The sequence below is a fragment of the Streptomyces olivoverticillatus genome (assembly GCF_014203555.1).
Taxonomy (GTDB): domain Bacteria; phylum Actinomycetota; class Actinomycetes; order Streptomycetales; family Streptomycetaceae; genus Streptomyces; species Streptomyces olivoverticillatus.
The window spans coordinates 123,789-236,911 of record NZ_JACHJH010000003.1; the positions used below are offsets into that span (position 1 = coordinate 123,789).

Annotated in this window: 98 protein-coding genes and 2 pseudogenes (1 of these 100 only partly in view); 39 read left to right on the plus strand and 61 right to left on the minus strand. The window is 72.6% G+C overall.

What is annotated here, in order from left to right; translation table 11 throughout:
• On the plus strand, positions 1–663 hold the 3' end of the coding sequence (locus FHS39_RS11040) for a prenyltransferase/squalene oxidase repeat-containing protein (RefSeq protein ID WP_184349051.1). The gene continues 705 nt to the left of window position 1, outside the view; only the last 663 of its 1,368 coding nucleotides appear in the window; the start codon falls outside the window, past its left edge; the stop codon is at positions 661–663.
• Between the two features lie 57 nt (positions 664–720).
• Complete coding sequence (locus tag FHS39_RS11045; RefSeq protein WP_184349053.1) at positions 721–1,431, plus strand: (2Fe-2S)-binding protein; 711 nt, start codon at positions 721–723, stop codon at positions 1,429–1,431.
• Here the strand turns inward: FHS39_RS11045 and FHS39_RS11050 are convergent.
• The gene (locus FHS39_RS11050; protein ID WP_184349055.1) at positions 1,365–2,081 is read right to left on the minus strand and encodes a PAS domain-containing protein; all 717 of its coding nucleotides are present in this window, start codon (positions 2,079–2,081) and stop codon (positions 1,365–1,367) included. The two genes, FHS39_RS11045 and FHS39_RS11050, sit on opposite strands and share 67 nt — an antisense overlap.
• A 120-nt stretch (positions 2,082–2,201) precedes the next feature.
• On the opposite strand from FHS39_RS11050, the gene FHS39_RS11055 reads away from it, so the two are divergent.
• Positions 2,202–5,396, plus strand: coding sequence for a bifunctional cytochrome P450/NADPH--P450 reductase (locus FHS39_RS11055; protein WP_184349064.1), 3,195 nt, complete (start codon positions 2,202–2,204; stop codon positions 5,394–5,396).
• Positions 5,397–5,406: 10 nt separating this feature from the next.
• Here FHS39_RS11055 and FHS39_RS11060 read toward each other — a convergent pair whose 3' ends face one another.
• The 9 genes from FHS39_RS11060 to FHS39_RS11100 form a co-directional block, all read right to left on the minus strand.
• On the minus strand, positions 5,407–5,622 hold the full coding sequence (locus tag FHS39_RS11060; protein WP_184349066.1) for a dodecin: 216 nt from the start codon (positions 5,620–5,622) through the stop codon (positions 5,407–5,409).
• Positions 5,623–5,735: 113 nt separating this feature from the next.
• Positions 5,736–6,710 carry an L-histidine N(alpha)-methyltransferase gene (gene egtD, locus FHS39_RS11065; RefSeq protein WP_184349068.1) on the minus strand — a complete coding sequence of 325 codons (975 nt, stop codon included), beginning with the start codon at positions 6,708–6,710 and terminating at the stop codon, positions 5,736–5,738.
• Positions 6,707–7,462 carry an ergothioneine biosynthesis protein EgtC gene (gene egtC, locus FHS39_RS11070; protein ID WP_184349070.1) on the minus strand — a complete coding sequence of 252 codons (756 nt, stop codon included), beginning with the start codon at positions 7,460–7,462 and terminating at the stop codon, positions 6,707–6,709. The genes egtD and egtC overlap by 4 nt, the downstream gene beginning before the upstream one ends.
• On the minus strand, positions 7,462–8,790 hold the full coding sequence (gene egtB / locus FHS39_RS11075) for an ergothioneine biosynthesis protein EgtB (protein ID WP_184349072.1): 1,329 nt from the start codon (positions 8,788–8,790) through the stop codon (positions 7,462–7,464). The genes egtC and egtB overlap by 1 nt, the downstream gene beginning before the upstream one ends.
• Positions 8,787–10,064 carry an ergothioneine biosynthesis glutamate--cysteine ligase EgtA gene (gene egtA / locus FHS39_RS11080; protein ID WP_184349074.1) on the minus strand — a complete coding sequence of 426 codons (1,278 nt, stop codon included), beginning with the start codon at positions 10,062–10,064 and terminating at the stop codon, positions 8,787–8,789. Before egtA ends, egtB begins: the two co-directional genes overlap by 4 nt.
• Before the next feature lie 304 nt (positions 10,065–10,368).
• On the minus strand, positions 10,369–11,115 hold the full coding sequence (locus FHS39_RS11085; RefSeq protein WP_184349076.1) for a bestrophin-like domain: 747 nt from the start codon (positions 11,113–11,115) through the stop codon (positions 10,369–10,371).
• A 31-nt stretch (positions 11,116–11,146) separates the two neighbouring features.
• Positions 11,147–11,839, minus strand: coding sequence for a hypothetical protein (locus tag FHS39_RS11090; protein ID WP_184349078.1), 693 nt, complete (start codon positions 11,837–11,839; stop codon positions 11,147–11,149).
• 97 nt (positions 11,840–11,936) lie between these two features.
• Positions 11,937–12,701: a crotonase/enoyl-CoA hydratase family protein gene (locus tag FHS39_RS11095; protein WP_184349080.1), complete on the minus strand. Its 765-nt coding sequence runs from the start codon at positions 12,699–12,701 to the stop codon at positions 11,937–11,939.
• Positions 12,698–14,344: an acyl-CoA dehydrogenase family protein gene (locus FHS39_RS11100; protein ID WP_184349082.1), complete on the minus strand. Its 1,647-nt coding sequence runs from the start codon at positions 14,342–14,344 to the stop codon at positions 12,698–12,700. The genes FHS39_RS11095 and FHS39_RS11100 overlap by 4 nt, the downstream gene beginning before the upstream one ends.
• A 110-nt stretch (positions 14,345–14,454) precedes the next feature.
• Here FHS39_RS11100 and FHS39_RS11105 point away from each other — a divergent pair, with 110 nt between their 5' ends.
• The 5 genes and pseudogenes from FHS39_RS11105 to FHS39_RS11125 all read left to right on the plus strand — a co-directional run.
• Positions 14,455–15,216, plus strand: a complete 762-nt coding sequence (locus FHS39_RS11105) for a PaaX family transcriptional regulator C-terminal domain-containing protein (RefSeq protein ID WP_184349084.1) — start codon at positions 14,455–14,457, stop codon at positions 15,214–15,216.
• 127 nt (positions 15,217–15,343) lie between these two features.
• Positions 15,344–16,048 carry a response regulator transcription factor gene (locus FHS39_RS11110; protein ID WP_184349086.1) on the plus strand — a complete coding sequence of 235 codons (705 nt, stop codon included), beginning with the start codon at positions 15,344–15,346 and terminating at the stop codon, positions 16,046–16,048.
• 28 nt (positions 16,049–16,076) lie between these two features.
• A complete protein-coding gene (locus FHS39_RS11115; RefSeq protein WP_184349088.1) occupies positions 16,077–17,540 on the plus strand; it encodes an ATP-binding protein in 1,464 nt (487 codons plus the stop codon).
• Entirely contained in the window at positions 17,537–18,103 is a 567-nt protein-coding gene (locus FHS39_RS11120) for a hypothetical protein (RefSeq protein WP_184349090.1), read from the plus strand. The genes FHS39_RS11115 and FHS39_RS11120 overlap by 4 nt, the downstream gene beginning before the upstream one ends.
• Before the next feature lie 30 nt (positions 18,104–18,133).
• A pseudogene (locus tag FHS39_RS11125) lies at positions 18,134–18,850 on the plus strand (NADPH-dependent F420 reductase); the annotation flags it as partial.
• A 33-nt stretch (positions 18,851–18,883) separates the two neighbouring features.
• Here the strand turns inward: FHS39_RS11125 and FHS39_RS11130 are convergent.
• The 5 genes from FHS39_RS11130 to FHS39_RS11150 form a co-directional block, all read right to left on the minus strand.
• Positions 18,884–19,390, minus strand: a complete 507-nt coding sequence (locus tag FHS39_RS11130; protein WP_184349094.1) for a MarR family transcriptional regulator — start codon at positions 19,388–19,390, stop codon at positions 18,884–18,886.
• Positions 19,391–19,471: 81 nt separating this feature from the next.
• Positions 19,472–21,001, minus strand: a complete 1,530-nt coding sequence (locus tag FHS39_RS11135; protein ID WP_184349096.1) for an FUSC family protein — start codon at positions 20,999–21,001, stop codon at positions 19,472–19,474.
• A 22-nt stretch (positions 21,002–21,023) separates the two neighbouring features.
• Positions 21,024–22,019, minus strand: coding sequence for an acyl-CoA dehydrogenase family protein (locus tag FHS39_RS11140; RefSeq protein ID WP_184349098.1), 996 nt, complete (start codon positions 22,017–22,019; stop codon positions 21,024–21,026).
• On the minus strand, positions 22,016–23,158 hold the full coding sequence (locus FHS39_RS11145) for an acyl-CoA dehydrogenase family protein (RefSeq protein WP_184349100.1): 1,143 nt from the start codon (positions 23,156–23,158) through the stop codon (positions 22,016–22,018). The genes FHS39_RS11140 and FHS39_RS11145 overlap by 4 nt, the downstream gene beginning before the upstream one ends.
• Positions 23,158–23,994, minus strand: a complete 837-nt coding sequence (locus tag FHS39_RS11150; RefSeq protein WP_184349102.1) for an enoyl-CoA hydratase — start codon at positions 23,992–23,994, stop codon at positions 23,158–23,160. The genes FHS39_RS11145 and FHS39_RS11150 overlap by 1 nt, the downstream gene beginning before the upstream one ends.
• A 44-nt stretch (positions 23,995–24,038) precedes the next feature.
• Between FHS39_RS11150 and FHS39_RS11155 the strand changes: the two genes are divergently transcribed.
• The 4 genes from FHS39_RS11155 (at position 24,039) to FHS39_RS11170 (ending at position 27,254) form a co-directional block, all read left to right on the plus strand.
• On the plus strand, positions 24,039–24,839 hold the full coding sequence (locus FHS39_RS11155) for an SDR family oxidoreductase (RefSeq protein ID WP_184349104.1): 801 nt from the start codon (positions 24,039–24,041) through the stop codon (positions 24,837–24,839).
• 14 nt (positions 24,840–24,853) lie between these two features.
• Positions 24,854–25,477, plus strand: coding sequence for a TetR-type transcription factor C-terminal domain-containing protein (locus FHS39_RS11160; RefSeq protein ID WP_184349106.1), 624 nt, complete (start codon positions 24,854–24,856; stop codon positions 25,475–25,477).
• Positions 25,478–25,505: 28 nt separating this feature from the next.
• Positions 25,506–26,663 carry an acetyl-CoA C-acetyltransferase gene (locus FHS39_RS11165; protein ID WP_184349108.1) on the plus strand — a complete coding sequence of 386 codons (1,158 nt, stop codon included), beginning with the start codon at positions 25,506–25,508 and terminating at the stop codon, positions 26,661–26,663.
• A 120-nt stretch (positions 26,664–26,783) separates the two neighbouring features.
• The gene (locus FHS39_RS11170) at positions 26,784–27,254 is read left to right on the plus strand and encodes an aegerolysin family protein (protein ID WP_184349110.1); all 471 of its coding nucleotides are present in this window, start codon (positions 26,784–26,786) and stop codon (positions 27,252–27,254) included.
• 3 nt (positions 27,255–27,257) lie between these two features.
• Here FHS39_RS11170 and FHS39_RS11175 read toward each other — a convergent pair whose 3' ends face one another.
• From FHS39_RS11175 to FHS39_RS11205, 7 genes are all read right to left on the minus strand, one after another.
• Positions 27,258–30,158, minus strand: coding sequence for a BTAD domain-containing putative transcriptional regulator (locus tag FHS39_RS11175; protein ID WP_184349112.1), 2,901 nt, complete (start codon positions 30,156–30,158; stop codon positions 27,258–27,260).
• Entirely contained in the window at positions 30,155–30,625 is a 471-nt protein-coding gene (locus FHS39_RS11180; protein ID WP_184349114.1) for a hypothetical protein, read from the minus strand. Before FHS39_RS11180 ends, FHS39_RS11175 begins: the two co-directional genes overlap by 4 nt.
• Before the next feature lie 201 nt (positions 30,626–30,826).
• Positions 30,827–31,696 (minus strand): SCO6745 family protein, encoded by an 870-nt coding sequence (locus tag FHS39_RS11185; RefSeq protein ID WP_184349664.1) that lies wholly within the window; start codon positions 31,694–31,696, stop codon positions 30,827–30,829.
• A gap of 42 nt (positions 31,697–31,738) precedes the next feature.
• Positions 31,739–32,785, minus strand: coding sequence for an NAD(P)H-dependent flavin oxidoreductase (locus FHS39_RS11190; protein ID WP_184349665.1), 1,047 nt, complete (start codon positions 32,783–32,785; stop codon positions 31,739–31,741).
• A gap of 11 nt (positions 32,786–32,796) precedes the next feature.
• Positions 32,797–33,555, minus strand: coding sequence for a CoA-transferase subunit beta (locus FHS39_RS11195; protein WP_184349116.1), 759 nt, complete (start codon positions 33,553–33,555; stop codon positions 32,797–32,799).
• Complete coding sequence (locus FHS39_RS11200; RefSeq protein ID WP_184349666.1) at positions 33,552–34,400, minus strand: CoA transferase subunit A; 849 nt, start codon at positions 34,398–34,400, stop codon at positions 33,552–33,554. The genes FHS39_RS11195 and FHS39_RS11200 overlap by 4 nt, the downstream gene beginning before the upstream one ends.
• Before the next feature lie 17 nt (positions 34,401–34,417).
• The gene (locus tag FHS39_RS11205; RefSeq protein WP_184349118.1) at positions 34,418–35,179 is read right to left on the minus strand and encodes an enoyl-CoA hydratase family protein; all 762 of its coding nucleotides are present in this window, start codon (positions 35,177–35,179) and stop codon (positions 34,418–34,420) included.
• A 72-nt stretch (positions 35,180–35,251) separates the two neighbouring features.
• On the opposite strand from FHS39_RS11205, the gene FHS39_RS11210 reads away from it, so the two are divergent.
• Together FHS39_RS11210 and FHS39_RS11215 are read left to right on the plus strand one after the other, a co-directional pair.
• On the plus strand, positions 35,252–36,034 hold the full coding sequence (locus tag FHS39_RS11210) for an SDR family oxidoreductase (RefSeq protein WP_184349120.1): 783 nt from the start codon (positions 35,252–35,254) through the stop codon (positions 36,032–36,034).
• A gap of 1 nt (position 36,035) precedes the next feature.
• Entirely contained in the window at positions 36,036–36,947 is a 912-nt protein-coding gene (locus FHS39_RS11215; RefSeq protein ID WP_184349122.1) for an SDR family oxidoreductase, read from the plus strand.
• 16 nt (positions 36,948–36,963) lie between these two features.
• Here the strand turns inward: FHS39_RS11215 and FHS39_RS11220 are convergent, their stop codons facing one another.
• From FHS39_RS11220 to FHS39_RS11260, 9 genes are read right to left on the minus strand one after another with little or no spacing between them, the layout of a single operon-like run.
• Entirely contained in the window at positions 36,964–37,860 is an 897-nt protein-coding gene (locus FHS39_RS11220; RefSeq protein ID WP_184349124.1) for an ABC transporter permease, read from the minus strand.
• Positions 37,857–40,547, minus strand: a complete 2,691-nt coding sequence (locus FHS39_RS11225) for an alpha/beta fold hydrolase (RefSeq protein WP_184349126.1) — start codon at positions 40,545–40,547, stop codon at positions 37,857–37,859. The genes FHS39_RS11220 and FHS39_RS11225 overlap by 4 nt, the downstream gene beginning before the upstream one ends.
• A 58-nt stretch (positions 40,548–40,605) precedes the next feature.
• Complete coding sequence (locus FHS39_RS11230; RefSeq protein ID WP_184349128.1) at positions 40,606–41,157, minus strand: DUF1697 domain-containing protein; 552 nt, start codon at positions 41,155–41,157, stop codon at positions 40,606–40,608.
• A 42-nt stretch (positions 41,158–41,199) separates the two neighbouring features.
• Positions 41,200–44,211, minus strand: a complete 3,012-nt coding sequence (locus tag FHS39_RS11235) for an alpha-mannosidase (protein WP_184349129.1) — start codon at positions 44,209–44,211, stop codon at positions 41,200–41,202.
• Between the two features lie 15 nt (positions 44,212–44,226).
• Complete coding sequence (locus FHS39_RS11240) at positions 44,227–46,290, minus strand: endo-beta-N-acetylglucosaminidase (protein WP_184349130.1); 2,064 nt, start codon at positions 46,288–46,290, stop codon at positions 44,227–44,229.
• Positions 46,291–46,331: 41 nt separating this feature from the next.
• A complete protein-coding gene (locus tag FHS39_RS11245) occupies positions 46,332–47,588 on the minus strand; it encodes a glycoside hydrolase 5 family protein (protein WP_246470139.1) in 1,257 nt (418 codons plus the stop codon).
• Positions 47,589–47,603: 15 nt separating this feature from the next.
• Positions 47,604–48,389 (minus strand): carbohydrate ABC transporter permease, encoded by a 786-nt coding sequence (locus FHS39_RS11250; RefSeq protein WP_184349668.1) that lies wholly within the window; start codon positions 48,387–48,389, stop codon positions 47,604–47,606.
• A 44-nt stretch (positions 48,390–48,433) separates the two neighbouring features.
• A complete protein-coding gene (locus FHS39_RS11255; RefSeq protein ID WP_184349131.1) occupies positions 48,434–49,315 on the minus strand; it encodes a carbohydrate ABC transporter permease in 882 nt (293 codons plus the stop codon).
• A gap of 8 nt (positions 49,316–49,323) precedes the next feature.
• Positions 49,324–50,619, minus strand: coding sequence for an ABC transporter substrate-binding protein (locus FHS39_RS11260; protein ID WP_184349132.1), 1,296 nt, complete (start codon positions 50,617–50,619; stop codon positions 49,324–49,326).
• 174 nt (positions 50,620–50,793) lie between these two features.
• Here FHS39_RS11260 and FHS39_RS11265 point away from each other — a divergent pair, with 174 nt between their 5' ends.
• Positions 50,794–51,843 carry a LacI family DNA-binding transcriptional regulator gene (locus FHS39_RS11265; RefSeq protein ID WP_184349133.1) on the plus strand — a complete coding sequence of 350 codons (1,050 nt, stop codon included), beginning with the start codon at positions 50,794–50,796 and terminating at the stop codon, positions 51,841–51,843.
• A 25-nt stretch (positions 51,844–51,868) separates the two neighbouring features.
• On the opposite strand, the gene lysX is transcribed toward FHS39_RS11265, so the two are convergent.
• Positions 51,869–55,240 (minus strand): bifunctional lysylphosphatidylglycerol synthetase/lysine--tRNA ligase LysX, encoded by a 3,372-nt coding sequence (gene lysX / locus FHS39_RS11270; RefSeq protein ID WP_184349134.1) that lies wholly within the window; start codon positions 55,238–55,240, stop codon positions 51,869–51,871.
• 146 nt (positions 55,241–55,386) lie between these two features.
• On the opposite strand from lysX, the gene FHS39_RS11275 reads away from it, so the two are divergent.
• The gene (locus tag FHS39_RS11275) at positions 55,387–55,581 is read left to right on the plus strand and encodes a hypothetical protein (protein WP_184349135.1); all 195 of its coding nucleotides are present in this window, start codon (positions 55,387–55,389) and stop codon (positions 55,579–55,581) included.
• A gap of 67 nt (positions 55,582–55,648) precedes the next feature.
• Here FHS39_RS11275 and FHS39_RS11280 read toward each other — a convergent pair whose 3' ends face one another.
• The 3 genes from FHS39_RS11280 to FHS39_RS11290 form a co-directional block, all read right to left on the minus strand.
• The gene (locus tag FHS39_RS11280; protein ID WP_184349136.1) at positions 55,649–57,055 is read right to left on the minus strand and encodes a family 2B encapsulin nanocompartment shell protein; all 1,407 of its coding nucleotides are present in this window, start codon (positions 57,053–57,055) and stop codon (positions 55,649–55,651) included.
• A gap of 207 nt (positions 57,056–57,262) precedes the next feature.
• On the minus strand, positions 57,263–58,675 hold the full coding sequence (locus tag FHS39_RS11285; protein WP_184349137.1) for a family 2B encapsulin nanocompartment shell protein: 1,413 nt from the start codon (positions 58,673–58,675) through the stop codon (positions 57,263–57,265).
• Between the two features lie 149 nt (positions 58,676–58,824).
• Positions 58,825–60,042 carry a phosphodiester glycosidase family protein gene (locus tag FHS39_RS11290; RefSeq protein WP_343069511.1) on the minus strand — a complete coding sequence of 406 codons (1,218 nt, stop codon included), beginning with the start codon at positions 60,040–60,042 and terminating at the stop codon, positions 58,825–58,827.
• A 221-nt stretch (positions 60,043–60,263) separates the two neighbouring features.
• On the opposite strand from FHS39_RS11290, the gene FHS39_RS11295 reads away from it, so the two are divergent.
• Positions 60,264–61,118, plus strand: a complete 855-nt coding sequence (locus tag FHS39_RS11295; protein ID WP_184349138.1) for a phosphatidylinositol-specific phospholipase C/glycerophosphodiester phosphodiesterase family protein — start codon at positions 60,264–60,266, stop codon at positions 61,116–61,118.
• 296 nt (positions 61,119–61,414) lie between these two features.
• Positions 61,415–61,681 (plus strand): hypothetical protein, encoded by a 267-nt coding sequence (locus FHS39_RS11300; RefSeq protein WP_184349139.1) that lies wholly within the window; start codon positions 61,415–61,417, stop codon positions 61,679–61,681.
• Positions 61,682–61,684: 3 nt separating this feature from the next.
• Here the strand turns inward: FHS39_RS11300 and FHS39_RS11305 are convergent.
• The 3 genes and pseudogenes from FHS39_RS11305 to FHS39_RS11315 form a co-directional block, all read right to left on the minus strand.
• Positions 61,685–62,041, minus strand: a pseudogene (locus FHS39_RS11305) (YceI family protein); the annotation flags it as partial.
• 12 nt (positions 62,042–62,053) lie between these two features.
• The gene (locus FHS39_RS11310; RefSeq protein ID WP_184349140.1) at positions 62,054–62,986 is read right to left on the minus strand and encodes an SWIM zinc finger family protein; all 933 of its coding nucleotides are present in this window, start codon (positions 62,984–62,986) and stop codon (positions 62,054–62,056) included.
• Positions 62,983–65,883: a DEAD/DEAH box helicase gene (locus FHS39_RS11315; protein WP_425507779.1), complete on the minus strand. Its 2,901-nt coding sequence runs from the start codon at positions 65,881–65,883 to the stop codon at positions 62,983–62,985. The genes FHS39_RS11310 and FHS39_RS11315 overlap by 4 nt, the downstream gene beginning before the upstream one ends.
• Positions 65,884–66,140: 257 nt before the next feature.
• Between FHS39_RS11315 and FHS39_RS11320 the strand changes: the two genes are divergently transcribed.
• Both FHS39_RS11320 and FHS39_RS11325 read left to right on the plus strand, forming a co-directional pair.
• Positions 66,141–67,202, plus strand: coding sequence for a fatty acid desaturase family protein (locus FHS39_RS11320; RefSeq protein WP_184349142.1), 1,062 nt, complete (start codon positions 66,141–66,143; stop codon positions 67,200–67,202).
• 38 nt (positions 67,203–67,240) lie between these two features.
• Positions 67,241–67,423 carry a hypothetical protein gene (locus FHS39_RS11325; RefSeq protein ID WP_045931928.1) on the plus strand — a complete coding sequence of 61 codons (183 nt, stop codon included), beginning with the start codon at positions 67,241–67,243 and terminating at the stop codon, positions 67,421–67,423.
• A gap of 12 nt (positions 67,424–67,435) precedes the next feature.
• Here the strand turns inward: FHS39_RS11325 and FHS39_RS11330 are convergent, their stop codons facing one another.
• From FHS39_RS11330 to FHS39_RS11345, 4 genes are all read right to left on the minus strand, one after another.
• Entirely contained in the window at positions 67,436–68,458 is a 1,023-nt protein-coding gene (locus FHS39_RS11330) for a TolB-like translocation protein (protein ID WP_184349670.1), read from the minus strand.
• Positions 68,459–68,481: 23 nt separating this feature from the next.
• On the minus strand, positions 68,482–69,774 hold the full coding sequence (locus tag FHS39_RS11335; RefSeq protein ID WP_184349143.1) for an MFS transporter: 1,293 nt from the start codon (positions 69,772–69,774) through the stop codon (positions 68,482–68,484).
• A 2-nt stretch (positions 69,775–69,776) separates the two neighbouring features.
• Positions 69,777–70,613: an alkaline phosphatase family protein gene (locus FHS39_RS11340; RefSeq protein ID WP_184349144.1), complete on the minus strand. Its 837-nt coding sequence runs from the start codon at positions 70,611–70,613 to the stop codon at positions 69,777–69,779.
• Between the two features lie 240 nt (positions 70,614–70,853).
• Entirely contained in the window at positions 70,854–71,117 is a 264-nt protein-coding gene (locus FHS39_RS11345) for a hypothetical protein (RefSeq protein WP_221462717.1), read from the minus strand.
• Positions 71,118–71,240: 123 nt separating this feature from the next.
• Here FHS39_RS11345 and FHS39_RS11350 point away from each other — a divergent pair, with 123 nt between their 5' ends.
• From FHS39_RS11350 to FHS39_RS11365, 4 genes are all read left to right on the plus strand, one after another.
• On the plus strand, positions 71,241–72,134 hold the full coding sequence (locus tag FHS39_RS11350) for an oxygenase MpaB family protein (protein WP_184349146.1): 894 nt from the start codon (positions 71,241–71,243) through the stop codon (positions 72,132–72,134).
• Between the two features lie 138 nt (positions 72,135–72,272).
• The gene (locus FHS39_RS11355) at positions 72,273–73,028 is read left to right on the plus strand and encodes an alpha/beta fold hydrolase (RefSeq protein WP_184349147.1); all 756 of its coding nucleotides are present in this window, start codon (positions 72,273–72,275) and stop codon (positions 73,026–73,028) included.
• Positions 73,029–73,191: 163 nt separating this feature from the next.
• On the plus strand, positions 73,192–73,617 hold the full coding sequence (locus FHS39_RS11360) for a roadblock/LC7 domain-containing protein (protein ID WP_184349148.1): 426 nt from the start codon (positions 73,192–73,194) through the stop codon (positions 73,615–73,617).
• A 130-nt stretch (positions 73,618–73,747) separates the two neighbouring features.
• Positions 73,748–74,629 carry a DUF6397 family protein gene (locus FHS39_RS11365; RefSeq protein ID WP_184349149.1) on the plus strand — a complete coding sequence of 294 codons (882 nt, stop codon included), beginning with the start codon at positions 73,748–73,750 and terminating at the stop codon, positions 74,627–74,629.
• 8 nt (positions 74,630–74,637) lie between these two features.
• Here the strand turns inward: FHS39_RS11365 and FHS39_RS11370 are convergent, their stop codons facing one another.
• A complete protein-coding gene (locus tag FHS39_RS11370) occupies positions 74,638–75,501 on the minus strand; it encodes an acyl-CoA thioesterase (RefSeq protein ID WP_045931934.1) in 864 nt (287 codons plus the stop codon).
• A 49-nt stretch (positions 75,502–75,550) separates the two neighbouring features.
• Complete coding sequence (locus FHS39_RS11375; protein WP_045931935.1) at positions 75,551–78,064, minus strand: DEAD/DEAH box helicase; 2,514 nt, start codon at positions 78,062–78,064, stop codon at positions 75,551–75,553.
• 135 nt (positions 78,065–78,199) lie between these two features.
• On the opposite strand from FHS39_RS11375, the gene FHS39_RS11380 reads away from it, so the two are divergent.
• Complete coding sequence (locus FHS39_RS11380; RefSeq protein WP_184349150.1) at positions 78,200–78,991, plus strand: metal-dependent hydrolase; 792 nt, start codon at positions 78,200–78,202, stop codon at positions 78,989–78,991.
• Positions 78,992–79,067: 76 nt separating this feature from the next.
• On the opposite strand, the gene FHS39_RS11385 is transcribed toward FHS39_RS11380, so the two are convergent.
• Both FHS39_RS11385 and FHS39_RS11390 read right to left on the minus strand, forming a co-directional pair.
• Positions 79,068–80,849 (minus strand): ABC transporter ATP-binding protein, encoded by a 1,782-nt coding sequence (locus FHS39_RS11385; protein WP_184349151.1) that lies wholly within the window; start codon positions 80,847–80,849, stop codon positions 79,068–79,070.
• The gene (locus FHS39_RS11390; RefSeq protein ID WP_184349152.1) at positions 80,846–82,651 is read right to left on the minus strand and encodes an ABC transporter transmembrane domain-containing protein; all 1,806 of its coding nucleotides are present in this window, start codon (positions 82,649–82,651) and stop codon (positions 80,846–80,848) included. The genes FHS39_RS11385 and FHS39_RS11390 overlap by 4 nt, the downstream gene beginning before the upstream one ends.
• 148 nt (positions 82,652–82,799) lie before the next feature.
• Here FHS39_RS11390 and FHS39_RS11395 point away from each other — a divergent pair, with 148 nt between their 5' ends.
• Entirely contained in the window at positions 82,800–84,416 is a 1,617-nt protein-coding gene (locus tag FHS39_RS11395; protein ID WP_184349153.1) for a peptide-N4-asparagine amidase, read from the plus strand.
• Positions 84,417–84,426: 10 nt separating this feature from the next.
• Here the strand turns inward: FHS39_RS11395 and FHS39_RS11400 are convergent, their stop codons facing one another.
• Positions 84,427–84,867, minus strand: coding sequence for a MarR family winged helix-turn-helix transcriptional regulator (locus tag FHS39_RS11400; RefSeq protein ID WP_045931939.1), 441 nt, complete (start codon positions 84,865–84,867; stop codon positions 84,427–84,429).
• Positions 84,868–84,976: 109 nt separating this feature from the next.
• Here FHS39_RS11400 and FHS39_RS11405 point away from each other — a divergent pair, with 109 nt between their 5' ends.
• Positions 84,977–86,773 (plus strand): ABC transporter ATP-binding protein, encoded by a 1,797-nt coding sequence (locus tag FHS39_RS11405; protein WP_184349154.1) that lies wholly within the window; start codon positions 84,977–84,979, stop codon positions 86,771–86,773.
• 44 nt (positions 86,774–86,817) lie between these two features.
• On the opposite strand, the gene FHS39_RS11410 is transcribed toward FHS39_RS11405, so the two are convergent.
• From FHS39_RS11410 to FHS39_RS11430, 5 genes are all read right to left on the minus strand, one after another.
• Entirely contained in the window at positions 86,818–88,002 is a 1,185-nt protein-coding gene (locus tag FHS39_RS11410) for a CaiB/BaiF CoA transferase family protein (protein ID WP_184349155.1), read from the minus strand.
• A 135-nt stretch (positions 88,003–88,137) separates the two neighbouring features.
• On the minus strand, positions 88,138–88,818 hold the full coding sequence (locus FHS39_RS11415; RefSeq protein WP_184349156.1) for a LutC/YkgG family protein: 681 nt from the start codon (positions 88,816–88,818) through the stop codon (positions 88,138–88,140).
• Positions 88,815–90,281, minus strand: coding sequence for a lactate utilization protein B (locus tag FHS39_RS11420; RefSeq protein ID WP_184349157.1), 1,467 nt, complete (start codon positions 90,279–90,281; stop codon positions 88,815–88,817). The genes FHS39_RS11415 and FHS39_RS11420 overlap by 4 nt, the downstream gene beginning before the upstream one ends.
• Positions 90,278–91,042 carry a (Fe-S)-binding protein gene (locus FHS39_RS11425; RefSeq protein WP_184349158.1) on the minus strand — a complete coding sequence of 255 codons (765 nt, stop codon included), beginning with the start codon at positions 91,040–91,042 and terminating at the stop codon, positions 90,278–90,280. The genes FHS39_RS11420 and FHS39_RS11425 overlap by 4 nt, the downstream gene beginning before the upstream one ends.
• 79 nt (positions 91,043–91,121) lie before the next feature.
• Positions 91,122–92,300 (minus strand): NAD(P)-binding domain-containing protein, encoded by a 1,179-nt coding sequence (locus FHS39_RS11430; RefSeq protein ID WP_184349159.1) that lies wholly within the window; start codon positions 92,298–92,300, stop codon positions 91,122–91,124.
• A gap of 62 nt (positions 92,301–92,362) precedes the next feature.
• Between FHS39_RS11430 and FHS39_RS11435 the strand changes: the two genes are divergently transcribed.
• Positions 92,363–92,785, plus strand: coding sequence for a secondary thiamine-phosphate synthase enzyme YjbQ (locus tag FHS39_RS11435; RefSeq protein ID WP_184349160.1), 423 nt, complete (start codon positions 92,363–92,365; stop codon positions 92,783–92,785).
• 73 nt (positions 92,786–92,858) lie between these two features.
• Here the strand turns inward: FHS39_RS11435 and FHS39_RS11440 are convergent, their stop codons facing one another.
• Together FHS39_RS11440 and FHS39_RS11445 are read right to left on the minus strand one after the other, a co-directional pair.
• A complete protein-coding gene (locus FHS39_RS11440) occupies positions 92,859–93,785 on the minus strand; it encodes a D-alanyl-D-alanine carboxypeptidase family protein (RefSeq protein ID WP_184349161.1) in 927 nt (308 codons plus the stop codon).
• 106 nt (positions 93,786–93,891) lie between these two features.
• Positions 93,892–94,401, minus strand: coding sequence for an Lrp/AsnC family transcriptional regulator (locus tag FHS39_RS11445; RefSeq protein WP_184349162.1), 510 nt, complete (start codon positions 94,399–94,401; stop codon positions 93,892–93,894).
• Positions 94,402–94,654: 253 nt separating this feature from the next.
• Here FHS39_RS11445 and FHS39_RS11450 point away from each other — a divergent pair, with 253 nt between their 5' ends.
• Positions 94,655–96,154, plus strand: a complete 1,500-nt coding sequence (locus FHS39_RS11450) for an FUSC family protein (protein ID WP_184349163.1) — start codon at positions 94,655–94,657, stop codon at positions 96,152–96,154.
• A gap of 144 nt (positions 96,155–96,298) precedes the next feature.
• Positions 96,299–97,342: a lactonase family protein gene (locus FHS39_RS11455; RefSeq protein ID WP_184349164.1), complete on the plus strand. Its 1,044-nt coding sequence runs from the start codon at positions 96,299–96,301 to the stop codon at positions 97,340–97,342.
• A 63-nt stretch (positions 97,343–97,405) separates the two neighbouring features.
• On the opposite strand, the gene FHS39_RS11460 is transcribed toward FHS39_RS11455, so the two are convergent.
• From FHS39_RS11460 to FHS39_RS11475, 4 genes are all read right to left on the minus strand, one after another.
• Positions 97,406–98,350, minus strand: a complete 945-nt coding sequence (locus FHS39_RS11460; RefSeq protein WP_184349165.1) for a sirohydrochlorin chelatase family protein — start codon at positions 98,348–98,350, stop codon at positions 97,406–97,408.
• Positions 98,351–98,457: 107 nt separating this feature from the next.
• Positions 98,458–99,435, minus strand: a complete 978-nt coding sequence (locus tag FHS39_RS11465) for an N-acetylglucosamine kinase (protein WP_184349166.1) — start codon at positions 99,433–99,435, stop codon at positions 98,458–98,460.
• Positions 99,436–99,468: 33 nt separating this feature from the next.
• On the minus strand, positions 99,469–100,146 hold the full coding sequence (locus FHS39_RS11470; protein ID WP_184349167.1) for a uracil-DNA glycosylase: 678 nt from the start codon (positions 100,144–100,146) through the stop codon (positions 99,469–99,471).
• A 93-nt stretch (positions 100,147–100,239) separates the two neighbouring features.
• Positions 100,240–101,334, minus strand: coding sequence for an oxidoreductase (locus tag FHS39_RS11475; protein WP_184349168.1), 1,095 nt, complete (start codon positions 101,332–101,334; stop codon positions 100,240–100,242).
• A 176-nt stretch (positions 101,335–101,510) separates the two neighbouring features.
• Here FHS39_RS11475 and FHS39_RS11480 point away from each other — a divergent pair, with 176 nt between their 5' ends.
• On the plus strand, positions 101,511–101,855 hold the full coding sequence (locus FHS39_RS11480) for an ArsR/SmtB family transcription factor (protein WP_343069516.1): 345 nt from the start codon (positions 101,511–101,513) through the stop codon (positions 101,853–101,855).
• Positions 101,856–101,895: 40 nt separating this feature from the next.
• Here the strand turns inward: FHS39_RS11480 and FHS39_RS11485 are convergent, their stop codons facing one another.
• Positions 101,896–102,513: a TetR/AcrR family transcriptional regulator gene (locus FHS39_RS11485; RefSeq protein ID WP_184349170.1), complete on the minus strand. Its 618-nt coding sequence runs from the start codon at positions 102,511–102,513 to the stop codon at positions 101,896–101,898.
• 180 nt (positions 102,514–102,693) lie between these two features.
• Here FHS39_RS11485 and FHS39_RS11490 point away from each other — a divergent pair, with 180 nt between their 5' ends.
• Positions 102,694–103,848 (plus strand): methyltransferase, encoded by a 1,155-nt coding sequence (locus FHS39_RS11490; RefSeq protein ID WP_184349171.1) that lies wholly within the window; start codon positions 102,694–102,696, stop codon positions 103,846–103,848.
• Between the two features lie 24 nt (positions 103,849–103,872).
• Here the strand turns inward: FHS39_RS11490 and FHS39_RS11495 are convergent, their stop codons facing one another.
• Positions 103,873–104,589 carry a TVP38/TMEM64 family protein gene (locus FHS39_RS11495; protein ID WP_184349172.1) on the minus strand — a complete coding sequence of 239 codons (717 nt, stop codon included), beginning with the start codon at positions 104,587–104,589 and terminating at the stop codon, positions 103,873–103,875.
• 245 nt (positions 104,590–104,834) lie between these two features.
• Here FHS39_RS11495 and FHS39_RS11500 point away from each other — a divergent pair, with 245 nt between their 5' ends.
• Together FHS39_RS11500 and FHS39_RS11505 are read left to right on the plus strand one after the other, a co-directional pair.
• Positions 104,835–106,013 carry a GTP-binding protein gene (locus tag FHS39_RS11500; RefSeq protein WP_184349173.1) on the plus strand — a complete coding sequence of 393 codons (1,179 nt, stop codon included), beginning with the start codon at positions 104,835–104,837 and terminating at the stop codon, positions 106,011–106,013.
• Entirely contained in the window at positions 105,992–106,837 is an 846-nt protein-coding gene (locus FHS39_RS11505) for a spermidine synthase (RefSeq protein WP_343069518.1), read from the plus strand. The genes FHS39_RS11500 and FHS39_RS11505 overlap by 22 nt, the downstream gene beginning before the upstream one ends.
• Before the next feature lie 21 nt (positions 106,838–106,858).
• Here the strand turns inward: FHS39_RS11505 and FHS39_RS11510 are convergent, their stop codons facing one another.
• Positions 106,859–107,881, minus strand: coding sequence for a DUF8017 domain-containing protein (locus FHS39_RS11510; protein ID WP_184349174.1), 1,023 nt, complete (start codon positions 107,879–107,881; stop codon positions 106,859–106,861).
• Between the two features lie 82 nt (positions 107,882–107,963).
• Between FHS39_RS11510 and FHS39_RS11515 the strand changes: the two genes are divergently transcribed.
• The 5 genes from FHS39_RS11515 (at position 107,964) to FHS39_RS11535 (ending at position 113,004) form a co-directional block, all read left to right on the plus strand.
• On the plus strand, positions 107,964–108,416 hold the full coding sequence (locus tag FHS39_RS11515; RefSeq protein WP_184349175.1) for a DUF4442 domain-containing protein: 453 nt from the start codon (positions 107,964–107,966) through the stop codon (positions 108,414–108,416).
• Between the two features lie 81 nt (positions 108,417–108,497).
• Positions 108,498–109,841 (plus strand): hypothetical protein, encoded by a 1,344-nt coding sequence (locus tag FHS39_RS11520; protein WP_246470141.1) that lies wholly within the window; start codon positions 108,498–108,500, stop codon positions 109,839–109,841.
• Positions 109,838–110,749 carry a YihY/virulence factor BrkB family protein gene (locus FHS39_RS11525; RefSeq protein ID WP_184349176.1) on the plus strand — a complete coding sequence of 304 codons (912 nt, stop codon included), beginning with the start codon at positions 109,838–109,840 and terminating at the stop codon, positions 110,747–110,749. Before FHS39_RS11520 ends, FHS39_RS11525 begins: the two co-directional genes overlap by 4 nt.
• 84 nt (positions 110,750–110,833) lie before the next feature.
• Positions 110,834–112,432, plus strand: a complete 1,599-nt coding sequence (locus tag FHS39_RS11530) for an MFS transporter (protein ID WP_184349177.1) — start codon at positions 110,834–110,836, stop codon at positions 112,430–112,432.
• Between the two features lie 41 nt (positions 112,433–112,473).
• Positions 112,474–113,004 carry an ion channel gene (locus FHS39_RS11535; protein WP_184349178.1) on the plus strand — a complete coding sequence of 177 codons (531 nt, stop codon included), beginning with the start codon at positions 112,474–112,476 and terminating at the stop codon, positions 113,002–113,004.
• Positions 113,005–113,123: the final 119 nt, after the last annotated feature.

Consider the following 113,123-nt stretch of genomic DNA (forward strand, 5'->3'; position numbering starts at 1 on the left):
GAGCACGCCCAGCAGCACGAGGGCGGCGTCCCCGACACCGCCTCCGGCAAGGCCGCCTCCACCACCACGGCCCTGGCCGTCCAGGCGTTCACCGCCGCCGACCGCAAGGACGCCGCGCACCGCGGCACCACCTGGCTCCACGGCCGCCAGCTGGGCTGCGGCGCCAAGGCCGACGACCGCGGGGCGGTCGGTTCCGCCGGGCCCGAGGTCGACGACAAGACCCTGGACGTCACCGCCCAGGTCATCCCGGCCCTCGCCGGCAAGTCCCTCGCCACGGTCGACGGTTCCGCCGCCGAGGCCAAGGCCGCCACCGTCGAGTGCGTGGCCGACACCGCCACCACCGGCAGCACGGCCACCACCCGCCCGAGCACCTCCGCCTCCGCGTCCGCGTCGTCCACCGCGTCGTCCACCGCCTCCGCCTCGGCGACCGCTTCGGCCTCCGCCTCCGCCGACCCCAGCGACTCCGCCTCCGCCTCGGCGAGCGGGGACACCGGCGGCACCTCCGGTGACGGCGGCAGCACGGGCGGCACCGGCAGCACCGACGGCAGCCTCGCCGCCACCGGCATGGGCAGCGCCCTGCCCGCGGGCATCGGCGCGGCGGCTCTCCTGGTCACCGGCGCCACGGCCGTGGTCGCCGCCCGGATGCGCCGCAACCGCGCGTAACCTGGCAGACCCGTCCGCACGGGACCGTCCACGAACCGACAGGAACCGGCCCGGCCCATGTGCCTGAGCGAACTCGCCGCCGTAGGACCCTTCTTCGGCCTGCACACCGGCGGCGCACCCGAAGGCGGGCCGGGCCGGTTCCTGCCGCTGGGCGAGGAGGCGGTGCGGCTGCGCACGCGGACCGTCGCCGAGCGGCTGGCGACGGCGGAGATGCGCGTGGCCGCGTCCATCGCCTTCCAGGGCATCGCCGGACGCCTGCTGTCCATCGCCCTGGGCGCCGCCGTTCTCACCGGCCGCGTCCCGGACCTGTCGGACGAGGCCTTGCGCTGGCACCCCGACGGCACCGCGCCCGACGACCTGTGGCTGCCCGGCCCGGCGGTGCTCCCGGCGGACGCGGACCCCGCGAGGCGGATCGCGGCGACCGTCCTGCACGGCCGCCTCGCCGCCCTGCACCACACCTTTCGCACCGTCACCCCCGTGTCGCCCCGCCTGCTGTGGGGCAACGCCGGCTCCTCGCTCGCCGGTTCGCTGCGCGTGCTGTGCACCTGGTGCCGGGCGCACGGCCGGCCGCAGGACGCGCAACGTGCGCTCGACATCGCCCGGGACCTGTTCGAGGACCCGCTGCTGCGCGACACGGGGACACTCGGTGGCACCGCCACGGCGGACGGCCCCTCGTTCCGCCGCCGCAGTTGCTGCCTGTACTACCGGGTGCCCTCGGGCGGGCTGTGCGGCGACTGCGTGTTGCGGCACCCGCCCCGTTCCACCTGACCGCCCGCCTCCCGGCCGTCCGGTGCCGCGGGCGGCCACTGCCCCGGGGAGAGCACCCCGAGCACGTATGCCTTGGCCACCAGCGCCGTCCGGTTCGGCACCCGCCAGCGCCGGGTGAGCCGCGCCAAGTGGTAGTTGACACCGTCCACGGTCAGCCCGACCGCCTTGCCGACCGCCGCCGTCGTCGCCCCCGACGCCACCAGGGCGAGGATCCGTCCCTCCACCGCGCTGACCTCCGCCGACGGCCGCGGCGGCGCCACCGCGCCCTCGCGCACCCGCAGCACCGCCAGCAGCATGGGGTAGCCGGGCCCGGGATCGCCGACCGGATCCACCAGCAACTCGCCCTCGCGCTCGGCGCCCGCGGCCCCCTGCAGCCAGCGCACGTCGATCGTGTACCGGGAGCGGCGCCCCAGCCGCAGCGCCTCGGCGAGCCGGCCGAGCTGGGCGGAGGCGCTGCTGCTGGGCCGGAAGAGGTCGAGCAGGTTCCGGCCGCGCACCTGCCCGGGGACCAGGCCCCACTCGGCGGCCATCGCCGGGTTGGCCACCGTGATCTCACCATCCGCCCGGCACACGGCGATCGGCGTCGGAATGCGGTCGAGCAGCACCAGGAAGTGATTGCGCCAGGCGACGTAGCCCTCGTCGTCCGCCATTTGCCGTCCCCCTTGGATCGCCGCACCGGCCCCGGCGCAAGAGCGACACGCCGCGGGCCACTGCACAATCATGCAGTGATCCCTCCCGGCGGCCGGGCCTGGGGCGGTCACTGTGGAGCCATGACCCACGCGACCCGGGCCGCTCTCGCGGCCGTTCCGCTCGTCGACATCTCCGCCGTCGGAGCCACCGACACCCCGCTGCAGCAGGCCATGCGCCTGGCCCGCAGGCACGGTCCGGTCTTCCGCCGGCGGCTGCACGGCAACGACCGGCTCTTCGTCACCTCCCTGGACCTGGTCACCGAACTCTGCGACGAGGAGCGCTTCGTCAAACACGTCGGACCGGCGCTGGAGAACGTCCGCGAATTCACCGCCGACGGCCTGTTCACCGCCTACAACCATGAGCCCAACTGGGCCAAGGCGCACGACATCCTGATGCCCGCCTTCGCCCTCGGCTCGATGCGCGCCTACCACCCCGCGATGCTCGAGGCTGCCCGCCGCCTCGTCGGAGCGTGGGACGCCGCCCTCGCCCAGGGCACCCCCGTCGACGTCGCCGAGGACATGACGCGGATGACGCTCGACACCATCGGACTCGCGGGTTTCGGCTATGACTTCGGGTCGTTCGCGCGCGGCGGTGCCCGGCACCCCTTCGTCGAGGCCATGGTGCGCTGCCTGGACTGGAGCATGAATCAGCTCGGACGCGACCCCGACGGCGACCACACCGCCGAGGACGAGGCCTTCCGCGCCGACGCCGCCTTCCTCGCCGGAGTGGTGGACGAGGTGGTGGGCGCCCGCACCGCCTCCGGCGACACCCGCACCGACGACCTCCTCGGCCTGATGCTCGGCGCCGCCCACCCCGCCGACGGCACCACCCTCGACGCGGCCAACATCCGCAACCAGGTCATCACCTTCCTCATCGCCGGCCACGAGACCACCTCCGGCGCCCTGTCCTTCGCCCTCCACTACCTCCTCAAGGACCCAGTCGCCCTGCGCCTGGCCCAGCGGGAGACGGACGAACTCTGGGGCGACACCGCCGACCCCGACCCCTCCTTCGAGGACGTCGGACGGCTGCGCTGGATCCGCCAGGTGCTCTCCGAGGCGCTGCGGCTGTGGCCCACGGCCGCGGCCTTCGGCCGCGAGGCCCGCGAGGACACCCTGCTGGGCGGCCGCTACCCGCTGCGCGCCGGGGAAGGCGTCGCCATCCTCACGCCGATGCTGCACCGCGAGCCCGTCTGGGGCGACAACCCCGAGCTGTTCGACCCGGCACGCTTCGCCCCCGAGGCGGAGGCGGCGCGCCCGGCACACGCGTACAAGCCCTTCGGCACCGGCGAACGGGCCTGCATCGGGCGGCAGTTCGCGCTGCACGAGGCGACCATGCTGCTCGGCCTGCTCGTCCACCGCTACCGCTTCCTCGACACCACCGGCTACCGGCTGAAGGTCAAGGAGACCCTCACCCTCAAGCCCGACGGCTTCACGCTCACCCTCGCCCGGCGCACCGGGGCCGACCGGACCGCGGGCCGCACCGCGCTGCCGGGTGCGACCACGGCCATACCCGAGCGGACGGACGCCGGGCCCGCACTGCCCGCCCGGGCCCGCCAGGGCACCGGCCTGCTCGTGCTGCACGGATCCAACTACGGCACCTGCCGCGACACCGCCCGCGAACTCGCGGACCACGCCGCCCGCCTCGGCTTCACCCCGCACGTCGCGGCCCTCGACGACCGTGCCGGAACCCTGCCCGGCGACACCCCGGTCCTGATCGTCGCCGCCTCCTACAACGGCCGCCCGACCGACGACGCGGCCCGCTTCGTCCAGTGGGCCGAGCAGGCCGGTGAAGGGGCGGCCGCCGGAGTGCACTACGCCGTCCTCGGCGTCGGCGACCGCAACTGGGCCGCCACCTACCAGCACGTCCCCACCCTCCTCGACGAACGCCTCGCGGCCCTCGGCGGCACCCGGCTGCTGCCGCGCGGCGAAGCCGACGCCTCCGGCGACCTGGGCGGCGCCATCGAACGGTTCACCGGCGCCCTGTCCCGGTCACTGCTGGAGCACTACGGCGACCCGGACACCGTGGGCACCGCACCGGACGACACCCGGACCGACGGCCCCGACTACGCCGTCACCGAAATCACCGGCGGCCCGCTCGACGCGCTCGCCGCCCGGCACGGCATGCTGCCCATGACGGTCACCGAGGCCTACGAACTCACCGACCCCGCCCACCCGCGCACCAAGCGCTTCCTGCGCCTCGCCCTGCCCGACGGCACCTCCTACCGCACCGCCGACCACCTCACCGTCCTGCCCGCCAACGACCCGGCCCTCGCCGCCCGAGCCGCCGCCCTCTTCGGCGTGGACCCCGACACCGTGCTCGCCCTGCGGCCCAACCGCCCCGGCCGCGACCCGCTCGCCGCCGACCGGCCGCTGACCGTCCGCGAACTGCTCACCCACCACGTCGAACTGCAGCACCGGCCCACCCCGCGCATGCTCGCCCACCTGGCCGAACGCAACCCCTGCCCGCCCGAACAGGCCGCCCTGCGCGCCGTCGACGCCGGCGACCCGCGCACCGTACTCGACCTGATCGAGGACTACCCCGCCCTGCGCGGCGCCCTCGGCACGGCCGCCCTGCCGGAACTGCTGCCGCCCATGCGGCCCCGGCACTACTCCATCTCCTCCTCACCGGCCCGCGACCCCCGCCACGCCGACCTCATGGTCTCGGTGCTCGAAGCCCCCGCCCGCTCCGGCCGCGGCACGTTCCGCGGCACCGGCTCGGGATACCTCGCGGGCCTGCGCCCCGGCGACACCGTGCTCGCCCGCGTCCAGCCGTGCCGGGCGGCCTTCCGCATCGCACCCGACGACCCGGCCCCGGTCGTCATGGTCGCCGCGGGGACGGGTCTGGCCCCCTTCCGCGGCGCCGTCGCCGACCGCGCGGCCCTCGCGGCCACCGGCACCGCAACCGGCCCGGCGCTGCTCTACTTCGGCTGCGACGACCCGGACGCGGACTTCCTGCACGCCGCCGAACTGCGCGCCGCCGAGGACGTCGGAGCCGTCCGCCTGCGCCCGGCCTTCAGCGCCCGGCCGGATGCGGGCGGCGGCCCGTTCGTCCAGCACCGCATCGCCGCCGAGGGCGACGAGGTCTGGTCGCTGCTCCAGGCCGGAGCCCGGGTGTACGTATGCGGCGACGGCAGCCGGATGGCGCCCGGCGTCCGGGCCGCGCTGCGCGACCTGCACGCCCGGCACACCGGCGGCGACGCCCGGGCCGCCGACGCCTGGCTGCGCGCGCTGACCGACGCCGGACGCTATGTGGAGGACGTCTACGCGGCCGGGTGAGAGGCGGGGCTCAGCCGCTGTCCTCCAGCCGGAAGCCCACCTTCAGGCCGACCTGGAAGTGAGCGATCGCGCCGTCCTCGAGATGGCCGCGGATCTGGGTGACCTCGAACCAGTCGAGCTCCCGCAGCGTCTGCGCGGCGCGGGCGATCCCGTTGCGGATCGCATCGTCCAGCCCGTCGTGCGACGAGCCGACGATCTCTGTCACCCGGTACGTGTGATGGGACATGCCCCCACCGTGCCCCACCCCCGGCCCCCGCGCGAGGCGGGTGGGCCGATGGGGGGGCTCCGGCAGGGCCCGCCCCGGGCCGCCGCGAAGCAAGCGGCGGCCCGGGGCGGGCGTCACGCCGGCTTGTCGGTCGGTACGGACAGGGAGAGGGCGAAGCGGCCCTGCTCGTCGGTCCACCAGTGGGTCAGCTCCAGCCCCGCCGCCGCCAGCTCCTGCCGGACGCCCTCGCGGCGGAACTTCGCCGAGACCTCGGTGCGCAGCTCCTCGCCCGCCTCGAAGTGCACCGCGAGGTCCAGGGCCGGGACCTTCGCCACCACGGGCGTACGGGCCCGCAGCCGCATCTCGATCCACTCCTGCCGCCTGTCCCACACGGCCACGTGGTCGAAGTCGGCGGGGTCGAAATCGGCGCCCAGTTCGCGGTTGATGACGGACAGCACGTTCTTGTTGAAGGCGGCGGTGACGCCCTGCGGGTCGTCGTAGGCCCGTACGAGCACGTTCTCGTCCTTGACCAGGTCCGTGCCCAGCAGCAGCGCGTCGCCCGGGGCGAGCCCGGAGCGGACGCCGGCGAGGAACGTGGCCCGCTCGGCGGGCAGCAGATTGCCGATCGTGCCGCCGAGGAAGGCCACCAGCCGCGGCCCCGGCACGTCCGGCAGGGACAGCCCGTACTGGAAGTCGGCGACCAGGGCGTGCACCGTCAGCTCCGGATGCTCGGAGAGCAGCGTCTGTGCGGCGCCCCGCAGGGCGCTCTCGCTGACGTCCACCGGTACGTAGGTGTCCAGCGAGCCCAGCTCGCGGATGAGGTGGCGGGTCTTGTCGGAGGAGCCGGAACCCAGCTCCACCAGGGCGCGGGCGCCGGTGGCGTCGGCGATGTCGGCCGAGCGGGAGATGAGGATCTCGCGCTCGGCGCGTGTCGGGTAGTAGTCGGGCAACAGGGTGATCTCGTCGAAGAGTTCACTGCCGCGCGCGTCGTAGAACCACTTCGGAGGGAGCTCCTTGGGCGAGCGGGTCAGCCCTTCGGTGACGTCCGCGCGCAGCGCCGCGGCGGTCGCGTCGAGGGGGAGGGTACGGGTGAGGACGAACGGGCTCACTGCCAGGGCTCCTTGAGCGGGGAGAGCGTGACGTCGGTGCGGTCGGCGATGAGAAGGGTGTGGTCGGGGACCTCGGTCCAGTGCGGATCGTCGTCGTAGGGTTCGGAGGCCACGGCCGTCCGGCCGGCCGGCCCGGTCAGGTACCAGAGGGTGTCGCCCCAGGTGGTGGCGGCGATGCGTGCGCCGTCGGTCAGCAGCAGGTTCAGCCGGGCGCCGGGGGCCGCGTCGGCCGCGGCCTTCACCGTGTCTGCCAGCGTCTGCTCCACCGGCTCGCCCCGGCGCAGCCGGTGCGCCAGCAGCGCCCAGAGGAACGCGGCGTCGCACCGCGCCTCCATCCGAAGCAGCTCCTCGGCCGGCACCTGGGAGGCGAGGGGGAGCACGGACTCCGGGTAGCCGGGGACCGCGCCGTTGTGGCTGAACAGCCACGGGCCGTCGGCGAACGGGGCGGCGGCGGCCTCCCCGTCGGCACTGGGCACGGTGGCGTCCCGGACGGCGGCGAGCAGCGCACCGGTGTGGACCACCCGTGCGAGGTCGGCGAAGGAGGGGTCGGCCCACATGGGCCCGGTCCGCCGGTAGCGGGCGGGCCGGGGGTCGCCCGGTGCGTACCAGCCGACGCCGAAGCCGTCCGCGTTGACCGTGCCGTGCTGTTGCCGGCGCGGCTGCCAGGCCTGGCGGAAGAGCGAGTGGGATGGGTCCACGACGGCCGAGCCGATGGAGGCCGGCGGGCCCACCACTGCCAGGTGCCGGCACATCAGACGGGCTCCGCATCGCGCGCCGTGCGGAAGCCGGAGAAGATCTGCCGGCGGATCGGCAGGTCCCAGTTGCGGAACGTCCCCCGGCAGGCCACCGGGTCGACGGCGAACGATCCACCGCGCAGCACCTTGTAGGAGGTGCCGAAGAAGACCTCGGAGTACTCGCGGTAGGGGAAGGCCCTGAACCCCGGGTAGGGCAGGAAGTCGCTGGACGTCCACTCCCATACGTCGCCGATCAGCTGCCGCACCCCCAGCGGCGAGGCGCCGCGCGGGTAGGCGCCGACGGGGGCCGGGCGCAGGTGCCGCTGCCCGAGATTGGCGTGCTCGGGCGTGGGGTCCGCATCGCCCCAGGGATAGCGCAGCGAGCGCCCGGTGGCGGGGTCGTGGCGGGCGGCCTTCTCCCACTCCGCCTCCGTGGGCAGGCGCCGCCCCGCCCACGCGGCGTACGCCTCGGCCTCGTACCAGCTGACGTGCAGGACGGGCTCGGCCTGCGGCACCGGCTCCACCACCCCGAATTGGCGCCGCATCCAGGTGGTGCCCTCGCGCCGCCAGAACAGCGGTGCGCGCAGGCCGTGGCGGAGCACCTGGGCCCAGCCCTCGGGGTGCCACCAGCGCGGCTCCTCGTAGCCGCCGTCCTCGATGAAGCGCAGGTAGGAGCCGTTGCTCACCGGCAGGGTGTCGATGAAGAAGGACGGCACGAAGCGGTGGTGGGCCGGCCGCTCGTTGTCCAGGGCCCACGGCTCGGTGGAGGTGCCCATGGTGAACGGTCCGCCCTCCACCAGCACTTCGGCGGGGAGCAGGGCCGCGTCCGGGACCGCGGGCGGCGGCTCGGGCGCGGTCAGCACGGCCGGGCCCGAGCGCAGCTGGTGCGTGATGAGCATCGTTTCGTCGTGTTGCTGTTCGTGCTGGGCGACCATGCCGAAGGCGAAGCCGTCCTCGACCAGCGGCCCGGCGCCGAACAGCGGCGCCGTGTGCAGCACGTCCAGAGCCCGCTTGCGGACGTCCGCGGCATAGCTGCGCGCCTCGTCCGGGCCCAGCAGCGGCAGCGACGGCCGCTCGGCCCGCGGATGCTCGAAGGCGTCGTACACCGAGTCGATCTCGGGCCGCAGCGCCTCCTGTCCGGCGACGGCGCGCAGCAGCCACAGCTCTTCCTGGTTGCCGATGTGCGCCAGGTCCCACACCAGCGGCGACATCAACGGCGAGTGCTGTGCGGCCAGTTCGCGCTCGTCCACACAGTCGGTGAGGATGCGGGTGCGCTCGCGGGCGGTGAGCAGGGCGTCCACGGCGCGCTCCCGCAACGTGTCGGGGTCCACCCCTGGGGCGGTCATGGGCGGCCCTCCTTGCCGGTGATGTGGTCGAGCAGGTCGTCGGCGGGACATCGGCCGCGCTCGACGTAGCGGCCGGTGAAGTCGTCGACGGCGTCCAGGACGCGGCGCGGGACCCCCATGCGGGGCAGCGCCTCCCGGGCCGCGGCGAAGCAGGCGAGGGCCGCGGCGTGCAGCTCCGGGTCGGCCAGGCCGTGCCGGGCCGCCCTGCGCCACAGCGGGCTGCGCGGCGGCTGCCCGCCCGCGGTGTCGCCCAGCGGCTTGACCGCGCGGTAGGCGGCCTCCGCGGCCGCCGGGTCGTCGAACAGCGCGGCGGTCACCGCGAGCGGCACCAGCCAGCCGTCCTCGCCCGGCTGCGCGTCGATCATGCGCAGCTCCAGATGGCCGCGCGGCCTTATCGGCGGGAAGAGCGTGGTCATGTGGTAGGCCACGTCCCCGGCGGTCAGCGGCCGCGGCCGCCCCGTCTGCGCCCACCGGCGCAGGCTGAGCCCCTGCTGCACGGGCCAGGGCTCTTCCTCGGACCGGACGAACATCACCGGCGCATCCAGCACGTACGCCGCCCACGCCGCCCGCAGGTCGTGATCGTCGGCCGGGGCCAGGGTGCGGCCCGGGTCCATCCGCGCGTAGCAGGCCTGCCGGGTGGACCGCCACCCGGTGGGGACGCCCATGTGCAGGGGGGAGTTGGCGAAGGCCGCGGAGAGCACCGCGCCCAGCAGATGCGCCAGCCGCCACCGGTGGCGGTGGCCCAGCGGCCCGGACTCCTCCAGCCCCGCATCCACGCAGACCTGCACCGATGCCGTCCGGCACATCACCGTGCGCCCGGCACCGTTGATGCGGTCGTAGTAGATCTCCATCGCGTTGTAGCGGGCGTCCGTCAGGACGCGGGACGGCTGGAACCACGGTTCTTTGCCGTAGCCGTCGAGGATGAGCCCCAGGGAGAGCAGCTCGGTCCGGGCGAGGGAGAGATCGGCGGAGACGTCCTCGACGCAGGTGGTGAGGGATTCCGCGGGCTGCGAGCTGAATTCCAGCTGGCCGCCGGGCTCCACCGTCAGCACCGAACGCAGCGGGAGTTCACGCATGCGGTCGGCTGCGGCTGCCAGCCGGGCCGGTGCGACGGGGCGCGTGGGGTCGTACAGATCGTGGACGAGCCATTCCAGCTCGACACCGAGGAGCCGGGGCGGGCCGGTCTTGAAACAGATACCGCGTACGAACGCGTCGGCTTCGGACTCGCCGACCGGCCTGGTGAGGCCGTCCTCGTCAGCAAAGCAGTCGGTCACGCTGCTACCTCCCGTCCGGTTGGCCTGTACCCGGAAATCCCCGGCGACAGTCGGCTCGGTGGAGCCGGGGGCCGGGAACCGGCCAGGGTAATCGAACGGCGGTGCGGGCCGCGCTTTCTTCGGCTTTCATGGTCACCAAGACATTGTGTCGATCTCTCGGCGCCCCCGCCAGAGGGGAACGTACGGTCGTTCACCTGGCCGTCGCGCACCTGACCGCATCGCGTGTGACCGCAGGCCGGAGCCCCGCCGTCCCCCTGTGCCGGACGTGCCGGAGGGGGGCCGCGGGGCTCGCTGTGCCTGCCGGTCAGACGGGAAACATGTCGGTGAACGGGCCGGAGGAGTCGGCGATTTCGTGCCCGAAGGGCGCGTTGAAGTCCCAGATGAGGAAGAGGAGGAAGGCGATCAGTGCGCTGTACAGGCCCGCCAGCAGCAACTCCCGCGGCGACCGCCTGATCTGCAGGGCGAAGATCAGCCCCACCGCCACCAATGCCCCGGCGATCAGCCCGAACCACACGACTCCCGGCATGGTGTCGTCAGAGTCGCCCGCCCGCGCGCCCCGTGCCGCGTCCGCCGCGCCCACCTGGTCCAGCAGCGGCTGGTAGGACTGGGCCTCGTGGTCGTTGCGCGGCTGGTAGGAGGTCACGTCCGCGCGGACCTTCTCGAGCAGCCGCTCCCCCTCGTCGGTGAGCTTCTGATCGTTGAGCATCACCGGCCACTCCTTGTGGACCACGTAACTCGCGTAGGCGTCGACGTCCTTGCGCGTCTGGTCGCGGACGGCCGGTGCGTAGACCTGCACCCGCTCGGAGATCTCGTGCAGCGCCTGGACCTCGGCGCGCACGGTGTCCTGCGCGGTGTTGCGCGCCTCCCAGACACCGGCGATGGCCAGGCCCAGCACGATGGCGTAGACCACTCCGACCATCATCGTCATGTACTCGATGACGTCCGGGGTTTCGGAGGGGTCTTGGTGCCTGCGCCCCCGGAACACGGTGATGGTGAGGACGACGGCGATGGCCGCGGCCATCGTGATGAGCAGTACGAGCCACTCGTCCAAGGGAAACCTCCAGGTGGGTCGCGGGTGCGGGTCAGCGGCTGCGGCCGCCGCCCGGGCGCGGCGAGGCGGCGGCGAGCACGGCCGGGGCGACGAGCAGCAGGGTCATGGTGACGAGCGAAGTGCCGCCGTGCGACGGCTTGGTGGCCACCGGGTGGTAGGCGCGCAGGGGGATGCGCGGGGCATGTCCGGCGGCAAGGGGGCGTGGCGCGGGCAGCTGGTGCGGCAGGGGCGGCAGGGGCGGTGACGGCCGGCGGAGCGCGGCCGGGGCCGGTGCGGCGGATGGTGCGGGAGGCGGCGTGGGCCGGGGGGCCGGCTTCTCGGGCCGTGCGGGCTTCTCGGCCGGTGGTGCCGGGGGCGTGGGAGACGGCTGCTCCGCGGGCGGCGCGGGCGCCGGACAGCGGGCGAACTCGGCGATGACCGTGACGTCTTGAGTGCGGGCGATCAGGCAGTGCGGGCCGCGGTGGACGAAGACGGCCGCGGGCGGCGGGCCCGCCGTGGGGGAGGGGCCGTCCGGTCGCGTCCCGGCGCGGGCCGCGAGCGATTCGCCGGAGCGGGCGACGACGGCGCCGTCGGTCCGGAAGACGCGGAGCGGGCCGGACCGGGTGGCGGTGGGGGGTGCTTCGACGGTGGCGTCGTCATCGGGGGCGGGCCCTGCCCCTGCCGTCGCCAGCACGGCCGCCACCGCCACGCACCCCGCACGCCCCACCCGCCGCCATCCGCTCACGCGGAGATCATTGCGGGCCGCCGAGGCACCGCGCCCGGTTCATCGGCCGAATTCCTCCGATGGGATGAATTCGGGACATGGGCCGGGGAGGGCGGGCTTACGGGCCGGTGAAGTCCCCGTGTCTGCCCGCCCCCGCGGCGAAGCGGGCCGCGCCATCGGCCGCCTCGGCCAACGAAGCGGTGCCGCAGGCGAATTCACGGTCCATGGCCCGGCCCTCGGTCAGGCCTTCCTGGTCCAGCAGCGAGGCGTGGTCCCCGCGCAGGCAGGTCTGCGGGAAGCGGGCGATCTCCGCCGCCAGCCGCTCGGCCGCCGCCCGGGCCCGCCCCGTCGGGACCAGCCGGTTGGCGAGCCCCATCTCGTAGGCCTCCCGGGCCGGCACGGGGCGGCCGGTCAGGATCATGTCCATGGCCCGGCTCGTGCCGATCAGGCGGGGCAGCCGGACGGTGCCGCCGTCGATCAGCGGCACGCCCCAGCGGCGGCAGAACACCCCGAAGACGGCGTCCTCTTCGGCCACCCTCAGGTCGCACCAGAGCGCCAGCTCCAGCCCGCCCGCCACCGCGTGGCCGCTCACCGCCGCGATCACCGGCTTCGACAGCCGCAGCCGGGTGGGGCCCATCGGCCCGTCCCCGTCGGAGGCGACCCGGTTGCCGCGCGCGGTGCCCATGGCCTTGAGGTCGGCGCCCGCGCAGAACGTGCCGCCCTCGCCCCACAGCACCGCCACCCGGGCGGCCTCGTCCGCCTCGAACGCCCGGAAGGCCGCGGCCAGTTCCCGGGCGGTCGGCCCGTCCACGGCGTTGCGCGCCTCCGGCCGGGAGAGCACCACGGTGGTGACGGGTCCCTGCCGTTCGGTGCGGACGGTCACGGCGTGTCCTTGGGCAGCGCCCGGTCGAGGACCGGCGCCAGGTCCGTGTCCGGGGGCAGGGTGCCGAAGGCCCGTCCCCAGTCACCGCCGAGGCGGGAGGCGCAGAAGGCGTCGGCGACGGCCGGCGGGGAGTGGCGGACGAGGAGGGAGCCCTGGAGGACGAGGGTGAGCTGTTCGGCGAGGCGGCGGGCGAGGAGCTGGGCGCGGTAGGGGTCGTCGAGCGAGCCCAGCAGCTTGCGCAGCCGCCCGGCCGCGGCGTCCAGCCGGGCATCTGCCCCGGCGGCCTCGCCGATCTCCGCGAAGTACGCGTCCAGGGCGGCCGGTTCGCGGGTCAGGGCCCGCAGCACGTCCAGCGCCGCCACATTGCCCGAGCCCTCCCAGATGGACAGCAGCGGGGCCTCGCGGTAGATCCGGGGCATGCCGGACTCCTCGACGTAGCCGTTGCCGCCCAGGCACTCCAGGGCCTCGGCGGCGTGCGCGCTGCCGCGCTTGCACACCCAGTACTTGCCCGCGGCCAGGCCGATCCGCCGCAGCGCCGCCTCCTGCGCGTCGCCCGCCTCCGACCGGTCCAGCGCCGCGGCCAGCCGCATGGCCAGTACCGTCGCCGCCTCCGACTCCACGGCGAGGTCGGCCAGCACGTTGCGCATCAGCGGCTGGCCGGCCAGTTCGGCGCCGAACGCCCGCCGGTGCCGGGCGTGGTGCAGGGCCTGGCGCAGCCCGGCCCGCATGCCGGCGGCCGAGCCGACGACGCAGTCGAGACGGGTCATGTTGACCATCTCGACGATGGTGCGCACCCCGCGCCCCGGCTCTCCCACCGGCCAGGCCACGGCCTGCTCGTACTCGATCTCGGCCGAGGCGTTGGAGCGGTTGCCGAGCTTGTCCTTCAGCCGCTGCAGCCGCATGGCGTTGCGGGTGCCGTCCGGCAGTACGCGCGGCATCAGGAAGCAGGTGAGCCCGGCATCCGTCTGGGCCAGCACCAGGAAGACGTCGCTCATGGGGGCCGAGGTGAACCACTTGTGCCCGGTGAGGACGTAGGTGCCGTCGCCCGCGGGCACGGCCGTCGTCGTGTTGGCCCGGACGTCCGAGCCGCCCTGCTTCTCCGTCATCGACATGCCGGCGATCAGGCCCCGCTTGCCGAGCGGCGGCCGCAGCCCGTAGTCGTACGTCCGGGACGCGAGCAGCGGTTCGTAGTGGGCGGCCAGCTCGGGCTGGGCGCGCAGGGCGGGCACGGCGGCGTAGGTCATCGAGATCGGACAGCCGTGGCCGGGCTCGGCCTGGGCCCACACATAGAACTTCGCGGCCCGCACCAGATGGCCGCCGGGGCGCGCCTCGGCCCAGGGCGCGGCGTGCTGGCCGCTCTCCACCGCGGCGGCCATCAGGTGGTGCCAGGCGGGGTGGAAGTCGACCTCGTCGATGCGGTGGCCGTAGCGGTCGTGGGTGCGCAGGACGGGCGGGGTCGCCTCGGCCATCCGGGCCCAGTCCTGCACCTCCTGGGAACCGGCCCGCTCGCCCAGCGCCCGGACCTCCGCCTCGCCCCAGCCGCCGCCGTCGCGGTGCAGCGCCTCCAGCAGCGCGGGGTCGTCGGCGGTGGAGAAGCCGGTCAGCGGCGGGGCCTGGTTGAACACTTCGTGGGTGGCGCTCACGGCGACCTCCGGGCGGTGAGGGGGACCAAGCGAGAGGTATTACAGTTTTATGATGCGTGATCCGAGAGTGTAATGACCAGGGTTTCGAAAGGATCGGGGTTCCGGCCGCCATGAACGAATCCGCCACCGCCTCCCTCGCCCTGCGGCCGCTGACCGCGCGCTCGGTGGTGCTCTCCACCCTTCTCGGCCACCACCCGGCCGCGCTCCCGGCGCGGGCGCTCGTACGGGTCGGCGAGCTCTTCGGCACCGCCGAGGGCACCGTGCGCACCGCCCTGACCCGGATGACCGCCGCCGGTGACCTCGAGCAGCGCGACGGCACCTACCGGCTCACCGACCGCCTGCTGGCCCGCCAGGCCCGGCAGGACGACAGCCGCGCCCCGCGCACCCGCCCCTGGGACGGCACCTGGGAGATCGCCGTCGTCACCTCCGAACGCCGCCCGGCCCCCGACCGCGCGGCCCTCCGGTCGGCGATGGCCGCGCTGCGCCTGGCCGAGCTGCGCGAGGGGTGCTGGCTGCGACCGGCCAACCTGCTCCGGGAGCGGCCGCCGGTGGTGGACGGGCAGTGCACGCTGCTCGCGGGCGCCGCGCCGGAAGGCGATCCGGCGGCGCTGGCGGCCGCGCTGTGGGACCTGGACGGCTGGGCCCGGCGGGCCCGCGCCCTGGAAGCGGCCCTGGCGGAGCTGCCGGAGGGCCCCGACCGGCTGCCCGAGCGGTTCACGGTCTCCGCGGCCGTGCTGCGGCACCTGCTGGCCGACCCGGTCCTGCCCTCCGCGCTGCTCCCCGACGACTGGCCCGGCGACCGGCTGCGCCGCCGCTACGAGGTGTTCGACCAGAGCTTCCGCGCGCTGCTGCTGCGGCACATCGAGGGCTGAGCGGGCCGGCTGCCCGGCGCCCCGGAGCCTCGGAATATGCCTCCGGAATATGAGGAGTCCGTGACAGTTCCGGCAGTCAGCGGACCCTGATGCCCGCTTGTGCAATGAGACGACCGATACTGTCCGCATGTCACGCGTGCTTCTGATCGAGGACGACCGGGCCGTCAGGGAAGGGGTCACCCTCACCCTGCGCCGCCGCGGCCACGAGGTCGAGGCCGCGGCCACCGGCGAGGCCGGGCTCACCGCCCTGGACGCCTTCCGCCCGGACCTGGTGCTGCTCGACCTGATGCTGCCCGACAAGAGCGGCTTCGAGGTCTGCCGCCGCATCCGCGCCACCCAGCAGATCCCGATCATCATGCTCACCGCCCGCGGCGACGACATCGACGTCGTCCTCGGTCTGGAGGCGGGAGCCGACGACTACATCGTCAAGCCCGCCCGCGGCGAGGTCCTCGAAGCCCGGATCCGGGCCGTCCTGCGCCGCGCCGCCCCCGTCGACGGCGGCGGCCCCGACCCCGCGGCGGAACGCGCGGCCGCCGAGGTGCACGGCGACCTCACCATCGACCGCGCGGGCCTGCTCGTCTCCAAGAACGGCCAGGACCTGGCGCTCGCCCCCTCCGAGATGAAGCTGCTGCTGTACCTCTCGGCCACCCCGGGCCGCGTCTTCAGCCGCCAGCAGCTCCTCGAACACGTCTGGGAGCACAGCTACCACGGCGACGCCCGGCTGGTCGACGCCTGCGTGATGCGGCTGCGCACCAAGGTCGAGGACTCCTCGCGCTCCCCGAGGTACATCCAGACCGTGCGGGGCTTCGGCTACCGCTTCGGACCCGTGTGAGAGCGGCCGGCCACCTGTGAAACCACCTGTGCCGCGCCGCCCTGCCCTGGGCACCCTGGCCCGGGGCCTGCGCGCCCGGCTGGTCGTCGCGTTCCTGCTGGTCGCCGCGCTCAGCGCGCTCACCACGGCCGCGCTCACCTTCCGCGAGGCCCGTACCGCCATCCTCAAGCGCACCCAGGACACGGCCGTCCAGGCCCTGCGCGCCCAGGTCAACTCGCAGGTGCCCGACCTCCGCTTCCCGCCGCGCACCGTCGATCTGGTGAAGTTCACCCAGGAACTGGAGCGCTCCGGGCAGGCCGCCGAGCACTGGACCATCCACACCCGCTACAAGGACGGCCCCGTCGTGCCCGGCGGCCGCCGGGGCGACAAGGGCATACCGGAAGGCGTGCAGAAGAAGGTCCGCGCCGGCATAGCCGCCTTCCAGCGCATCGAGGTCGACGGCGAACCCCTGCTCGTCATCGGCCTGCCCGTGGCCTACAGCGACGGCGCCGGCGAGATGTCGGGCCTGGAGGTCTACGCCGAGGTGCGGCTGCGCGAGGACAAGGCCAACGTCAGCGCCCTGGTCGAGGCCGCGCAGAGCGGCGCCCTGCCCGCCATGGCGCTGGCCCTGGTCCCGGCCCTCTTCGCCGCCCGCGGCGTGCTGCGGCCCGTACGCGAACTGCGGCGCGCCACCCAGAAGATCACCGCCGGGGAGCTGGACACCCGGCTGAAGGTGACCGGGCGCGACGAGCTCGCCGACCTGTCGAGGACCTTCAACGACATGGCGGAGGCGCTGGAGGAGAACGTCGCCGAGCTGCGCCGCATGGAGTCCAACTCCCGCCGCTTCGCCGCCGACGTCTCGCACGAACTGCGCACCCCGCTCGCCGCGATGACGGCGGTCGTCGACGTCCTGGACGAGGACGCCGCCATGCTCGACCCCGACACCGCCCACGCGGTCCGCCTCATCAGCGAGGAGACCGGAAAGCTGGCCCGCATGGTCGAGGACCTGATGGAGATATCCCGCTTCGACGCCGGAGCCGCCGCCCTGCACCTGGACGAGGTCGACGTCGCCGAGACCGTCCGCAAGACCCTGCAGGCCCGCGGCTGGCAGGACAAGGTCGCCGCCGACCTGCCCGAGGGCGTACGGGCCAGGCTCGACCCGCGCCGCATCGACGTGGTGGTCGCCAACCTCGTCGGCAACGCCCTGCGGCACGGCGGCGAGCCGGTCGGCGTGACCGTCCGGGTCGAGGGCGCCGCCGACGGCCGACGGCTGCTGATCGAGGTGGCCGACCGGGGCGAGGGCATCGACCCCGAGGTGCTGCCCCACGTCTTCGAGCGGTTCTTCAAGGCGGACGCCGCCCGGGTCCGCTCCGAGGGCAGCGGCCTCGGCCTCGCCATCACCATGGAGAACGCCCGGCTGCACGACGGCACCGTACGCGCCGCCAACGGGCCCGACGGGGGAGCGGTGTTCACCCTCGACCTGCCGCTGCGCCGGGGAGGGGAGGAGGCATGAGGGCGCGACGAGCCCTGGCCGCGCTCACCCTGTGCGGCGCGTTCGCGGGGACGCTGACGGCGTGCGGCATCGAGTCGACCGAGGTCATCGAGGTGGGGCAGCCCGCGACGGGCGCCAAGCGGCCGGGCATGCCGGTGAAGGAGGCCCGGCTCTACTTCGGCTTCCCCGGCGGCGGCGTCCTCGGCGTCTCCCGTCCGGCCGGTGACGAGGTGACCGCCGAGGAGGCGATCCCGCTGCTGCTGGAGGGGCCCAACGAGGCCGAGCGGATGCGGGGGTTGTACTCGGAGGTGCCCAGGCTGCCGAAGAAGGACAGCCGGGTCGACGTCGTCACCAGCCACGGCCGCGTCACCATCCAGATGCCGGTGGACCCCACCCGCATCTCGCCGGTCGCCCGCCGGCAGCTGGTGTGCACGGCCGCCCACAACTCCGTCCCCGGCAACCTGCCCGCGGACGAGGTGAAGGTCGACCTGGCCGGTGCGGGCCGGACCATGACCGACCAGATCTGCGACAACAACTACGTCGCGCCCGGGACCGTGTCGCAGGCCGCGCCGACGTCGCCCTGACCTCCCCGTACGGCACGGAATAGATGCCGTACGGGTGAGGTTGTGGCCAGACGCGACGCACCCGTCGCCACACCTCCGGAGGACTCCATGAAGATCGGCATCATCGGCGCCGGCAACATCGGCGGCAACCTCACCCGGCGGCTGACCGCTCTCGGGCACGACGTCTCCGTCGCCAACTCCCGTGGCCCGCACACCCTGACGGAGCTGGCCGAGGAGACCGGCGCCACCCCCGTCACCGTGCCGGAGGCGGCGCGCGGCGCCGAGGTCGTGGTGGTCACCATTCCGCTCAAGGCCGTCCCGGACCTGCCGTCCGGGCTGTTCGACGAGGCCGCCGAGGGCGTCGCGGTCATTGACACCGGCAACTACTACCCCAAGGAGCGGGACGGCCGGATCGCCGCCATCGAGGAGGGTCTGCCGGAGAGCCGCTGGACCGAGCAGCACCTCGGGCACCGCGTCATCAAGGCGTTCAACGGCACCTTCGCCCAGGACATCATCGACAGACCGCTCCCCAAGGGGCACCCCGAGCGGCTCGCCTTCCCGGTGGCCGGCGACGACGAGGCCGCCAAGAAGGTGGTCCGCGACCTCATGGACGAACTGGGCTTCGACACCGTCGACGCGGGCGGCATCGACGACTCCTGGCGCCAGCAGCCCGACACGCCCGTCTATGGGATCCGGGCGGGCGTCGACGCGGTCGTGAAGGCCCTCGCCGAGGCGTCCCCGGAGCGGCCGGAGGCCTTCCGGGCGTAGCCACTTCGTACGACCCGCCTTGGGGGTCTCCGGCTACGGCTGCAGACCCCCCAGTCGTCCCTCCAGCAGCACCAGCAACTCCGCCAGCGTCCCGGCGAGCTCCGCCTGGCGGTCCTCGCCGAGCCCCTCCAGCAGCGCCTGCTCGTAGTCCAGCTGATGGGGGATCAGCCGGTCGATCAGCTCCTGCCCCGGCTGTGTCAGGGACAGGTGTGCCACCCGTCGGTCCCGGTCGTCGGCCCGCCGCGCGACCAGCCCCCGCTGCTCCAGCACCCGCAGCCGCTTCGTCACCGCCGCCCCGGACGCGAACGTCTCCCGGGCGATCTGCCCCGGCGTCAGCTCCCGGCCCGTACGCCGCAGCGTGCCCAGAATGTCGAATTCGGCCCGCGTCAGCCCTTCGTGCACCAAGGGGGCGTCCGTCGCCTGCTGGAGCAGCGCCGCGCAGCGGTTGAGCCTGCCGATGACGGCCATCGGTGCGGTGTCCAGCCCGGGGTGGACCTGCTGCCACTGGCGCAGCACGCGCGCGACGATGTCCTCGGCCACAGTGTCGGTCCTCTCCAGTCGGTCTCCCGGTAATTCTGCCGTGACCGCCGCCGCAGCGGCCCACCGCACTCCCGTGCCGTGCTAAGCCGTCGTGACCAGGGCGGCCAGCGCCCGGTGCCCCTCGCGTTCCTCCTGTGCCACCCGGTCCTCGGGCAGGGCGGGCTGCCACCACTCGCCGGCCGCGACGTCCGCGGCCTCCCGCAGCTCCACGAGCGCGGCGGTGAGCTGCTCCCGCGAGTGGCCCGCCTCCCGGGCCAGGCGGGCGCGGTGCAGCGCGGTCTCGACGCGACCGGCCGCGCGCCGGTTGGTGACCAGGACGCAGACGGCGAGGCTCAGCGTCACGCCCACCAGGGTGTCGGTCCAGCGGTCGCCGGCCAGCCCCGCGGCCGGGTGCGGGCCGCCGAACTCGCCCAGCAGCAGCGCCATGGGCGTGACGCAGACGCTGCCCAGCCAGTAGTTGCGGGCCATGGACGCCTCGGCGCCGATCTGCAGCGCCAGGGCGGTCAGCACCAGCGCGATCTGGCCCGTCCTGGCGACGGGCAGCAGTGCGGTGAAGACCGCCAGCCCCACGAGATTGCCGACCACCCGCTGCACCCCACGCTGCCAGGACAGCGTGGTGTTGGCCTGGCACACCGAGGCGGCGGTGACGACGGCCCAGTATGGATGGGCGCTGCCGAGCGCCAGGGACGTCCACCCGGCCAGGGCCGCGCCGACGGCGACGCGCGCACCGACGGGCAGCAGCGGGGAGCCGGGGCGCAGCCGGGCCAGGACGGTCCGGGCCCCGCCCGGCTTCGGTGCGGTGGGTTCGGGGCGTGCGGCGGGTACGTCCTTCGGCAGCGGCCCGCCCCGGCGCAGGGTGCGGGCCCAGCTCCGCAGCCGTTCCGCCTCGTCCGGGCCGTTCCCCGCCGCCGACAGCGCGGCCTCGGCGCGCGCCACGAAGGGCGCAAGGGTGCTCGTCCGCGCGGGGGAGCAGGCCAGCGCCCGCCGGGCCGCCCCGACGGCGGCGGCCGTCGCGTGCGGTTCTGCACCGGGCAGCCGGGCGGCTGCCTCCAGGGCCCGTGCCGTCGCGATCCGTTCGGGGCCGTCGGGCCGTACGAGCGCGGGGGCCATGCAGATCAGCCACGCGGCCGTTCCGGCGGCCAGCACCAGGCCGAGGTGGGCCGGGACGTCGGCCGCCCGTTGCGGCACGAAGAAGGCCGTGGAGGTCACGAAGGTCAGCACGATGTTGCCCGGCGGCCCCACCCGGGCCGCATCGCACAGCATCTTGTGGGCCGCGGCGACCAGCGACGCGAGCAGCACCAGCACGACGGCCGAGGAGACCAGCGCCGCGGCCGTCAGCGCGGCTCCGACACCGGCGACCGTGCCCAGCACCACCCAGGCCACCGTGCGGGCCCGGGCGGCGTACGGCCGGTCGTGCCCGTAGAGCGCGCACAGCGCCCCGGCCGCGGTGTAGAGCGCCAGGTCGAGCCGGTCCAGCGTGAGCAGGACCGCATCCGCGGCGGCCATGGCGGCGGCTGCGCTCAGCGCGGGCTTGGGCCAGATGTCGGCGGGCCGGTTCAGGCGCAGCAGGCCGCGCAGGGGCAGGGGGCGGACGGGACAGGGCTTCGCCATGCCAAGGAGATTAGCAGGTGTTTTACTTGTGTAATACTTTCGCGCGGCACTCCGCCGGCGTCCCCCACGCGCCGCGCAGCGCCCTCGCCTTGCCGATCCACAGCGACAGGTCGTACTCCGCGGTGTAGCCCACGGCCCCGTGCACCTGCAGCGCGGTGCGGGCCGCCGCGTACGCCGCCTCGCAGGCGGCCACCTTCGCGGCGGCCACTTCGGCCGACGCCTCCGGTGCCCGCCCCGCCAGGGCCACGGCCGCCCCGTGGAGCAGTGGACGGGCGAACTCCAAGCCGATCAGCACGTCCGCCAGCCGGTGCTTGACCGCCTGGAACGAGCCGATCGGCACCCCGAACTGGGTCCGCTGCCGGGCGTAGCCGACCGTACGGTCCAGCAGGGCGAGCCCCACACCCAGCGCCTGGGCGGCCGTCGCGAACGCCGCCCAGTCAGCGGCGCAGCAGGCCGCCTCCCGCACTCCCGGGCCGGTCGCGAGGAGTTCGCCGTCGCGCGGCCGGGCCAGTCGCCGCGCCGGGTCGAGCGAGGCCTGCACGGGGTCGCAGTCGCGGGCGAGGTGCAGGTCGTCGGCCGGGTCGCCGGACACCACCAGCACCGCGTCGGCGGCATCCGCGTCCAGCGCATAGGGCCCGCCGCACGGCATGGCCAGACTCGCCATCACCTGCCCCGTGCAGATGCGCGGCAGCCACGCCCCCGCGAGCCCGTCCCCGGCGAACCGGCCCAGGAGCACGGCCGCCGCCACCGTCTCGACCAGCGGCCCCGGCGCCGCATGCCGCCCCAACTCCACGAAGGCGACGCCCAGTTCCACCGGCAGCAGCCCCGACCCGCCGTGCGCCTCCGGCACGGCGAGCCCGAAGACGCCCGCGCCCGCAACCCGCGCCCACAGCTCCCGTCCCGGGCCGTGCTCGCCCCGGGCCCAGGCCCGTACCGCCGAGGGCGTGTCGGCGGCGGCGAACATCCGGTCCAGATTGCGGCCGAATGCGGTCTGCTCGGCGTCCGGCAGGAACCTCATCCCCGCCGCCCCTTCGGCAGCCCGAGCAGCCGCTCCGCGATGATGTCGCGCTGGATCTCGTTCGTGCCCGCATAGATCGGCCCTGCCAGGGCGAAGACATAGCCGTCCGGCCAGGCGCCCTCGGCGAGTTCGCCGTCCGGGCCGAGCAGGTCCAGGGCGGTCTCGTGCACGGCCAGGTCCAGTTCGGACCAGAACACCTTGGTCAGGCTGGCCTCGGCACCCGCCGCGAGCCGCCCCGCACAGGCCTGCGCATAGCCGTACAGCCGGTACGCACGGGCGCGGATCACCGCGTCCGCCACCCGGTCCCGCAGCGCCGTGTCGTCCGGGTCCGCGGCCGTGCGCCACAGCGCCGCCAGCCGCCCGGCGGCGGCCGCGAGCCGGCCCGGACTGCGCAGCGTCAGACCGCGTTCGCTGCCGGCCGTGCTCATGGCGGTCTGCCAGCCCCGGCCCGGCTCGCCGATCACGTCCGCGTCCGGCACGAACACCCCGTCCAGGAACAGCTCCGCGAAGGCGGGCTTGCCGTCGAGGCGGCCGATGGGGCGGACCGTCACCCCGTCGGCGTCGAGCGGGAACATGGCGTAGGTCAGCCCCTGGTGCGGCCGGGCGGCGCCCGGATGGCTGCGGAAGAGGCCGAAGGCGCGGTCGGCGAACGCCGCTCGCGAGGACCAGGTCTTCACCCCGCTGAGCAGCCAGCCGCCCTCGGTCCGCACCGCCGCCGACCGCAAGGAGGCGAGGTCCGAGCCCGCCTCCGGCTCGGACCAGGCCTGCGCCCACACCGTCTCGCCGCTCGCCATCGCGGGCAGGATCCGGGCGCGCTGCTCCTCGGTGCCGTGCTCCAGGAGCGTGGGGGCGAGCAGGTGGATGCCGTTCTGGCTGACGCGGAAGGGGGCGCCCGCCGCGTAGTACTCCTCCTCGAAGACCAGCCACTCCAGCAGTGAGGCACCTCGGCCGCCGTACTCCCGCGGCCACGACACCGCCGACCAGCCGCCGTCGCACAGGGTGCGCTCCCACGCCCGGTGCTCGGCGAAGCCCTGCCGGGTCTCCAGCGACGTGAGGGGCCGGCAGGGCACATGATCCGCCAGCCAGGCGCGGGCGTCGGCCCGGAAGGCCTGCTCCTGGGGTGTGAAGTCCAGGTCCATCAGGCGTCCTTCATCGCCCGCACGTCCAGGCCGCCGAGGGGATCGGCGGCCGTCTCCGCGTTGTGCGCGTGCGCCAGGTGATGGAGGGCGAAGACGGAGTCCAGCCCGCTGTGCAGGCCCTGGAGGTCCTCGGCCTGGTTGACGGCCCGCTTGGTGAGCGCAAGACCCATCCGGGGCATGCGCGCGATGCGCTCGGCCAACTCCCGCGTTGTGGCAGTCAGTTCACCGCGGGGCACCACCCGGTTGACCATCCCCACCTCGTAGGCGCGGCGCGCGCTCATGCGGTCGCCCGTGTAGAGCAGCTCCTTGGCCACGCGCGGGGGCATCACCCACGGATGCGCGAAGTACTCGACGCCGGGGATGCCCATCCGTACCACCGGGTCGGCGAAGAACGCGTCCTCGCTCGCCACGATCAGGTCGCATACCCAGGCCAGCATCAAACCGCCTGCCACACAGGCCCCTTGGATGCTAGCGATCACCGGCTTCGGCAGCTCGCGCCAGCGGCGGCACATGCCCAGGTAGACCTCGGACTCGCGGGCGTAGCGCTGCTCGGCACCCGCCTTGTCCGAGTGGTCCCACCACATCCCGGCGCGGCGCGCCCACGCAAGGTGGGCATCGCGCTCGGGGGTGCCGATGTCGTGCCCGGCCGAGAAGTGCTCGCCCGCCCCCGCCAGGACGATCACCTTGACGCCGTCGTCGGCCGAGGCCTCGTAGAAGGCGCCGTCCAGCGCGTATGTCATGGAGGAATTCTGGGCGTTGCGGTACCGGGGCCGGTTCATGGTGACCGTCGCCACCGGACCGAGCCGTTCGTAGCGCACCACAGGGTCAGTCGGCATGGCCATCCTTCCCTAACAAGTGTTTGGTAGGTTAACGTACGGCCATGACGAGCGTCGAGGAGTCGCGCACGCCCCCGTACGTCCCGGGCCACGCGCTGCTGGCCGGCCGCACCGCCGTCGTCACCGCCGCCGCCGGCACGGGCATCGGCGGGGCCACCGCCCGCCGCTTCCTCGAAGAGGGGGCGGACGTCGTCCTGGGCGACCTCCACGCCCGCCGCCTCGCGGTCTCCGTCGCCGCGCTCGCCGAGGAGTTCGGCGACCGGCGCGTCGCCGGAACGACCTGCGATGTCACCGACGAGACCCACGTCCACCGCCTCCTCGACCTCGCCGAGGAACGGCACGGCCGCCTCGACGTCCTCGTCAACAACGCGGGCCTCGGCGGCACCGCGGAACTGGCGGACATGACCGACGCGCAGTGGGAGAAGGTCGTGAACACCACCCTCTACGGCACCTTCCGCTGCACCCGCGCCGCCCTGCGCCGGATGCGCGCGGGCGGACAGGGCGGCGCGATTGTCAACAACGCCTCCGTCGTGGGCTGGCGCGCCCAGCACGGCCAGGCCCACTACGCCGCCGCCAAGGCCGGGGTCATGGCGCTCACCCGCTGCGCCGCCGTGGAGGCCGCGCACTACGGGGTCCGGGTCAACGCCGTCTCGCCCAGCCTCGCCGCCCACCCCCACCTGGCGAAGGTCACCACGCCCGCGCTGCTCGAGGAGCTGGCCGGCCGCGAGGCGTTCGGACGGCCCGCCGAGCCGTGGGAGGTCGCCAACGTCATCGTCTTCCTGGCCAGCGGCTACGCCTCGTACATGACCGGCGAGACCGTCTCCGTCAGCAGCCAGCGCGCGTGACCGACAATGGGACCGTGCCGATCAGCAAGAAGACGACCACCAAGACCCCGGCGGACGGGCGCCGCCGGGAACTGCTCGCGACCGCCGCCGAGGTCTTCGCCGCGCAGGGCTACAACGCCACCACCGTCCGCCGGATCGCCGACGAGGCCGGAATCCTCGCGGGCAGCCTCTACTACCACTTCGACTCCAAGGAGTCGATGCTGGACGAGATCCTCTCCGCCTTCCTCGACGAGCTCTGGGCGGGCTACGACGCGGTGCTCGCCGCCGGGCTCGGCCCCCGCGAGACCATCGAGGCGCTCGTCACCGAGTCCTTCCGCGAGATCGACCGGCACCGCGCCGCCGTCGCCATCTACCAGAAGGAATCCCGGCACCTGGTCGACCAGCCGCGCTTCGCCTATCTGGCCGCCTCCCAGCGGAAGTTCGAGAAGGCGTGGCTGGGCACCCTGGAGCGGGGCGTGGCCGACGGCGCCTTCCGCGCCGACCTCGACGTACGGCTCGCCTACCGCTTCGTGCGGGACACGGTGTGGGTCGCGGCGTCCTGGTACCGGCCGGGCGGCGCGCACAGCCCGGAGGAGATCGCCCGGCAGTACCTGTCGATGGTCCTGGACGGCATCGCCGTGCGACCGCAGGAGCCGTAGCACCCAAGGAGCACCCAAGGAGCCAGACATGGCCGAGGCATTCATCGTCGAAGCGGTGCGGACACCCGTGGGCCGGCGCGGCGGAGGCCTGGCCGCCGTGCACCCCGCCGACCTCGGCGCGCACGTCCTCAAGGCGCTGATGGAGCGCACGGGGGTGGACCCGGCCGCCGTGGAGGACGTCGTCTTCGGCTGCCTCGACACGGTCGGGCCGCAGGCCGGGGACATCGCCCGCACCAGCTGGCTGGCCGCCGGGCTGCCCGAGGAGGTGCCGGGCGTCACCGTCGACCGGCAGTGCGGTTCGGGCCAGCAGGCCGTCCACTTCGCGGCCCAGGCGGTGCTCTCCGGCACCCAGGACCTGGTCGTCGCGGGCGGCACCCAGAACATGTCGCAGATCCCCATCGCCTACGCGGCAGCCCGCGCCACGGAGCCGCTGGGCCTGACCGACGGCCCGTTCGCCGGGTCGCGCGGCTGGCAGGCGCGCTACGGCACCCTGCCCGTCAACCAATTCCACGGTGCCGAGCTGATCGCCGACAAGTGGGGCATCACCCGCGAGCAGATGGAGGAGTTCGCGCTCCGCTCGCACCAGCGGGCCGTACGCGCCGCCGACCAGGGCCGCTTCGGGAAGGAGCTCGTCGCCTACGGGGACGTGACGGCGGACGAGGGGCCGCGCCGGGACACCACCTTGGCCAAGATGGCCGCCCTGCGGCCGGTCGTCCCGGGCGGACGGCTGACCGCGGCCGTCTCCTCCCAGGTCTCCGACGGCGCCGCCGCCCTGCTGATCGCGAGCGAACGGGCCGTCCGCGACCACGCGCTGAGGCCGCGCGCCCGCATCCACCACCTGTTCGTACGCGGCGAGGACCCCATCCGCATGCTGACGGCCCCCATCCCCGCCACCGCGTACGCGCTGAAGAAGACCGGGCTGACCATGGACGCCATCGACGTCGTCGAGATCAACGAGGCCTTCGCCCCGGTCGTCCTGGCCTGGCTGCAAGAGACCGGGGCGGACCCGGAGAAGGTCAACCCCAACGGCGGCGCCATCGCCCTGGGGCATCCGCTGGGGGCGACGGGCGCGAAGCTGATGACGACGCTGCTGCACGAGCTGGAACGGACGTCGGGGCGGTACGGGCTGCAGACGATGTGCGAAGGGGGCGGGCAGGCGAACGTGACGGTGATCGAACGGCTGTGACCGAGTCCGTGATTCCTTGGTGGATAAACGAGCTCCGTCAATCGGTTGTTGAACGGGGTGCCGCAGAGTTCCCGGCAACGCGGGAAAGACCCGCGGAACCGCAAAGGAATGAGGTTCCTCATGCGTCGCATCACCCCCCGCCTGATGACCGCGGCCGCCGTCGCTGCGATCGGGCTCGGCGCCATCGCCACCGGCACCGCCTCGGCCGCCCCGGCCGGGGCCCTCGCGGCCCGGAGCACCCAGGTCCAGTTCCACAACGGGACCGGCTGCACGCTGACCCGGGCGGACTACGGCCTCGCCCACGGCATCTGGAGCCAGGAGCCGCCGGCCGTCGTGTACAACACGGGGGACGTCTCCTGGCAGTCGGAGAGCAATGGGTTCATGACCGGCACCGAGGGTTCCATCACCTTCACGACGTCGAACTGCGAGGAGGGCTGGCGCAACGGCCGCGCCATCCGCTTCCACTGGGACAACCCCTTCGCCGGCAGCAACGGCTACGACACGAACGGCACGGACGGCGCCTTCCGCAACGTCATCCAGGGCGGTGGCGGCGACAACGCCCTGGTCTTGTGGGGCGAGTACAAGAACTGACCCTCACGCGAGGCCCGCCAGCAGCGTCCGGGTCTGTTCGGCATCGGCCACGGCCCCGCGCCGGTCGAAGAGGTCGAGGGCGGCCTCCAGGCAGGCCCTCGCCCTCGCCCCCTGTTCCAGATGACACAGACTGCGCCCGAGCGCCCTGAGCAGAGCGCCCTCGAGCATGCCACTGGTCCGCCGGGCCAGCGGCATGAACTCCTCGGCGGTTCCCACCGCGAGGGTGTAGTGCCCCGCTTCCGCGTGGACCTCGGCCATCAGGGTGCCCGTGGCCGCCTCGAAGGCGGTCACGCCCAGGGCGCGGAACAGGGCCAGCGCGTCCCGGGCCCGGCTCAGTGCGGCCTTCCCGTCCCCGCACAGGCGCAGGACCCGGGCCAGGTAGTACAGCCCGATGGCCTTCGACACCGATTCCCGGCCGCCGACGAGCTCCGCACCGCGCTCGGCCGCGGCCCGGGCCTCGGAAAGCCTGCCCTGGCGGGCGTAGTTGAAGGCCAGCTCACCCAGTGCGGTGCCTTCCGAGATCTCCGCACCGAGCTCGCGGAAGAGCCGCACCGAGGCCTCGCCGTGGCCGACCGCCTCGTCGAAGTGGCCGTGGACGCGGGCGTTCGCGCACAACGTGAGGTGTGCCGACGCCCGCAGCCGCGCGGATCCGCCGGCGCACAGCTCCAGGGCGCGGGCGAGTTCGGACTCGGCCTCGGCGTAGGAGTTCGCGTGCCACAAGGCGTTGCCCCGTACGTACCGGGCCAGGGCCTCGACGTCCGGGCTGCCGCGGCGCGCGGCGGCACCGGCGACCCGCTCGGCCCGTTCGGTCACGGCGGACAGGTGCGTGATCCCCGACAGCACGGTGTTCAGCTTGTCCATGAGGTCGGCCGCCTGTATCAGCGACAGGCCGTCGTCCTCGCAGGAGCGGTCGACCAACGCGCGCTGCACGGGGGTTTCCTCCCGCATCCAGCCGGTGGCGTCCTGGGCGGTGCCGAACGCGAGGCCCGCCGAGATCATCGGCACGTCGACGAGGGAACGCTCCGCGGGTTCCACCGAGTGCGCCACCGCATCGGCGTTGCGCGCGGTGGCCACGCAGAAGTCCAGGAGCCCCGCGAAGGCCCGGGTCGTCTCCCCGGGGGTGTCCTCGCGGGCGCTCCGGGCCCGCGCGAACGCCCGGACCAGGTCGTGAAAGTGGTACCGGCCCGGCCTGCGGGACTCCAGCAGGCTCAGGTCGACGAGCGACTCGAGCAGCTCCTCGGTGTCCTCTGGGTCGCACGAGTCCCGGCCCAGCAGCGCCGCCACGCACGGCAGCCCGAAGTCCGGCACCTCCAGAACCGCCGACAGCCGGAAGGCCCGCGCCTGTTCGCCGGTGAGCTTGGCGTACGACAGGTCGAAGGCGGCCTCCACCGCCGCGTCCCCGCTGCGCAGCTCGTCCAGGCGGATCCGTTCGTCCTTGAGCAGGCGGACCATGTCCGCCAGGGACCGGCCGGGCTCCGCGGCCAGGCGGGACGCGGCGATCCGCAGGGCCAGCGGCAGCGCCCCGCAGGCGTCCGCCAGTTCCGCCGCCGCCTGCGGCTCGGCGTCGACGCGGCGGTCACCGATGATCCGCCGCAGCAGCGCCAGCGCCTCCTCGGGCGGCAGCACGTCGAGCCGCATGTGCCGCGCGCCCTCCAGCCCGGTGAGCCATGCGCGGCTGGTCACCAGCACCGCGCAGCCCGCCGCACCCGGAATCAGCGGGCGCACCTGTTCGTCCGATGCGGCGTTGTCGAGCAGCAGGAGTACCCGCCGCTCCGACAGCGACGAGCGGTAGAGCGCGATGCGTTCGGGCATACCGTCCGGGACGCCGCTCGCGTCGGTCCCCAGCTCCCGCAGGAACGTGCCGAGGACGGACCGCGGGTCGGCCGGGTCGCGATCGGCGCCGCGCAGGTCCACGTACAGGTGCCCGTCCGGGTATCTGTCCCCGAGCCCGCGGGCGGTGTGTACCGCCAGCGTGGTCTTGCCGACGCCGGCCATGCCGTTGATCGCGGAGACCACTACGGTCGCCGCGTCACCGGTCAGCATTCCGGCGAGCGTCTCCACCTGCTCCCCGCGCCCGGTGAAGTCGTCGATGTCGCGCGGCAGCGCGGCCGGGCGCGGCCCCGTGGCCCGGATGCCGTGGGCCGGTTCGGGAAGCCTGAGGGACGGGTCCGAGCGCAGGATCCGCTGGTGCAGCTCCCCTAACGCCCTGCCGGGCCGTACCGTTCCCAGGAACCGCCGGGTGTCCTCGAAGACCCCCAGCGCCTCGGCCTGGCGGCCCGACCGGTACAGCGCCAGCATCTGCACCCCGCGCAGCCGCTGACTCGCGGGGTACTCCAGTACCAGGGCGCCGGCCTCCGCGGCCAGCCCCGGCCGGTCGCCGAGCTCGGCGTCGAGCTCCAGCCGGGCCTCCAGCAACGCCTGCCGGACCCCGCACAGCCGGGCGCGCGACACCCTGGCGGCCGGCCCGTGCAGGCCCGCCAGCGGCTCGGAGGTCCACAGCCCGAGGGCCGCGTCGAGGACCTCACGGGCACGGTCCGCCCCGTCAGCGGACCGCACCTCCTCGGCCGTGTCCACGGCACCCTCGAACGACCAGGTGTCCACGGCCCGTTCGGCGACCCGCAGCGCATAGCCGTCACCGACCGTCTCCAGCACCGGCGCGCCGGGCCCGTCGAGAGCCCGGCGCAGCCGCCAGATGTGGGTACGAATCGCATGCTCCGGTCTGGCGGGACGGTCGCCCTCGTCCCACACGCCGTCGACGAGCAGCGGCATCGCCACCGTCCGCCCGGCGGCGGCGATCAGGACCGCGAGCACTTCCCGCTGCTGCGGTCTGCCCAGGTCCAGCTCGACGCCCCCGCTCCAGCCCCGCACCGGGCCGAGGAGGGAGAACCGGAGCTCCTGCGTCACCGGGTCGACCAGACCTGAATGATGTACGGGGCCTCGCTGAAGACCCTCAGTGTGCCGTCGGGGCCCAGGCCGAGCTTCATCACCGGGTAGTTTGTGCCGATCTCGTTCTGCGCGGTGTTGCTGGCCCAGCACACCCGGTTGTTCTGGCCGTACACCACGAAGTTGCCGTCGGACTGCATCACGGCGCGGTCCCCGCACCCCACCGTGCCGGTACGCCAGACCGGCGTCCGGTGCGCCCAGTCGTCGCTGGTGGTGTAGATGACGAGGTTGCCGTCGTCCTGCATCGCGAGCTGGGCGTTGCCGTTCCTGAGGTCCGAACCCCTGGTGAGGACCTCGTCGTTCCAGATGATGCCCTGGGCGGCGTTCCGGTCGGCTGAGGCCGTTCCGCCGGTCGCCACCACTCCGGCGGCGGCGACCACCGTGGTCGCGGCGACGGCGGCGAGACGGCGGGAGAATCTCTTGCGCATGGCTGGCCCTTCGGTCGTGGGGTGAGTGATGACCCGACGACTCTCGCGGTGGCCGATGCACGATCGATGGATGAGTGCTAAACGCTCTCTTATACCTCTTTGAGGCCGCGTATCACCGCCCTGCCACCGCTTCTCACCCTGCCGGGCAATACCAGCCGTGTCCCGGTGGCACCCCGCTGCTTGCCGGCCCGCCCCGCATTATCAGGCCGGTGTCGGCAGCCCGATCGGGTTCGGGAAGCGGAGCGCCGGAGTGCAGGATGCGGCCAACGGGGCCAGGACGGAACGGAGTTCCTCGCGGGCGGCGAGGGCAAGACCCTCCCACGCCCGGGCCGCCGCCCGGTCGGTCACGCGTTCCGCCTCCGCATGGACGCGGCGGCCTTCCACCGTCGCCGAGCCGTCCGGACCGAGCAGTCCACGCGCGGTCAGCCGGGCGGCCGCGGCGTCCCACTCCTCGTCCGTCCACCCCCGGTACGGCTGGAGTTCGCTACGCGGCAGGTCGATGCCCGTCCGCAGGACGAGCGTCTCGCAGCCGTCCAGGCCCGCGGCGACCAGGGCCGCCACATGACCGTCCCCACGGTGCTCGCGCAGCACCGTCGTCGCCTGCCACAGTGCGTCCAGCGGGTCGTCCGGCAGACCGAGATCCACGTTCGCGCCGGCCAGGACGCGCCCGCCGCAATCCAGGCCGTCCAGCACCGGGGCCAGCAGTCCGGCCGCCCGCCCGGCCTCCTTCTCCCGCCCTTCCAGCAGCCGCCGCAGCGCCGCCCTCGTCCCCGACCGCCTCAGATCCAGGGCCCGTTCGGGCGGCAGGAGCCGCCAGACCGAGGGCAGGGCGCGCGCCACCGTGGCCGGGGCGAAGGAGAAGAAGGACGCCGTGACCGGCCCGGGGCCGACGGGACCGAGCGGTGCCGCGCGCCCCGCGAAGTAGCCGCGCCACCAGCCGCGCAGCCCGGCCTCCTCGAAGGCGGCCGGCACCTCCGGAGCGAAGTACACGACGGCGTGGATCGGTTCGAACAGCCGCCAGAGCGAGCGGGCGTCCGCCGTGCCGCCGTCCGGCGTACCGTCCCCCGTCATGTCGTGGCCTGTCATGCCGCCCCTCCGTTCCGGCCGCGTGTCTCACGGCCGCGGCAAGCCTCGCAGAGTCTCGTGGGCCTCCGCCAGGATCCGCTCGACGAGCTGGGCGACGGTCGGCAGGTCCTCGATGACCCCGGCGACCTGCCCGGCCGGCATCACCCCGAGGTCCGTGCGGCCCTCCACCATTGCGGCCCGCAGCAGCATCGGCGTGTTCGCGGCCAGCAGCACCTGGCCCCAGCCGAGCTCCTTGCCGTGCTTCAGCGCCAGCCCGTCGCGCAGCATCCTCTGCCAGCTCAGCCCGGACAACCGGCGGAAGGCGGCGGCCCGCACCAGCGCCCGGACGAGCGTGCCCGCGCGGCCGGCCCCTTCGAGAGTGGTGACGAACGGGGTGCGCAGCACCCGGTGGGGGAGGCCGTCGACCTTGGTGGTGACGGTGACGTCGTGCACGCCGGCGCCGAGGTAGGCGGCCTTCACCGGACCGGGGACCGTGCTGTCCGCGGTCAGCAGGAAGCGGGTGCCCATGGCGATGCCGGCCGCCCCGTAGGCCAGCGCGGCGACCAGACCGCGCCCGTCGTGGAAGCCGCCCGCCGCGATCACGGGGATGTCGACCGCGTCGACCACCTGCGGCAGCAGCACGCCGGTGGCCACCGGACCGGTGTGTCCGCCGCCCTCGGAGCCCTGCACCACGACCGCGTCCGCGCCCCACGCCGCGACCTTTTCCGCGTGCCGCCGCGCCCCGACCGACGGGATCACCACGACGCCCGCATCCTTGAGCCGGGCGATCAGCTCCGGCGACGGGGCCAGTGCGAAGGAGGCGACCTTCACCCCCTCCTCGACGATGACGTCGACGCGCTCCGCCGCGTCCCTCGCGTCGGCGCGCAGATTCACCCCGAACGGCCGGTCCGTACGGGAGCGCACCTCCCGGACCGCCTCCCGCAGCCGCGCGGTCGTCATGGTCGCCGAGCCGAGGATGCCCAGCGCACCGGCCTCCGCCGAGGCGGCCACCAGTCGGGGACCCGACACCCAGCCCATGCCGGTCTGCACGACCGGATGCCGGACGCCGACCAGCCGGGTGAGGGCCGTGGGCAGGGTGGGGCCGCTCATCGGCGCACCTCGCGCTCGCGCAGCCCGGCCGGGTCCAGCACCTCGCGGATCAGGCGCAGTTCGGCGGCCGTCGGCGTCCGGGTGCACGGGGTGCCGTCGGGCACGGGAAGGGCGAAGCCGGTGGCCGCCTGCAACTGCCCGGCGGTGACGCCCGGGTGCAGGGACCGTACGCGCAGGGTGCGGCCGGGCGTCTCGAAATCCAGGACGGCCAGGTCGGTGACCACGCACCGGATGCCGTGGAAGCGGGCCGCCGACGGCCCGGCGGCCCCCGCCCGGTCGTATCCGACGCCGCACACCATGTCGACCCGCTCGACCAGGACCCGAGGCGAGTGCCGGGGGATCCAGTAACTGACGGGGTGATTGAGCGTGTTGACCGGCGCGCCGCGCACGCCCAGCAGCTGCCGGGAGGGCCGCTTCCAGTCGCCGATGCAGCTGATGTTCTGGTTGCCATGGCGGTCGAGCTGGCTCGCGCCCATCATCACGTGCCGCTTGCCGCCGCTGACCAGGGCCAGGTGCCTGCGGAAGGGCAGCCACCCCTCCACTACTTGGGCCTTTGCGCCCAGCGCGGGCACGTCTGCGGTCAGCAGCGCCTCGCCGTCCGTCAGCAGCAGATCCGGCGCGAAGGTGAGCTTCGCCAGCCGGGCGCCCAGGGTCGGCACCACGCCCATCGGGCTCGCCAGGATCTCCCCGTCGCCGCGCCAGGCCTCGGCGCACGCGACGACACACTGCTCGGCCCTGCTCACGCCGCTGCTCATGCGCCCTCCCCGGCGAACTCCCGGACCGCGGCCCGGTAGGCGTCCTCGTCGCCCGACAGGAAGCGCCCGCAGAACGCCGCCCAGGCCGCCGGGTCGGCCGCGGTCTTGGCGTAGGCCGCCTGGAAGGCCTCGTCGCGCTCGTAGTCCGGCACGCAGGACGTGAAGTGCGCGCCGCCCGGCGCCTCGATCACCCCGGTCACGCAGTGCCGTTGGACGAGCAGCGTCTGCGGCCCGCCCGCGGCTGCGAACTCCTCGCCGTCCACGATCCGTTCGCAGGAGACGTAGGCCTCGCGCGCCGCCTCGCAAAAGAGGTCGTCGAAGTACGGATCCGGTCCCAGGTACTGGGCGTTGCCCCGCACGTCCGCGCGGTTGAGGTGGACAAGCGCGGCGTCCAGGGCGAGGGCCGGTACGGCCGCCAGCTCCTCGCCGTCCGCGTACGGCGAGGTCACCGTGCGCAGCGAGGGGTCGGTCTGCATCACGTCCGAGCCGAGCCCGGCCCGCAGCGGCAGGAAGGGCAGCCGGTGGGCGGCGGCGGTCAGCCCCCACATCACCATCGCCTCATCCCATTCGGTCAGTTCGATCGCACCGCTCTCCCGGGCGGCGCGGAAGTGCGGTTCGAGGGGGATGGAATCGAGGGTGGCGAAGGCCGTCACGAGCCTGCGGATCTTTCCCGCGGCGGCCAGCAGGCCCACGTCGGGGCCGCCGTAGGAGACCACGGTCAGATCGGTGAGGTCCGAGCGGAGGACGGCCCGGACCAGGGCCATCGGCTTGCGCCGGGAGCCCCAGCCGCCGATGCCGACGGTCATGCCGCTGCGGAGCCGGGCGACGGCCTCGTCGGCGGTCATCTGTTTGTCCGCGCCGGTCACGGCCGCTCCTTTCCGGTGCGCCGGGAGACGAAGGCGTCGCGGTGCCGGTCCCCGGCGCCGGCCAGGGTCGCCTCGTAGGTGAAGCCCTGCTCGAAGCGGTAGCTGCGGCGGACGTCGACGGGGTCGATGCCGTTGAGCGCGGCCTTGGCCAGGCGCAGCAGCGTGCCGTCCTTGGCGGCGATCTCCCCGGCCGCCTCCAGGGCCGTGGCGGCCAGCCGGTCGCGCGGCACCACGCGCCAGACGGAACCGTGCCGGTGCAGCTCCTGCGCGGTGACCGTGCCCGAGGTGTAGAACAGGATCCGCATCAGGTGCTGGGGGACCAGCCGGGCGAGGTGGGTGGCGGCGCCGAGGGCGCCGCGGTCGAGCTCGGGCAGGCCGAAGACGGCGTCGTCGGCGGCGACGACGGCATCGGCGTTGCCGGCGAGGCCGACGCCGCCGCCGAGGCAGAAGCCCTGGACGGCGGCCACCACCGGCACCTGGCAGTCGTAGACGGCGGAAAAGGCCGCGGCGCAGCCTTGGTTGACGTCGAGCAGGGCCCGGTGGCCGGGTGTGCGCTGCAACTCCTTGATGTCGACGCCCGCATTGAAGCCCCGCCCGGCGGCGGCGAGGACGACGCAGTTGACCGAGGGGTCGGCGCCCGCGGCCCGTACCGCTTCGGCGAGGTCGTACCAGCCTTGTGCGGGAAGGGCGTTGACGGGCGGGTAGTCGACGGTGACGACGGCGATGCCCGGTTCGGGGCGTGCGGTGGAGATGCCCATCAGCTACCTTTCCACCAAACGTTTGTTAGGTATCGACCGTAGCAGCGGGCACGCCGTCGCGGGAGGTGGGGAATGGGCAGCGAATCCGGCCTGACGGGCCGCCTCGCCGTCGTCACCGGCGGCACGCGGGGCGTGGGCGCGGGCATCGCCCGGGCGTTCCTGCGGGCAGGCGCCGAGGTCGTCGTCTGCGCGCGCCGCCCACCGGACGCGCCGGTCGCGGCAGCCGGCCGCCCCGCTCGCTTCCTCCCCGCCGACCTGCGCGAACAGGCCGCCGTGGACGCCCTCTTCGAGAGCGTGCGCGCCGCACACGGCCGACTGGACGTGCTGGTGAACAACGCGGGCGGCACGCCCTTCCTGCCCCTGGCCGAGGGGGAAGCCGCACGCCACGCCCGCGTCCTCGCGCTCAACCTCCTCGCGCCGCTGTCCGCTTCGCTCGCCGCCCACCGCATCATGCGCACCCAGCCCTCCGGCGGCTGCATCGTCATGGTCGGCAGCGTCAGCGGCACCCGCGCCTCGCCGGGCACCGCCGCCTACGGCGCGGCCAAGGCGGGGCTGGAGAACCTCGCCCGCACCATGGCCGTCGAATGGGCCCCGGCGGTCCGCGTCAACACCCTCGTCCTCGGCATGGTGCGCACCGAGTCCGCGCACCTGCACTACGGCGACGAGGACGGCGTCGCCGCCGTCGCCCGGACCGTGCCGGCGGGGCGGCTGGCCGAGCCGTACGAGGTCGGCGAGGCCGCCGTCTTCCTCGCCTCCGACCGCGCCGCCTACATCACGGGGGCGAGCCTGCTCGTGCACGGCGGCGGCGAGCGGCCCGCATTCCTGGACGCATCCAACGCGAGAGAGGAGCGGTGACATGAGCGGAATCTGCAGCGGACGCGTCGCCGTCGTCACCGGCGCGGGCCGGGGCCTGGGCCGGGCGCACGCAATGGCCCTCGCGGCCGAAGGCGCCGCGGTCGTCGTCAACGACCTGGGGGCCGGGCCCGGCGGGGAAGGCCACTCGGCGTCCCCGGCCGAGCGGGTCGCCGAGGAGATCCGCGCCCGCGGCGGCCGGGCCGTCGCGCACGGCGGCGACATCGCCACCGCCGAGGGCGCCGCCTCCCTGACGGCCCTCGCCCTGGAGACCTACGGGCGGCTGGACGCGCTCGTCAACAACGCCGGGTTCCTGCGCGACCGCATGCTCGTCAACCTCGGCGAGGACGACTGGGACGCGGTCGTCCACGTCCACCTCAAGGGGCACTTCCTGCCGCTCAAGCACGCCGCCGCGCACTGGCGGGCGGAGGCCAAGGCGGGCCGCACCCCCCAGGCGCGGGTGGTCAACACCACCTCCGGCGCCGGGCTGCTGGGCAGCGTCGGCCAGGGCAACTACGCGGCGGCCAAGGCCGGGATCGTCGGCCTGACGCTGGTGGCCGCCGCCGAACTCGGCCGCTACGGCGTCTGCGTCAACGCCATCGCCCCCGCGGCCCGCACCCGGATGACCGAGACCACCTTCCCCGAGGCGATGGCCGCCCCGCGGGACGGCACCTTCGACGCGATGTCCCCGGCCAACGTCTCCCCGCTCGTCGCCTGGCTGGCCTCCGCCGGCTCCGACGGCGTTACGGGCCATGTCTTCGAGACGGAAGCGGGCCGCATCACCGTCATGGAGGGCTGGCACCCCGGCCCCACGGCGGACCGCGGTGACCGCTGGACCCCGGCGGAAGCAGGCGAAGCGGTCCGCGGCCTCCTGGCGGGGGCGAGGCCGCCGCGACCGGTGTACGGGGCGGGGTGACGCCCCCACTCGCCCCTCAGGACACCACGTCCTTCCCCCGGAAGTGCCGGAATGCGCAGGCGGAGAGCACCAGTGCATATCCCACCGACACCGCCGTGCCCTTCACCATCCCGCTCCACTCCGCATGCGGCTGCAGCGCATCCGCCCATGCGTACTGCCAGTGCGCGGGCAGCACCTCCCGCCAATGTCCCAGCGCCGTCACCGCGTCCAGCACATTGCCGACGATGGTCAGCCCCATCGCACCGCCCACCGCCCCCAGCGGCGCATCGGTGACCGTCGACAGCCAGAACGCCAGCGCGGCCGTCACCAGCTGGCCCACGAAGACATAGGCGACGACGACTGCCAGCCGCCAGGTGGCCGTCCCCGCATCCAGCGCCCCCCCGGTGGGAATCCGCAGCGGCCCCCACCCATAGGCGGCCGTGCCCGCCGCGAGCGCCACCAGCGGCAGCAGCACCATCGCGGCCGCGCTGAACCCCAGTGCCACCGCCAGCTTGCTCAGCAACAGCCGGGAGCGCGGCACCGGGGCCGCCAGCAGATAGCGCAGCGACGACCAGCTCGCCTCCGACGCCACCGCATCCCCGCAGAACAGCGCCACCGGCACCACCAGCAGGAAGCCCGCCGAGACGAACAGGGCCGTGGCCGCGAAGTTCACCCCCGAGGCGGTGGCGGTGTCCATCAGGCTCACCCGCCCGTCCCGGCCGCCGCGGTCCCCGCCGATGGCGAAGGCCGCGATCAGCACGAACGGCAGCGCCGCCAGCACCGCCCCGACCACGAGCGTGCGCCGGCGCCGCAACTGCCGCGCCGCCTCCACCCGCAGCGGCAGGGTGCGCCGCGCCCGGTAGCCCTCCGCGGATCCGTCTGCGGATGCGGATGCGGATGCCGGTACCGGCGCGGAATTCAGCGCGGTCTTCATGCCGAGCCTCCGATCAGGGTCAAGAACGCGTCCTCCAGCCGCCGGTGCGGGCCCACGCTCGCCACCGGGATCTCCAGCCGGACCAGCTCCACCAGCAACTCCCGCGCACTCGCGCCGTCGAGCCGCACCAGCAGCCCCTCGTCCGTCCGCACGGCCGAGGCCACCCCCGGCAAGGAGGCCACCTTCTCCACCGCCACGTCCGACAGCCGGCCGTCCACGCCCACGAGCAGCGTGTCGCCCGAGCCGGTGATCTCGGCCACCGGGCCGGCGCTGACCAGCCGCCCGCGGTCCATCACGACCAGATGGGTGCACGACTGCTCCACCTCGGCCAGGAGATGACTGGAGACGATCACCGTGCGGCCGGCCGCCGCGTACCGGATCATCACCTCGCGCATCTCCCGGATCTGGGGCGGGTCCAGTCCGTTGGTCGGCTCGTCCAGAATCAGCAGGTCCGGCAGCCCGAGCATGGCCTGGGCGATCGCGAGCCGCTGCCGCATGCCCTGCGAGTAGGTGCGCACCGCGCGTTCCAGCGCCGGGCCCAGCCCCGCGATCTCCAGCGCCTCCTCGACGTGCGCGTCCCCGGCCGGCCGGCCCGTCGCCCGCCAGTACAGGTCCAGGTTGGCGCGCCCGGACAGATGCGGCAGGAAGCCCGCGCCCTCCACGAACGCCCCGACCCGCGACAGCACGGGCGCGCCCGGCCGGATCGCGTGCCCGAAGACGCGGATCTCGCCCGCGTCGGGACGGATGAGGCCCATGAGCATGCGCAGCGTCGTCGTCTTGCCCGCGCCGTTCGGCCCCAGCAGCCCCAGCACTTGGCCGCGCTCCACCCGGAACCCCAGATCCTGCACGGCGTACCGGTCCGCGGACTTGGCGTACCGCTTGCTCAGCCCGGTGATCTGCAGCGGCACGTCGGCGAGCGCCGGGTCGGGCGCGGGCACGGCGGTGCGCCTGCGTCCGGTCAGCAGCACCGCCGCGGCCACCAGCACGCCTCCCACCGGCAGCCCCCACGTCCACCAGGGCAGCCCCGCCGAGGCGGTGCGCACCTCCGGTGCGGTGGGCACGCTCAGCCCGCCCGCCAGGGAGACGGTGTACGTGGCCGGGCGGGCCGGCGAGGCGTAGCCCAGGTCGGTGGCGGCGAGCACCAGCCGCATCCGGTGCCCGGACTCGAAGGTGTGGTCGACCGCGGGCAGTCGCAGCTCGACCGCCCTGCCGTCCTTGGCGTCACCGACCCGGACCGGCACCACCAGCTGCCCGGGCAGCTGCTGCTGCCCGTTCGGCCCGACGTCGTAGACCTTGGCGAACAGCACCGCTTCACCGGTGGAGGAGGCGACCTTCACCTTCGCCGTGGGCGAGCCGGTGACGCGGACGGACTCGTCGAGCCGGGCGGAGTCGAAGTGGGCGTACTGGCCGGGGAAGTCCAGCGAGACGCCGAGCCCGAGGCCCGCCAGCTGCCCGGAGAGCGCGCCCATGCCGGGCACGGCCGAGATGGCCGGGGGAGTGCCACCGGCCGGATTGCCGAAGGACTGCTCGCGGCCGGTGAGCGGCACCGTGCGGGCGTCGTTGCGCAGCCCGGGGTAGTGCTCGTCGCTCGCCCCGCGCAGCTGTGCCCGGCCGTCGGTGGTGTCCAGCCCGCCGGTCCGGCTGACCCGGAAGGCGGGGCCGGTGCTCGCCGCCGCGTCGCCCTTGAGGTAGCGGTCGAACCAGGCGCGGGTGCGCTCCTCGATCCGGCCCTTCTCGTTGGCGGTGCCCGTGTCGTGGCCGCCGGCGATCCAGTCGACGGCGACCGGTGCTCCGTTGCGGGCGATGGCCCGGGCCGCCGCGTCGGACTGGTCGAGGGGGAAGAGCGAGTCGCTCTGCCCCTGGACGAGCAGCGTCGGCACCTTGATGCGGTCCGCGACGGCGGAGGGGCTGCGGCGGGTCAGCAGCTCGCGCGCCTGGTCGTCCGGGCGTCCGGCGACGGCCACCCGCTCGTACATCGCGCACAGCTCCGCATCGAAGCGGCCGCAGCCGACGTCCGACGGGGAGGCCGCGGTGGTCTTGCCGACGCCCGTGGAGCCGGTGGTGAAGAAGATTCCGGTCCAGAGCTTCTTGAGGACGTCGCCGGGGAAGAGGGAGTCGGCGAGGTTCCAGTAGGTGATCTGCGGGACGATGGCGTCGACCCGCTTGTCGTGGCCGGCGGCGAGGAGCGAGATCGCGCCGCCGTAGGAGCCGCCCGCGATGCCGACTCTGGGGTCTTTGGCCGCGTCCAGCTGCACCTCGGGCCGTTGGGCCAGCCAGTCGATCAGCCGGCTGACGTCGGCGCCCTCGCGGTCCGGGTCGTTGAGCCCGATGCGGCCGGTGGAGTGCCCGAAGCCGCGCGCGGACCACGTCAGCACCGCGTAGCCGGAGCGGGCCAACTCCTCCGCCTCGCCGCGCATGTCGTCCTTGCTGCCGCCGAAGCCGTGCGCCAGCAGGACGGCGGGCCTGCGGCCGGAGCCGCCGGAGGTGAAGAAGGACGTGTCGACCCGCACCTTCTGCGCACTGCCCGGCGCCTCGGGCACGGACACGAAGCGGTCCTCGCGGTGGACGGGCGGATCTCCGCCGGTGGCCGCCGCCACCGTCCAGGTGCCGGCACCGGCGAGCACGGCGACGGCGGCCATGGCGGCGAGCGGCCGCCGCCCGCGCGGGCGGGGGAAACGCAGCTTCATGTTCGAATGCTAAGCGGAGCCGATTTGCGGCCCGGCGGCCGCCGGTGCGACAGGCCGATTATTCGCCCGTCGTGCCGTCCGCCATGTCCGCGAGTCTGGTGACGGTGTTCCAGTTGCGGCCGGTGCCTGTCGTGCGCAGCCGCCGCTCGGTCAGCACCTTCGCCAGCTTGGAGTCCCGGATCCCGTTCGCACAGTGCAGGTACACCTCGCGCTCGCCCAGGGCGAACTCCTCCGGCGCATAGGCGGCAGGATCGATGTCCGCGACGGTGGCCGGATCGACGGGCCCGGCGAGGAACGTCACCACGAACCGTGAGGGGTCCACCTCGTGCCCGGCGAACGGATTCGCCTCGACGACCCGCCGTATCTCACCGCCCTCCCGCACGATGCAGGCCACGGAGAACCCCAGCTCCCGTTCGATGGCCTCCTCCAGCCGGGCGGCCAGGGTCTCCTCGTCCGCGCCCTCGTGCACGAACACCGCATTGCCGCTGTTGAGGTGGGTACGGACGGCTCCGCAGCCGAGCCCGGCCAGCAGCTCCCGCAGGGTCTGCATGGGGACGCGCTTCTTGCCGCCGACGTTGATACCGCGCAGGAGCGCTACGTACGTTGTCACGTGGGCACTGTAGTGGCGTTCGAGAAGGCGGCCGGCCGGACCTCAGCCGCGTGCCAGCCGCAGCGTGACGATCTCGAACGGCCGCATGTCCAGCGGCACCCCTCCGTCCTCCACCGCGGCTTCCCCCACGGGCCGCTCCAGCAGGTCGCAGACCGCCGCCCGGCGCAGCGCGAAGCCGGCCGTCAGGCGAGTGCGGGCCCGCCCGCCCAGCGCCTCGTACATCCGCACCACCACATCCCCGCTGCCGTCGTCCGCCAGCTTCACCGCCGACACCACCACCGCGTCACCGTCGAGCGCCACCAGCGGCGCGACCTCCGCGCCCCCGGCAACCCGCCGTTCCGGCAGATTGATCCGGTGCCCCTCACGCACCGCGTCCCCCACCGTCGCCCCCGGCACCAGCGCATGACGGAAGCGGTGCACCCCCTGGTCCGTGCGCGGGTCCGGGAAGCGCGGCGCCCGCAGCAGGGACAGCCGGACGGTCGTGGTCGTGCCGGTATCCCCGGGGCGGACGGACCGCGTCACGTCATAGCCGTACGTCGAGTCGTTGACCAGCGCCACCCCCCACCCCGGCTCCTGGAGGTGGACGAACCGGTGCGCGCACGCCTCGAACTTCGCCGCGTCCCAGCTGGTGTTGGTGTGCGTGGGCCGGTGGAGGTGGCCGAACTGGGTCTCGGCCGCCACCCGGTCGGTGTGCACGTCGAGCGGGAAGGCGAGCTTGAGGAACTTCTCCGTCTCGTGCCAGTCGACCTCCGTCTCGACGTCCAGCCGCTGGGCCCCGGCCGCCAGCACGATCCGCTGCCCGACCCGAGACGAGCCGAACGCACGCACCACCCGCACCGCGTCGGCGCCCGCCGGCTCCAGCGACTCCACGTCCGTCAGATCGGTCACCGTGTTCCGGTAGAAGTGGTCCACGTCCCACGCGTCCCACATGTTCGGGAAATCGGGGTGCAGCTGCAGCAGGTTGGCCGCCGCGCCGGGCGCGACCGCCTCACGGCCCGTCTGCCGGTCGTACACCGAGACGACCAGCCCGCGCCCGTCGACGGCCACGGTCAGCAGGCCGTTGTCCAGCACGAATCCGCCGCCCTCGCGCGCCTCCATCGTGGTCGCCCGGTCGGCCGCCGGCGCCTCGGGTGCGGCCCCGAGCGCCGGCACCCCACCGCGGCCGTGCGGCGCCGCGTTGAAGACGACCGTCCCCGGGCCGTCCCCGGCCAGCGCCGCCAGCGCCTCCCCGACGATCCCCTCCAGCTCCGCGGCCACCGCCGCATACGTCGCCGCGGTCTCCCGGTGCACCCAGGCGATCGACGTGCCGGGAAGGATGTCGTGGAACTGGTGCAGCAGCACCGTCTTCCACAGCCGGTCCAACTGCTCGTACGGATACCGGAACCCGGCCCGTACGGCCGCCGTCGCCGCCCACAGCTCGCCCTCGTGGAGCAGGTGCTCCGAGCGGCGGTTGCCCTGCTTGGTGCGCGCCTGGCTGGTCAGCGTCGCCCGGTGCAGCTCCAGGTACAGCTCGCCCACCCACACCGGCGCGTGCTCGTACTCCGCGCGCGCCTTCTCGAAGAACGCCGACGGCTTCTCGAAGACGACCCTCGCCGACCCCTCCAGATCCGCCAGCCGCCTCGCCCGCGCCAGCATCTCGCGCGTCGTGCCGCCACCGCCGTCACCCCAGCCGGTCGGCGCGAGCGACCGGGTGGCCCCGCCCTTCTCCCGGAAGTTGCGGACGGCGTGCGCCACCTCCTGCCCCGACAGCTGGGCGTTGTAGGTGTCGATGGGCGGGAAGTGCGTGAAGACCCGGCTGCCGTCCAGCCCCTCCCACCAGAAGGTGTGGTGCGGGAACGTGTTGGTCCGGCTCCACGAGATCTTCTGCGTCAGGAACCACTTCGCACCCGCCAGTTTCACCAGCTGCGGCAGCGCCGCCGAATAGCCGAAGGTGTCCGGCAGCCACACCTCCTCCGTCTCGATGCCGAACTCCTCCAGGAAGAAGCGCTTGCCGTGCACGAACTGCCGCGCCAGCGCCTCCGACCCCGGCATGTTCGTGTCCGACTCCACCCACATGCCGCCCACCGGCACGAAGCGGCCCTCCGCGACCGCCTTCTTCACCCGCGCGTACACCTCCGGACGGTGCTCCTTGATCCAGGCGAACTGCTGCGCCTGCGACATGGCGTAGACGAAATCCGGCTCGTCCTCCAACAGCGCCGTCATGTTGGACGTCGTACGGGCGACCTTGCGCACCGTCTCCCGCAGCGGCCACAGCCACGCCGAGTCGATGTGCGCATGCCCGACGGCGCTGATCCGGTGCGCGGAAGCGTGCGCGGGCGCTGCCAGGACGCCCGCGAGCTCCTCCCGGGCCCGGCCCGCCGTGCCGCCGACGTCCTGGAGGTCGACCGCGTCCAGCGCCCGCTCGACGGCCCGGAGGATCTCCCAGCGGCGCGGCGCGTCGGCCGACAGCTCCGCCATCAGCCCGTCCAGCACCTCCAGGTCCTGCACCAGCTCCCACACCGTCCGGTCGAAGACGGCCAGGTCCATGCGCGCCAGCCGGTAACGCGGCGCGTCGTCCGCCGTCTGCCGGTCGCCGAGCTCCGTCGGCAGGAAGGGGTGGTAGTCCAGGATCACCGGGTTGGACGACGCCTCGACGTGCAGGCACACCGGCTCGCCGCCCCTGACCCGCTCGCCGATCCGCACCCACTGGTTGCACGGATTGAGCCCCTTCACCGGGGAGCCGTCCGGGCGGTAGACCAGCCCCTCGCACTGGAAGCCCGGCATCTTCTCGTCGAACCCCAGGTCGAGCAGCGCCTCGACCGTACGCCCGGCCCACGCGTCCGGCACGGTCCCCGTCACGGTGAACCAGCTCGTGCCCCAGGCGGGCCCCCACATCTCGCCCACCCGGATGGGCGTGCGCCCGGCCGCCAGCCCCTCGGCTACAGGCACGGGCTCACCGGGCGCGTGCCACACGGTGACGTCCAGCGGCACCGACTCCGGGTACACGGCCGGCCGGATGCGCTCGTCCAGCACCCGCTTCAGACGGGCTTCGGTGATGGTGCGGTCGTTGTGCATGCGTCGGATTCCTCACTACCAGCGGTGGGTGACGGAAGCGGCGGCCGAGGCGGTGTACAGCTCGTCCACGGCGCGCACGTCGATACGGGTGGCCGCCTCGCCGTCCGTACGACGCAGCGCCGGGACGTAGTAGGCATGCCCGCAGGTGCCGCCCAGGAAGCGGAAACCGCCCCCGGGCAGGGCTTGATGCAACTCGTAGTGGCGCACGCGCCCGGTGGCCGCGCCCCACGCCAGCCGCAGCGCCGCCGTGCCGTCGCCGCCCACCCGGGAGGCGGTGACGGCGACCCGGCCCGGCCGCCCGGGCGCCCGCGGCGCGGTCGCGCGCACCGCCAGGCCGCCCAGCCGCCACCGCACCGGCCCGCCGTCCGGAGCCGTCAGCCGCACGCCCAAGGCCCGGATCGTCCGCCCGGACCGGCCGTGCAGCAGCGCGCCGACGCGCAGCGCGGCCGTGCTCCATCCACGCCCGCCCGGCGGCAGGACGCCCGCCGGCAGGACGCCCGCCGGCAGGACGCCCGCCGGCAGGAAGACGAAGCGGTACGGCCCTTCCTCCAGCGCCACTGCCAGCTCCACCCGCACCCCCGCCGAGCCGGGGTCGGTGCGGTGCGCCAGCTCCACGACCGTGGCCCGCGTCAGCGGCAGCCGGGCGGCGTACAGCTCAACGGTCGCCGCCTCGCTGAACCCGCCGTCGACCAGCAGGCTGCTGCCGCCCCGCCAGGCGTCGGCGAAGTCGAAGCCCACGGTGGGGCGGGCGCCCGCGGTGTGCACCACCCAGCGGCGGCCGGGCAGCCGGTCCTGGAGCCCCAGATGGTTCCAGGCGGCGTCCGAGGTGCGCCTGCCCCGCTCGTACCAGCCGAGCCCGTGACCGGTGTTGAAGGACGTCGCGAACGGCAGGACGGTGAGCGTGGAGCGGTCCGCGACGGACGCGGCCGGGGCCCGCCAGGGACCCGGATCCGGCCGGGAGGGGTCCGGCGAAGGCCCGGTCCACAAGCGGTCGTCGCGCGCGTGGAAGGCGGCCGGGGTGCGCTCTCCGGGCAGGCTCTTCCAGGTCCACTCCGGCCGGTAGAAGCCGTATGAGGCGGTGTGCGGGCCGTCGGCGGGCACGAGGGCGTCCCAGTCGACGCGGGTGTCCCAGCCGGCCGCCTCGACGTCGATCCCGGCCCACAGCTCGTACCGGCTGCGCCGCGCACGCTCCGCGAGCTTCCCGGAGGCCTCGAGTCCGGCGCGGTTCCAGCCGAAATTGACGAACATGGTGTCGGCGGCCCGGAAGAAGGGGGCGTTGCGGTCGTTGAGCTCGTTCTGCCAGGCGACGTCGCCGGAGATGGCCATGGCGTCGTACCAGGTGATGCGCAGCCCCTTGCCGTGCGTGCGCAGGTGCTCCACGAAGTCCCGCATGTCCGCGCCGAGCCGGGCGTCCCCGCCGCCGGTCTCGGCGTTGAGGAACCAGCCGTCGAAGCCGTGCGCGCGGGCCACCTGGATCAGTTTGCCGGCGAGCGGGAAGCCGCCGCCCGCATCCCTGTGCACCAGCTCGCGCGTCCAGCACAGCTGGCCGCCGTAGGCGGCGGGCGGCAGGAAGACGGTGCCCAGCACGGGCACGCCGTTGCGGTGCGCGGCGTCGACGACGGGTGCGTTCGGGGCCAGGATCAGCCCCTCTCCGGAGGACCCGCCCCAGAAGACGAGCTCATCGAGGTAGGCCCAGTGGGTGAGCGCGTAGTAGTCGGCGGTGGCCGAGCCCTGCGAGGGGTTCGCGGAGGTGGTGGCGAAGGAGACGAGGGCCGAGATGCGCGCCTGACCGCCGCGGGCGGTCCCGTTGGCGGGCGGCGGGGTGAAGCGCGCGGCCAGCGGCACGCTCGCCCGGTTGAACGGCAGCTCCGCATCGTCCTCCGGCCGCCACTCGCTGAGGCTCCGCCACCGTACGCCGGGTCCGGGGGATCCGGAGGGGAGGGAGCGGGGATACCAGTAGGAGGCGTAGGGCTGGAGTCCGCCGGAGGGCTCGGCGGCCCGGGCGGCGGGCGCGACGGCGGCCGCGACGCCCGCGGCCCCGGCCATGAGGACGTGACGACGGGTGGCTCTGTGGGCCATGAGTCTCCTTCACGAGGGGAAAGGCTGCGGGAAGGGAACGGCTACGGCACCTGCTCGGCCCGGAGCACCTCCGTGATGCCCCGCGCAGCCAGGTGCCCCGCATCGTCGGCGTGCTGCTCCAGCACCACCGCCGGCCGCCCCCCGGCGGAGGCGATCCGCATCCACGCCTCGAAGACCGCACCCCCCGGCCTGCACACCGAGCGGAACGGCGCCTCCCACACGTCCCCGGCATCCACGGCCAGCGCCGTCCGGCGCGGCTCGGGAGACGGCAGGCCCCCCTGCCGGAACTCCCGCACCAGCAGTGCCATCGCTTCCCCCGCGGGCTTGACCCGCCGGTCGTTGGTCAGCAGCCCGAGGCCGTACTCCAGCTCGGGGAAGTCCGCCAGGGAACGGTCCACGTCGTGCGAGCACCACCACGTCACGCCCCACACGTCGGGGCAGTCCAGCACGTTGCGCACGGTCGCCTCGGTGAAGGCCGCCGCCCGACCGGGCGGAATGTGCGGGGCGGGTGCCCCGACCTCCTGGAGCCACACCGGGCGCGAGGCGTCCTCGGCCCAGGCCTTGGAGAGTTCGACGAGATACGCGGCGTGCCGCTCCGTCGCCGCCCCGTGCGGCCCGTACCGCTGGGCGGTGCCGTTGAACACCCAGGAGTGCACCGCCGTCGCAGCCCCCAGCCGGGCCGAGTGCGCGGGCGTGAAGGGGTGCGTGCCGTCGTACCAGGCCGCGTCGTACGACGCGTGCAGATGCATCCGGCCCGGCGCGGCCTCCTCGCACGCCGCCAGCATCCTCCGCAGCCACCTGCCCGCCTGCCCGGCGTCGATCCGGTCGGGGTCGGGGTGCGGGGCGCCGGAGAACTGGTTGATCTCGTTGCCGACCGTCATGCCCAGGAAGTTGGGCCGGTCGGCGAGCGCCGCGGCGAGCACGGAGAGGTAGTGCGCCTGGGCCCGGACCACGTCCGGGTCGGTGAAGATGTTGCGGCGGTGCCAGGTGGTGGTCCAGGACGGCAGGAAGTCGAAGCTGGAGAGATGGCCCTGGAGCCCGTCGACGCCGACGTCGAGCCCGCGCTCGGCGGCCGCGTCCACGACGGCGGCGAGCTGTTCGACGGCGCGCGGCCGGACGAGCGTGCGGTTGGGCTGGAAGACGGGCCACAGCGGGAAGACGCGGATGTGGTCCAGGCCGAGGGCCGCGATGGAGTCGAGGTCGGCGCGGACCTCGTCGGGATCGAAGTCGAGCCAGTGGTGGAGCCAGCCCCGGGACGGGGTGTAGTTGACGCCGAAATGCATGGAGCCGAGACGCATGGAGGCGCAATCCCTTCAGCCCTTGACGGCGCCCTCGCCGACGCCGCGGAAGAAGTACCGCTGGAGGCAGGTGAACATCACGATGAGCGGGGCGACGGCGATGACGGTTCCGGCGGCGACCAGCCGGGGGTTCTGCGCGAACGTGCCGTGCAGGAAGTCCAGTCCGACGGTGAGGGTGAAGCGGTCGGAGTCGGACAGGACGATCAGCGGCCACAGGAAGTCGTCCCACGCCCCCATGAAGGCGAAGATCGCCACGACGGCGAGGGTGCCGCGCACCGACGGCAGCGCGATGCGCGTGAACCGCTGCCAGACGTTCGCCCCATCGATCACGGCGGCCTCCTCGATCTCGTACGGCACATTGGCGAAGGCGTTCCGCATGAGCAGCACGTTCAGCGCGCCCACTGCGCCGGGCAGGACGACGGCGGTGAGGGTGTTGTTGAGGTGGAGGTCGCGCATCATGGTGAACTGCGCGATGACGATCGACTCCAGCGGCACCAGCAGTGCCGTGACGAAGACGAGCCCCGCGAGCCTGCGGCCGCCGAACCGCAGCCGGGCCAGCGCATAGCCGGCCATGGAGGCGCCGACGAGGTTGGTGAGCACGCTGGCGAGGGCGACCTGGAGGGAGTTCAGCGCGTAGTCCCAGACCGGGATGATGTCCGCGACCGCCGTGTAGTTGTGCAGCGTGGGGTGGCGGGGCAGGAAGCGGGGCGGCGAGGTGTAGACGTCCTCGGTGGTGCCCTTGAGGGACGTCGACAGCTGCCACAGGAATGGGCCGACGGTGACGGCCAGGACCGCGAGCATCAGCAGGTAGCGCAGCGCCTTCTCCCAGCCGGACGTACGCCACGTCACGGGGCCTCCTTACGGTCCGCGCGCAGGACGAGGAGCATCAGCAGCAGCGTGACGGCGAAGACGACCAGCGAGACGGCCGAGGCATAGCCGACCCGGCCGCCGAGGCCGGTGCCGGTGCGCTGGACGAGCATGACGAGGGTGGTGTCCTGCCCGGCCGGGCCGCCGCTGGGCCCGGCCATCAGGAAGACCTCGGAGAAGACCTTGAACGCCGAGACGGACGACAGGGCGCCGACCAGCACCATGGTGGAGCGGACGGCAGGGACGGTGACGCTGGTGAAGCGGCGCAGGGCCCCCGCCCCGTCGACGGCCGCGGCCTCGTGCAGCTCGCGGGGGACGTTCCCGAGCGCCGCGAGGTAGACGACCATGTAGTAGCCCAGGCCCTTCCACACGGTCAGTGCCATGGCGCTCAGCAGCAACAGCCACTCGTCGCCGAGGAAGTCCACGGGGCCGGTGTCCAGCGCCCGCAGGATGCCGTTGACCAGGCCGCGGTCGTCCAGCATCCAGACCCAGATCAGGGACACCACGACCACGGACGCCACAACCGGGGTGTAGAAGGCGGACCGGAAGAAGGTGACGCCCGGCAGCTGCTTCTCCACCAGCAGCGCGAGCAACAGCGGCAGCAGCACGGTGAACGGCACGACCAGCAGCACATACAGGCCGCTGTTGCGCAGCGCCACCCAGAACTGTTCGTCCTCCAGCATGGCGCGGAAGTTGGCCAGGCCCGTCCAGTGGCCCGGCGTCAAGGTGCGGGCGTCGGTGAACGCCTTGCCGACGGTGCTCAGAAAGGGATAGAGGGTGAAGGCGGCGGTGACGGCGAGCCCGGGGAGGAGGAAGAGCCAGGGGCTCGCGGCCCGGTGGGTGCGGATGCGGCCGGCCATGGCGCGGTTCAGCCCTGCCGGAGCAGCTTGTTGCTCTGCGCGGCCGCGTCGTCCAGTGCCTGCCGGGGCGACTTCTTGCCCTGCAGGGCCTTGGCCACCTCATTGCGCAGGATCGTCTTCATTTCGTCGCTCATCACCACCGGCGTGTAATTGACCGCGCCTTTCAGCATCTTCGCCGAGGCCACCCTGACCCGGCCCTCGTCGGTGCCGTCCTCCTTCGTCCAGTACGGGTCGTCCAGCGAGCCCTTGGTGCTGGGGAAGATGGCGACCTTGTGGGCGAAGGCCTCCTGTTGTTGTTTCCCGGTGACGAAATGCGCGAAGGCGATCGCCGCCGCCTTGTGCTTGCTCCGGCTGTTGACGGCCAGGCCCATCACGTACATGTTCGGCTTGCCCGTGTTGTTGGGCGCGTCGGTGATGCCCAGATTGCGGTACAGGCTGGGTGCGTTCTCCTTGAACGTCTCCAGGTCGTGCGCCCCGCCCGGATTCATCGCGACCTTCTGTTCCAGGAACTTCTGGCCCGATTTCTCGGGGGTGTTGGTGAGCGCCTGCGGGTCGAGCCCGCCGTGTTCGTAGAGGTCCTTGTATTTGGTCAGCAGCTCGACGCCCTTGGGCTCGTCGTACGTGAACTTCGTCGCGTCCGCGTTCATCAGCTGCACCCCGTAGCGGCCGAAGTCCTCGATCGACGGGGTGGCGGCGAGAGTGGCGGTCTTCCCGCCGGACTGCCGGGCCATGCGGTCGGCGTCGGCGAACAGCTCGCCGTAGCTCCTGGGCGGCCGCTCCGGGTCGAGCCCGGAATCCCGGAACAGCGTCTTGTTGTAGAACAGCGGTCCGGTGTTGAGATACCAGGGGAAGGCGTACGAACCTCCCAGGCCCGGGAGGGAGTTGCCCTGCCATGCCTCGGGGGTGTATTCGCCCTTGAAGCGGGCTGCGGCCTTCTCCTTGTCCAGGTTCGTCAGCAGACCGGCCTTGGCCAGCGGATAGGAGAGATCGGGCGAGACATTGACGACGTCGGGCAGCGTCCCGGCACCGGCGTCGGCGCTGAGCTTGTCGGCGTAGTGCTCGGCCGGCTGGTCGAGCCAGGCGACCTTGACGTCCGGATTCTGCTTCTCGAAATCCCGGACCAGGCCCTCGAAGTAGTCCTTGAACTTGGCGCGGAGATTCCAGGTCTGAAAGGTGATCTTTCCCTCGGCCTTGCCGTCCGCGCTGCTTCCGCCGTCGTCCCCGCCGGATCCGCAGGCGGTCAGCGTCAGAGCGGAGACGAGCAGCGCGGCGGTGGCCGAGGCGGCTCTGCGTAAGGGAGGCATGGCCGTGGGTCTCCTTCGGTCGGGCCGGGAGTCGGCGGTCCAAAACCTGCACCCGTGAAGGGAGTCCCGTCAATACGTCGGGCACGACTTCCGCAAGGAACTAATGCGCTTTAGTGTGTTGGTCCGCAATGGGCGGGTGAATGCACGCTCATGCGCCCGAGGAGAGGGGCAGTCATGCGCCGAACGCCCGCCCGGCGTCCGACGATCAAGGACATCGCGCGCCGGGCGGGCGTCTCCGAGAGCGCCGTGTCCTTCGCGCTCAACGGCCGTCCCGGAGTGTCCGCCGCCACCCGCGACCGGGTGCGGCGCGTCGCCGAACAGCTGGGCTGGCAGCCCAGCACGGCGGCCCGGGCCCTGTCCGGGGAGGGCTCGGCCACCGTCGGGCTGGTGCTGGCCCGCCCTGCCCGGACGCTCGGCGTCGAGTCGTTCTTCCTGCAGCTCGTCTCCGGGGTGCAGGAGGCGCTGGCCGCACGCCGCTTGGGGCTGCTCTTCCAGGTCGTGGAGGACACGGACGCCGAGTGCGCGCTCTACCGCCGCTGGTGGGCCGAGCACCGCGTGGACGGGCTGCTCGTCGTCGATCCGCGGGACGGCGACCCGCGACCCGCGCTGCTCGCGGAACTTGGCCTGCCCGCCGTGCTCATCGGCGCCCCCGGCCACGGCACCGCCCCGCACGGCGGTGCCCTCTCCACCCTCTGGGCCGACGACACCGGCGCTATGGCCTCGATCGTGGACCATCTGCACACCCTGGGTCACCGGCGCATCGTGCACATCGCGGGCCTGCCGGGCCTCGCCCACACCCGGCGCCGCATCGAGTCCCTGCGCGCCGAGGCCGGCCGCCGCGGCCTGCCGGAGGTGACGTCCCTGACCACCGACTACTCCGACGCGCAGGGCGCCGAGGCCACCCGGCGCGTCCTGGCCGCCGACCCCCCGCCCACCGCGATCGTCTACGACAACGACGTGATGGCGGTGGCCGGGCTCGCCGTGGCCGCCGAGCGCGGCGTGTCCGTACCCGGCGAGCTCTCCCTCATCGCCTGGGACGACTCGGTTCTCTGCCGCAACACCCACCCCGCCGTCACCGCGCTGGTCCGGGACACGGCGGCGTTCGGCAGGCGCGCGGCCGAACACCTCGTCGCACTCCTCGACGGCGGCCCCGCCCTCGACGTCCGCGACCCGCTCCCACGCCTCGCACCCCGCGGCAGCACCGGACCCGCCCCCGGGCCGTGACCCAGGACGGCCGGGCCTTACGGACTCAGCGCTGCCGGACCAGCGGGAACGGCAGCGTCTCCCGGATCGACAGGCCCGTCAGGAACATCACCAGCCGGTCCACGCCGATGCCCAGCCCGCCCGTCGGCGGCATCGCGTATTCGAGGGCGCGCAGGAAGTCCTCGTCGAGCTCCATGGCCTCCGGGTCGCCGCCCGCCGCCAGCAGCGACTGCGCGGTCAGCCGCCGGCGCTGCTCCACGGGGTCGATGAGCTCCGAGTAGGCCGTGCCCAGTTCGGTGCCGAACGCCACCAGGTCCCAGCGCTCGGCGAGCCGGGGATCGGCCCGGTGCGGGCGGGTGAGCGGCGAGACGTCGGTGGGGAAGTCCTTGAAGAACACCGGCAGCGTGGTCCGCTCCTCCACCAGCCGCTCGTACATCTCCAGCACGATCTCGCCCCGCCCGGTCTCCGCCCGGAACGGCACGCCCGCCGCGTCGCAGTGGCGGCGCAGCACCTCGGCGGGAGTGTCCGGCCCGACCTCCTCGCCGAGCGCCTCCGAGAGGGCCCCGTAGACGGTCTTGACCGGCCAGCTGCCCGAGATGTCGTGCTCGACGAGCTTGCCCGAGCCGTCGCCGGCCGCCCGCAGCACGAAGGGCGAGCCGTGCGCGGCGACGGCCGCCTGCTGGATCAGCTCGCGCGTCAGGTCCAGCATCACGTCGTAGTCGGCGAACGCCTGATACGCCTCCAGCATCGTGAACTCGGGGTTGTGCTTGTAGGACACGCCCTCGTTGCGGAAGGTACGGCCCAGCTCGAAGACCTTCTCCATGCCGCCGACGCACAGCCGCTTGAGATACAGCTCGGGCGCGATGCGCAGATACAGGTCGAGGTCGTAGGCGTTGATGTGGGTGGTGAACGGCCGGGCGTTCGCGCCGCCGTGCACCGCTTGGAGCATCGGCGTCTCGACCTCCAGGAAGCCGCGGTCGAGCAGGCCCTGGCGCAGCGCCTGCACCGCGGCGCAGCGGGCCCGCACGGTCCGGCGGGTCTCGGGCGAGACGGCGAGGTCCACATAGCGCATCCGGACCCGGGTCTCCGGGTCGCTCAGCCCGCGCAGCTTGTGCGGCAAGGGGCGCAGGCACTTGGCGGTCATCCGCACGCGGGTGACGAAGACGGTGAGCTCACCGTGGTCGGTGGTGCCGACCTCGCCCTCGGCCTCGATGTGGTCGCCGAGGTCGATGTGCCGGGCGAAGCGCCGCAGGCACTCCTCGCCCGAGCCGTCCCGGGTGAGGGTCAGCTGCAGATCGCCGGACCAGTCGCGCAGCACGGCGAAGGCGACGCCGCCGTGGTTGCGTACGAGCATCACCCGCCCGGCCACGGTGACGCGCTCGCCGGTGCGGACCGAGGACGGCAGCCCGGGGTGCGCGGCCCGGACGGCGGCGAGGGTGTGCGTACGGCGGGCGTCCACGGGATAGGGCTCGACGCCCGCGGCGCGCAGCAGCTCCAGCTTGTGCCGCCGCACCCTGACTTGTTCGGGCAGGCCCGCCTGCTCCGCGGCCTCCGCCGCCAGAGCCGCCCCCGTGCTGGTGACGAAGCCCAGTTCGCTCACGGGCGGCAGCCCGGCCGTGGACACCGGGCTGGTGATGCCCCGGACCCGGCCCCGGCTCCACAGCTTGCCCAGGCTCGGCACCGAGACGAACCCCTCCGCGATGCCCGCTGCCAGCCCGATCCTGGCCAGCGCCCCGGCGTCGGCGTAGGACAGGAAACGGGGGTGCCACTCGGGGTCGTACTTGACGTTGGAACGGTAGAGCGCCTCCAGCTGCCACCACTTGGAGAAGAACAGCAGCAGCTTCCGCCACAGCCGCAGCACCGGCCCCGCGCCGATCCGCGCCCCTTCCTGGAACGCGGCACGGAAGACGGCGAAGTTCAAGGAGATGCGCTTGATGCCGAACTTCCCGGCCTGTCCGCACAGCTGGGCGACCATGAACTCCATGACCCCGTTGGGCGCGGCCCGGTCACGGCGCATCACGTCCAGCGAGACGCCGTCGCGGCCCCACGGCACGAACGACAGCAGCGCGATCATGTTTCCGTCGCTGTCGAAGGCCTCGACGAGCAGGCAGTCGCCGTCGGCCGGATCGCCCAGGCGCCCCAGCGCCATCGAGAAGCCGCGCTCGGTCTCGGTGTCGCGCCAGGCGTCCGCGCGCCGGATGACCTCGCCCATCTCCTCGTCGGTGAGTGCGGCGTGGCGGCGGATGCGGGTGGTCGCGCCCGTGCGCTCGACGCGGTTGACGGCCTGGCGGGTGATCCGCATCTTGCGGCCTTCGAGGTCGAAGGAGGCGATCTGGAGGATGGCCTCGTCGCCCAGCTGGAGGGCGCCCAGGCCCGCCCGGGCGTAGGCCCGGGCGCCGTCCTCGCTGGCCCCCATCACCGCCGGCTGCCAGCCGTAGCGGCCCGCCAGCGACAGCCAGGCGTCGATGGCGGGGGCCCAGCTCTCGGGATCCCCGAGCGGGTCGCCGGAGGCCAGGCAGACCCCGGCCTCGACGCGGTAGGTGACGGCGGCCTTGCCGCTGGGGGAGAAGACGACGGCCTTGTCCCGGCGGGTCGCGAAGTAGCCGAGGGAGTCCCGGCCGCCGTAGTGGCCGAGGAGGGTGCGGATGCGGAGCTCTTCGTCGTCGTGCAGGGCGGCGACCAGGCGCTGCGAGCGGAAGAGCGTCATGGCGGCGTTGAGCAGCGCCAGCGCGCCGAGCAGCCCCAGCAGGAAGTAGACCCAGTGCGGCGGGTGCCCGGCGAAGTGCCGGCCACCGACCAGCCCGCCGCACACCTTGTTGGCGGCGAACAGCAGCCGGTTGCCGCCGCCGCGCTCCAGAGAACCCGGGAAGAGCGACACCAGGCCCCAGCCGATGACGATGGCCACGGCGAGCCCGGCCACCAGCACCAGCAGGGCGCGCAGGAACGCACCCCGCCGCGAGGCCGCGTAGAACTCGCGGCGGGCCAGCACCAGGACCGTCAGCGCCACGGCGCAGACGGCCAGCGAGGGGATTATGTCCCAATAGCCCACGGCGAGCAGCAGCGCATCCGCGAGCAGGAGCAACGCCAGATAGCCGAGGACGAACCAGAGCGCGACCCGCTTGCGGGCGGCCATCGCGGTGGCCAGCAGCAGCAAGAAGACGGCGTAGGCCAGATTGGCGGCGGTGGGCACCGTCAGGACGGACAGGCCGTAGACCACGGGGCGGGCCGCCCGCCGCAGCGGCAGGATCAGCGAGGTGAGCGCGCAGAAGAGCCCCAGCAGGCCGAAGAAGATCGCGAAACCGTTGGGCACCCGGTGCAGGAAGCGCTGCCAGGCGGAGACCAGCTCACTGTGCTCGGCCGTTTCCTGGATCGTTTCCTGCCCCGGGACCGGTCCGCGGTCCCCGGCTGTGCGGCTCATTCCGTCAGCCTAGGCAGGCCGCGGGTCCCGCGCCTGTCGAATGCCACGCGCATCCATACCCGAATGGAGTATGCCTGCCGCGCAGGTCGGGGCGGTCCAATAGGCGAGACTGACCAACAACCGCAGCTCCTTCGAGGAGGTCCGCCATGGCCGTTTCGATCTCCGTGGTCCTACTGCTTCTGATCCTGGCGGTGGTGTTCCTGCGCAATGGAGGGCTGCGCCTCTCGCATGCGCTGGTCTGTGTCCTGCTCGGGTTCCTCCTGGCGAGTTCGAGCGTGGCGCCCACCATCTCCAACGGCATCTCGGCCACGGCGGAGATCGTCAGCGGCGTACGGCCCTGACGGGCGCCGTGCCCGTCAGTGACCGCAGCTGCCTTGGCCGGTCGGACGGCCCGACCACTGTGGGGGGTCAGCGTCCGATCTCGACGTCCTCCAGGACGCCCAGCGCGTCCGGCACCAGGATGGCCGCCGAGTAGTAGGCGCTGACCAGGTAGGACGAGACCGCCTGCTCGTTGATGCCCATGAAGCGGACGTTGAGGCTGGGCTGGTACTCGTCGGGGATGCCGGTCTGGTGCAGGCCGACGACGCCCTGGTTCTCCTCGCCCGTGCGCATGGCGAGGATGGAGCTCGTCCCCGTGTCGCTGATGGGGATCTTGTTGCAGGGCAGCAGGGGGACGCCGCGCCAGGAGCGGACGGCGCTGCCGAGCACCTCGATGTTCTTGGGGTAGAGGCCGCGGTTGTTGCACTCGCGGCCGAACGCGGCGATGGTGCGCGGGTGTGCCAGCAGGAACTGGGTCTTGCGGCGCCGGGAGAGCAGCTCGTCGAGGTCGTCGGGGGTGGGTGGGCCGCTGCGGGTGTGGATGCGCTGGCCGAGGTCGGCGTTGTGGAGGAGGCCGAATTCCCGGTTGTTGACCATCTCGTGTTCCTGGCGTTCGCGCAGGGCTTCGATGGTGAGGCGGAGTTGCTGTTCGAGCTGGTTCATCGGCTCGTTGTAGAGGTCGGCGACGCGGGTGTGGACCCTCAGCACCGTCTGCGCCACGCTCAACTCGTACTCGCGAGGCTTGAGTTCGTAGTCGACGAAGGTGCCGGGGATGGCGGGCTCGCCGCTGTGCCCGGAGGTGATGGCGATATCGGCCTCGCCCCGCTTGTTGGCGGGCGGCGTGGGCCGGGAGGCGAAGTCGTCGACGTGGGCCCGCAGGGCGGGCGAGCGGTCGGCCAGCTCCTGGAATGTCTGCACGGGGAGCGTCAGAACGGTGCAGCGTGTCAGGGCGCGTACGGTGAAGTGCCAGGTGCCGTCCGGCTCCAGGGGCACGCGCTCGCCGAAGTAGTCGCCGTCGGCCAGGGTGCCGAGCGTGGTCTCGTCCCCGTATTCGCCGGTGCCCGTCTTGGTGAGCTTGCCGTGGGCGATCAGGAAGACCTGGTCGGCGGGCTGGCCGGCCTCCACCAAGGTGTCTCCCGGCGCGTACTGCCGCTGGACGAATCCGTCCGCCAGCGCCTCCAGGGTGTCGCTGTCACCGAACCCGCGCAGCAGCGGCAGCTCTCCGAGCTCCGGGGGGATGACCCGTACCTCGGTGCCAGTCGAGGTGAACTCGACGCGGCCGTCCCCGACGGTATAGCTCAGCCGCCTGTTGACCCGGTACGTGCCGGCCGACACCTGCACCCAGGGCAGCACCCGCAGCAGCCAGCGCGAGGAGATCCCGCGCATCTGCGGTACGGACTTGGTGGTCGTGGCGAGCTGGCGTGCGGCGTCGGTGCCGAGGCTCAGCTGGGACCGGTCCTGCTGGTCGGAGTGCTCCGGCTCCACTGACGTGGTCATAAGTGATGATCACCCATCTGTGCGATACAGGGACTGCGATACAGGACGAAGTCGTGCTGCTGCGATGTGCGGGGAACGGGCACGCGTACGCGGGGAGCCGGGCGGCGGCTGTGTCCAGGCCCCTGGACCGGCCCGGCACCCGGTTCGCGTCCCCGTCGAGGGCAGCGGTGTCGCTTCCGCTGCCCGTGATGCCTTTCGAACGGCCCGTCAGTGTCCGACTTCGACGTTCTCGAGAATTCCGAGGGCATCCGGAACGAGAACAGCGGCCGAATAGTAGGCACTCACCAGATAGGACATGATGGCCTGGTCGCTGATGCCCATGAAGCGGACGGAAAGGCTCGGCTGGTATTCATCCGGAATTCCCGTCCGGTGCAGGCCGACGACGCCTTGTGACTCCTCGCCCGTACGCATCAGCAGGACGGAGCTGATGCCGGTCTCGGTGATGGGGATCTTGTTGCAGGGGAAGAGGGGCACTCCCCGCCAGGCGGGCACCGCATGGCCGCCCACGTCGACGCTGTCCGGGTAGACGCCGCGGCGGTTGAACTCGCGGGCGATCGCCGCGATGGTGCGCGGGTGGGCCAGCAGGAAGCCCGGGTCCTTCCAGACGGTCGCCAGGAGGTCGTCGAGGTCGTCGGGGGTGGGTGGGCCGCTGCGGCTGTGGATGCGCTGGCCGAGGTCGGCGTTGTGGAGGAGGCCGAATTCCCGGTTGTTGACCATCTCGTGTTCCTGGCGTTCGCGCAGGGCTTCGATGGTGAGGCGGAGTTGCTGTTCGAGCTGGTTCATCGGTTCGTTGTAGAGGTCGGCGACGCGGGTGTGGACCCTCAGCACCGTCTGCGCCACGCTCAGCCCGTACTCGCGGGGAGAGGGCTCGTAGTCGGCGAAGACGCCCGGCAGGGACGGCTCGCCCACATGCCCGGAGGCGAGCTCGATGGCCGATTCCCCGTGCTCGTTGTGCGGGCGTCCGGCCGCCGTCCGAAAGGCCTCGACATGGGTGCGGAGCTGCGGCGAGCGCTCCAGCGCGTCCAGAAAATCCTGGCGTTGCAGGGTCAGCACCGTGCAGGCGGTCACGGCCCGGACCGTGAAGTCCCACTGCCCGGCCTCGGGGGCGGCCAGCGCCTGGTCGCCGAAGTAGCCGCCGCCGGCCAGGACTCCGAGTACGACCGGTTCGCCGTACTCCCCGGGGTGCACCCTCTCGGCCTTGCCGTGCGCGACCAGCACCACCTGGTCGGCCGGTTGGCCCACCTCCACCAGGGCGTCGCCCGGCACGAACTCCCGCTGGACGAAGCGGTCCGCCAGCGTCCGGAGCACCTCGGCGTCCTCGAACCCCCGCAGCAGCGGCAGCTCGCCCAGCTCCGCCGGGATGACCCGCACCTCCGCGCCGGTGGTGAAGAACTCCACCCGGCCGTCCCCGAGGGTGTGCGTCAGACGGCGGTTGACCCGGTAGGTGCCACCGGAGAGCTGCACCCACGGCAGCAGACGCAGCAGCCACCGAGAGGTGATCCCCTGCATCTGGGGAACGGACTTGGTCGTGGTCGCCAGATTCCGGGCGGCCTCGGTGCCCAGACTCAACCGGTCCGGTGGATTATCCGTTCCCGTTCCGGACTCCACTGACGTCGTCATAATCGAATGCCCACCCATCCCATGCGGAACTGTCCATTACGGAACGCGGGAATTGCGTGCGCCGATGAATTCCCGCCCGACCCCGTTCGAAGTTAGCAGCGGGCTTCGGTGCGCGCGATCACTCAAAAGGATGGGATTGAACTGTGATGTCACCGTCGGATAAAAACGCCGATGCCGTTGGGCACGGCCCGCTCGACGCCGCCCGACGGATGGTTGCGCACGGCCGAGTGCGCGCTCCCCGGCTTGCGGGTCACGAGCGTGGAGGAGCCGCCGCCGTCGAGGTTGAAGGCGTCGTCGGCCCCGAGCCTGCGCATGGTGCGGGCGAGCTCCGCGACGGTCAGGCCCGAGCGGTAGGAAGCGCCGCCGTCCAGCGCCAGCAGATACAGCCGGTGCCCGTGGTCGGCGGCGCCCGCGGCGGTCCGAACAGCCGGGGTCGCCGCATCCAGTCCGGACAGCAGACGCCCGCCGCGCAGGATCGGGAAGCCGCCGATCGCGAAGCGCAGCGCGCCGGACCGTCTGCCCACCAGCCGCGGCTCGACGTCCACCCGGTCCCCGACGCCCAGCTTCCGCAGCTGCCGCGCCCCTTCCTCGCGCCCCACGAGCACCACTGAACCGGCGGCGATGCCGCCGCGGCCCGGTCTGCCCGCCACCGAAGCCACCCGGCCTCGCCTGACGGTCAGTTCGTAGGTCTCGTCACTGCACGGCGCCCCCCGGTCCCGGTCGGTGCCGCACGTCGCCCGTCGGCGCGAGGTCTTGCCCCACGCCGAGGTGAAGGCGCCGATGCCGTCGACGGGCAGGGCGTACTGGTTGAGGCCGTTGAGCGGCAGCTCCCCGTCCTCCGTCTGCACCGAGCCCTCCAGCGCGAGCCGGTCCAGCCGCGCCACCTTGTCGGTGCCCACGGCGAAGACGTCCTCCGTGGTGACGCCCGACGGCATCTCCGGTCCGAACCGCTGCCCGTCGGGCACCGCCGCCTTGAGCGCGTGCCCGTCCGCGACGGCCGGGCCCACCGGCGCCCCGGTCGCCTCCACTCCCGGGTGCTGGTTCTCCGCGATGTTGAAGAAGTCCCCGTTCACGGCGCCCACCGCGGAGTCCCGGTCGGCCAGCTGGGACACCTTGGCGCGCGCCCCCACCGCCCCCGCGTACAACAAGTCCACCGATACCCGGCGGTTGCGCAGGTCCACGGTGAGCAGATGTCCGTACGCCCGTCCGTGCGCCCCCTTCAGTGAGAAGCCCCGGTACGTCACGCCCGAGGCGATCGCGGCCGGGGACCCCAGCTGCAGCTCCGTGCTCTCGTCCGCCTTGGCCCAGGCCACGCCCCCGTCGATCAGCGAGACCCATGCCACCAGCACCGTCATCACCGCGCGCACGCGGTGTCCACGTCTATTCACTGTCACCCCAGAGGTCCCGTCAACTCTTCTGTGAGTCAGGGGACTTATTCATGCCCCGGAAGAACGCCGAGGAACGCACCGATGTCGACCCGGGCAACTCTCGCCGCGTCCCTGCCAAAAGGCCCTGCGGGCCCCGATACTCACTGACGTCAGCGTGCGCAGCCCGCGAGTATTCGCTCACCCGACCGGGAGGCAGCCCCATGAGCCCTCATACGCGCCGAGCAGCCCTCGTCACCCTCGGAGCAGCCCTCGCGGGCTCCTTCGCCGCCCCGGCCTTCGCCGACTCCGCCGCCGGCGGGCCCCTCGGCGAGCCGCCGCTGCGCCACGCTCACGCCCACAACGACTACGAGCACCCGCACCCGCTCACCGACGCCCTCTCGCACGGCTTCAACAGCGTCGAGGCCGACATCTGGCTCGTCGACGGCAAACTGCTCGTCGCCCACGACGCCTCGCAGCTCGACCCGGCCCGCACCCTCGAAGCCCTCTACCTCGACCCCCTGCAACGCCGCATCAAGGCCAACCGCGGCCGCGTCTACCGGGGGTACGACCTGACCGTGCAGCTGCTCATCGACATCAAGACCGCGGGCGACCCCACCTACCGGGAGCTGGCCCGGCGGCTGCGTCCGTATCACGCGATGCTCAGCGTCTTCTCGGGCGGCCGGGTGCGGCGCGGCGCGATCACCGCCGTCGTCTCCGGCGACCGCGGCGCGCGGATCCCGATGGAGGCGGAGCGCGTGCGGCACGCCTTCTACGACGGCCGGCTGACCGACCTCGGCGGCCCGCCCGCGGCCTTCGCGCCGCTGATCAGCGACAACTGGAACGAGCACTTCAGCTGGCAGGGGAACGGTCCCGTGCCCGAGCGGGAGCGCGCCCTGCTCAGACGGATCACCGCCACCGCGCGCGCCGAGCGCCGCCACGTGCGATTCTGGGCCACGCCCGACCAGCCGGGCCCGGCTCGCGACGCGCTCTGGCGCGAACTGCTGGCCGCGGGCGTGGACTACCTCAACACGGACGACCTCGCGGGCCTGGAGGCGTTCCTCCGCACGGTGCGCTGACGTCTCGGCGGTCACCCGGTGAATCGTACTGTTAGCGGATCTTTCCGGCCGCGACGCCACGCGCGGAACCCACCTGATGGAATGTCGCGATCCGGCGCGGAACGTGTGGCGGTACGGTCACCACGCCGCCGCGTCACCGCCATCGCGGGGACGCTGGCGCCATGGCCACTCCACCGGGATCGCCGTACGGACCGCCGCCCGCGGGGCCGCCTCCGGGCGGCTTCGGACCCGCCCAGCCGCCCTGGCAGCCCCAGCCGCCGCCCCGTCGCGGTGGCGGACGAGGAATCGCGATCGCCGTGACCGCGGTGCTGGTGGTCGCGGCGATCGCGGTGGGCTCGGTGCTGGTCATGAGTGGCAAGAGCGGCAACGGCAAGCCGGGAAAGGTGGGCTCGCCCGGCGGAGCGAGCGGCCCCTCCAACTCCGGCTTGCCGAGCGGCGTGCCGTCGTGGCTGCCGACAGAGCTCCCCTCCGGTCTTCCCTCGGGCCTTCCGTCGGACCTGCCCACGAGCCTGCCCACGAGCATTCCCACAGACCTGTTCGGCGCCGCGGCCGGCAGCGGGTGAGCTTCACTCCTGCGGCACGGCCTGGATGTCGAGTTCGACGCGCATGGTCGCGCCGATCATCGCGATGCCGCGCCGGATCATGGAGCGCCAGTCCAGGGTGAAGCCCTCGCGGTGCAGCTCGGTCGAGGCGGAACAGGCGGCGCGGGTCTCGCCCATGATGGTGCCGGTGCCGGTGCCGGTGCCGGTGCCGATGCCCAGGTAGCGGGTGTCGAGCGAGACGTTCCGGTTGACGCCGTGCAGGTTGAGCACGCCTTGGACGGCTCACCGGGAGCCCCCGAGGTGCACGAAGCGCTCGCTGGTGAACTGCATGTACGGGTATGCGGCGACGTCGAGGAACTCGGGGAAGCGCAGGTGTGCGTCCTCGGCTGCCGCCTACCCGAGTGCGGCCGCGGTAAGCCTGGCGATCGAGGCCTGCGGCGGACCGGCCGCCGTGAGCCGGGCCGCGTCCTCGCGGACGGTGGGTTCCGCCGGAAGCGGCGTCAGCTCGTGGCCGGGCGCCAGGGCTTCCTCCAGCAGCATCCGGGCACGGACTGCCGCGTCCGCGGCCAGGAACTCCAGTGCCGCGACGTCGACCTCGCAGCCGGCCGGTACGTCACCGGCCGACAGGGGCGACCGTACGGGCGTGTCCGCGACGGGAAGGGGAGCGGGCAGTGGGGGGAGGCGGTGGCGCGCGGTGAACGCCTCGTGCGCGAGAACTCCCGCCGGGGGCCGGGGCGCATGCGCGGTGTTGCGTTCGGCACCGAGCTCCTGCACCCGCTTCACGAGCTTGCTCTCGCCCCGCCCCCGCATCAGCAGCAGCACGAACGGGTCCTCGTCCAGCAGCCGGGCGACCTGGTGGCAGAGTGCCACCGTGTGGGCACAGTGGTCCCACGCCTCACAGGCGCACTCCGGCTCCAGATCCCCGATGCCCGGCAGCAGCTCCACGCCCACGGCCTCCGCGTCCTCCACCAGCTCCGGCGGCATCTCGCCGTCCAGCAGGGCCGCGAGGTGCCCGGCGCGCCCGGCGACCAGCTCCAGCAGGCGCGCCCAGTCGGCCGCGGAGAGCTGCTGGACCAGCACGTCGGAGCGGTACGACATGCCGTCACGGTCGCGTACCACCGCGGTGATCCGGCCCGGCTGTACGGACACGGCACCGACCGCCCCCGCCCGGGCGTGCCTCCGGCCGGCCTTCACCTGCTTGCCGTCGAGTGCCGTGTCCTCAAGCGCTTTCAGCCACGTCCGGCCCCACCAGCTGCGGGCGAATGCCGTGCCGCGCACCGGAGGCAGGGCCTCGAAGGTGCGCTCGGATGCATGCTGCGTGGTCATCGGGTCCCCCTCAGCGCCACGAGTTCGGCCAGCTCGGCGTCGCTCAGCTCGGTCAGTTCGGTGATCTCGGTGTCCCCGGCGCCCAGCACTGCATCCGCCAGGGCTTGTTTGCGCGTCAGCATCTCGGCGATCCGGTCCTCGACCGTGCCCTCGGCGATCAGCCGGTGCACCTGGACCGGCCGGCTCTGACCGATGCGGTAGGCACGGTCGGTGGCCTGTGCCTCGACGGCCGGGTTCCACCAGCGGTCGAAGTGCACGACATGCCCCGCGCGGGTGAGGTTCAGCCCCGTCCCGGCCGCCTTGAGCGACAGCAGGAAGACCGGCACCTCGCCGTCCTGGAAGCCGCGCACCATCTCCTCGCGCCGCGCCACGGGCGTACCGCCGTGCAGCAGCTGCGAGCGCACACCGCGCGCCGTCAGATGCCGCTCCAACAGCTTGGCCATCTGCACGTACTGGGTGAAGACCAGCACGCTGCCGTCCTCGGCGAGGATGGTGTCCAGCAGTTCGTCCAGCAGCTCGACCTTGCCGGAGCGGCCGGGGAGACGCGGGCTGTCCTCCTTGAGGTACTGGGCAGGGTGGTTGCAGATCTGCTTCAGCCCGGTCAGCAGCTTGACGATCAGCCCGCGGCGCGCGAACCCGTCGGCCTCGGCGACCTCGGCCAGCAGTTCCCGTACGACGGCCTCGTACAGGCCCGCCTGCTCCTTGGTGAGGGCGACCGCGTAGTCCGTCTCCGTCTTGGGCGGCAGCTCGGGTGCGATGCCGGGGTCGGACTTGCGGCGGCGCAGCAGGAAGGGGCGCACGAGCGCGGCGAGCCGCGCGGCGGCCGCGGGGTCGGCGCCGCCCTCGACGGCGCGGGCGTGACGCCGCCGGAAGGCACCCAGCGAACCGAGCAGGCCGGGGGTCGTCCAGTCGAGAATGGCCCACAGCTCCGAGAGGTTGTTCTCCACCGGTGTGCCGGACAGCGCCACCTTGGCCTTGGCGCCGATGGTGCGCAGCGCGACTGCCGTGGCGGAGTAAGGGTTCTTCACGTGCTGGGCCTCGTCCGCGACGACCAGGCCCCAGCCGGTCTCGGCCAGTCGCTCCGCGTCCAGCCGCATGGTGCCGTACGTGGTGAGGACGAACTCCCCGTCCGTCACGGCCTCCAGGGAGCGTGACGGGCCGTGGAAGCGGCGCACGGCGGTGCCCGGGGCGAACCGCTCGATCTCGCGCCGCCAATTGCCCATCAGGGACGCCGGGCAGACGACGAGGGTCGGCCCCTCGGCGCCGGGCAGGGTCCGGCGGTGCAGATGGAGGGCGATGAGGGTGACGGTCTTGCCCAGGCCCATGTCGTCGGCGAGGCAGCCGCCGAGCCCGAGGGAGGTCATCCGGTTCAGCCAGTCCAGGCCGCGCAGCTGGTAGTCGCGGAGTGTGGCCGCCAGTGCGGCGGGCTGGGCGACGGGTGCCCGGGCGGCCTCGGGGTCGGCGATCCGGTCGCGGAGCGCGGCCAGCCAGCCGGTCGCCTCCACGGCGACGGTCTCGCTCTCGTCGGCGTCGGTGCCGTCCGCGTGCGTCCGGCCGGTGAGCGCGGCTCCCAGCGCCTGGATCGGTGTGACCGTGCGGTCGCGGCGGGCGCGGGCGCGGCGCACCGCCTCGGGGTCGACGAGCACCCATTGGCCGCGCAGGCGAACGGCGGGGCGGCTCGCCTCGGTGATCCGGTCGAGCTCCTCTCTTGTCAGCTCGCGGTCGCCGAGGGCGAAGCGCCAGCTGAAGGAGAGCAGTGCGTCGGCCGACAGCAGGGAGGGCATCGCCGAACCCTGCTCACCCAGTGGGCGGTTGTCGTCGTCCGGCGGGCCCACGACGGCGCGCGTCGTGAACGTACGGACGAGATCCTTGGGCCAGTGCACCTCGACCCCTGCGGCGTCCAGAGCCGCCGCGGCGGCGCCGAGCAGCTCGCCGGCTTCCTCGTCGGACAGCTCGATCGCCTCGGGGACGGCGGCGGAGAGCAAGGGTGCGAGCACCGGCCAGGCGTGGACGGCGCGGCGCAGGGCGAGCAGGGCGTTTGTCCGGGCACTGCCGCCGAACGTGGCGGCGGTCCACACGTCGGACACGTCCGCGACGAGCGCAGGGTCGCCGAGGCTGTGCAGCTGCAGGACGGCGCGGAAGCGCGGGGCGGGCGGCTCTTCGGAGCCGTCGACATCCGGGGCAGGTGTTCCGGTCGGCAGGAGGACTTCGATGCGCAGGGAGAGCCGTACGCGGCCGTCGTACGCGGCGGCGGTCTGCTCGGCCCTGGTCTGCCGCCGACGCGGCTGCGGCTGTGGATCGGAGACGGCGAATGCGCGGCCGCCGGCGGCGAGCGCAGCCGCGGGAGTGCGGGGGAGGCCGTCGGCGACGGCGTCCAGGAAGGCGCGGACGAGGCCCTCCGGCTCGGGCAGCAGCAAGGGATCGGTGCCGGGCAGCGGCACGGCGTGGGCGGCCGGCGGCATGGCGGCGGCCAGCTCCTGTACCCGGCGCAGGTCGCCCGGGGTCAGCGGACCCACCCGCCAGGTGTCGTGGTCGGTGGCCGTGATGCCCGGCAACAGCTTGCCGGTGGCCGCCAGTTGCAGGGCGAACACGGCAGCGGTGCCCCAGAAGGCGGCGGCCTCGTCGGCCCCTGCCGCGCGGGCACGGGTCAGCACGGGAAGGGCCTCGCGCACGGGCAGCACGGTGGCCCGTACGGACGCGGTGCAGACACCGGGCCCGTCGGCTACGGCGACGGTCAGCTCCTCGATGGCGCCCGTCGCCATGGGCGGTTCGCCGTCCGGCAGCCAGAAGGCGACGCGACCGGCGCGGGCGGGGTCTCCGGGGAGGAAGACGGCCTGACAGCGGGTGAGGCGGGTGAGGTCGGACGGGCTGATGGAGGGCGGTGCGACAGAGGGCAGGGTCACGACGCTGCGCATTCCTCAAATTTGACTAGTAGTGCTCAGAGCGGCCGAGAGTACAGGACGCGCCTCCCGAACGAAGGCCTTGCGCATGTGAGCCGCGCCACTTCACCTGCGCAAGGTGGAGGTAACCCCCTGGGGCATCCGGGGCGTTGCCCCCCACCGGTCCGGGTGGTGACTCCATGGCCGCACTCCACCCCTCGTCCGTACGTTTCGTGAGGTCCGACACGCGCCACCGCCAAGCCACCGGAGACCCCATGCCCCAGGCCAGTGCCGTCCTCCCGGAGCCCGTCACAGGCAGCGACTTCGCTCCGCTGCTGCGCCAGGTCCGGGCCGCAGGCCTCCTCGAACGCCGCAGGGGCCGGTACGCCCTCACCGCCACCACCGACCTGCTCGCCCTCGCCGCCACGGCCACCGCGATCGTGCTCACCGGCGACTCCTGGTGGACCCTGCTGCTCACCCTTCCGGCCGCGGTGTTCTGGGCCCGGATCGCCTTCCTCGGACACGACAGCGGACACGCACAGATAGCCGCCACCCGTCGCACGAACCGCGCACTGGGCCTCGTCCACGCCGATCTGCTGCTCGGGATGAGCTACGGCTGGTGGAACGACAAGCACGTGCGCCACCACGCCAACCCCAACCACGTCGACAAGGACCCCGACGTCGGCGTGGGCGCACTGGTGTGGACCCAGCGGCAGGCCGCCCGCCGACAGGGGCTCGCCCGGTGGCTCACCCGCAACCAGGCCTGGCTGTTCTTTCCCCTGCTGCTCCTGGAAGGCATCAATCTCAAGGTCTCCAGCGTCCTCGACCTCAAACGCCGCGACGCACGCGACCGCCGGACCGAAGCCGTACTCCTCGGCGTGCACACCGCCGCATACGCCACCTTGCTGCTGACGGCCATGTCACCCGGCAAGGCGCTCGCCTTCGCGCTTCTTCACCACGCCCTCTTCGGCCTCCACCTCGGCATGGTCTTCGCCCCCAACCACAAGGGCATGGAGATGCCGGATCCCGACGGCGAACGCTGGGGACATCTGCGCCGCCAGGTCCTCACCTCGCGCAACGTACACGGCGGGCCGGTCACCGACTGGCTCATGGGCGGCCTGAACTACCAGATCGAGCACCACCTCTTCCCCAGCATGCCGCGCCCCGTTCTCCGGCTCGCCCGGCCCCTCGTCCGTGCCCATTGCCGGGCGGCCGGTCTGTCGTACGCTGAAACAGGACTCGTCGACTCCTACCGGCAGGCGCTGCGCCACATGCACGACGTCGGCGCCCCGCTGCGGGCCGAGCGAGGAAACGGGCACGGCCGCCGGGCGTTGTGAACGCACGGAGCGGCAGCCGTCGCGAAGGAGGCACGGACATGACCAACCGGACCAAGGTGGCCGTTGGTGGCGTCGCGGCCGGGGTGATCCTGCTGTGGCTGCTGCCCTTCTGGGCGGCGCTGCTGGTGATCGTCGGGGTACCGGTGGGCGCCTATCTGCTGCTCGACCCCTCGCAGCGCCGGAGGCTGCGCCGGGTGTCCCGCAAGGAACTGCGGCGTTAGTAGCCGACCGCTTCAGGAACGGCCAGTGAAGGCGGGCGCGAGCGCCGCCTTCAGGGCGAGAGCTGGCTTGCCCGACCCGTCGGCCGGTACGGTCCACAGATCGGATCCGTAGTCGCCCGGCAGCGAGTAGACCAGGGTGTGTCCGTCCCGCCAGACCGCCTGGTCGTCCACGTTCCGCCGCTCTGCCGTGGCGCTCTCGCGCAGGGTGCGCAGATCCAGTACGTACAGCCTCCAGGGCGCATCGGAGGATGCGCCCTGGACGCGCTTCTTGTAGGCGATGCGCGTTCCGTCGGGGGAGAGCGAGGGGCATTCGACGTTGGTGTGCAGGGCGTGCAGCGTCCGCGCTTCGCGGTCGCCGCCCACCAGATACGTCTTCCCGCCGGTGGCGACCGTGGCGTAGAAACGGTTGGCGTCGGCGAAGGTGACGCCCCAGACATTGAGGTCCGACGCCCGGTGCAGACGGTCGTCGAGGAAGAACCGGTAGGCCTCCAGGTCGCGGTCCAGGGTCCAGGTACGGGTGTCGAGGACCGAGGTGCGGGTGGAGAAGGCGGTGCCGGCGTAGGAGTCCCCGCTGACGAAGACCGTCCAGGCGACGCTGCGCCCGTCGGGGGAGACGCGGGCCCGGGTGGGGACGCCGGCCAGGTCGTAGTGGCGCAGCTCCCGCAGGTGGGAGTCGAGGACAGCGGCGCGGTAGGTGTCGCGCAGCCTGCCGTGGACGGCCTGGAGGCAGATGCCGGTCCCGGCTGCCGTGTGGAAGCGCAGGCAGCGGATGCCCGAGGCCGTCCTCGGGCCGCCGAGATCCGCCGTGGAGACGGAGGTGATCTCGTCCCGGTGCGGACCCCAGGCCATGTTGCGGAAGACACTGCGGCCCGGGGCGTCGAGGGTGACCGTGCCGGAGCGCACGGGTGGGCCGCCCGCCTGCGCCCGGTCCTTCTCGGCGGCCCGCCCGGCGGCGTGGAGCGTGGCGGCGGTGGCGAGACCGCTCAGCAGCAGCACTGCGGCGACCAGGACGAGCAGGCGGTTCCTGCGGCTCAGGCGGGCCATGGGCGTCCGGCTGTTCAACGGGCGTCCTCCTGGGTGGTGTGCGGGGCGGCGGGGCGCAGGAGCGGCACGCTCGCGGCGGCGCAGACGGCCAGACCGGCCGCGGCCGCGCCCAGGGCCGTGCGGTCTCCCCAGGCGGTCCAGGCGGCGCCGAAGGCGATCGAGCAGACGAAGCGGGCGGTGGCCTGGCCGGTCTGGACGACTGCCAGCCCGCTGCCCCGGACCGCCTCCGGGACCGCGTCGGCGGTCGCCGCGGCGAGGACTCCGTCGGTGGCGGCGTAGAAGCTGCCGTGCAGCACCAGGACGAGGCAGGCGAGGGCCGGGGTGCCGCCCGCCGGGACGATGAGGACGCCATAGGCGCCCAGGAGGGCGAGGTGCCCGCAGAGGAACAGCCGTCGCCGCCCGACGCGGTCCGCAACCGCGCCCAGCGGCAGGGCCAGCAGCAGGAAGGCGGCCGCCGTGCCCAGCGGCAGCAGCGGGAACCACGACTCCGACAGGTGCAGACGGCGCTGCAAGGTGAGGTACAGGAAGGAGTCGCTGACAGTGGTCAGACCCAGGAGAACGGCACAAGCGGTCAGCCGGCGTACCTCCGGGCGGCGCAGCAGCCCTCGTACGTGCGTCTCGTGGCGGCTCGTGGGCGCATCGGTGCGCCGGGGGCCGCCGTGGTGCCCGGGTACGAACAGCAGGAGGACGAGGACGCCCAGTGCCGCCACACAACCGCTGACGGTGAAGACGGCGTCGTAGCCGTCGGCGGCGGCCCGCAGGATCAGGAAGGCGACGAGCGGGCCGAGCAGCGCTCCGGCCGTGTCCATCGCACGGTGCGCGCCGAAAGCCCGTCCCCTGCCGGCGGGTTCGCTCGCCAGCGATATCAGGGCGTCGCGCGGTGCGGTGCGCAGCCCCTTGCCCGTACGGTCGGCGGCCAGCACGGCACCGATCAGCGGGAGGCTGTGCACGAGGAGCAACAGCGGCTTGCACACGGCGGAGAGGCCGTAGCCGACGGTGGCCACGGCCTTGTGGCTGCCGCCCCGGCGGTCGGAGAGCCGGCCTCCGACGAGGCGCACGAGCGCGCTGGCGCCGTTGTACACCCCGTCCAGCAGGCCGAAGCCGAGCGGCGACAGGCGCAGTCCGGTGACCAGGTAGAGCGGCAGTACGGCGGTGACCATCTCCGAGGAGACGTCGGTGATCAGGCTGACGGTGCCCAGGGCGAGCACCGTGCCGGGGACGACGGCGGCGGCCCGCCGGCCGGCGCGTTGCGCACGGCCGGCGGTGCCGGGGGCGTCCGGGGTGGTGCGGCTGTCGGCGAGGTACACCGTCAGCTGTTCCAGATGCCGGTGATGTCCTTGCCGTTGGCGGCGTTTCCGGCGTGCGGCAGGCCGTACATGCTCTCGAGGGTGCGCAGCACGTCGTAGTGGTTGTACGTGGTGTCCGACGTGGCGCCCGCCTTGACGGGCTGGCCGTAGACGACGGTGGGGATGCGGTTGCCGCTGAGCCGGTTGTCCTCGTCGAAGGTGATCAGCAGGAGGCTGTTGTGGCTCTTGGCCCAGTCCGCGTAGCCCTTGAGGTTGTTCTTCAGCCAGGTGTCGCCCGTGCCCACCGAACAGTCGTGCATGTCACTGCAGAGGTTCGGCACGACGAAGGACACCGTGGGCAGCGAGGCGTAGTCGCCGGGGAACTTGGCGAAGGTGTGCGCGCTGCTGGTGGGGACGTTGCCGAAGCCGAACCAGGGGTTGTGCTTCTGGGCGTACTTGCCGCTCTTGCAGGTGGTGGAGCCTTCGGCGGGAAGGGACTCGTTGTAGCTGGCCCAGGTCTTGCCCGCGTCGATGAGCTCGGAGGCGAGGTTGGCCTCGGAGCTGAAGCCCGGGTCGACGCAGCTGTCGTCCGTGACGCCCTGGGTGTCACCCGAGAAGAGGGCGTAGTAGTTGGGCTGGCTGGGGTGGGTCTCGGCGTAGGAGGCGGTCAGGCTGGCGCCGCCGGAGGCCAGGGAGTTGATGTACGGGGCGCTGGAGCTGCCGATGACCTGGTCGTAGGCGTGGTTCTCGAGGACGACGACCACCACGTGGTCCGGGGCGGGCAGCGCCGCGGAGGCGGCGGAGGAGTCCGAGGCCCACAGGCCGACGGACGTGGCGGCGAGTCCGCAGGCCGCGGCCATGGCTCCGAGGTGGCGGCGGCGGGGACGACGTGGGCTGTTGGCTTGAGGGGCTGCGGCAGGCACGAGGTCCTCCGGGCGTGGGGAGTTGGACAGGGCATGGTGGGTGCGCTGGCAGCGTAGGGCGGACGCAGTGGCATGTACACGACTTGCAGATGGCGGCTTCGGAAACGCCGGCCGATCGGTGCGCGACGCACGATGGTCAGTGGTGGGAGCACTTACTGGGCCCGCGGCTGCCCGCCGTTACGAGGCGGGCAGGCCGAGCAGCGTACGGGCCACCGCCTGCGGCGATTCGCCGCGCTCGCGGGCCAGCGCGATCACGGCGCGGCACGCAAGCTCGTTCACTCCGAAGGAGAGGGCCTCCGGCGAGACCCAGCGCGCGGCTTCCGCGCTGCGTTCGTAATCGTCGTCCACACAGGCGGCCACATAGGCCGCCGCGGCCTCGAAGAGGTTGTGCCGCCTGTCGGCGGGCGATCGCGGGGCGGGCGCCTGTCGCGCATCGTCCATGCGTTTGCGGAGTTTGTCGAACACGCGGATCACCTGCCCCCGGAGCGGCTTGTCCTGCGGTCGTTCAAGTGTGCCCGCGGTCCGTAGAGTTGAACCTCCGACCAACGAAGGGGCGGCCGCCGAGTGAAGCGCTATGACTGGCTCAAGGAGATCCGGAGGCTCGACCCGGAGCGCGACTTCCTCCGCATCTACCGGATCACGGCGACCCTGGAGTTCCCCTGGGACGTGACCCGGGGCTTGGAGCTCGCCCTCTACCGGACCTACGCCGTGCCCAGCATCGGCCGGCTGCTGGGGGAGACGGGCGAGTTCACCGGCCGTCCGCAGAAGCGCTACGACGACACCGCGCTGCTGCTCGACGCGGTCGTCGAGCACGGCTTCGACAGCGTGACCGGCCGGTCGGCGATCCGCCGCATCAACCAGATGCACCGCAGTTACGACATCAGCAACGATGACATGCGGTACGTCCTGTGCACCTTCGTGGTGATTCCCGGCAGGTGGCTCGATGCCTACGGCTGGCGGCGGCTGTCGGACCACGAACGGCGCGCCATGGCCGTCTACTACGCCACGCTCGGGCGGCACATGGGGATCCAGGACATCCCCCGCACCTACGCAGAGTTCGAGCAGTGCCTCGACGCCTACGAGGCGGCGCACTTCGGCTGGTCCGAAGGCGGACGGCGGGTCTCGGACGCCACGCTCGACCTGATGGCCTCCTGGTATCCCCGCCCCCTCGCGCCTGTGGTGCGCGGTGCAGGCAAGGCTCTGCTGGGCGAGTCCCTCCTGCGCGCCTTCCACTACGAACGTCCGCACCCGGCCGCCCGTGCCGTGATCCAAGGAGCCCTGCGCGCCAGGGCCAAGGCCGTCCGCCTCCTCCCGCCGCGCCGCACCCCGCACTACGCCCGCCAGAACCCGGAGATCAAGGGCTACCGCACCGGCTACAACGTCGCCGAACTCGGCACTTTCCCCCGGGGCGGCTGCCCGGTGCCCCACCGCGGAACGGCTTCCGATACGCCTGAATGAGCTGAAGACCGTGCCGGTCCCGGCGGGTCGTCAGAACCCGGGCATGGGTCGACTTTTCCATATGTCGATTGCGATATATTGAGGGTCGTCCTGCGGGCGGCCATCGGCGGCTGCCCGCATCGAGGAGGGGGAGCGGGCATGCGTCAGGCGGGGTTCGGGACCAAAGAGGCCTGTGTGCGGTGGACGGAGGCGGCGGGGGAGGAGCCGGCGAGGGTCTACGTCCACGGGCTGGGCTCGGCCTCGACGGTGTACCACGCGCACATCGCCGCACACGCGGCACTGTCCGGGCGGCGGTCGCTCTTCGTCGACCTGCCGGGTCACGGCATCAGCGATCGGCCGCTGGACTTCGGCTACTCGCTGGAGGAACACGCCGACGTGTTGGCCGCCGTCCTGGATGCGGCCGGAGCCGGCGGCGCCGAGCTGGTGGGGCACAGCATGGGCGGCGCGGTGGCGATCGTGCTCGCGGCCAGGCGCCCCGAGCTGGTCTCCCGCCTCGTCCTTGCCGAGGCGAACCTCGACCCCAACCCGCCGGTCACGGCGGGCAGCAGCGGCATCGCGGCGTATCAGGAAGACGCATTCGTGCACGGCGGCGGCTTCGCCGAGACGCTCGAGCGAGTCGGGCCGGTGTGGCGGGCGACCATGAGGCTGGCCGACCCCACGGCATTGCACCGCACGGCCAAGGGGCTGATCCGCGGCACGCAGCCGACCATGCGGGTCATGCTGCAGAACCTCGCCGTACCGCGTACCTATCTCCAGGGAGAGCACAGCGGTGAACTGGCCGGGCGTGCAGAGCTGGAGGCCGCCGGAGTCGAGGTGCGGACGGTGCCCGGAGCGGGCCACAACATCATGTTCGACAATCCCGAGGCCTTCGTCGCAGCGGTTGCCGCAGCCTGACCGACATGTCGCTGGGCCGGCTGCTTATTTTCCCTGCCGTGTCCCCATCCCGTGCCAACTGGCGCACAGACGCTTGCCGACGGGGCGGGCGGGTTGCCGAGCGGACCGAGGTGAGCAAGGCTGGCACGGCAGTTACGGGGAATTGCAGAACGGGGAGGCCTGCATGGCAATCGGCAAGGAACTCGACTCATTGCTGGACGAACTCACTCGACGCGTCGAAGAGATACGTCATGTGCTCGTACTGTCCAACGACGGCCTGGTGACGGGCGCCAGTGAGGGCCTGGAACGGGAGGATGCGGAACACCTGGCGGCGGTGGCGTCCGGATTGCACAGCCTCGCCCGTGGCACCGGGCGGCAATTCCGGGCGGGCCGGGTGCGGCAGACGATGGTCGAATTCGATGACGGGGTGCTCTTTGTGACGGCCGCGGGCGAGGGAAGCTGTCTGTGCGTCCTCGGCGGGCCCGGGGCCGATATCGGCCAAGTGGCATATGAAATGACCCTGCTGGTCAATCGCATCGGCGGAGGACCGGGGGTGTCGGCGCGGCAGCCGGACGCGAGCCGGCCCGGACGGAGTTATCCACAGACCTGACGGGCTGTCGTACCCCACCGCTACAGTCGTCACTGTCCGTAATCGATGGTGGCGGGGGTACGTCATGGCCGTGCAGCAGGGTGTGGCATCGCATGCGACGCCGAACGCTCCGGAGCACAGTGTTTCGCTTGTGCGGGCGGCGCGGGAACTGCAGCTCAAACCACGCCAGTTCGACCTGGCCGTACAGCTCGGGGAGGTGGGGACCCTCTCGGGCGGTCCGGGCGGGCGGCTGCGGGTGGCGCGCGAGGAGATCGACCGGCACAGGTCCTCGCCGGGGTTCCCGGAAGCGTTGCGGTCACGGTTGTGGGTGGTGGGCACGGCCGAAGGCGCCGAGCTGATGGGCATCGGCCCCGCGCGGTTCGTGCGTCTCGCCCGAGGCGGCTGCTTCGCGCCCGTTCGCTTCTACGTCAACCGGTACCGGGCCGTCGTCTGGCACTACCTGGCGGCGGAGGTCGTGGAGTTCGCCGACCACAGCCCCGAGATGCTCAAGGGCCGTATCCCGGCCGTGCTGAAGTCGGCCCTGGAGGAGAATCCCGACCGTCGGGCCCGCGGCTGGCGAGCCCGGAGGCTCGACCAGCTGAGCGCCCGGGCCGACGGCCCCTGGGAGCGCGCGGCGGTCCTCGCCGCCGTGCTCGACGCGGCCGAACTGGCCCGCGCGGTGACGGACCCGGCCGAACGGGCGTACATCAGCGCCCTGAGCCCGGCTCTGGTCACGGCCCGCCCGGGTACCCCCGCAGTCCAAGAAGTCATCGGCAGACTGGTGCTGGCCCAGGATCCCGACGAGATCGAGTGGCATCGGGAATGCCTGGTCACAGCCCTGGCCCAGGCGCGCGCCGAACAACCGGTGCCCGGGACGGACGGCAATCCGGCCAAGAGGACCGGGACGGCGGCACCGGCCGAACCGGCCTGCCGCGTCCCGGCGCGGGACAAACAGGACAGGACCGAGCGGCGGGGCCTATGGGCCCGGCTGCGCAGGAGGAGGGCGCCGGACGCGTTCCAGGAGGCGCCATGACGCGGTGCTCAACCGACCTTGCGGAACAGCCCCTCCTGCATCACGGACACGAGAAGGCTTCCCCTTCGGTCGAAGATCTGACCACGGGCCAGCCCTCGTGCCCCCGTGGCGATGGGCGACTCCTGCTGATAGAGAAACCACTCGTCGGCACGGAACGGCCGGTGGAACCACATGGCGTGGTCCAAGGACGCCATGTCGAAGCCGCGCGGCCCCCACAGCGGTTCGACCGGCAGCCGCACCGCATCGAGCAGTGTCATGTCACTGGCGTAGGTGAGGGCGCAGGTGTGCACGAGCGGGTCGTCGCCGAGCGGACCCACCGCACGCATCCACACGGCGCTGCGCGGCTCCGCGTGCTGCAGCTCGTCCGCCGTCCAGCGCAGCCGGTCCACGTAGCGGATGTCGAAGGCCATCCGGCGCTCCATGCGCTGCAGTGCGGTGGGCAGCTCCCCGAGGTGACCGCGGATCTCGTCGGCCAGCGGGGGCAACTGCTCCGGGTCCGGCACCCGGGGCATCGGCACCTGGTGTTCGAAGCCCGGCTCGGGCTCGTGGAAGGAGGCGGTGAGATTGAAGATCGTACGGCCCTGCTGGACGGCCACCACGCGGCGCGTGGTGAAGGACCTGCCGTCCCGCACCCGCTCCACCTGGTACACGATCGGCACCCCGGGCCGGCCGGGGCGCAGGAAGTACGCGTGCAGCGAATGGACCGGGCGGTCACCATCAGTGGTCCGCCCGGCCGCGATCAGCGCCTGTCCGGCCACCTGCCCGCCGAACACGCGCTGCAGCGACTCGTCGGGGCTGCGGCCCCGGAAGATGTTCAAGTCGATCCGCTCGAGGTCGAGCAGACCCACCAGACGGTCGGCGGGACTCGTCATCGGCACTCCTTCACTCCCGGTGCGCGCCCTGGGGGACGCGCCTCGGAGGCTACAGCTGCCCGACCTCCGTGACCCGGACCACCGCGCGGCCTTCCTCGTCGGAAGCCGCGAGGTCCACCTCCGCGGAGATCCCCCAGTCGTGGTCGCCGTTGGGGTCGGCGAAGGTCTGCCGGACCCGCCACAGCCCGTCCTCCGGCCGCTCCTCGATCCGCAGCAGCTTCGGACCGCGCGCGTCGGGGCCGGTGCCCAGTTCCTCGTACTCGTCCCAGTAGGCGTCCATGGCATCCGCCCAGCGGTCCTCGTCCCAGCCGGACTCGGCGTCCATCTCGCCCAGCTCGGCGACCTTGTCCAAAGCGGCCAGCTCGACCCGGCGGAACATCGCGTTGCGCACCAGCACCCGGAAGGCGCGGGCGTTGGCGGTGACCGGCTTGACCTGGTCGGCGCGGTCCTGAGCCTCCTCGGCGCTCTCCTCCTCCGGGTTGGCCAGCTGCTCCCACTCGTCCAGCAGGCTGGAGTCGACCTGGCGGACCATCTCGCCGAGCCAGGCGATCAGGTCCTCGAAGTCGTCGGACTTCAAGTCGTCCGGGACCGTGTGGTCCAGTGCCTTGTAGGCGCTCGCCAGGTACCGCAGCACGATGCCCTCGGTCCGCGCCAGGTCGTAGAAGGAGGTGAACTCGGTGAAGGTCATGGCGCGCTCGTACATGTCGCGGATGACCGACTTCGGCGACAGCGGGTGGTCGCCGACCCACGGGTGGCTCTTGCGGTAGACGTCGTAGGCGTGCCCCAGCAGCTCCTCCAGCGGCTTGGGGTAGCCGATGTCCATGAGCCGCTCCATGCGGTCCTCGTACTCGACGCCCTCCGCCTTCATCGCGGCGACGGCCTCGCCCCGCGCCTTGTTCTGCTGCGCGGCGAGGATCTGCCGGGGGTCGTCCAGCGTCGACTCGACCACGGAGACCATGTCGAGGGCGTAGGAGGGGGACTCCGGGTCGAGGAGCTCGAAGGAGGCGAGCGCGAAGGTCGACAGCGGCTGGTTGAGCGCGAAGTCGGACTGCAGGTCCACCGTCAGCCGGACGATCCGGCCCTCGGCGTCCGGTGCGTCGAGCCGCTCGACGACGCCGCCGTCCAGCAGCGAGCGGTAGATGGCGATGGCGCGGCGGATGTGCCGCAGCTGGTTCTTGCGCGGCTCGTGGTTGTCCTCCAGCAGCCGGCGCATCGCGTCGAAGGCGTTGCCCGGCCGGGCGATGACCGCGAGCAGCATCGCGTGGGTGACGCGGAAGCGGGAGGTGAGCTGCTCGGGCTCGGAGCCGATCAGCTTCTCGAAGGTGTTCTCGGTCCAGTTGACGAAGCCCTCGGGCGCCTTCTTACGGACCACCTTGCGGCGCTTCTTCGGGTCGTCGCCCGCCTTGGCCAGTGCCTTCTCGTTCTCGACGACGTGGTCGGGCGCCTGGGCGACGACGAAGCCCGCGGTGTCGAACCCGGCCCGGCCGGCCCGCCCGGCGATCTGGTGGAACTCCCGCGCCCGCAGCGTCCGCACCCGCTGGCCGTCGTACTTGGTGAGGGCGGTGAACAGCACGGTGCGGATCGGCACGTTGACGCCGACGCCCAAGGTGTCCGTACCGCAGATGACCTTCAGCAGACCGGCCTGCGCCAGCCGCTCCACCAGCCGCCGGTACTTCGGCAGCATTCCGGCGTGGTGCACGCCGATGCCGTGGCGCACGAAGCGCGAGAGGTTGCGGCCGAACTTGGTGGTGAAGCGGAAATTGCCGATCAGCTTGGCAATCTCGTCCTTCTCCTCGCGCGAGCACATGTTGATGCTCATCAGCGCCTGGGCGCGCTCGACGGCCGCGGCCTGGGTGAAGTGCACGATGTACACCGGAGCCTGACGCGTCTGGAGCAGCTCGGTGAGGGTCTCGGTCAGCGGCGTCGCACGGTACTCGTAGGACAGCGGCACGGGACGCGTCGCGGACCGGACCACGGAGGTGGGCCGGCCGGTGCGGCGGGTGAGGTCGTCCTCGAAGCGGGAGACGTCACCCAGGGTCGCGGACATCAGGACGAACTGCGCCTGCGGGAGCTCGAGCAGCGGAATCTGCCAGGCCCAGCCCCGGTCCTGCTCGGCATAGAAGTGGAACTCGTCCATCACGACCTGGCCGATGTCGGCGTCCCTGCCGTCCCGCAGCGCGATGGAGGCGAGCACCTCGGCCGTGCAGCAGATGATGGGTGCGTCCGCGTTGACGGAGGCGTCGCCGGTGAGCATGCCGACGTTCTCCGTGCCGAAGATCTTGCACAGGTCGAAAAACTTCTCGGACACCAGCGCCTTGATGGGCGCCGTATAGAAGGTCACCTGGTCGTTGGCGAGCGCCGTGAAGTGCGCACCGGCCGCCACGAGGCTCTTGCCCGAGCCGGTCGGCGTCGAAAGGATCACGTTCGCGCCGGAGACCACCTCGATCAGCGCCTCCTCCTGCGCGGGGTAGAGCGTGATGCCCCGCTCCTCGGCCCAGGTCGAGAAAGCTTCGAAAAGGGCATCGGGGTCGGCATGGCTCGGCATCTGATCGATAAGGGTCACGCCTCCATACTGCCTGGCCCCCGGCCGGATCAGAGAACCGGCCGGTCGAAGGATGATCATTCCGGGGTTACGCTGAGTGGCCGACCGGGCGTCGGGAAGGCCCGACGCCGATCAACACAAGGGGTGGGAACGACCATGATGGGACCGGCGCACTCGCTGTCGGGGGCGGCCGCCTGGCTGTGCTTGGGTGCCGCAGTGGCCGCGGCGGGCCATCCAATGCCCTGGCCGGTCCTGGCCGTCGGCGCGATGATCTGCGCGGGAGCGGCGCTCGCCCCGGACCTCGACCACAAGTCGGCGACGATATCGCGGGCGTTCGGACCGCTGTCGCGCGCGCTGTGCGGCATCATCGACGCGCTGTCACACAGCGTGTACAAGGCGACCAGGATGAAGGGCGACCCCCGGCGCAACGGCGGCCACCGCACCCTCACGCACACCGCGCTGTGGGCCCTGCTGATAGGGGCCGGCGCCTCGGGCCTGGCCATGGTCGGGGGCCGCTGGGCCGTGCTCGCCATCCTCTTCGTCCACGTCGTGCTCGCCGTCGAAGGGCTTCTGTGGCGGATGGCCCGCACCTCCAGCGATGTACTGGTGTGGCTGCTCGGCGCGGCCGGCGCCTGGATCCTGGCCGGCATCCTCAACCAGCCGGGCAACGGCTCGGACTGGCTCTTCGGCGACCCCGGGCAGGAGTACATGTGGCTGGGGCTGCCGATCGTGCTGGGTGCGCTGGTGCACGACCTGGGGGATGCGCTCACGGTCTCCGGCTGCCCGATCCTGTGGCCCATACCCATCGGCCGCAAGCGGTGGTATCCGCTTGGGCCGCCGAAGGCCATGCGCTTCCGTGCGGGCAGCCGGGTGGAGTTGAAGGTCCTCATGCCCGCGTTCATGGTGCTCGGCGGTGTCGCGGGGCTCGGCGCGCTGGAACTCTTCTGAGGGCCGACGGGCCGCGGTCCGGGTAGGCGCGGCTCAGGCCGGTGTTCGGGAGCCCGTACATCCGCCCCCGCGGCCGTCACTGGTGCCAGGACCGCCAGAGCGCTGCGTACGCTCCGTCCGCGGCGATCAGCTCGTCATGGCTGCCCAGCTCGCTGATCCGGCCGTCCTCGGCCACCGCGATCACGTCGGCGTCGTGCGCGGTGTGCAGCCGGTGGGCGATCGCGACGACCGTCCGGCCCTCCAGTACCTTCGCAAGCGACCGTTCGAGGTGCCGGGCCGCACGCGGGTCCAGCAGTGATGTGGCCTCGTCCAGGACCAGCGTGTGCGGGTCCGCGAGCACCAGTCGCGCCAGGGCGATCTGCTGTGCCTGGGCGGGGGTGAGGGCGAGCCCGCCGGAGCCGACCTCGGTGTCCAGGCCCTGCTTGAGGCCCCGGGCCCAGCCGTCGGCGTCGACCGCCCCCAGCGCGGCCCACAGCTCGCCGTCCTCGGCGGTGGTCCGAGCCAGCAGCAGGTTGTCGCGCAAGGAGCCCACGAAGACGTGGTGCTCCTGATTGACCAGGGCCACATGGCGGCGCACGTGCTCGGTGGGCATCCGGGAGAGTTCGGCGCCGCCGAGCGTCACGGCACCGGCGCGCGGTGCGTAGACCCCGGCGATCAGCCGGCCCAGCGTCGACTTGCCGGCACCCGACGGGCCGACCAGCGCCACCCGGCTGCCGGGCCGCACATCGAGGGAGACGCCGTGCAGCACGTCGCTGCCTGGCACGTAACCGAAGCGCACCTCCTCGGCCCGGACATCCCGGCCCGCCGGGCTCAGCCGCCCGTCCGCGCCATCGGGTTCGATCTCGCGGACGCCGACCAGCCGGGCCAGCGACACTTGGGCCACTTGCAGCTCGTCGTACCAGCGCAGAATCATCCCTATGGGCTCGGTGAGCATCTGCGCGAGGAGTGCGCCCGTCGTCAGCTGCCCGACGGAGAGCCACCCGTGCAGCACGAACACCCCGCCGATCATCAGCACCGAGGCCAGCAGCAGCACGTGCGTCACATTGACCACAGGGAAAAGAACCGAGCGCAGGAACAGGGTGTAGCGCTCCCAGCCGGTCCACTCCAGGACCCGCCGGTCGGAGAGGGCGACGCGGCGCCGGCCCAGCCGGTGTGCCTCGATGGTCCGCGCGGCGTCCGCGGTCTCCGCGAGCGTCGCGGCGACCGCGGCATACCCCGCCGCCTCCGAACGGTAGGCGCTCGGCGCCCTGCGGAAGTACCAGCGGCAGCCGACGACCAGCACCGGCAGCGCGATCAGCACGGACAGCGCCAGCGGTGGTGCGGTCACCGTCAGTCCGCCCAGCAGCAGCGCCGTCCACACCAGGGCGATCGTCAGCTGGGGAACGGCCTCCCGCATGGCTTCGGCCAGCCGGTCGACGTCCGTGGTGATGCGGGACAGCAGATCGCCGGTCCCGGCCCGCTCCAGCACGCTCGGCGGCAGCGCCACCGACCGTACGAGGAAGTCCTCCCGCAGATCGGCCAGCATCTGCTCGCCCAGCACCGCCCCGCGCAGCCGCACCATGCGGACGAAGACGGTCTGCACCGCCAAGGCGACGGCGAAGAAGGAGACCGTACGGCCCAGCGGGACGTCTCCCTTGCCCGAGGACAGGCTCTCGACCAGTCCGCCCAGCACGTACGGGCCGACCATGGAGGCGAGCACCGCGATCGTGTTGGCACTCACCAGCACGGTGAACGCCCCACGGTGTCTGCGCAGCAGGCCCCTGACATAGCCGCGCACCGTGGCGGGCCTGCCGACCGGCAGCGTCGTCGCCGATTCCGGGGCGGCCGGGTCGTACTCCGGTGGCACCAGGCCGATCATGCCGATTCCCCGATCTGTTCGCTCGTGTCGAACTCCAAGAGGCCGAGGTCCGCTTCGTCGTCCGTCCGACGGGTGACGACTGCGCGGTAAGCGGGGTCGGAGTGCAGCAGCGCAGCGTGCGAGCCCGCCGCCACAGCCCGGCCCTCCTGGACGAACACCACGCGGTCCGCACGGTCGAGCAGCAGTGGGCTGGAGGTGAACACCACCGTCGTACGGCCCTTGCGCAGCGACCGCACCCCGTCCGCGATCCGCGCCTCGGTGTGCGAGTCGACCGCGGACGTCGGCTCGTCCAGGACCAGCACCTCCGGGTCGGTCACCAGCGAACGGGCGAGAGCCAGCCGCTGCCGCTGCCCGCCGGACAGCGAGCGTCCGCGCTCGGTGATCCGGGCCTGCATCGGGTCGCCCGGACCGTCCGCCGAGGACCGGGCCAAGGCGGCCAGCACGTCGCCGCACTGGGCGGCCGACAGGGCGGCTTCCGCCGCCACCGCGCCGGAAGCGGGGACGTCCAGCAGCTCCGCAAGCGTGCCCGACAGCAGCACCGGGTCCTTGTCCTGGACCAGGACCGCGGCACGGGCGGTTTCCCGGGGCAGGCCGTTCAACGCTGTGCCGCCCAGGAGCACGGAGGGCAGATCACCCGTGTCGTCCGCGGCATGGCCGCCCAGCCGGTCGGCGAGCCGTCCGGCGGCGTCCGGGTCGCCGCACACCACGGCGGTCAACTGCCCGGCGGGCGCCAGCAGGCCGCTCGCCGGGTCGTTCAGCCCGCCCGTCGGCACGACGTGGCTCTCTCCATCGCTTTCGGCCGCCGTCGGGCGCCGGAGTGCCAGGACGCGGGCCGTGCGCTGGGCGGAGGGCCGGGAGAAGGAGTATGCCATGGCGATCTCCTCGAACTGCTGCAGCGGGAAGAGCAGGAAGGTGACCAGGCCGTAGACGGTCACCAACTCGCCCACACCGATCCGGCCGTCCCGCACCAGCCCCACGCCGTACCAGACCACCGCGATCAGCAGCAGGCCCGGCAGCACCACCTGCACCGCCGCGATCAGCGCCCACATCCGGGCACTGTGCACCGCCGCCTTGCGCACCTCCTGCGAGGCCAGACGGTAGCGGGACAGGAAGAGCTCCTCGCCGCCGATGCCGCGCAGCACCCGCAGGCCGGCCACGGTGTCCGATGCCAGCTCAGTGGCCCGGCCGGCCTTCTCCCGCTGCTCGTCGGCCCGTTTCGTCGCGTGCGGCAGCAACGGCAGCACGGCCAGGGCCAGGACCGGGACACCGGCCGCGACCACCAGGCCCAGCGCGGGCTGGTAGACGACCAGCGCCACGCACACGCCCACGGACGTCAACGCGGAGGAGGCGAAGCGCGACTGCGCCTCCACAAACCAGCCGATCTTCTCGACGTCACCCGTCGAGACGGCCACCACCTCACCTGCCGCGACCTGCCGGGTCAGCGCGGCACCCAACTCGGCCGCCTTGCGTGCGAGCAGCTGCTGCAAACGGGCCGAGACGCCGATCCAGTTGGTGACCGCCCTGCGGTGCAGCATCATGTCGCCCAGCGCGGTGAGCGCGCCGAGGACCAGCATGAATCCGCCCGCCGCGGCCAGACGCCCGCCGGACCGGTCGGAGACGGCCTGCACGGCAAGGCCCACGGCCAGCGGGAACAGCGCCACGGCCGTCATGTGCACCACGCCCCACGCCATGGCCTGGCCCAGCCCGGTCCACTGCTTGCGCGAGAGCCAGACCAGCAGCCGGGGACCGGACCGTACGTCGGGCCGACCCGGATCGGCATACGGAAGATCGCGAATCTGCATGACGTCCCAAAGGTCGGCACGAGTTGATGGCAGCTGTGCAAGGTTCGCCTTACGCGAGTGCCGAATTCAATTGGTTTTCCGCGGTTGCAGCGCATCCGGCCAAAGGGGTACTGGTGTGCTGCAGCCCGACGCGCTTCACTCCTGCCCCATGAGACGACTGCTTCTCGCGCTGTGCGCCGCGGCCGTCGGCCTGATGCTGGGCATGAGCCCGGCTCTTGCCGCGGCAGCGCCTACCGAATTCGGCACCGACTGGCACGATCCGGTCACCGCGGCCCCACCGGTGGCCACCCCAGACACCACGTCGTGCCAGGTGACCCTCGCCGACACCGAGTTCCGCGACTTCACGCCCTACAAGGGCACCTACCTGCCGCCCAAACGCTGCGGCGACCGTTGGAACAAGGTCGTCCTCACACTCGAAGGCGCCGTGGCGGGACGTCAGTTCGACCGCCTCGGCTATCTGCACATAGGCGGTGTGGAGGTCCTGCGTACCTCCACACCGGAACCCTCGCCGGAAGGCATCACCTGGAAGGTGGAGAAGGACGTCACCCGCTACGCGCCCACCCTCCGCACCGAGCAGCCGGTCGAGATGCTCATCGGCAACGTGGTGGACGGCACCTACACGGGCGTGATCAAGGTCAAGGCGACCTTGACGTTCTACAAGGCCGAGGGCCGGGTCAAGCCCGCGCAGACCCCGGACAAGGTCCTCACTCTGGACGGCGCCCACAACGAGGGCGCGGTGTACGAAGGCCGGTTGACCACTCCACGGAACAGCGAACGGATCGTGGCCGAGGTCTACGCCACCGGATCGGGCGGTGGCTGCGAGGAGTTCTGGTACCTCACCGTGCCGGACGCGGCGCCGTACTCCTGCAAGGCCAAGGACGGGCCGTACCGCGAGGTGCGGATCGCGGTGGACGGCAAGCTCGCCGGAATCGCCGCTCCCTACCCCACCGTGTGGACCGGCGGCTGGTCCAATCCCTTCCTGTGGTACGTGATTCCGGGGCCGCGGGCCTTCGACGTCCGGCCGGTGGAGTACGACCTCACGCCGTTCGCAGGGGTGCTGAACGACGGCAAGCCGCACCGGATCTCGGTATCGGTCGCCGGTGTGCCCGAGGGGCAGAGCGGCTGGAGCACGCCGACGAACATCCTGGTGTGGCAGGACGCCAAGGCGGAGCGCGTCACCGGCGCGCTCGTCGCCCACAAGCCGGGCGACCCGGCGGGGGCGACGGCGTACGAGCCGGGCACCGAGAACCGGCTGAAGTCCGAAGGCGGGCACGACATGGCGCTCACGGGCTACGTGGACACCTCTCACGGCCGCATCACGACGACGGTCACCCGGAAGGTCACCGGCTCCTCCGTCCACCGCTGGACCGACGGCGAAGCCGTGGACGCGCTCAAGGCGCGGTGGGAGGACGACGAGACGGTCACCGTCTCGGGTCGCGGACCGGCGACCGTCACCCGGGCCCACCGGGTCTACACGATGGACGGTGAGACCTCGGTCGGAGCGGGCAACCGGCTGCGCACCGTCATGACGATGGGGGACCGGGCGGACAGCGCCACCCTGCGCGGCGGCATGCGCCAGGGCTGGTCGCGGATGGACGACACCTACACCGGCGACGCCGCCTACAACCAGAACGTCCCGCGCGACCAGCGGCATGCCACCGGCGTCTCCCGCGAGCGCTACCGCCTGGACGGGCCGGGCCTCTGCTACGACCGTACGCTCGCCACCGCCCAGGGGGAGTTGACGGAGGACCGGCAGCGCTGCTGACGCTCCCCGGTCAGCCGGTGTGGTCCGGGCGGGCCAGCAGTTCGGTCAGCAGGCCGCCGAGCACGTGGCGTTGCTCGGCGGTCAGCGGGGCCAGGAGGTCCTCCACGGCCGCCCGCCGCGCCTCGCGCAGTTCGCGCAGGGTGGAACGGCCCTGGTCGGTGAGCTCTATGCGGATCACGCGGCGGTTCGACTGGTCCGGCACCCGGCGCACCGCTCCGTTGGCCTCCAGCGCGTCGACCAGCGTGGTGACCGCGCGGGGCACCACCTCGAGGTGCCGGGCGAGATCCGCCATGCGCGGGGGCGTGTCGTAGTGCGCGACGGTGCGCAGCAGCCGTGACTGGGCGGGGGTGATGCCGACCGGGTCCAGATAGCGCTTCTGGGCGCGGTGCAGCCTGCGGGTGAGCCGCAGCAGCTGCTCGGCAAGCTGTCCGGACGCGTCGGGGGCCGTCATGATCGGCAGCCTATCAGGAGGATCTCCATTGTGAGCATAGGTAACTGTGAGCTAAGCTCTTTTCTCAGGTCAGTGTCATCCGTGCTCTGCGACCCTCCTGAAGGAGCCCATGCCTCACGACGAATGGGACTGGACACCACCGCCCGCTGACCCGGACCGCCCCGCGCAGGTGCGGCGCATCCTCCGGCTCTTCCATCCGTATCGCGGCAGGCTCGCCCTGGTCGGGCTGCTCGTGGCCGCCTCATCCCTGGTCACCGTCGCCTCTCCGTTCATGCTGCGGGAGGTGCTCGACGTCGCCATCCCCCACGGGCGCACGGGGCTGCTGAGCCTGCTCGCCCTCGGCATGATCGCCGCCGCCGTGGTGAACAGCGCCTTCGGCGTGCTGCAGACGCTCATCTCCACCACGGTCGGCCAGCGGGTCATGCACGACCTGCGCGCCGCGGTCTACGGCCGGCTCCAGAGCATGCCGCTCTCCTTCTTCACGCGCACCCGTACCGGCGAGGTGCAGTCCCGGATCGCCAATGACATCGGCGGCATGCAGGCGACCGTGACCTCCACCGCCACCTCGCTGGTCTCCAACCTCACCAGTGTCATCGCCACGATCGTCGCGATGGTGGCCCTGGACTGGCGGCTGACGGTCGTCTCCCTGCTCCTGATGCCGTTGTTCGTGTGGATCAGCCACCGCGTGGGCGACGAGCGCAAGAAGATCACGGCGCAGCGGCAGCGGCAGATGGCCGTCATGGCTGCGATGGTCACCGAGTCGCTGTCCGTGAGCGGCATCCTGCTCGGCCGCACGATGGGCCGCTCCGACTCCCTGACCAAGGCGTTCAGCGTGGAGTCCGAGCGGTTGGTCGGGCTCGAGGTGCGGGCCAGCATGGCCGGCCGGTGGCGGATGGCCAGCATCGGCATCGTGATGGCCGCCCTGCCGGCGGTCATCTACTGGGCGGCCGGAATCGCCTTGCAGGCAGGCGGTCCAGCCATTTCCCTCGGCACACTGGTGGCGTTCGTCTCGCTCCAGCAGGGGCTTTTCCGGCCGACCGTCAGCCTGCTGTCCACCGGGGTGCAGATGCAGACGTCCGTCGCGCTCTTCCAGCGGATCTTCGAATACCTGGACCTGCCGAGGGAGATCACCGAACCCGAGAAGCCCATGCGGCTGGAGAGGATCCGCGGCGAAGTCCGCTTCGAGAACGTCTCCTTCTCCTACGACCAGTCGAGCGCCGCGCTCACGGGTATCGACCTCGCCATCCCGGCCGGCGGCAGCCTGGCCGTGGTCGGGCCGACCGGGTCGGGCAAGAGCACGCTGAGCTACCTCGTGCCCCGGCTGTACGACGTGAGTGGCGGCCGGGTCCTGCTCGACGGCGTCGACGTCCGCGACCTCGACTTCGACACCCTTTCCCGTGCGGTCGGCGTGGTGGCGCAGGAGACCTACCTCTTCCACGCCTCCGTCGCCGACAATCTCCGCTTCGCCAAGCCCGATGCCACGGACGAGGAGATACAGGCGGCGGCCCGGGCAGCGCAGATACACGACCACATAGCCGCGCTGCCCGACGGATACGACACCCTGGTCGGCGAGCGGGGCTACCGCTTCTCCGGCGGTGAGAAGCAGCGCCTGGCCATAGCCCGGACCATTCTGCGCGATCCTCCCGTCCTCATCCTGGACGAGGCCACCAGCGCACTCGACACCCGCACGGAGCATGCCGTGCAGAAGGCCATCGACGCGCTCTCCGCCGGGCGTACCACGATCACCATCGCGCACCGGCTCTCCACGGTCCGGGACGCCGACCAGATCATCGTCCTCGACAAGGGGCGCATCGCCGAGCGCGGCACGCACCGCAAGCTGGTGGCGGGCAATGGCCACTATGCCGCGCTGGTACGCCGCGACACCCATCTCACGGCAAGAGTCTGAGGAGCCGACCGGGGGCTCGGGGAGAAACGCGGATCCACCGGTGACTACTCGGCCGCGGAATCCCCGTGATGCCCCGGGCACGCGAATTCCGCGCGAATCGCAGCCGTGTGCTCGCCGAGCGCGGGCACCGCGCCCATGGCCGCTTCTCGACCGGCCACTTCGACCGGTGGAAGCAGCCCGCGCAGCCGTCCGACGGGGGAGTCGAAGTCGCGCCAGCGGTCTCGCGCGGCAAGCTGCGGATGGTCGGCGAATTCGGCGACCGTCCGCAGTCGGGCGTTGGCGATACCGGCTCCGTCGAGAAGCGCCGAGAGACCGTCTGCGGTGTGCGAAGCGAAGCACTTCTCGATGACGGCGGTGAGCTCGTCGTCATGGACGTGCCGCTGTGGATTGTCGGCAAAGCGCGGATCGTGAGCCAATTCCGGCTGTCGCAGAACGCGTTCGCACAGGGCGGCCCACTCGCGCTCGTTCTGCACGCTCAGGAAGACGTGGGCGCCGTCACCGCACCGGTAGTGGCCGTAGGGCGATATGGAGGGGTGCCGGGCGCCGCTGCGGGTGAGCGGTGTGCCGCCGTACGCCTGGGTGTAGTAGGGGTGTGCCATCCACTCGGCCAGCGCGTCGAAGAGCGAGACGGACACCGCCGAACCGTTGCCGGTGCGCTCGCGCTCGTAGAGCGCGGTGAGGATGCCGGTGAAGGCGTACATTCCGCCGGCGATGTCGGCGATGGAAATCCCGGGCCTGGCCGGGAAGTAGGTGCTGCCGGTGATGGAGACCAGTCCGGCCTCGCACTGCACCAGGAGGTCGTAGGCCTTCTTGTCGCGGTAGGGACCCTCGGGTCCGTAGCCGGACAGGTCGCAGGTGATCAGTCGTCGGTGGCGGGCGCGCAGGGCGGTGCCGCCCAGGCCGAGACGCTCCGCCGCTCCGGGGCCGAGGTTCTGGATGAATACGTCGGCCTGCTCGACGAGCCGGTCGACGAGGGCGCGGTCCGTACCGTCCTTGAGGTCGAGGACCACGCTCTCCTTTCCCCGGTTCGTCCAGACGAAATAGGTGGAGAGCCCTTTGACCCGGCGGTCGTAGCCGCGGGCGAAGTCGCCGCGCCCCGGCCGCTCGACCTTGATGATCCGTGCGCCGAGATCCGCGAGCTGACGGGTGGCGAAGGGGGCCGCGACGGCTTGCTCCAGGGCGACGACCGTGACTCCGCGCAGTGGCAGTTCCAACTCGACACCTCCCATGGGTCGGATGATACGACCGGTGCTGTGGATGGACGGCCGCACGCCGAAAGTTCTTTCCCTAGCCTGGCGTTCATGAAGACCACGGGGGATGGTGCACCGAAGTCAGGCTGTGTCGGCCGGGGAGCGGGCCGGCCGTCAAGCAGGGGGAGTGAGGGCTTGAGGATCGCCGTCCACGAGGATCACCTCCAGGTCGCGCGGCCCGTGAACCCCCTCGACTCGCTCCAGTTCGATGTCACTGGTGGCCGACGGGCCCGAGATCCAGGTCAAAGGACGGCTGGGGTCGAGCCGCCGCAGGGCCTGCGGCACCGAGTCCACGATCTGGTCGGCGGTGCGCACGACGCACAGGTGGTGGTCGGGGACGAGCGTGATGCGTCGGCGCCCCTGCCCGGGGCCTGCGTCCAGCACGAGGGTCCCGGTCTCGGCGATGGCCAGCGCGCAGCCGGTGACGACGCAGTCCACGGCGTCCAGCTCACGGGGTGTCAACAAGGGGGAGTCGGGGACCAGCTCGATGGATGTCTGCGCCAGCCATCCCTGCGGAAGCCCGTGCGGCACGACGGCGCGGCGGTGGCCGCGGCGGTCGAGGAGCTCGGCGAGGAGCGCGGGCAGCCGGGCCGCATCGGTGCGGTGCACGGTGGCGCGATAGTCCGCGAGGTTCTCGGCGAGCAGGGTGACGGACTCCTGCGGTGTCCGCTCCCCGTGCGTGAGCAGATAGTCGCGGGGCACGGGGTGATCGCCCGGCCGCTCGTGGCGGGGCACGTCCGACAGTGCGCGCCGGATCCGCGCCAGGACGCGCTCCCGGCTGGTGTTCGTGCTCATGCGGTGCCGCCGTGGGTGCGGGTCCACCAGTCGCGGAAGGGTTCGGCGGGGACTGCGGGCAGGTCGCGGGTGTCGGTCCAGGCGCGGCCCGGTCCCGGGAGCCGCCGGGGGTGAAAGCGTCGGCTGCGGGCTGCCAGGCGCTGGGCTTTCAGGAGCGCGGCCGGGTGGTTGAGCGCCCAGCCGGTGGCGCGCATCGCGATGCGCTCGGCAGTGTGTTTCCTGGCCGGTTTGATGACGGTGCGAGTGCCGCGGACCGTCGTCTCACCACCCTCGGCGACCCGCTCACGCAGGTGGACGAGGACCTCCGGGATGTCGATGGCGACGGGGCACACGTCGTAGCAGGCGCCGCACAGGGAGGAGGCGAAGGGCAGGGACTCTTCGAGGGGGGAGGCGAGTCCGCGCAGTTGGGGGGTGAGGATCGCGCCGATCGGGCCCGGGTAGGGCGATCCATAGGCGTGGCCGCCCGCGCGCTCGTAGACGGGGCAGACGTTGAGGCAGGCCGAACAGCGGATGCAGCGCAGCGCCTGCCGGCCGACGTGGTCGGCGAGGGTGTCGGTGCGGCCGTTGTCGAGGAGCACCAGGTGGAAGGAGCGCGGGCCGTCCTCGTCGGTCGTGCCGGTCCACATCGAGGTGTAGGGGTTCATGCGCTCGGCGGTCGAGGAACGGGGGAGCAGTTGAAGGTAGACCTCGAGGTCCTTCCAGGCGGGTACGGTCTTTTCGATGCCCACCACGGAGATCAGGGTGTCCGGGAGGGTGAGGCACATCCGGCCGTTGCCCTCCGATTCGACGACGACCAGGGTGCCGGTCTCGGCGATCATGAAGTTGGCGCCGGAGACGCCCACGGTGCAGCCCAGGAACTTGTCGCGCAGGTGCACGCGCGCGGCTTCGGCGAGGTCGGCGGGCCGGTCGGTGAGGTCGTCGGGTGCGGGGCGGCCCCAGTCGGCCATGCGGTCGCGGAAGATGTCGCGGATCTCGGCGCGGCTGCGGTGGATCGCCGGGACCAGGATGTGGGACGGGAGGTCGTCCGCGAGCTGCACGATGAGCTCGGCGAGGTCGGTCTCATAGGCACGGATGCCCGCCTGGGCGAGGGCGGCGTTGAGGCCGGTCTCCTGGGTGGCCATGGACTTGACCTTGACGACCTCCGTCTCGCCGGTGGCCTGGACGAGCTCGGTGACGATGCGGTTCGCCTCGGCGGCGTCGGCCGCCCAGTGGACCGTGCCCCCGGCTCGGGTCACGTTCTCTTCCAACTGCACCAGATAGTGGTCCAGATGGCGGAGGGTGCGGTCCTTGATGGCGGCGCCGGCGGCGCGCAGCCGGTCCCAGTCCTCCAGCTCGGCGACGGCGCGTGCGCGTTTGGCGCGGATGGTGTGGGTGGCGTGCCGGAGATTGGCGCGCAGGGTCCGATCCCCGGTCGAGACTGCGGCGGCCTGTGGGAACGGAGTGCCGGGGTACGTACCGCTCATGGGAGGTTTCCATCCGTACTGGCCAGGATTTCGGCGATGTGGACGGGGCGTACGGGCGAGTTGTCGCGGGAGAGGATGCCGCCGATGTGCATCAGGCAGGAGTTGTCCACCGCACAGACCGCATGGGCGCCGGTGGCCGTGACGGCACGTGCCTTGTCGGCGCCCATCGCGGCGGAGACGGCGGCGTTCTTGACGGCGAAGGTGCCGCCGAAGCCGCAGCATTCCTCCGCGCCACCGAGCTCGCGCAAGTCCAGTCCCGCGACGTGTTCCAGCAAACGGCGGGGACGGTCTCGCAGGCCCAGCACGCGCAGGCCGTGACAGGTGGGGTGGTAGGTGACCGGATGCGGAAAACGGGCACCGACGTCGGTCACGCCCAGCACGTCGACGAGGAACTCGGTCAGCTCGTACGTCTTGGATGCCGTGCACGCCGCCGCCTCGGCCAGTGCCGTGACCTCACGGCTTCCACGGCCTTCAAAGGCTGCTCGCCGGGCGATGCGCGGGTAGTTGTCGCGAACCATGGCGGCGCAGGAGCCGGAAGGGGTGACGATGTAGTCGTGATCGCGGAAGGCGGCGGCATGGCGCAGGAGCAGGGGTTCGGTGTGATGCCGGTAGCCGGTGTTGTACAGCGGCTGGCCGCAACAGCTCTGATCCATGGGGAAGTCGACGTGCACGCCCAGGCGTTCCAGCAGGGTGACGACCGCGCGGCCGGTGCGGGGATAGAGCGTGTCGTTGACGCAAGTGACGAAGAGACCTACCCGCATGGCACCTCTGACATCCGCTCGCCGACGGCTCCCCGGATGAGACAGACGGCCGGAGCCCGGCCGAATGATCTTCCGCGCCTTATACTGCCGCAGCGAGTGGGATGTGTGAAGGACCCCCAAGCCCCACCAGCCCCATGGTCTCCCGCGCTCCGGTGGCCTCCTCCGCTCGCGCCGGCCCTGCGAACCGCTCCGGCTCGCCCAGCAGCGCCCGGATCTCGCGGACGGCGGCGCGGCCCGCCCGGTTGGCTCCGATGGTGCTGGCCGACGGCCCGTAGCCCACGAGGTGGATGCGTGGGTCGGCGGCCGCGCGGGTGCCTTCGAGCCGTATGCCGCCGCCGGATTCGCGCAGCTTGAGCGGTGCGAGGTGGTCGATGGCGGGGCGGAAGCCGGTGGCCCAGAGGATGACGTCGGCGTCGGCGGTGGTGCCGTCGGCCCAGGCCACACCGGTGGGGGTGATCCGGTCGAACATCGGCAGCCGGTCGAGGATGCCCGCCGCCCGGGCCTGTTCCATGGCGGCGGTCATCGGCAGACCCGTCACCGACACCACGCTCTGGGGCGGCAGGCCGCGCCGCACCCGGTCTTCCACGAGTGCGACGGCGTCGCGCCCGCGTATCTCGTCGAAGGGGCCCTCGCGGAAGACCGGGGGCCGTCGGGTCACCCAGGTCGTGCCGGCCGCCACCTCGGCGATCTCCATCAGCTGCTGGACGGCGGAGGTGCCGCCGCCGACCACGACCACGCGCAGGCCGGCAAACGCCTGCGGGCCCGGGTAGTCCGCCGTGTGCAGTTGGCGGCCGCGGAAGCTCTCCTGACCGGGGTAGCGGGGCCAGAAGGGGCGGTCCCAGGTGCCGGTCGCGTTGATCAGGGCACGGGCCGACCAGATGCCCTCGGAGGTCACGACGCGCAGCCGTCCGCCCTCGCCCTCGTGCACCGCGTCCACTCGGACCGGCCGGTGGACGCGCAGGTCGTAGGCGCGCTCGTAGTCGGCGAAGTAGGCGCCGATGACCTCGGAGGAGGGCCGCGAGCCGTCCGCGCCCGTCAGCTCCATGCCCGGCAGCGCGTGCATGCCGTGCACCTTGCCGTAGGTGAGCGTCGGCCAGCGGAACTGCCAGGCCCCGCCGGGGCGGGGCGAGTGGTCCAGCACGACGAAATCCCGGTCCGGCTCATAGCCCGCACGGCGCAGGTGGTACGCGCTGGACAGCCCCGCCTGTCCGGCCCCCGCCACCACGACCTCGACCTCACGCACCCGGCTGTTGTTCATATTTCCACTAACAGCGGAGGGGGGAGATCCCTTCCCGGCGGTGCGCATACGAAGATGGAGCCATGACCGACACCTTCCGCACCCACGTCCTGGACGTGAGGACCGGTTCCTCGGAGACCGTGTACGACCTCACCCGCGACTGCGAGGCCTTCCTGCGCGAGGCGGCGGCCGGCCGTGACGGACTGCTCAATGTGTTCGTCCCGCATGCGACGGCCGGGGTCGCCGTCCTGGAGACCGGCTCGGGCAGCGACGACGACCTGCTCGCCGCGCTGCGTGATCTGCTTCCGGCCGACGACCGCTGGCGGCATCGGCACGGCAGTCCGGGCCACGGCCGCGACCATGTGCTGCCCGCCCTCGTGCCGCCGCACGCGACGTTGCCGGTCATCGGCGGCCGGCTGGAGCTCGGCACCTGGCAGTCCGTGTGTCTGGTCGATACCAACCGGGACAACCCGGACCGCCAGGTACGGCTGACCTTCCTCGGCTGACGTCGGCGCCCTGCCTCGGCGCCGGCGCGTCAGCTGCGCTGTGTCAGCTGCTGTGCGTCAGTCCTTCTGTGTGTCAGTCCTTCTGGGCGGACGGCGGCAGCTGACGCAGCTTCACCTTCGTCTTGGTGTTGAAGGCCCAGTCCAGCATCTTGGTGGCGTCCGGGTAGCGGTTGGTCGGGTCGTTGAGTATGACGCCGACCACCGTGCGCTGCCCGCGCTGCGCGGCGAAGACCAGGCAGGGTCCGGCGGAGGTGCCGGTGCCGGTCTTGATGCCTATGGCGCCCTTGTAGGACCCCAGCAGCTTGTTGGTGTTGTCCCAGTAGTAGGTGCGGTTGATGTTCGCCGCCTTCTGCTGGGTGCGGGTCGACTTGACGACCGTGCTCAGCGTGGCGCTGGACAGCGCCTTACGGGCCAGCTTCGCCATGTCGCGCGGGGTGGTGTAGTTCGCCCCGGCCTGCGATATGCCGTCGAAGGAGTCGTACTTGCTGTTCTTCATGCCGAGGTCGGCGGCCTTCTTGTTCATCTTCGCGATGAACGACTTCGTGCGGGCGGCCTCAGTGCTGCCCGTACCGAAGTTGTCGGCGAGCGCGAAAGCGGCGTCACAGCCCGACGGAAGCATCAGACCGTACAGCAGCTGCCGGACGGTCAGTTTGTCGCCCGTGCGGAGATCCGCCGTGCTTGCACCCGTCCGCTCGACATAGTCACGGTAGGACTGCTTGATGGTGATCTTCTTGTTGAGATCGAGCCCAGGCGAGTCCAGGACCGTGACCGCCGTCATGATCTTCGTGGTGCTGGCCATCTGCCGCTTGGTGTCGGCGTCCTTGGCCCACAGCTGGCGGTTGGGGCCGCTGTCCAGCAGGAAGGCCCCCTTCGCCTGAACCCCCGACGGCCCGCTCGCGGCCTGGGCGGCCGTTGCCGGAACCGCGACGGCCACCGCAGCGGTCGAGGCGATCACGGCAGCGCCCCAGCGGCGCGCCGATCTTCCCCCACTTCGCTCCATGTATTTACCTTTTCCTTGCTTGTTGGGATGAGCGAGCAGATAATCGCACTCACTCCGACGCAAGAAGAAGTTGGGTCACACATCGGGCGCCACCCTGCTCCCGTCCCTAACGCTCCTCAGTTGTCTTTGGCCGTCCGGACGATGACGCGGCAGCCCGCCCCACGGCCTCCACCAGCGGAACGACCCGGTACGGCACCCGCTCGCGCAGCGCTATTTCCGTACGGGTGCGCACGACGCCCGGCAGCCGGACCAGCAGCTGGATGACGTCCTCCAGATGCGCGGCGTCCCGCGCGACGACCCGCGCCATCAGATCGCCGCCCCCGGTGATCGAGAACGCCTCGATGATCTCGGGCACGTCCGTGAGGGCGTCCGCCACCGTGTCCAGGTGCCCCTGGGTGACCTCGATGTGCACGAAGGCCAGCACCGGGTGGCCGAGGGCCGCGGGGGACAGCCGAGGCCCCGTTCCCGTGATCACGCCGTCCCGCTCCAGACGGTCGAGCCGGGCCTGGAGCGTGCCCCGCGCGATGCCCAGCAGCCGGGCACACTCGCGCACGCTCGTACGCGGCTGCTCCAGCAGCAGTCGAAGGATCTTGGCGTCCAGCGCGTCCACAGCCATGGGCCAACGGCTCCCTCGTGGTCGATGTTCCGGCGCCAGCACTGTACCAATGGCTCAGTGGATCACAGAGCTCTTGAGCCATTGAGTCGCCACCGCTTACCTTGAAGGCGTTGATGGCGCTGCGCTGGGCTGCGCCGGACGGCAACGAAGCCGTTTCCGGACCCCGCAGCGCCTTTCGTATGGGCGGGTCCGCGCGCATGTGCCGCGGCAGCCGGAGAACACACAGCAAGAGGAGGCGGCGGCCCTGAAGAGGATGTTCGTGGCACCGGACCCGGGCCGGCTCAGGCTCCGCACCGCGGCCCGCGCCGTCATCGGCGTGAGCCTGTCGGTCGGCGTCGCCGAGGCGGCCGGTCTCCCGCTGCCCGCCACCATCCTGGGCGGGCTCACGGCCCTGCTCGCCCTCTTCGTCGTCGGTGACCCCAGCGCCCGCCGCCAGGCGGTCACCACCGCCCTGCTGCCCGCCGTCGGAGCCCCCGTGCTCGCGCTGGCGACCGCTCTGCACGCCCTGCCCGCGACCCGCGACGCGGCGTTCCTCGCCGTCGTCTTCTGCGGCGTCTACGCACGGCGCTGGGGAGCGCGCGGGCAGGCGCTCGGGATCTTCGGCTTCATGATGTTCTTCGCCACCCAGTTCCTGCGCGCCGTCCCGGCACAGCTTCCCGCTCTGTACGCCGCCATGGCCATGGCTCTCGCCGTGTGCGCCATGGTCCGCTTCGGCCTTTGGTGCATCGAACGCCATACCCCGCCGCCCGCAGGTCCCGCACCCCTCGCGGCCCGCGGCCTCGCCCGCCACACCACCCGCCAGGCGTTCCAGGCCACCGTCGCGTGCGGCCTCGCGCTCGGTGCCGGACAGATCGTCTCCCACGACCGCTGGTACTGGGCCGTGGGCACCGCCTGGTGGATCTTCGTCAACACCGCCGCCCGCGGCGAAACCCTGGTCCGCGGCTTCCGCCGGGTCGTCGGCACGGTCGCGGGCATCGCCGTCGGCCTCCTCGTCGCCGTGCCGCTGCACGGCGCGCTCGTGCCCTCCCTCGCCCTCGTGGCCGTCTGCGTCTTCGGCATCTTCTACACCGCCGCCCCTTCGTACAGCTGGATGATGTTCTTCGTGACCGTCATGGCCGGCATGCTCTACGGCCTGCTGGGCGTGCTTCACCCCGGGCTGCTGGCACTGCGCTTCGAGCAGACCCTGGTCGGCGCGCTGGGCTCGGCCTTCGCCCTCGCCGTCGTGCTGCCCGTGACCACCCACGCCGTCACCGACGCCTGGATCCGGCGCGCGCTGCTGGCGGTGCGCCACTGCACCGCGGAGTCGGCGCGCAGGCTGGCGGGCGACGAGCTCGCCGACCCCGGCCCGCACGTCGCCGAGCTGGAACTGCTCCTGGGCAAGGTGCGCGTCTCGCTGGCTCCGCTGCTGCATCCGCTCAGCCCGCTGCGGGCCCGCAAGGAGCGGGCCCGGCAGGTCCTGGCGGAGCTCGACGAGTGCGCCCGGCAGGCGCGCGGGCTGGCAGCCGTGGCTGCCGACCCCGACGCCTCCCACGACGCCCGGATGACCGCCGCCTGCCGACGGGTCGAGACCGCGCTGCACGCCCTTCTCGTCTCCGAAGCGGCACCCCTGCCCGCGGGCGAGCTCGCGGCGCACCCGCACCACCACCCCGGCGCCGAGCGGGCCCTCACCCACTTGCACCAGCTGGAGGCTTCTCTCACCTCACTGGCCACACCGCTGCGCACCAGCCCGCGCGGGGTCTTCGTCGACGCCTGAGTGCCGCCGGGGATTGTCGGTGCCGCCGTGTAGCGTCGGACGCGCAGTGATCCGAGGCACAGTGACTCAGACGCGCGCAGTGATCCGGCATGCAGCGATCCGACGCGCAGTCATCGGGCGGAAGGGGGCGGCACCATGGCCGGCATGCGACAGCGGGGGTGCCTGGCGTACATCGGCTCGTTCACCGAAGCGGGCGGCCACGGCCTGACCGTCGCCGAGGTGGACGGGGAGACGGGCGCCCTGACGCCCGTACACACGATCGGCGAGCTCGCCAATCCTTCGTTTCTGGCGCTCTCGCCCGATGGCGACGTGCTCTATGCGGTGAGCGAGACGGACGAGGGCGCGGCCGCCGCCTTCTCCCTTGCCGACCCGGCGCGGCCGAGGCTGCTGGGCCCTCCCGTGCCCGTGCACGGCCGCGGTCCCACGCACGTGGCGTACGCCGGAGGGCATCTGTTCACCGCCAACTACGGTTCGGGCAGCGTCAGTGTGCTGCCGGTCCTGCCCGGCGGGGGGCTGGGCGCCCCGCCCGTCGTCTTCCCGCACCACGGCAAGGGACCGGTGGCCGACCGGCAGGACGGGCCGCATGCGCATGCCGTCGTGCCGGATCCCTCCGGGCGCTGGGTGCTCTCGGCCGACCTGGGCACGGACTCGGTGTGGAGCTACGCGCTCTCCCCGGCGGCCGGTGCTCCCCGCGCGCACGGCCAGACGCCGCTGCGGCCCGGCAGCGGCCCCCGGCACCTCGCCTTCCACCCGCGGGGCGACCGTGCGTACGTCCTCAACGAGCTGGAGTCGACCGTCACCGTCTGCCGCTGGGACGCGGAGGCCGGAGTGCTGGAGACGGTGGGAGAGACGCGAGTGCTGCCGGCCGGTGTGGAGCAGGCCAACTACCCGTCGGAGCCGGTGGTTTCGGCCGACGGCCGCTTCCTGTGGGCGGCCAACCGGGGGCACGACAGCATCGCCACGCTCGCACTCGACGCCTCGGGTGACAACCTCGAACTGCGCAATACGGTCAGGTGCGGCGGCAGCTGGCCGCGCGATCTGACCGCGCACCCCGACGGCCGGATGCTGTACGCCGCGAACGAGCGGTCCGGGGACGTGACGTGGTTCGCCGTCGACGCCGAGACCGGCATACCCCGGCGCGCGGGGTCGGTCGCGATGCCTGCGGTGTCCTGCATGGTCTTCGGCTGACCCACGGCGGAAAAGCCTGTGGGGGCCTCCGCATGGCGGAGGCCCCCACAGGTCACGACCCGCTCAGTGGGCCGGAGTCCCCTGGAGCGTCGGCGACGGGGAGATACCCAGCACCTCCGCGTACTTGGCGAGGGCGAGCTTGCCGACCGCCGGGTAGGCGCCCAGCGGCTCGGCCGCCGAGCAGCCGGCCTCCTTCGCGGCCATCGCGGTCAGCGTCTCGTCGATCTCGGGGCCGATCAGGCACGGGGCGAGCGCGAGGGTGCGGGAGCCGGAGCCGCGCAGCTGATCGGCGGCGCGGGCGATGGCACCGTCCTCGTCCAGCGCGGCGGCCAGCACCGGCACGGCGAGGCGGGCCGAGAGCAGCATGCCGGTGATGCCGGCGGCCTGCACGGCCTCCGCGCCACCGACCGTCGCGAGCACGATGCCGTCAGCGGCGGTTGCAACCGTGAACAGGCGTGCGCGGTCGGCGCGGGCCAGGCCGGCTTCGGAGAGGCGTACGTGCAGGGCCTCGGCGAGCAGCGGGTGCGGACCGAGCGTGCTGGTCAGCTCGACGGCTGCGCCGCAGTTCACGACCGACTGGCGTATACGGCGCAGCACGGCGTTGTCGGGTCCCGCCAGCAGCGGCACCACGACGGCGGCCGGGGCCGCGGCCCAGGGGTCACCGGCGGCCTCGCCCGAGCCCGCGGCACGGCCTTCGCTTGCGCGAGCGGCCTGCTGAGCGGCGATGAAGCCCAGGACGGCATCCAGGGTGGGGAAGCCCTCGGCGTCGTCCTCGGCGTCCACGTAGCCGATCCGCGCATCGAGCCCGGGTAGCTCGGAGCGGGCGATGCTGAGGGCCTCCTCGGCGAGGCGGCGGGTGGAGACGTCGGGCGTCCCGGGCACGGCGAGCACCAGCGGGGGCGCACCCGTCGGAGCGGCCGCTGGCTCCGGTCGCCGGTGCCGCCCTGACTGGCGGGGACGCGGCATTCGTACTGGCAGGCCGGACGTGGGCCCTGTGGGGGAGCTCATGGCGCCGCATGTTAGCCGTTTATAGGACTCGGGCGTTTGGGTGGGGGTATCTGATCAAGGTCTGTCCGGATTTGTTCATGGCCTCCATTCGATGAGGGCGGATGTGATCAGCAAACGACGCACAGTAGTGATCCATCGACGGGGAGCGTCAGGCTGTCCGTCGTCAGGGCTCTGGCCACGGCCAATGCGCCGTGGAGCGGATCGCCCGCCCTCTCCGTCGATACCGCATAGGGAATTTGCTTTTGCAACTCCACCTGGAGGGGTGTGAGCAGCGGTTCACCCATCCGGAAGAGCCCCCCGGTCAGTGCCAAGGAGATGCCGGCCGGCGCGGCGGGTCCGGCCGGGCCCGGGCAGACGGCCGCCGCGGTCTCGGCGATGTGCCGGGCGGCTGTACGCAGGATGTCCGCCGCGATGGGGTCGTCGGCCGCGCACCGGCCGACCTCGGGGGCGAACGACGCCAGCACGGCCGGCCGATCCGCCCTCGGGTAGAGCCGGCCGGGCAGTTCACCGGCCGGACCGAAGACGGCTTCCAGCCGTTTCAGCAGCGGTGCGGAGCCGCCGTTGCGGCCGTCGTGGGCGCGCATCGCCGCTTCCAGCCCGGCCCGCCCGATCCAGGCGCCGCTGCCGCAGTCGCCGAGCAGATGCCCCCAGCCGTCCGCCCGTCGCCACCCCCCGTCCGGGGTGAGGTCGGTGCCCAGCGCCACCAGGCCCGTACCGGCGGCGACGACGGCACCGGGCCGCTGGCCCAGCGCTCCGGCGTAGGCGGTCACCGCGTCGGAGGCGAGAGCGAGCCGGTGCACTCCGAGTGCTTCGCGCAGGGCGCCCGGCAGGACGGCGCGCAGGTCCCTGCCCAGCGTCGACATGCCGGAGGCTCCCACGCAGACGGCCTCGCAACGGCGTGATCCGGCCCGGCGGAGCAGCTCTCGGGCGGCGGGCAGCATCCGGTCGAGGAAGGCCCCGGCGTCGATTCCCCGGGCGCCTGTCTCCACAGGCACCGGGGTGGACCACGTGAGGGCGGGTCCGCCGTCGGCGGCCAGGGCCAGCCGCAGCCCCGAGCCGCCCGAATCCACCCCCAGTACCGCCATGGCGGGCACCCTACTGCCCACCGTGGCCGGGTGTCAGGGCAGTTGCCAGTTCACCGGGGTCGCACCCTGCCGCGTCAAGAGGTCGTTGGCCCGGCTGAACGGCCGGGAGCCGAAGAATCCTCGGTCCGCGGACATGGGGGAGGGGTGTGCGGACTCCACACACGGCACCCCGTCGAGCAGGGGGCGCAGATTGCGGGCGTCGCGCCCCCACAACACCGCCACCATGGGCCGGCCGCGGCCGACGAGCGCGCGGATGGCCTGCTCGGTGACCTCCTCCCAGCCCTTGCCGCGGTGCGCGGCCGGTTTGCGCGGGGCGGTGGTCAGCGCCCTGTTGAGCAGCAGGACTCCCTGCTGCGTCCAGGGGGTCAGGTCGCCGTTGGAGGGCCGGGGCAGGCCCAGGTCGGTGTGCATCTCCCGGAATATGTTCTCCAGGCTGCCCGGCAGCGGTCGCACCTCGGGTGCGACGGAGAAGCTCAGGCCGACGGCGTGACCCGGCGTGGGATAGGGGTCCTGACCGACGATCAGCACTCTGACGTCGTCGAAGGGCTGCTGGAAAGCGCGCAGCACATGGGTGCCCGAGGGCAGGTAGGTTCTGCCTGCCGCGATCTCGGCGCGCAGGAAGTCGCCCATCGCGGCGATCCGCCCGGCCACCGGCTCCAGCGCCTTGGCCCAGCCCGGTTCGACGATTTCGTTCAACGGTCGTGCAGCCACGGAGCGTCACTCTACTGGCTCAGTCCGTGCTCGTACGAATCCGGCCCCGAGGTCCGCGTGGGGCTTCGGGGCCGGATTCGCGGCCGGGCGGGGTCAGACGGCCCAGCCGTACTGGTCGGGGACGCGGGTCTCGGCGCCGAGCGCCTGCGCCGCGCGGCGGGCCCAGAAGGGGTCGCGCAGGAGCTCGCGACCGAGGAGCACCGCGTCGGCGTCGCCCGAGCCGACGATCTTCTCGGCCTGCTGCGGGTCCGTGATCAGGCCGACCGCGGCGACCGGCAGCCCGGTCTCGTCCTTGACACGCCGGGCGAAGGGCACCTGGTAGCCGGGGCCGACGGGGATGGCCGCGCCGGGGGCGATGCCCCCGGTCGAGACGTCGAGCAGGTCGACGCCGCGGGCGCGCAGCTCGTGCGTCAGGCGCACGGTGTCGTCGGCCGTCCAGCCCTCGCGCTCGTCCTCGGGGTTCTCCGTCAGCCAGTCGGTGGCGGACGTGCGGAAGAAGAGGGGCAGATGCTCGGGCCATACGGCGCGCACCGCGTCCACCACTTCGAGCGCGAAGCGCGTCCGGTTCTCGAAGGAGCCCCCGTACTCGTCGGTGCGGCGGTTGGTGTGCGGGGAGAGAAACTCGTGGATCAGGTAGCCGTGGGCGCCGTGCACCTCGATCACCTCGAAGCCCGCGGCCAGTGCGCGCTGCGCAGCGGCCGCGAACTTCCCCGTGATCTCCTTGATCTGCACGGTCGTCAGTTCGTCGGGGACGGGGTGGCCGTCCCTGAAGGGCAGCGGGCTGGGGCCGGCCGGCTGCCAGCCCTCCTCCGGGCCCACCGGGGCACCGCCCCGCCAGGGGCGGTCGGTGGCGGCCTTGCGTCCCGCGTGCCCTATCTGGATGCCCGGGACGGTGCCGTGCTCCTTGAGGAAGGCGGCGATGCGGCGGAGCCCTTCGGTCTGGGTGTCGTTCCACAGGCCGAGGTCGGCCGGGCTGATCCGGCCCTCCGGGCTGACGGCCGTCGCTTCGACGAGGACCAGTCCGGTGCCGCCCGCGGCGCGCGCCGCGTAGTGCGAGAAGTGCCAGTCGTTCGCGACACCCGCCCGCGGCCCGGACACCTCGGCCGAGTACTGGCACATCGGCGCCATCCAGGCGCGGTGGGGGATGGTCAGCGATCGCAGGGTGAGGGGCTGGAACAGTGTGCTCACGACGGGCTCCGTTTCGCATTCGCGGCGAGCCGGGCGTCGGCTGCGCGCTGCTCGTACGGTAGTCACCGTAGTACGGCAGATGTCAAACTACGATGGTTCTCGTACAATCAATCGCGCCTGGGGTTCCCCACCCGCCACCGGCGTCACTTCTTCCGCCATCCCCTCAAGGAGCAGCCGTGACCCCTCCGAGCAGCCGCTCCCTCGACCATCCGGCGCGTGAGCAGATCCGGCTTGAAAGCGTCCTGCACGCCCTGTCCGATCCCATGCGCCTGCTGGTCGTCCGTGCCTTGGCGGAGGAGGGAGACGAGCAGGCGTGTTCGGTCTTCGAGCTGCCCGTGAGCAAGTCCACCACCACTCACCACTTCCGGGTGCTGCGGGAGAGCGGCGTGATCAGCCAGATCTACCGTGGCACGGCCAAGATGAACTCCCTGCGCCGCGACGACCTCGAAGCGCTCTTCCCCGGCCTCCTCGGCAGCGTCCTGACCGCCTGCTCGCTCCAGGCCGAACGGCTCGCCGGCTGAGCGGGTGTCAGCCGCACCGCGGACGGGCGCGGCTCGTGCGTCAGAGGCCGGGCGGCGGCGGTTTGGCGCCGGGCGGCATGCCCAGCTCCCAGTCCAGCCCGTACCGCTGGAACAGCTCGGACCGCAGCCGGTCCGCGGGCATCGGCGCGCCCGGCAGCAGGATCGCCACCACCGCGCCCATCATGAGGGCGCGCAGCAGCCGGTAGTCCGCCTCGGGGTCCCGGGAGCCGTAGCGCGTCACCGTCTCGCGCAGCAGATACGCCAGGCGCTGCTGTTCCGGGCACTGGATGAAGCCCTCGGCGGTCAGGATGCCTGCCATGTGCGTGCGCATCAGCCGCGGATGCTCGCGGGCGAGGCCCAGGACCGAGTCGATCGCCCGCGCCAGCAGTTCCCGGCCGTCCTCCGTGCGCGGCTCCCGCTCCAGTGCGGCTTCCAGTTCTTTGTGCATCAGCCGGTGCACGGCGGACTGCAGCAGCTGCCGCTTGCCGGGGAAGTAGTACGAGACCAGCCCGCGGGCCGCGCCCGCCCGGTCGGCGATGTCCGCGAGCGTCGTCGCCTCGTAGCCGCGCTCGCCCACCAGCTCGACGGTTGCCTGGAGAAGCCGCTCGCGCGAGCGGCGGCGCAACTCCTCATTGACCGCTGCGCTGCGCGGGGACATGCTGTAACTCCTGCGTTGACTGGCTCCGAGCCAATATACTCAGCAGGTACCCGGATGTCCCGCCCGCGGGGGAGTGGGGCGGTAGTCCGGTGTGTCCGCTGATGTCGGGCGACGCGGGGGATCGTCCGACATCGGCGGACTTTTTTCGGCAGCCGGGTGCTCGGCTAGCCTGAGGGCACAATGAACTCTTTGACGACGTCATGGGGCGAGTTCACGCTCTCCCGCTTCCCCGAGGACCCCCGCGACACCCTGCGCGCCTGGGACGCCGCCGACGAGTACCTGCTGCGGCACCTCAAGGGGATCGACGACGCGCCCATCGACCTCTCGGGCACCGTGGTCGTCCTGGGCGACCGGTGGGGCGCACTGGCCACGGCGATCGCCGGGCACCGCCCCGTGCAGATCACCGACTCCTTCCTCACCCAGCGGGCCACCGCCGCCAACCTCGCCCGCAACGGCATCCCGGCCGACTCCGTCCGGCTGCTGTCCACCAGGGACACGCCCCCCGACCGGATCGACGCGCTGCTGATCCGCATCCCCAAGAGCCTCGCGCTCCTGGAGGACCAGCTCCACCGCCTCGCACCCTCCGTCCACGAGGGCACCGTCGTCATCGGCACCGGCAAGGTCACCGAGATCCACACCTCGACGCTCAAGCTCTTCGAGCGGATCCTCGGCCCCACCCGCACCTCCCTCGCGGTGAAGAAGGCCCGGCTCGTCTTCTGCACCCCGGACCCCGCCCTGCCCCGGGCCGAAAGCCCCTGGCCGCGCAGTTACGCGCTCCCCGACGGGCTGGGCGCGGCCTCCGGCATGACCGTCACCAACCACGCCGGAGTCTTCTGCGCCGAGCGCCTCGACATCGGCACCAGGTTCTTCCTGGGCCACCTGCCGCGGCGCCGCGGGGCCGAGCGCGTCGTGGACCTCGGCTGCGGCAACGGAGTCGTCGGCACGGCCGCGGCGCTGGCCAACCCGGACGCCGAGGTGCTCTTCGTCGACGAGTCCCACCAGGCGGTGGCCTCGGCCGAGGCCACCTTCCGGGCCAACGCCGGCGCTCGCACCAAGGCGGAGTTCCGGGTGGCCGACGGCCTGACGGACGTTCCGCCCGGCAGCGTGGACCTGGTGCTGAACAACCCGCCCTTCCACTCCCACCAGGCGACCACCGACACCACGGCCTGGCGGATGTTCACCGGCTCGCGCAAGGCGCTGCGCCCCGGGGGCGAGCTGTGGGTCATCGGCAACCGCCACCTCGGCTACCACGTCAAGCTCCGGAAGCTCTTCGGCAACTGCGAGCTCGTCGCCAGCGACCCGAAGTTCGTCGTCCTGCGAGCCGTCAAGAGCTGACGCCGCGCCGGGCGGCCGCCGCCCTCAGCCGCGCTTGCCCGGCAGGCCCATCCGGCCCCGCTTGCACCACGCCACGACGACTGCCGCGAGCGCGGTGACGGCGAGGAAGGCCGTCGCGGCGAGGAACGCGGGCGAGGTGGGCCTGGCCGCATGGCTGCCCGCGATCGCGTACGCCATGGTGTTGGGCACGCTGCCCAGCGCGGTCGCCAGCAGGAACGGCAGCCAGCCCATCCGGGAGACCGCCGCGCAGTAGTTGGCCGCGGCGAACGGCACGCCCGGAAACAGCCGCAGCGCCATCATCGTCCGGAAGCCGTGCAGGCTCAGCTGCCGGTCCGCCGCCTCGAGCCACCGCCCGCGCAGCAGCGGGCGCAGCGCCTCCTGCCCCAGCAGCCGTCCCAGGCCGAAGGAGACCGCCGAGCCGAGCACCGTGCCGACGAGCGCGGACACCGTCCCCGCGGTGGCGCCGAAGAGCGCCCCCGCCGCGATGTTCAGCACCGGCCGCGGCACGAACGCCGCCGTGCACAGCCCGTAGGCCGCCGCGAACAGCACGACGGCCACGCCACCGGAGAGCTGGTGCGGCCAGCCGTCGGTCAGCAGCCGCTCCGGACGGCACGCCAGCACGGTCGCCACGGCGGCGGCGAGCAGCACCAGGAGCAGGCCGAGGCGGCTCCAAGGAGACAGCAGCGCACGGGTGCAGCGCTCGGCGAGGCGGCCGGGGGACGGCACTGCGGTATCGAGCATCGAAGGAGACTAACCGACGTTGTGATGAGAAGGACGCGATGTCGTCGAGACGGGCAGAAACAGCAACCATCGGTCACCTTCCGTACGCCCGGCCGCCATCCGTCCGTCCGGCCGTCCGTGGCCGACGGCCCGCACGCACACGGCATGCCGCCCGGCCGAAAACCGGTCGACGCACCCTCCCCCGTGCGCCAGCATCGAGACCGTACGCCGGTGCCCCGAGCTGACACCGCACCGGAGAAGGAGACATGCCCAAGCAGGCGTATGCACGCACCAAACCGCACCTCAACATCGGCACCATCGGTCACATCGACCACGGCAAGACCACCCTCACCTCGGCCATCACCAAGATCCTCGGCGCCCGCGGCACCACCGCCTCCGTCCCCCGCGACCGCCTCGACGGCACGCCCGGCACCGGCCGCGTCGAGTACGAGACGGACACCCGCCACTACGCCCACCTGGACCTGCCCGGACACCCCGGCCTCGTCGAGAACGTGATCGCGGGCGCGGCCCGGCTCGACGGAGCGATCCTCGTCGTCTCCGCGCTCGAAGGCGTCATGCCGCAGACCGCCGAACACCTGTTGCTCGCCCGCCGGCTCGGCGTCGAGCACATCGTGGTGGCCCTCAACAAGGCCGACGAAGGCCAGGCGGAGCTCACCGGCCTCGTCGAGCTCGGGATCCGCGATCTGCTCTCCGCGCACGGCTGCCCGGGCGGGCACATCCCGGTCGTCCGCGTCTCCGCGCTGCGCGCCCTGGAAGGCGACCCGCGCTGGAGCGCCGCGATCGAAGCGCTGCTGGACGCCGTCGACACCTACGTGCCGATGCCCGTGCGCTATACGGACGCGCCCTTCCTGCTGCCGGTGGAGAGCGCCCGAACCGTCCCCGGGCGCGGCACGGTCGTCACCGGAGTCATCGAGCGCGGCCGGGTGCGCGTCGGCGACCGCGTCGCCCTGCCCGGGATGCACGGGACCTGTGGGGTCACCGGCCTCGAAACGTTCGGCAAGACCATGGACGTGGGCGAGGCCGGAGACAGCGTGGCGCTGCTGCTGCACGGGGTGCGGCGGTACGACGTGCGGCGCGGGGACGTCGTGGCCGCCCCCCGAAGTGCTGTGCCCCGGCGGCACTTCACGGCCCGGGTGCGGCTGCTCTCCGCCGCGGAAGGCGGCCGCGGGCTGCTTTTCCACCTGCGCACGGCCCGGGTGCCCGGCCGGATCGACCTCGGGGCGCGGGGCGCCGCCCGGCCCGGGGAGACCGTCACCCTGCGCGTCGAGCTGAGCCGGGGCGTCCCCCTGGAGCCCGGCCTCCCCTTCGTGATCCGCGAGGGCGGCCGTACGGTCGGCACCGGCACGGTGACCGCGGTGGCGGAGGAGAGCGGGCGCACCGCCCAACCGGGCACAATACGGGGGTGGACGAACCGATACCCGTGACCCGCGCAGTGGACTACGGCACCGCCAAGCTGATGCCCGACGTGGACCGGTCCCGGGCCTGGCTGCTCACCATGGACGGTGCGCCGCAGTCGTACGTCGATCTCGACGACCCCACCCACCTGGAGTTCGAGTACGCGCAGCGTCTCGCGCACGTCCTGGACACGGTGGCGGAGCCGGGCCGTCCGCTCGATCTGCTGCACCTGGGCGGCGGCGCGCTCACCCTGCCCCGCTACGTGGCCGCCACCCGCCCCGGCTCGCGGCAGCGCGTCGTCGAGGCGGACCGCGGGCTCATCGCCCTGGTCGCCGAGCACCTTCCGCTGCCGGAGGGCTCCGGCATCGAGGTGGAGGCCGCGGACGCCCGTACCGCGCTGGAGGAGACGCCCGACGCCAGTGCCGACGTGATCATCGGTGACGTCTTCGGCGGCTCCCGGGTGCCCGCGCACCTGACGTCCGTCGAGTACGCGCGCACGGCCGCACGCGTCCTGCGCCCGGACGGTCACTACGCGGCCAATCTGGCGGACGGCGCGCCGTTCGGCTTCCTGCGCTCCCAGGTCGCCACGTTCGCCGCGGTCTTCGCACACGTCTGCCTGATCGCGGAGGCCCCGATGCTGCGCGGCCGCCGCTTCGGCAACGCCGTCCTGCTCGCCTCGCACGCCGCCCCGCCGGTCGCTGAGCTGACCCGGCGCGCCGCCTCGGACGCCTTCCCGGCGCGGGTGGAGTACGGGGCGGAGCTGGAGCGTTTCGCGGCCGGGACGGTGCCGGTGACGGACGCGCGGGCGGTGCGGTCACCCGAGCCGCCCGGCGGGGCGTTCAGCGTCGGGTGACCGCGCGGGCGGTGCGTCCGATCAGGAGGGGAGCGGCCGGAGCGTGCTCATGATCTTCTTGATGACGTCGTCCTTGAGCTCGCTGTCGAAACCGGTGCCCGCGTAGAGCACCCAGGTCGCCAGGTCGCCGCTGGAGTCCTTGTACGTGACGGCGAAGGACTTGCCGTCCGTCATGCACTTCTTGTTCTTGTCCACCCCGGTGACCGTGGCCGAGGCCATGGCGCCGGTGAGGCCGTGGTCACTCTTGAACGGCTGGGCCTTGGTGGTTTCGAGGTGGCCGGTCTGCTTCTGGTCGAACGCCGAGAGGACCCAGTTCTTCGCCTCGATCTCGGCGGCGCTCTCCGGGCTCTTGGCGCCCTGGGCGCCCTTGGTGCCGGTGCCGGCCCGGTGGTCGTCCTTGGCGCACTCGCCCATCTTGTAATAGGCGGCGGCCGTCATCATGACCAGAGGCTGGCCCTTGTCGTCCTCGAAGCCGTGGGACATGTCGGGTGCATCGACCTGCCAGTCCGCCGGAACGTCGAAGGCGTCGTGCCGCTTGGGGTTCACGACGACCTTCCAGCCGTCGATCACCGGCTTGACCTCGCCGCCCGAGCGCGGATTGTCCTCGGGCGCCTGGCTGCTCGCGGACGCCGAGGCGGAGGCCGACGGCTTGTCGCTGCTGTGCGCCGTGTTCTGCTTGTCGTCCTTGCCGCCGTCGTTCTTGTCGAGGACGACCACTCCGGCGACCGCGGCCGCGGCGACCACCGCCACCGCCGCGGCGATCGCAATCACCGCCGTGCGCTTGTTGCGGCCCTCCTTGGGCGGCTCGGGCGGGAGCGGCCCGAAGGGCGCGGCCGGGGTGGTCCACTGGGGACCGCCGGGCTGCGGGCCCCCGGGCTGCGGACCGCCCGGCTGCGCGTAGGGGTTGGGCTGTTGAGCCCCCGGCTGCTGGTAACCCGGCTGCTGGTACGGGTTGGGTTGCTGGTACCCCGGCTGCTGGTACGGGTTCCGGTTAGGGTCCTGCGGGTTTTGCTCGCCCCCGGGCGGCTGCTGTCCTGGCCACATGGCGGATAACCATAGAGGGCGACGCTGACAGCTGATCCCCGAGCCCCTTCCCTCCGTTACTACTGACTGGTAACTTGCCGTCATGTCTCAGACCCAAGCCTCGATCGGCGACGCTCTCGCGGCCACCGTGCCCATGGTCCGCACCCTCAACCTCGAGTTCGACGAGATCACCGCCGAGCGCGCCGTGCTCCGCCTGCCCGACCAGCCCGACTTCCACAACCACGTCGGCGGCCCGCACGCCGGCGCGATGTTCACCCTCGCCGAGTCGGCGAGCGGCGCGATCGTGCTCGCGGCCTTCGGCGACCAGCTCTCCCGCGCCGTGCCGCTCGCCGTGCGCGCCGAGATCGGCTACAAGAAGCTCGCCAAGGGCCCGGTGACCGCCACCGCCGAGCTGGGGCGCCCGGCGGCCGACGTGATCGCCGAGCTGGACGCCGGAGAGCGGCCGGAGTTCCCGGTGCGCATCTCGATCACGCGCGAGGACGGCGCGGAGACGGGCGAGATGTTCATCTGGTGGACCCTGCGGCCCAACGCGTAGTCTCGGCCGCTTCCGCCCTCGCATCGCCCGGTCGGCGGATCTCCGGTCGCTCGCGCGGCACCGTCCGGTTTGACTGGCGGTATGCCGACCGACGACGAAGAAGGCGGAACCCCGCGCCCGCCCGGCGGCGGGCCGGACGAGCTGAAGCGGCTGTCGGAGCGGGTGGCACAGCTGGAGGCGCATCCGGCGCGTGCCCGCGGCCATCCGCTCCGGAGTACCGCCGCGACCGTTCTGATCCTCATCGCCGCGATCCTGTCACCGGCGGCCGTGGTGGCTGTCTGGGCACACGACCAGGTGTCGGACACCGACCGGTACGTCGCCACCGTGGCACCGCTGGCCCACAACCCCGAGGTGCAGGACGCGGCGGCCGACCGCGTGGCCCGGACGGTGGTGCAGCAGATCGACGTCAAGGCGCTGATCGGTCAGCTGTCCCAGGCCGCGTCCGAGAAAGGGGTCCCGCCCCGGGCTGCCGACCTGATCAACAAGCTCGACGGGCCGATCACCGACGGCCTGACGAGCCTGATCCACGACGTGGCGCACCGCCTGGTGACCAGTGACCAGTTCGCGACCCTGTGGACCGAGGGGAACCGCGCCGCCCACAACGCCGTCGACAAGGCACTGACCGGCCAGGGGGGCGGCACGGTGCAGCTTCAGGGCGATGAGGTGACGGTCGACCTGGCCCCGGTGATCGACAAGGTCAAGGGGCGGCTGACCGATGCCGGCCTGGACGCCGCGGCACGCATCCCGCAGGTGCACACCGGGTTCGTCATCTACTCCTCCCCGGACCTCGCCAAGTACAAGACGTGGTTCCGGTTGCTCGGCATCGCCGGTGACTGGCTCCCGCTGATCGTGGCGGTGATCGCCGCGATCGGGGTCTTCGTGGCCGCCAACCGTCGCAGGGCGCTGATCGGGGCGGCACTGGGCATCCTGGCGGCCATGGTCGTCCTCGGCGTCGCGATCGCCGTGTTCCGGTCCTTCTACCTCGACCACCTTCCGCCGGACGTGTCCCATGGAGCGGCGGGCGCGGTCTACGACGCGCTGGTGCACTTCCTGAGGCAAGCGGTACGGGCCGTAGGGGTGCTGGCGGCGGCGGTGGCCATCGGTGCCTTCGTCATCGGGCCGTCACACCCGGCGGTGACCCTTCGCGACGCGTGCAGCGGCGGGATCGCCGGGACGCGCAGGGCCGCGGATTCGGCGGGCTTCCGAGCCGGGCCGGCCGAGCGGTTCACACGGCGGTACAAGCGCTGGATCGGTGCGGGCATCCTCGTGGTCGCCGCCGTGGTGTTTGTGTTCTGGGCGCACCCGACCGGCATGGTCGTCTTCTGGTTCGTGGTGGTCGTCCTGGCGGCGTTCGCCATCCGCGAGTTCCTCGCCCCCCGCACCGCCGCGGACGCGGAATCCGGGTCGCGCAATGCCGTTCCATGACGGGCCGCAGGGGGCGGAGGTTTCCGCACCCGGTCCGGGGTCACCGGCCCGCGGGCTGGACGACCCTGGACCGCAAGCGGCACGAGGCCGCCGAGCGCCTCGGCTCGGGGCAGGTGGGCGCGCTGTGGAACCGGCTCACGGCCATCGACTTCTTCGGCAACTCCTTCCAGCTGGCGGCGCTCGCGATCCTGTGCTTCTTCCCCCTGCTCATCGTGATCACCACCTCGGCGGACCGCAGCACCGCCACCGTGGTCGCCGGCTGGCTGGGCCTGGACCAGCAGGCGGCCAAGGCCCTGGGCACCCTCTTCAAGCCGGGCGGGAACTCGGGCACGATCACGGTGACGAGCGTCATCCTGCTGGTGCTCGGAGCGATGGCCGTCGCCGGCACCCTGCAGAACTGGTACCAGAAGGTGTTCGCCGTCCCGTCGCCCGGATGGGAGCGGGCCGTCGTCGCCCGGCTCGCCTGGCTCGCGTCCCTCTTCGCCTACAGCGCCATGCACGCCGTCACCGGAAGGCTGCTGGGCAAGGCGGGCAGCCCCGTGCTCCAGGGCCTGAGCGGCCTCGTCCTCTCGACGCTGTTCTGGTGGTGGAGCGCGGGGGTGCTGCTCGTGCACGCCGTGCCGTGGCGCAGGCTCTTCCCGGCGGCGCTGGTCACCGGCCTGTGCTGGATGGGCCTGGGGGTGTTCTCCGCCTTCTACTTCTCGGCGGCGATCGTGTCCAACGAGCAGCGCTACGGTCCCATCGGCGTGGTCATGGTCATCCTGTCCTGGGTGGTGGCGGTGGGGGTGGTCATCCACCTCGGGTCGGTCATCGGCTGCCTGTACCTCGAACGCCATCCCGCCCGGCAAGCTCGAAGGCGTGCCGGGAGGGCGCCCGGCTGGGTGACCCGGCGGTTCCGCAGACGATGAACGCCGGTCGCGCGGCCCCATGGTGACCTCCGCCGCCGCCCACACGCTTCGGCACGCGTGCCGAGTACCGGAGAGGTGCATGCCGTGAAACGCTGGCGGGCCCTGATCGTCCTCGGCACGGCCCAGTTCCTGATGGTGCTGGACACCTCGGTCATGAACGTCTCGATCGGGAAGCTGGTGGAGGACTTCCACACCGACGTCACCTCCATCCAGGCCGTCATCACGCTCTACACCCTGGTCATGGCCGCCTTCATGATCACGGGAGGGAAGCTGGGCGACATGGCCGGCCGCCGCCGGGCGTTCGCCACCGGCATGACGGTCTACGGCGTCGGTTCGGCCCTCACCGCCGTGTCCCCGGCCCTGTGGGTGCTCACCCTGGGGTGGTCGGTGATCGAGGGCCTGGGAGCGACGCTGGTCCTCCCGGCCCTGGCGGCGCTCGTGGCCGGCGCGTACCGCGGACGGGACCGGTCCGTCGCCTACGGAGTCATCGGCGGGCTCGCGGGTGCGGGTATCGCGGTGGGGCCGTTGCTCGGCGGGTGGGTGACGACGTACCTGACGTGGCGACTGGTCTTCGCCGGCGAGGTCGTGCTGGTCATCGGCATCCTGTGCGCCATCCGCTGGATCCCGGACCCTCCGGCCGAGCCCCGGACCAGGCTCGACGTCGGGGGCGTCGTGCTGTCGGCCGTCGGCATGGCCCTCGTGGTGCTGGGGGTGCTGCAGAGCAGCTCGTGGGGGTGGCTGCGGCCCCGCAACGTCCCGTTCACCGTCCTCGGGTTCTCTCCCACCCTCTGCGTCATCGCGGCCGGCGGCGCCACCCTCTTCGCGTACCGCGCCTGGGAGCGGCGGTGCGAGGCGCGGGGGAGGGAGCCGCTGGTGCACTTCTCGCTCTTCGCCGTCGTGCCGCTGCGCTCCGGCTTGGCCGTGCTCCTCAGCCAGAACCTCATCCTGCTCGGGCTGTTCTTCGCGATTCCGCTGTACCTTCAGGTCGTCCAGGGCTTCAACGCCTTCCAGACCGGCCTGCGGCTGCTCCCCGTCTCGGTGACGATGCTGCTGTCCGCCATGTCGGGCCCGCTCCTGAGCAAGGTCGCCGGACCGCGGACGATCGTCCGGTGCGGCCTGCTGGTGCTGTTCGCCGGCATCCTCTGGCTGATCGCCGCCATCCGGCCCGACATCGACAACCTGCCCTTCGGGGCGGCGATGGCCGTGCTGGGTCTCGGCATGGGCCTGCTCGCCTCCCAGCTGGGCAACATCGCGCAGTCCAGCGTCGGGGACGCGGAGCGCAGCGAGGCGGGAGGGCTGCAGTACACCGCCCAGAACCTCGGATCCTCGCTGGGCACGGCGCTCATCGGCTCCCTCCTGATCGGGGCGCTCGTCGCCACCTTCACCTCGAAGATCGAGAACAACCCGAAGATCTCGGACGAGGTGCGCAAACAGGCCGGGGTCGCCGTCGAGGGGGGCGTCAGCTTCGTGAGCACGGACCAGGTGCGGGAAGCGGCCCAGCGCGCCGCGCTGCCGCCGTCCGAGGTGGACGCTGTGGTGAGCGCCTACGCCGACGCCCAGATCGAAAGCCTCAAGGCGGCCGTCCTCGCCGCTGCCGGTGTGACGCTCGTCAGCTTCGCCTTCACCCGCAGCCTGCCGACGGCCCGACCCGGCAGGACCGCGGACGGCCGGGCGGCAGCGTGAGAGGCCGCCGGCGGGGCGGGGCAGGCCGCCGCAGGCTGCCCGTGAGCGCGGTGCTGCGCCCGCTGGTCTCCGCGACCGGCCTGCTCCTCGTCTACTACCTGCTGCCCCTCGACAAGGGATTCACGGGTGCCACGGCCCTGGGCCTCGCCCTCGGCCTGACCGGCGTGCTGCTGCTCTTCATGCGGCAGAGCCGTTCGATCGCCGAGTCCTCGCGGCCCCGGCTGCGGGCCGTCGAGATGCTCGCCACCGTCATGCCGCTGTTCCTGCTGCTGTTCGCCGCCACCTACTACCTGGTGGAGCGGAAGGAGCCCGGGAACTTCAACGTCCACCTCAACCGCACCGCGGCCCTGTACTTCACGCTCACCGTGTTCACCACGGTCGGCTTCGGCGACATCGTCGCCCTCTCGGACACGGCCCGGATCCTCACGATGGTGCAGATGGCCGCCGACCTCCTGGTCCTCGGAGTGGCCGCCAAAGTGGTGGTCGGAAAGGTGCAGGCGGGCCTTCGCCGCCGGGATCCCGGCAGTGGGCCCCCGGCGCACGGCGGAGCGCGGGACGACGGCGGCTCATGAGAACACGTGGCCGTTTTCCCGCAACCTCACGGGCCGTGGGAGAGTCTTCCCCTCCAGTAGGCTTCCCGACGTGCGCCCTCTTGCGGCGCGCGCCGGGAAGCAGGTCGTCAAACCGGGGA

What these genes read in the sequence shown, in the direction of transcription:
- FHS39_RS11045 (WP_184349053.1), top strand. Translation starts at nt 721, where the DNA reads ATGTGCCTGAGCGAACTCGCCGCCGTAGGACCCTTCTTCGGCCTGCAC.
- FHS39_RS11050 (WP_184349055.1), bottom strand. Translation starts at nt 2,081, where the DNA reads ATGGCGGACGACGAGGGCTACGTCGCCTGGCGCAATCACTTCCTGGTG.
- FHS39_RS11055 (WP_184349064.1), top strand. Translation starts at nt 2,202, where the DNA reads ATGACCCACGCGACCCGGGCCGCTCTCGCGGCCGTTCCGCTCGTCGAC.
- FHS39_RS11060 (WP_184349066.1), bottom strand. Translation starts at nt 5,622, where the DNA reads ATGTCCCATCACACGTACCGGGTGACAGAGATCGTCGGCTCGTCGCAC.
- egtC (WP_184349070.1), bottom strand. Translation starts at nt 7,462, where the DNA reads ATGTGCCGGCACCTGGCAGTGGTGGGCCCGCCGGCCTCCATCGGCTCG.
- egtB (WP_184349072.1), bottom strand. Translation starts at nt 8,790, where the DNA reads ATGACCGCCCCAGGGGTGGACCCCGACACGTTGCGGGAGCGCGCCGTG.
- FHS39_RS11105 (WP_184349084.1), top strand. Translation starts at nt 14,455, where the DNA reads ATGAACGAATCCGCCACCGCCTCCCTCGCCCTGCGGCCGCTGACCGCG.
- FHS39_RS11110 (WP_184349086.1), top strand. Translation starts at nt 15,344, where the DNA reads ATGTCACGCGTGCTTCTGATCGAGGACGACCGGGCCGTCAGGGAAGGG.
- FHS39_RS11120 (WP_184349090.1), top strand. Translation starts at nt 17,537, where the DNA reads ATGAGGGCGCGACGAGCCCTGGCCGCGCTCACCCTGTGCGGCGCGTTC.
- FHS39_RS11135 (WP_184349096.1), bottom strand. Translation starts at nt 21,001, where the DNA reads ATGGCGAAGCCCTGTCCCGTCCGCCCCCTGCCCCTGCGCGGCCTGCTG.
- FHS39_RS11140 (WP_184349098.1), bottom strand. Translation starts at nt 22,019, where the DNA reads ATGAGGTTCCTGCCGGACGCCGAGCAGACCGCATTCGGCCGCAATCTG.
- FHS39_RS11145 (WP_184349100.1), bottom strand. Translation starts at nt 23,158, where the DNA reads ATGGACCTGGACTTCACACCCCAGGAGCAGGCCTTCCGGGCCGACGCC.
- FHS39_RS11150 (WP_184349102.1), bottom strand. Translation starts at nt 23,994, where the DNA reads ATGCCGACTGACCCTGTGGTGCGCTACGAACGGCTCGGTCCGGTGGCG.
- FHS39_RS11155 (WP_184349104.1), top strand. Translation starts at nt 24,039, where the DNA reads ATGACGAGCGTCGAGGAGTCGCGCACGCCCCCGTACGTCCCGGGCCAC.
- FHS39_RS11165 (WP_184349108.1), top strand. Translation starts at nt 25,506, where the DNA reads ATGGCCGAGGCATTCATCGTCGAAGCGGTGCGGACACCCGTGGGCCGG.
- FHS39_RS11170 (WP_184349110.1), top strand. Translation starts at nt 26,784, where the DNA reads ATGCGTCGCATCACCCCCCGCCTGATGACCGCGGCCGCCGTCGCTGCG.
- FHS39_RS11180 (WP_184349114.1), bottom strand. Translation starts at nt 30,625, where the DNA reads ATGCGCAAGAGATTCTCCCGCCGTCTCGCCGCCGTCGCCGCGACCACG.
- FHS39_RS11185 (WP_184349664.1), bottom strand. Translation starts at nt 31,696, where the DNA reads ATGACGGGGGACGGTACGCCGGACGGCGGCACGGCGGACGCCCGCTCG.
- FHS39_RS11195 (WP_184349116.1), bottom strand. Translation starts at nt 33,555, where the DNA reads ATGAGCAGCGGCGTGAGCAGGGCCGAGCAGTGTGTCGTCGCGTGCGCC.
- FHS39_RS11200 (WP_184349666.1), bottom strand. Translation starts at nt 34,400, where the DNA reads ATGACCGCCGACGAGGCCGTCGCCCGGCTCCGCAGCGGCATGACCGTC.
- FHS39_RS11205 (WP_184349118.1), bottom strand. Translation starts at nt 35,179, where the DNA reads ATGGGCATCTCCACCGCACGCCCCGAACCGGGCATCGCCGTCGTCACC.
- FHS39_RS11210 (WP_184349120.1), top strand. Translation starts at nt 35,252, where the DNA reads ATGGGCAGCGAATCCGGCCTGACGGGCCGCCTCGCCGTCGTCACCGGC.
- FHS39_RS11215 (WP_184349122.1), top strand. Translation starts at nt 36,036, where the DNA reads ATGAGCGGAATCTGCAGCGGACGCGTCGCCGTCGTCACCGGCGCGGGC.
- FHS39_RS11220 (WP_184349124.1), bottom strand. Translation starts at nt 37,860, where the DNA reads ATGAAGACCGCGCTGAATTCCGCGCCGGTACCGGCATCCGCATCCGCA.
- FHS39_RS11225 (WP_184349126.1), bottom strand. Translation starts at nt 40,547, where the DNA reads ATGAAGCTGCGTTTCCCCCGCCCGCGCGGGCGGCGGCCGCTCGCCGCC.
- FHS39_RS11235 (WP_184349129.1), bottom strand. Translation starts at nt 44,211, where the DNA reads ATGCACAACGACCGCACCATCACCGAAGCCCGTCTGAAGCGGGTGCTG.
- FHS39_RS11240 (WP_184349130.1), bottom strand. Translation starts at nt 46,290, where the DNA reads ATGGCCCACAGAGCCACCCGTCGTCACGTCCTCATGGCCGGGGCCGCG.
- FHS39_RS11245 (WP_246470139.1), bottom strand. Translation starts at nt 47,588, where the DNA reads ATGCGTCTCGGCTCCATGCATTTCGGCGTCAACTACACCCCGTCCCGG.
- FHS39_RS11250 (WP_184349668.1), bottom strand. Translation starts at nt 48,389, where the DNA reads ATGCTCGCGGTCCTGGCCGTCACCGTCGGCCCATTCCTGTGGCAGCTG.
- FHS39_RS11255 (WP_184349131.1), bottom strand. Translation starts at nt 49,315, where the DNA reads ATGGCCGGCCGCATCCGCACCCACCGGGCCGCGAGCCCCTGGCTCTTC.
- FHS39_RS11260 (WP_184349132.1), bottom strand. Translation starts at nt 50,619, where the DNA reads ATGCCTCCCTTACGCAGAGCCGCCTCGGCCACCGCCGCGCTGCTCGTC.
- FHS39_RS11265 (WP_184349133.1), top strand. Translation starts at nt 50,794, where the DNA reads ATGCGCCGAACGCCCGCCCGGCGTCCGACGATCAAGGACATCGCGCGC.
- lysX (WP_184349134.1), bottom strand. Translation starts at nt 55,240, where the DNA reads ATGAGCCGCACAGCCGGGGACCGCGGACCGGTCCCGGGGCAGGAAACG.
- FHS39_RS11275 (WP_184349135.1), top strand. Translation starts at nt 55,387, where the DNA reads ATGGCCGTTTCGATCTCCGTGGTCCTACTGCTTCTGATCCTGGCGGTG.
- FHS39_RS11280 (WP_184349136.1), bottom strand. Translation starts at nt 57,055, where the DNA reads ATGACCACGTCAGTGGAGCCGGAGCACTCCGACCAGCAGGACCGGTCC.
- FHS39_RS11285 (WP_184349137.1), bottom strand. Translation starts at nt 58,675, where the DNA reads ATGACGACGTCAGTGGAGTCCGGAACGGGAACGGATAATCCACCGGAC.
- FHS39_RS11295 (WP_184349138.1), top strand. Translation starts at nt 60,264, where the DNA reads ATGAGCCCTCATACGCGCCGAGCAGCCCTCGTCACCCTCGGAGCAGCC.
- FHS39_RS11310 (WP_184349140.1), bottom strand. Translation starts at nt 62,986, where the DNA reads ATGACCACGCAGCATGCATCCGAGCGCACCTTCGAGGCCCTGCCTCCG.
- FHS39_RS11320 (WP_184349142.1), top strand. Translation starts at nt 66,141, where the DNA reads ATGCCCCAGGCCAGTGCCGTCCTCCCGGAGCCCGTCACAGGCAGCGAC.
- FHS39_RS11325 (WP_045931928.1), top strand. Translation starts at nt 67,241, where the DNA reads ATGACCAACCGGACCAAGGTGGCCGTTGGTGGCGTCGCGGCCGGGGTG.
- FHS39_RS11340 (WP_184349144.1), bottom strand. Translation starts at nt 70,613, where the DNA reads ATGGCCGCGGCCTGCGGACTCGCCGCCACGTCCGTCGGCCTGTGGGCC.
- FHS39_RS11345 (WP_221462717.1), bottom strand. Translation starts at nt 71,117, where the DNA reads ATGGACGATGCGCGACAGGCGCCCGCCCCGCGATCGCCCGCCGACAGG.
- FHS39_RS11355 (WP_184349147.1), top strand. Translation starts at nt 72,273, where the DNA reads ATGCGTCAGGCGGGGTTCGGGACCAAAGAGGCCTGTGTGCGGTGGACG.
- FHS39_RS11360 (WP_184349148.1), top strand. Translation starts at nt 73,192, where the DNA reads ATGGCAATCGGCAAGGAACTCGACTCATTGCTGGACGAACTCACTCGA.
- FHS39_RS11370 (WP_045931934.1), bottom strand. Translation starts at nt 75,501, where the DNA reads ATGACGAGTCCCGCCGACCGTCTGGTGGGTCTGCTCGACCTCGAGCGG.
- FHS39_RS11380 (WP_184349150.1), top strand. Translation starts at nt 78,200, where the DNA reads ATGATGGGACCGGCGCACTCGCTGTCGGGGGCGGCCGCCTGGCTGTGC.
- FHS39_RS11385 (WP_184349151.1), bottom strand. Translation starts at nt 80,849, where the DNA reads ATGATCGGCCTGGTGCCACCGGAGTACGACCCGGCCGCCCCGGAATCG.
- FHS39_RS11390 (WP_184349152.1), bottom strand. Translation starts at nt 82,651, where the DNA reads ATGCAGATTCGCGATCTTCCGTATGCCGATCCGGGTCGGCCCGACGTA.
- FHS39_RS11395 (WP_184349153.1), top strand. Translation starts at nt 82,800, where the DNA reads ATGAGACGACTGCTTCTCGCGCTGTGCGCCGCGGCCGTCGGCCTGATG.
- FHS39_RS11400 (WP_045931939.1), bottom strand. Translation starts at nt 84,867, where the DNA reads ATGACGGCCCCCGACGCGTCCGGACAGCTTGCCGAGCAGCTGCTGCGG.
- FHS39_RS11405 (WP_184349154.1), top strand. Translation starts at nt 84,977, where the DNA reads ATGCCTCACGACGAATGGGACTGGACACCACCGCCCGCTGACCCGGAC.
- FHS39_RS11410 (WP_184349155.1), bottom strand. Translation starts at nt 88,002, where the DNA reads ATGGGAGGTGTCGAGTTGGAACTGCCACTGCGCGGAGTCACGGTCGTC.
- FHS39_RS11415 (WP_184349156.1), bottom strand. Translation starts at nt 88,818, where the DNA reads ATGAGCACGAACACCAGCCGGGAGCGCGTCCTGGCGCGGATCCGGCGC.
- FHS39_RS11420 (WP_184349157.1), bottom strand. Translation starts at nt 90,281, where the DNA reads ATGAGCGGTACGTACCCCGGCACTCCGTTCCCACAGGCCGCCGCAGTC.
- FHS39_RS11425 (WP_184349158.1), bottom strand. Translation starts at nt 91,042, where the DNA reads ATGCGGGTAGGTCTCTTCGTCACTTGCGTCAACGACACGCTCTATCCC.
- FHS39_RS11430 (WP_184349159.1), bottom strand. Translation starts at nt 92,300, where the DNA reads ATGAACAACAGCCGGGTGCGTGAGGTCGAGGTCGTGGTGGCGGGGGCC.
- FHS39_RS11435 (WP_184349160.1), top strand. Translation starts at nt 92,363, where the DNA reads ATGACCGACACCTTCCGCACCCACGTCCTGGACGTGAGGACCGGTTCC.
- FHS39_RS11440 (WP_184349161.1), bottom strand. Translation starts at nt 93,785, where the DNA reads ATGGAGCGAAGTGGGGGAAGATCGGCGCGCCGCTGGGGCGCTGCCGTG.
- FHS39_RS11445 (WP_184349162.1), bottom strand. Translation starts at nt 94,401, where the DNA reads ATGGCTGTGGACGCGCTGGACGCCAAGATCCTTCGACTGCTGCTGGAG.
- FHS39_RS11450 (WP_184349163.1), top strand. Translation starts at nt 94,655, where the DNA reads ATGTTCGTGGCACCGGACCCGGGCCGGCTCAGGCTCCGCACCGCGGCC.
- FHS39_RS11455 (WP_184349164.1), top strand. Translation starts at nt 96,299, where the DNA reads ATGCGACAGCGGGGGTGCCTGGCGTACATCGGCTCGTTCACCGAAGCG.
- FHS39_RS11460 (WP_184349165.1), bottom strand. Translation starts at nt 98,350, where the DNA reads ATGAGCTCCCCCACAGGGCCCACGTCCGGCCTGCCAGTACGAATGCCG.
- FHS39_RS11465 (WP_184349166.1), bottom strand. Translation starts at nt 99,435, where the DNA reads ATGGCGGTACTGGGGGTGGATTCGGGCGGCTCGGGGCTGCGGCTGGCC.
- FHS39_RS11485 (WP_184349170.1), bottom strand. Translation starts at nt 102,513, where the DNA reads ATGTCCCCGCGCAGCGCAGCGGTCAATGAGGAGTTGCGCCGCCGCTCG.
- FHS39_RS11490 (WP_184349171.1), top strand. Translation starts at nt 102,694, where the DNA reads ATGAACTCTTTGACGACGTCATGGGGCGAGTTCACGCTCTCCCGCTTC.
- FHS39_RS11495 (WP_184349172.1), bottom strand. Translation starts at nt 104,589, where the DNA reads ATGCTCGATACCGCAGTGCCGTCCCCCGGCCGCCTCGCCGAGCGCTGC.
- FHS39_RS11500 (WP_184349173.1), top strand. Translation starts at nt 104,835, where the DNA reads ATGCCCAAGCAGGCGTATGCACGCACCAAACCGCACCTCAACATCGGC.
- FHS39_RS11510 (WP_184349174.1), bottom strand. Translation starts at nt 107,881, where the DNA reads ATGTGGCCAGGACAGCAGCCGCCCGGGGGCGAGCAAAACCCGCAGGAC.
- FHS39_RS11515 (WP_184349175.1), top strand. Translation starts at nt 107,964, where the DNA reads ATGTCTCAGACCCAAGCCTCGATCGGCGACGCTCTCGCGGCCACCGTG.
- FHS39_RS11520 (WP_246470141.1), top strand. Translation starts at nt 108,498, where the DNA reads ATGCCGACCGACGACGAAGAAGGCGGAACCCCGCGCCCGCCCGGCGGC.
- FHS39_RS11525 (WP_184349176.1), top strand. Translation starts at nt 109,838, where the DNA reads ATGACGGGCCGCAGGGGGCGGAGGTTTCCGCACCCGGTCCGGGGTCAC.